The sequence below is a fragment of the Photobacterium sanctipauli genome (assembly GCF_003026495.1).
Lineage (GTDB): Bacteria > Pseudomonadota > Gammaproteobacteria > Enterobacterales > Vibrionaceae > Photobacterium > Photobacterium sanctipauli.
In genome coordinates this window covers 461,371-576,713 of the sequence record NZ_PYMA01000001.1, presented here as the reverse complement: position 1 = coordinate 576,713, position 115,343 = coordinate 461,371, and the positions used below count along the sequence as shown (strand labels likewise).

98 protein-coding genes (2 of these 98 only partly in view) are annotated in these 115,343 nt (G+C 46.7%); 59 read left to right on the top strand and 39 right to left on the bottom strand.

The features are described 5' to 3' along the window. Window positions 1-15: the 5' portion of a glycoside hydrolase family 36 protein gene (locus tag C9I98_RS02490; RefSeq protein WP_036818157.1), read on the bottom strand. It extends 1,794 nt beyond the left edge of the window; the window shows 15 of its 1,809 coding nt (coding positions 1-15); the start codon lies at window positions 13-15; the stop codon falls past the left edge of the window. Between the two features lie 199 nt (window positions 16-214). On the opposite strand from C9I98_RS02490, the gene C9I98_RS02485 reads away from it, so the two are divergent. Beyond that, entirely contained in the window at window positions 215-1,246 is a 1,032-nt protein-coding gene (locus tag C9I98_RS02485) for a LacI family DNA-binding transcriptional regulator (RefSeq protein ID WP_036818155.1), read from the top strand. A 65-nt stretch (window positions 1,247-1,311) separates the two neighbouring features. Here C9I98_RS02485 and C9I98_RS02480 read toward each other — a convergent pair whose 3' ends face one another. From C9I98_RS02480 to C9I98_RS26770, 3 genes are all read right to left on the bottom strand, one after another. Then, window positions 1,312-1,947, bottom strand: a complete 636-nt coding sequence (locus C9I98_RS02480) for an alternative oxidase (protein WP_107271530.1) — start codon at window positions 1,945-1,947, stop codon at window positions 1,312-1,314. A gap of 203 nt (window positions 1,948-2,150) precedes the next feature. Further along, window positions 2,151-4,679: a chondroitinase family polysaccharide lyase gene (locus C9I98_RS02475; protein ID WP_245907070.1), complete on the bottom strand. Its 2,529-nt coding sequence runs from the start codon at window positions 4,677-4,679 to the stop codon at window positions 2,151-2,153. Between the two features lie 8 nt (window positions 4,680-4,687). After that, window positions 4,688-5,194, bottom strand: coding sequence for a chondroitinase family protein (locus C9I98_RS26770; protein ID WP_245907069.1), 507 nt, complete (start codon window positions 5,192-5,194; stop codon window positions 4,688-4,690). A gap of 343 nt (window positions 5,195-5,537) precedes the next feature. On the opposite strand from C9I98_RS26770, the gene C9I98_RS02470 reads away from it, so the two are divergent. The 4 genes from C9I98_RS02470 (at window position 5,538) to C9I98_RS02455 (ending at window position 10,924) form a co-directional block, all read left to right on the top strand. Continuing rightward, window positions 5,538-6,773, top strand: coding sequence for an anaerobic sulfatase maturase (locus tag C9I98_RS02470; protein ID WP_036826519.1), 1,236 nt, complete (start codon window positions 5,538-5,540; stop codon window positions 6,771-6,773). 26 nt (window positions 6,774-6,799) lie between these two features. Beyond that, the gene (locus C9I98_RS02465) at window positions 6,800-8,404 is read left to right on the top strand and encodes a sulfatase family protein (protein ID WP_036826516.1); all 1,605 of its coding nucleotides are present in this window, start codon (window positions 6,800-6,802) and stop codon (window positions 8,402-8,404) included. A gap of 150 nt (window positions 8,405-8,554) precedes the next feature. Beyond that, window positions 8,555-9,961: a DUF2264 domain-containing protein gene (locus C9I98_RS02460; protein WP_420848113.1), complete on the top strand. Its 1,407-nt coding sequence runs from the start codon at window positions 8,555-8,557 to the stop codon at window positions 9,959-9,961. A 108-nt stretch (window positions 9,962-10,069) separates the two neighbouring features. Beyond that, window positions 10,070-10,924, top strand: coding sequence for a tagatose bisphosphate family class II aldolase (locus C9I98_RS02455; protein WP_107271529.1), 855 nt, complete (start codon window positions 10,070-10,072; stop codon window positions 10,922-10,924). Between the two features lie 176 nt (window positions 10,925-11,100). Here the strand turns inward: C9I98_RS02455 and C9I98_RS02450 are convergent, their stop codons facing one another. Continuing rightward, window positions 11,101-11,955 carry a hypothetical protein gene (locus tag C9I98_RS02450; RefSeq protein ID WP_036821381.1) on the bottom strand — a complete coding sequence of 285 codons (855 nt, stop codon included), beginning with the start codon at window positions 11,953-11,955 and terminating at the stop codon, window positions 11,101-11,103. A gap of 166 nt (window positions 11,956-12,121) precedes the next feature. Next, the gene (locus C9I98_RS02445) at window positions 12,122-14,341 is read right to left on the bottom strand and encodes a glucosidase family protein (RefSeq protein WP_036821378.1); all 2,220 of its coding nucleotides are present in this window, start codon (window positions 14,339-14,341) and stop codon (window positions 12,122-12,124) included. Between the two features lie 395 nt (window positions 14,342-14,736). On the opposite strand from C9I98_RS02445, the gene C9I98_RS02440 reads away from it, so the two are divergent. After that, window positions 14,737-15,066 (top strand): hypothetical protein, encoded by a 330-nt coding sequence (locus tag C9I98_RS02440; protein WP_107271528.1) that lies wholly within the window; start codon window positions 14,737-14,739, stop codon window positions 15,064-15,066. 728 nt (window positions 15,067-15,794) lie between these two features. On the opposite strand, the gene C9I98_RS02435 is transcribed toward C9I98_RS02440, so the two are convergent. The 3 genes from C9I98_RS02435 to C9I98_RS02425 form a co-directional block, all read right to left on the bottom strand. Then, on the bottom strand, window positions 15,795-17,108 hold the full coding sequence (locus C9I98_RS02435) for a DASH family cryptochrome (protein WP_107271527.1): 1,314 nt from the start codon (window positions 17,106-17,108) through the stop codon (window positions 15,795-15,797). 153 nt (window positions 17,109-17,261) lie between these two features. After that, on the bottom strand, window positions 17,262-17,819 hold the full coding sequence (locus C9I98_RS02430) for a sugar O-acetyltransferase (protein WP_036826497.1): 558 nt from the start codon (window positions 17,817-17,819) through the stop codon (window positions 17,262-17,264). Window positions 17,820-17,938: 119 nt separating this feature from the next. Beyond that, window positions 17,939-18,661 (bottom strand): GntR family transcriptional regulator, encoded by a 723-nt coding sequence (locus C9I98_RS02425; protein ID WP_173424696.1) that lies wholly within the window; start codon window positions 18,659-18,661, stop codon window positions 17,939-17,941. Between the two features lie 277 nt (window positions 18,662-18,938). Between C9I98_RS02425 and mngA the strand changes: the two genes are divergently transcribed. From mngA to manA (C9I98_RS02410), 3 genes are all read left to right on the top strand, one after another. Beyond that, window positions 18,939-20,879 (top strand): PTS 2-O-a-mannosyl-D-glycerate transporter subunit IIABC, encoded by a 1,941-nt coding sequence (mngA, locus tag C9I98_RS02420; protein WP_107271526.1) that lies wholly within the window; start codon window positions 18,939-18,941, stop codon window positions 20,877-20,879. Window positions 20,880-20,988: 109 nt separating this feature from the next. Next, window positions 20,989-23,631, top strand: coding sequence for a mannosylglycerate hydrolase (mngB, locus tag C9I98_RS02415; protein ID WP_107271525.1), 2,643 nt, complete (start codon window positions 20,989-20,991; stop codon window positions 23,629-23,631). Window positions 23,632-24,028: 397 nt separating this feature from the next. Next, entirely contained in the window at window positions 24,029-25,216 is a 1,188-nt protein-coding gene (gene manA, locus C9I98_RS02410) for a mannose-6-phosphate isomerase, class I (RefSeq protein ID WP_036818955.1), read from the top strand. Between the two features lie 113 nt (window positions 25,217-25,329). Here manA (C9I98_RS02410) and C9I98_RS02405 read toward each other — a convergent pair whose 3' ends face one another. Beyond that, window positions 25,330-25,977, bottom strand: a complete 648-nt coding sequence (locus C9I98_RS02405; protein WP_036818953.1) for a MurR/RpiR family transcriptional regulator — start codon at window positions 25,975-25,977, stop codon at window positions 25,330-25,332. Between the two features lie 174 nt (window positions 25,978-26,151). On the opposite strand from C9I98_RS02405, the gene C9I98_RS02400 reads away from it, so the two are divergent. The 10 genes from C9I98_RS02400 to C9I98_RS02355 all read left to right on the top strand — a co-directional run bounded on the left by C9I98_RS02400 (window position 26,152) and on the right by C9I98_RS02355 (window position 40,163). After that, window positions 26,152-27,558 (top strand): PTS fructose transporter subunit IIC, encoded by a 1,407-nt coding sequence (locus tag C9I98_RS02400; protein ID WP_036818951.1) that lies wholly within the window; start codon window positions 26,152-26,154, stop codon window positions 27,556-27,558. A gap of 60 nt (window positions 27,559-27,618) precedes the next feature. Then, window positions 27,619-30,279, top strand: coding sequence for a glycoside hydrolase family 38 N-terminal domain-containing protein (locus tag C9I98_RS02395; protein ID WP_036818949.1), 2,661 nt, complete (start codon window positions 27,619-27,621; stop codon window positions 30,277-30,279). A gap of 19 nt (window positions 30,280-30,298) precedes the next feature. Next, entirely contained in the window at window positions 30,299-31,990 is a 1,692-nt protein-coding gene (locus C9I98_RS02390; protein WP_107271524.1) for a sugar phosphorylase, read from the top strand. 9 nt (window positions 31,991-31,999) lie between these two features. After that, window positions 32,000-32,602: a fructose PTS transporter subunit IIA gene (locus C9I98_RS02385; RefSeq protein WP_107271523.1), complete on the top strand. Its 603-nt coding sequence runs from the start codon at window positions 32,000-32,002 to the stop codon at window positions 32,600-32,602. A 583-nt stretch (window positions 32,603-33,185) separates the two neighbouring features. Continuing rightward, window positions 33,186-36,077, top strand: coding sequence for a hypothetical protein (locus tag C9I98_RS02380; protein WP_107271522.1), 2,892 nt, complete (start codon window positions 33,186-33,188; stop codon window positions 36,075-36,077). 273 nt (window positions 36,078-36,350) lie between these two features. Beyond that, the gene (locus tag C9I98_RS02375) at window positions 36,351-37,094 is read left to right on the top strand and encodes an oligogalacturonate-specific porin KdgM family protein (protein WP_036829805.1); all 744 of its coding nucleotides are present in this window, start codon (window positions 36,351-36,353) and stop codon (window positions 37,092-37,094) included. A 213-nt stretch (window positions 37,095-37,307) separates the two neighbouring features. Continuing rightward, window positions 37,308-38,495: a mannose-6-phosphate isomerase, class I gene (manA, locus tag C9I98_RS02370; RefSeq protein ID WP_036819141.1), complete on the top strand. Its 1,188-nt coding sequence runs from the start codon at window positions 37,308-37,310 to the stop codon at window positions 38,493-38,495. 219 nt (window positions 38,496-38,714) lie between these two features. Continuing rightward, entirely contained in the window at window positions 38,715-38,909 is a 195-nt protein-coding gene (locus C9I98_RS02365; RefSeq protein WP_036819144.1) for an MbcA/ParS/Xre antitoxin family protein, read from the top strand. 24 nt (window positions 38,910-38,933) lie between these two features. Then, on the top strand, window positions 38,934-39,320 hold the full coding sequence (locus C9I98_RS02360) for a hypothetical protein (RefSeq protein ID WP_036819147.1): 387 nt from the start codon (window positions 38,934-38,936) through the stop codon (window positions 39,318-39,320). 84 nt (window positions 39,321-39,404) lie between these two features. Next, window positions 39,405-40,163, top strand: coding sequence for a dienelactone hydrolase family protein (locus C9I98_RS02355; protein WP_036819150.1), 759 nt, complete (start codon window positions 39,405-39,407; stop codon window positions 40,161-40,163). Window positions 40,164-40,224: 61 nt separating this feature from the next. On the opposite strand, the gene C9I98_RS02350 is transcribed toward C9I98_RS02355, so the two are convergent. Then, window positions 40,225-41,262 carry a LacI family DNA-binding transcriptional regulator gene (locus C9I98_RS02350; protein ID WP_036819152.1) on the bottom strand — a complete coding sequence of 346 codons (1,038 nt, stop codon included), beginning with the start codon at window positions 41,260-41,262 and terminating at the stop codon, window positions 40,225-40,227. Window positions 41,263-41,560: 298 nt separating this feature from the next. Here C9I98_RS02350 and C9I98_RS02345 point away from each other — a divergent pair, with 298 nt between their 5' ends. The 5 genes from C9I98_RS02345 to C9I98_RS02325 all read left to right on the top strand — a co-directional run bounded on the left by C9I98_RS02345 (window position 41,561) and on the right by C9I98_RS02325 (window position 48,913). Beyond that, on the top strand, window positions 41,561-44,020 hold the full coding sequence (locus C9I98_RS02345) for a PA14 domain-containing protein (RefSeq protein ID WP_036819154.1): 2,460 nt from the start codon (window positions 41,561-41,563) through the stop codon (window positions 44,018-44,020). Between the two features lie 14 nt (window positions 44,021-44,034). After that, window positions 44,035-45,123, top strand: coding sequence for a beta-galactosidase BglB (bglB, locus tag C9I98_RS02340; RefSeq protein WP_036819156.1), 1,089 nt, complete (start codon window positions 44,035-44,037; stop codon window positions 45,121-45,123). A gap of 53 nt (window positions 45,124-45,176) precedes the next feature. Continuing rightward, window positions 45,177-46,685: an MFS transporter gene (locus tag C9I98_RS02335; protein WP_107271521.1), complete on the top strand. Its 1,509-nt coding sequence runs from the start codon at window positions 45,177-45,179 to the stop codon at window positions 46,683-46,685. A gap of 92 nt (window positions 46,686-46,777) precedes the next feature. Next, window positions 46,778-47,677, top strand: coding sequence for an ROK family protein (locus C9I98_RS02330; protein WP_170111206.1), 900 nt, complete (start codon window positions 46,778-46,780; stop codon window positions 47,675-47,677). 18 nt (window positions 47,678-47,695) lie between these two features. Beyond that, window positions 47,696-48,913 (top strand): sugar MFS transporter, encoded by a 1,218-nt coding sequence (locus C9I98_RS02325; protein ID WP_081878951.1) that lies wholly within the window; start codon window positions 47,696-47,698, stop codon window positions 48,911-48,913. Between the two features lie 2 nt (window positions 48,914-48,915). On the opposite strand, the gene manA (C9I98_RS02320) is transcribed toward C9I98_RS02325, so the two are convergent. Next, window positions 48,916-50,118, bottom strand: coding sequence for a mannose-6-phosphate isomerase, class I (gene manA, locus C9I98_RS02320; RefSeq protein WP_107271520.1), 1,203 nt, complete (start codon window positions 50,116-50,118; stop codon window positions 48,916-48,918). A 236-nt stretch (window positions 50,119-50,354) separates the two neighbouring features. Here manA (C9I98_RS02320) and C9I98_RS02315 point away from each other — a divergent pair, with 236 nt between their 5' ends. The 8 genes from C9I98_RS02315 to C9I98_RS02280 all read left to right on the top strand — a co-directional run bounded on the left by C9I98_RS02315 (window position 50,355) and on the right by C9I98_RS02280 (window position 57,619). Next, the gene (locus C9I98_RS02315; RefSeq protein ID WP_036828257.1) at window positions 50,355-51,080 is read left to right on the top strand and encodes an IclR family transcriptional regulator; all 726 of its coding nucleotides are present in this window, start codon (window positions 50,355-50,357) and stop codon (window positions 51,078-51,080) included. A 53-nt stretch (window positions 51,081-51,133) separates the two neighbouring features. Beyond that, window positions 51,134-52,189 carry a TRAP transporter substrate-binding protein gene (locus C9I98_RS02310; RefSeq protein ID WP_107271519.1) on the top strand — a complete coding sequence of 352 codons (1,056 nt, stop codon included), beginning with the start codon at window positions 51,134-51,136 and terminating at the stop codon, window positions 52,187-52,189. Window positions 52,190-52,260: 71 nt separating this feature from the next. Then, a complete protein-coding gene (locus C9I98_RS02305) occupies window positions 52,261-52,758 on the top strand; it encodes a TRAP transporter small permease (RefSeq protein ID WP_051902320.1) in 498 nt (165 codons plus the stop codon). 11 nt (window positions 52,759-52,769) lie between these two features. Then, a complete protein-coding gene (locus C9I98_RS02300; RefSeq protein ID WP_107271518.1) occupies window positions 52,770-54,038 on the top strand; it encodes a TRAP transporter large permease in 1,269 nt (422 codons plus the stop codon). A gap of 16 nt (window positions 54,039-54,054) precedes the next feature. Next, entirely contained in the window at window positions 54,055-55,200 is a 1,146-nt protein-coding gene (locus tag C9I98_RS02295; RefSeq protein WP_036828053.1) for a mandelate racemase/muconate lactonizing enzyme family protein, read from the top strand. 61 nt (window positions 55,201-55,261) lie between these two features. Then, complete coding sequence (locus C9I98_RS02290) at window positions 55,262-56,179, top strand: 2-dehydro-3-deoxygalactonokinase (protein WP_107271517.1); 918 nt, start codon at window positions 55,262-55,264, stop codon at window positions 56,177-56,179. Then, window positions 56,169-56,801, top strand: a complete 633-nt coding sequence (locus tag C9I98_RS02285) for a 2-dehydro-3-deoxy-6-phosphogalactonate aldolase (RefSeq protein ID WP_036820422.1) — start codon at window positions 56,169-56,171, stop codon at window positions 56,799-56,801. The genes C9I98_RS02290 and C9I98_RS02285 overlap by 11 nt, the downstream gene beginning before the upstream one ends. 302 nt (window positions 56,802-57,103) lie before the next feature. After that, window positions 57,104-57,619 carry a PEP-CTERM sorting domain-containing protein gene (locus C9I98_RS02280; RefSeq protein WP_146153850.1) on the top strand — a complete coding sequence of 172 codons (516 nt, stop codon included), beginning with the start codon at window positions 57,104-57,106 and terminating at the stop codon, window positions 57,617-57,619. A gap of 77 nt (window positions 57,620-57,696) precedes the next feature. Here C9I98_RS02280 and C9I98_RS02275 read toward each other — a convergent pair whose 3' ends face one another. Beyond that, on the bottom strand, window positions 57,697-58,572 hold the full coding sequence (locus C9I98_RS02275) for a 5'-methylthioadenosine/S-adenosylhomocysteine nucleosidase (RefSeq protein WP_036820427.1): 876 nt from the start codon (window positions 58,570-58,572) through the stop codon (window positions 57,697-57,699). Between the two features lie 551 nt (window positions 58,573-59,123). Here C9I98_RS02275 and C9I98_RS02270 point away from each other — a divergent pair. The 4 genes from C9I98_RS02270 (at window position 59,124) to C9I98_RS02255 (ending at window position 66,208) form a co-directional block, all read left to right on the top strand. Beyond that, on the top strand, window positions 59,124-62,180 hold the full coding sequence (locus C9I98_RS02270) for a beta-galactosidase (RefSeq protein WP_036823811.1): 3,057 nt from the start codon (window positions 59,124-59,126) through the stop codon (window positions 62,178-62,180). Between the two features lie 68 nt (window positions 62,181-62,248). Further along, window positions 62,249-63,601 carry a melibiose:sodium transporter MelB gene (melB, locus tag C9I98_RS02265; protein WP_107271516.1) on the top strand — a complete coding sequence of 451 codons (1,353 nt, stop codon included), beginning with the start codon at window positions 62,249-62,251 and terminating at the stop codon, window positions 63,599-63,601. Window positions 63,602-63,623: 22 nt separating this feature from the next. Further along, window positions 63,624-64,586 (top strand): hypothetical protein, encoded by a 963-nt coding sequence (locus tag C9I98_RS02260; RefSeq protein ID WP_107271515.1) that lies wholly within the window; start codon window positions 63,624-63,626, stop codon window positions 64,584-64,586. Between the two features lie 44 nt (window positions 64,587-64,630). After that, window positions 64,631-66,208 (top strand): glycoside hydrolase, encoded by a 1,578-nt coding sequence (locus C9I98_RS02255; RefSeq protein WP_036826066.1) that lies wholly within the window; start codon window positions 64,631-64,633, stop codon window positions 66,206-66,208. Between the two features lie 60 nt (window positions 66,209-66,268). Here the strand turns inward: C9I98_RS02255 and C9I98_RS02250 are convergent, their stop codons facing one another. Both C9I98_RS02250 and C9I98_RS02245 read right to left on the bottom strand, forming a co-directional pair. Beyond that, window positions 66,269-67,270 carry a substrate-binding domain-containing protein gene (locus tag C9I98_RS02250; RefSeq protein WP_107271514.1) on the bottom strand — a complete coding sequence of 334 codons (1,002 nt, stop codon included), beginning with the start codon at window positions 67,268-67,270 and terminating at the stop codon, window positions 66,269-66,271. A 117-nt stretch (window positions 67,271-67,387) separates the two neighbouring features. Beyond that, on the bottom strand, window positions 67,388-67,792 hold the full coding sequence (locus C9I98_RS02245; protein ID WP_107271513.1) for a hypothetical protein: 405 nt from the start codon (window positions 67,790-67,792) through the stop codon (window positions 67,388-67,390). Between the two features lie 454 nt (window positions 67,793-68,246). Here C9I98_RS02245 and C9I98_RS02240 point away from each other — a divergent pair, with 454 nt between their 5' ends. From C9I98_RS02240 to C9I98_RS02215, 6 genes are all read left to right on the top strand, one after another. Continuing rightward, a complete protein-coding gene (locus C9I98_RS02240) occupies window positions 68,247-68,816 on the top strand; it encodes a sigma-70 family RNA polymerase sigma factor (RefSeq protein WP_051902120.1) in 570 nt (189 codons plus the stop codon). Continuing rightward, window positions 68,806-69,450: a DUF3379 family protein gene (locus C9I98_RS02235; RefSeq protein ID WP_036820734.1), complete on the top strand. Its 645-nt coding sequence runs from the start codon at window positions 68,806-68,808 to the stop codon at window positions 69,448-69,450. Before C9I98_RS02240 ends, C9I98_RS02235 begins: the two co-directional genes overlap by 11 nt. Window positions 69,451-69,575: 125 nt before the next feature. Next, window positions 69,576-70,433: a glutathione-dependent disulfide-bond oxidoreductase gene (yghU, locus tag C9I98_RS02230; RefSeq protein ID WP_036820731.1), complete on the top strand. Its 858-nt coding sequence runs from the start codon at window positions 69,576-69,578 to the stop codon at window positions 70,431-70,433. 163 nt (window positions 70,434-70,596) lie between these two features. Further along, a complete protein-coding gene (locus tag C9I98_RS02225) occupies window positions 70,597-71,397 on the top strand; it encodes a Cof-type HAD-IIB family hydrolase (protein ID WP_036820728.1) in 801 nt (266 codons plus the stop codon). Between the two features lie 179 nt (window positions 71,398-71,576). After that, window positions 71,577-71,882 (top strand): DUF1330 domain-containing protein, encoded by a 306-nt coding sequence (locus C9I98_RS02220; protein WP_107271512.1) that lies wholly within the window; start codon window positions 71,577-71,579, stop codon window positions 71,880-71,882. 95 nt (window positions 71,883-71,977) lie between these two features. After that, on the top strand, window positions 71,978-74,248 hold the full coding sequence (locus tag C9I98_RS02215) for a glycoside hydrolase (protein ID WP_051901809.1): 2,271 nt from the start codon (window positions 71,978-71,980) through the stop codon (window positions 74,246-74,248). A gap of 103 nt (window positions 74,249-74,351) precedes the next feature. On the opposite strand, the gene C9I98_RS02210 is transcribed toward C9I98_RS02215, so the two are convergent. Beyond that, window positions 74,352-75,518, bottom strand: coding sequence for a multidrug effflux MFS transporter (locus tag C9I98_RS02210; protein WP_036816480.1), 1,167 nt, complete (start codon window positions 75,516-75,518; stop codon window positions 74,352-74,354). 78 nt (window positions 75,519-75,596) lie between these two features. Next, window positions 75,597-76,154, bottom strand: coding sequence for a sugar O-acetyltransferase (locus C9I98_RS02205; protein ID WP_036816482.1), 558 nt, complete (start codon window positions 76,152-76,154; stop codon window positions 75,597-75,599). Window positions 76,155-76,297: 143 nt separating this feature from the next. Between C9I98_RS02205 and C9I98_RS02200 the strand changes: the two genes are divergently transcribed. After that, entirely contained in the window at window positions 76,298-77,236 is a 939-nt protein-coding gene (locus C9I98_RS02200) for a LysR substrate-binding domain-containing protein (protein ID WP_036816485.1), read from the top strand. A 58-nt stretch (window positions 77,237-77,294) separates the two neighbouring features. Here the strand turns inward: C9I98_RS02200 and C9I98_RS02195 are convergent, their stop codons facing one another. The 6 genes from C9I98_RS02195 to C9I98_RS02170 all read right to left on the bottom strand — a co-directional run bounded on the left by C9I98_RS02195 (window position 77,295) and on the right by C9I98_RS02170 (window position 80,834). Then, the gene (locus C9I98_RS02195) at window positions 77,295-77,609 is read right to left on the bottom strand and encodes a DnaJ family domain-containing protein (protein WP_036816488.1); all 315 of its coding nucleotides are present in this window, start codon (window positions 77,607-77,609) and stop codon (window positions 77,295-77,297) included. 33 nt (window positions 77,610-77,642) lie between these two features. Continuing rightward, a complete protein-coding gene (locus C9I98_RS02190) occupies window positions 77,643-78,269 on the bottom strand; it encodes a TetR/AcrR family transcriptional regulator (RefSeq protein WP_036816489.1) in 627 nt (208 codons plus the stop codon). A gap of 156 nt (window positions 78,270-78,425) precedes the next feature. Next, window positions 78,426-78,692 (bottom strand): hypothetical protein, encoded by a 267-nt coding sequence (locus tag C9I98_RS02185; protein ID WP_036816490.1) that lies wholly within the window; start codon window positions 78,690-78,692, stop codon window positions 78,426-78,428. A gap of 144 nt (window positions 78,693-78,836) precedes the next feature. Further along, entirely contained in the window at window positions 78,837-79,451 is a 615-nt protein-coding gene (locus tag C9I98_RS02180) for a hypothetical protein (RefSeq protein WP_036816492.1), read from the bottom strand. A gap of 66 nt (window positions 79,452-79,517) precedes the next feature. Further along, complete coding sequence (locus C9I98_RS02175; protein WP_107271511.1) at window positions 79,518-80,123, bottom strand: hypothetical protein; 606 nt, start codon at window positions 80,121-80,123, stop codon at window positions 79,518-79,520. Between the two features lie 228 nt (window positions 80,124-80,351). Next, on the bottom strand, window positions 80,352-80,834 hold the full coding sequence (locus C9I98_RS02170) for an Lrp/AsnC family transcriptional regulator (RefSeq protein ID WP_036819654.1): 483 nt from the start codon (window positions 80,832-80,834) through the stop codon (window positions 80,352-80,354). Between the two features lie 117 nt (window positions 80,835-80,951). On the opposite strand from C9I98_RS02170, the gene C9I98_RS02165 reads away from it, so the two are divergent. Further along, entirely contained in the window at window positions 80,952-81,551 is a 600-nt protein-coding gene (locus C9I98_RS02165; protein ID WP_036819657.1) for a LysE family translocator, read from the top strand. Window positions 81,552-81,597: 46 nt separating this feature from the next. Here C9I98_RS02165 and C9I98_RS02160 read toward each other — a convergent pair whose 3' ends face one another. The 4 genes from C9I98_RS02160 to C9I98_RS02145 all read right to left on the bottom strand — a co-directional run bounded on the left by C9I98_RS02160 (window position 81,598) and on the right by C9I98_RS02145 (window position 84,847). Further along, window positions 81,598-82,185 (bottom strand): TetR/AcrR family transcriptional regulator, encoded by a 588-nt coding sequence (locus tag C9I98_RS02160; RefSeq protein ID WP_036819659.1) that lies wholly within the window; start codon window positions 82,183-82,185, stop codon window positions 81,598-81,600. Window positions 82,186-82,262: 77 nt separating this feature from the next. Continuing rightward, a complete protein-coding gene (locus C9I98_RS02155; RefSeq protein WP_036819662.1) occupies window positions 82,263-82,910 on the bottom strand; it encodes a DsbA family oxidoreductase in 648 nt (215 codons plus the stop codon). A 156-nt stretch (window positions 82,911-83,066) separates the two neighbouring features. After that, window positions 83,067-83,786, bottom strand: a complete 720-nt coding sequence (locus C9I98_RS02150) for an AraC family transcriptional regulator (RefSeq protein ID WP_158262652.1) — start codon at window positions 83,784-83,786, stop codon at window positions 83,067-83,069. Window positions 83,787-83,947: 161 nt separating this feature from the next. Further along, window positions 83,948-84,847, bottom strand: coding sequence for a LysR family transcriptional regulator (locus C9I98_RS02145; RefSeq protein WP_051902059.1), 900 nt, complete (start codon window positions 84,845-84,847; stop codon window positions 83,948-83,950). Window positions 84,848-84,953: 106 nt separating this feature from the next. On the opposite strand from C9I98_RS02145, the gene C9I98_RS02140 reads away from it, so the two are divergent. From C9I98_RS02140 to C9I98_RS02125, 4 genes are all read left to right on the top strand, one after another. Then, window positions 84,954-86,384 carry a YfcC family protein gene (locus C9I98_RS02140; RefSeq protein ID WP_245907068.1) on the top strand — a complete coding sequence of 477 codons (1,431 nt, stop codon included), beginning with the start codon at window positions 84,954-84,956 and terminating at the stop codon, window positions 86,382-86,384. 10 nt (window positions 86,385-86,394) lie between these two features. Then, complete coding sequence (locus C9I98_RS02135; RefSeq protein WP_107271510.1) at window positions 86,395-88,230, top strand: CocE/NonD family hydrolase; 1,836 nt, start codon at window positions 86,395-86,397, stop codon at window positions 88,228-88,230. Between the two features lie 196 nt (window positions 88,231-88,426). After that, complete coding sequence (locus tag C9I98_RS02130) at window positions 88,427-89,413, top strand: bile acid:sodium symporter family protein (protein ID WP_036825092.1); 987 nt, start codon at window positions 88,427-88,429, stop codon at window positions 89,411-89,413. 164 nt (window positions 89,414-89,577) lie between these two features. Then, the gene (locus C9I98_RS02125; RefSeq protein WP_036825094.1) at window positions 89,578-90,750 is read left to right on the top strand and encodes a MalY/PatB family protein; all 1,173 of its coding nucleotides are present in this window, start codon (window positions 89,578-89,580) and stop codon (window positions 90,748-90,750) included. Window positions 90,751-90,890: 140 nt separating this feature from the next. On the opposite strand, the gene C9I98_RS02120 is transcribed toward C9I98_RS02125, so the two are convergent. From C9I98_RS02120 to C9I98_RS02110, 3 genes are all read right to left on the bottom strand, one after another. Beyond that, window positions 90,891-92,513, bottom strand: a complete 1,623-nt coding sequence (locus C9I98_RS02120; protein WP_107271509.1) for a methyl-accepting chemotaxis protein — start codon at window positions 92,511-92,513, stop codon at window positions 90,891-90,893. A gap of 310 nt (window positions 92,514-92,823) precedes the next feature. Further along, complete coding sequence (locus C9I98_RS02115; RefSeq protein WP_036817561.1) at window positions 92,824-93,486, bottom strand: hypothetical protein; 663 nt, start codon at window positions 93,484-93,486, stop codon at window positions 92,824-92,826. Between the two features lie 90 nt (window positions 93,487-93,576). Beyond that, the gene (locus tag C9I98_RS02110) at window positions 93,577-94,521 is read right to left on the bottom strand and encodes a DMT family transporter (RefSeq protein WP_036817559.1); all 945 of its coding nucleotides are present in this window, start codon (window positions 94,519-94,521) and stop codon (window positions 93,577-93,579) included. A gap of 133 nt (window positions 94,522-94,654) precedes the next feature. On the opposite strand from C9I98_RS02110, the gene C9I98_RS02105 reads away from it, so the two are divergent. The 3 genes from C9I98_RS02105 (at window position 94,655) to C9I98_RS02095 (ending at window position 96,735) form a co-directional block, all read left to right on the top strand. After that, window positions 94,655-95,557 carry a LysR substrate-binding domain-containing protein gene (locus C9I98_RS02105; protein WP_036817557.1) on the top strand — a complete coding sequence of 301 codons (903 nt, stop codon included), beginning with the start codon at window positions 94,655-94,657 and terminating at the stop codon, window positions 95,555-95,557. 110 nt (window positions 95,558-95,667) lie between these two features. Beyond that, entirely contained in the window at window positions 95,668-96,210 is a 543-nt protein-coding gene (locus C9I98_RS02100; RefSeq protein ID WP_036817555.1) for a GNAT family N-acetyltransferase, read from the top strand. Window positions 96,211-96,228: 18 nt separating this feature from the next. Next, entirely contained in the window at window positions 96,229-96,735 is a 507-nt protein-coding gene (locus tag C9I98_RS02095) for a GNAT family N-acetyltransferase (protein ID WP_036817553.1), read from the top strand. On the opposite strand, the gene C9I98_RS02090 is transcribed toward C9I98_RS02095, so the two are convergent. Beyond that, on the bottom strand, window positions 96,732-97,277 hold the full coding sequence (locus tag C9I98_RS02090) for a TetR/AcrR family transcriptional regulator (RefSeq protein ID WP_036817563.1): 546 nt from the start codon (window positions 97,275-97,277) through the stop codon (window positions 96,732-96,734). The two genes, C9I98_RS02095 and C9I98_RS02090, sit on opposite strands and share 4 nt — an antisense overlap. 148 nt (window positions 97,278-97,425) lie before the next feature. Here C9I98_RS02090 and C9I98_RS02085 point away from each other — a divergent pair, with 148 nt between their 5' ends. From C9I98_RS02085 to C9I98_RS02070, 4 genes are all read left to right on the top strand, one after another. After that, window positions 97,426-97,872: an HPP family protein gene (locus C9I98_RS02085; RefSeq protein ID WP_107271508.1), complete on the top strand. Its 447-nt coding sequence runs from the start codon at window positions 97,426-97,428 to the stop codon at window positions 97,870-97,872. Window positions 97,873-97,988: 116 nt separating this feature from the next. Further along, a complete protein-coding gene (locus C9I98_RS02080) occupies window positions 97,989-98,720 on the top strand; it encodes a glucose 1-dehydrogenase (protein WP_036823726.1) in 732 nt (243 codons plus the stop codon). Continuing rightward, window positions 98,720-99,328 carry a class I SAM-dependent methyltransferase gene (locus C9I98_RS02075; RefSeq protein WP_036823723.1) on the top strand — a complete coding sequence of 203 codons (609 nt, stop codon included), beginning with the start codon at window positions 98,720-98,722 and terminating at the stop codon, window positions 99,326-99,328. The genes C9I98_RS02080 and C9I98_RS02075 overlap by 1 nt, the downstream gene beginning before the upstream one ends. Window positions 99,329-99,377: 49 nt before the next feature. After that, complete coding sequence (locus C9I98_RS02070) at window positions 99,378-100,031, top strand: LysE family translocator (protein ID WP_036823720.1); 654 nt, start codon at window positions 99,378-99,380, stop codon at window positions 100,029-100,031. A 2-nt stretch (window positions 100,032-100,033) separates the two neighbouring features. Here C9I98_RS02070 and C9I98_RS02065 read toward each other — a convergent pair whose 3' ends face one another. The 5 genes from C9I98_RS02065 to C9I98_RS02045 all read right to left on the bottom strand — a co-directional run bounded on the left by C9I98_RS02065 (window position 100,034) and on the right by C9I98_RS02045 (window position 108,850). Further along, complete coding sequence (locus tag C9I98_RS02065; RefSeq protein ID WP_036823717.1) at window positions 100,034-101,821, bottom strand: EAL domain-containing protein; 1,788 nt, start codon at window positions 101,819-101,821, stop codon at window positions 100,034-100,036. Between the two features lies 1 nt (window position 101,822). Then, entirely contained in the window at window positions 101,823-104,630 is a 2,808-nt protein-coding gene (locus tag C9I98_RS02060; RefSeq protein WP_107271507.1) for an ATP-binding protein, read from the bottom strand. Window positions 104,631-104,774: 144 nt separating this feature from the next. Beyond that, on the bottom strand, window positions 104,775-106,286 hold the full coding sequence (locus C9I98_RS02055; protein ID WP_211318295.1) for an AbgT family transporter: 1,512 nt from the start codon (window positions 106,284-106,286) through the stop codon (window positions 104,775-104,777). Next, a complete protein-coding gene (locus C9I98_RS02050; RefSeq protein ID WP_036819542.1) occupies window positions 106,276-108,159 on the bottom strand; it encodes a TonB-dependent receptor plug domain-containing protein in 1,884 nt (627 codons plus the stop codon). Before C9I98_RS02050 ends, C9I98_RS02055 begins: the two co-directional genes overlap by 11 nt. Window positions 108,160-108,301: 142 nt before the next feature. Continuing rightward, on the bottom strand, window positions 108,302-108,850 hold the full coding sequence (locus C9I98_RS02045; RefSeq protein ID WP_036819544.1) for a hypothetical protein: 549 nt from the start codon (window positions 108,848-108,850) through the stop codon (window positions 108,302-108,304). 482 nt (window positions 108,851-109,332) lie between these two features. Here C9I98_RS02045 and C9I98_RS02040 point away from each other — a divergent pair, with 482 nt between their 5' ends. Both C9I98_RS02040 and C9I98_RS02035 read left to right on the top strand, forming a co-directional pair. Further along, complete coding sequence (locus C9I98_RS02040; RefSeq protein ID WP_036819547.1) at window positions 109,333-109,920, top strand: sugar O-acetyltransferase; 588 nt, start codon at window positions 109,333-109,335, stop codon at window positions 109,918-109,920. Window positions 109,921-110,370: 450 nt separating this feature from the next. Further along, window positions 110,371-110,745: a RidA family protein gene (locus tag C9I98_RS02035; RefSeq protein ID WP_036824589.1), complete on the top strand. Its 375-nt coding sequence runs from the start codon at window positions 110,371-110,373 to the stop codon at window positions 110,743-110,745. 113 nt (window positions 110,746-110,858) lie between these two features. Here the strand turns inward: C9I98_RS02035 and C9I98_RS02030 are convergent, their stop codons facing one another. From C9I98_RS02030 to C9I98_RS02020, 3 genes are all read right to left on the bottom strand, one after another. Next, the gene (locus C9I98_RS02030) at window positions 110,859-111,812 is read right to left on the bottom strand and encodes a DUF3179 domain-containing protein (protein ID WP_051902304.1); all 954 of its coding nucleotides are present in this window, start codon (window positions 111,810-111,812) and stop codon (window positions 110,859-110,861) included. A gap of 59 nt (window positions 111,813-111,871) precedes the next feature. Continuing rightward, window positions 111,872-112,666 carry an AraC family transcriptional regulator gene (locus C9I98_RS02025; protein WP_107271506.1) on the bottom strand — a complete coding sequence of 265 codons (795 nt, stop codon included), beginning with the start codon at window positions 112,664-112,666 and terminating at the stop codon, window positions 111,872-111,874. Window positions 112,667-112,822: 156 nt separating this feature from the next. After that, window positions 112,823-113,308: a GlcG/HbpS family heme-binding protein gene (locus C9I98_RS02020; protein ID WP_036816774.1), complete on the bottom strand. Its 486-nt coding sequence runs from the start codon at window positions 113,306-113,308 to the stop codon at window positions 112,823-112,825. A 216-nt stretch (window positions 113,309-113,524) separates the two neighbouring features. Here C9I98_RS02020 and C9I98_RS02015 point away from each other — a divergent pair, with 216 nt between their 5' ends. Further along, window positions 113,525-114,202 (top strand): response regulator, encoded by a 678-nt coding sequence (locus C9I98_RS02015; RefSeq protein WP_036816777.1) that lies wholly within the window; start codon window positions 113,525-113,527, stop codon window positions 114,200-114,202. Then, window positions 114,180-115,343: the 5' portion of a sensor histidine kinase gene (locus tag C9I98_RS02010; protein ID WP_081878821.1), read on the top strand. The gene runs 273 nt beyond the window's last position; the window shows 1,164 of its 1,437 coding nt (coding positions 1-1,164); the start codon lies at window positions 114,180-114,182; the stop codon falls past the right edge of the window. The genes C9I98_RS02015 and C9I98_RS02010 overlap by 23 nt, the downstream gene beginning before the upstream one ends.

The following is a 115,343-nucleotide window of genomic DNA, read 5'->3' as shown; positions in this document are numbered from 1 at the left end:
AAATTGCTTGCTCATTGAGAACCTTCGTTATTGGATTTAAATATTCTTCTTAGAACAGCTGTTCGTAACATCTCAAAAATATACGAACAGCTGTTCGTTGGGCTTGAGGTTATCACTAACAGCTGTTCGTGTTTTGTGATCAATCCGATAATTTGAATTTTAAATAGGGGGTAAATTCGGTATTCTACTGGCACACTTCACAAAAAGATCGACCATGAGCAGTAATAGAAACATCAATAGTAGTGAGATTGCGAAAATTGCTGGGGTTTCAAGAAGCACCGTCTCTAAAGTCATCAATAATTACCCTGATATTCCGGAAAAGACCCGAAAAAAGGTTCTCGATGCGATATCTGACCATAATTACAAGCCAAACCGTTTTGCGTCGGTTCTAAAGGGGATTCCGCAAAAAGTCATCGCGTTATATATACATACCACGTCGAATGATACCGCTGATGGTCATATGAATAATCTTGATTCTGCTTATATGATGGGGGTTGTCTCTAATTTCATCATGGCTACAAAGCAGCATGACCATTCGCTGTTGGTGGAAATGATCCATGAAGATGAAGATGCTGCTGAAGTCGAATCTAGGATCAGGGACAACTTCAATTCAAAGTCCATATGCGCAGCCGTTTTTGTTGGACTCACTGATAATTCATTGTTTATCGATAACTTGGTTGAGTCAGGCTACAACATTGCTTCGATAGACAGGAATGTGTCGCAAGAGCATGCCGCAATCAATGTCACGACTGATGATGAAGGTGGTGCTTATCGCGCAGCTAAGCATTTGGCAGAGAATGGGTTTTCCCATATCGCGTTTATCGGCGGCGACGAAACTAAGCTATCGGCAAGGAGCCGAGAAGACGGTTATAAACGAGCAGCGACAGAGTACGGAATGACCCCTGTTGTGATCGGTTGTGGCTATTCTGAAAAACTTGGCTCGCTGGCAGTCAATCGATTTGTTGAATTATCGGAAATTGATGCCTTGGTTTGCGCATCAGACGCTATTGCTCATGGCTTTATTGGCAAGATGAGGGAGATTGATAGCAATCGACTAGATGGTATTGGGCTGATCGGCTTTGAAAATATCGCATTCAACGATTACCAGAACCCAAGCCTTTCCTCGGTGGCAATTGATTATCAGCAGATGGCAAATGACACGGTTGAGTCTTTGCTTAAACCAGAAAAGGCCGTGAAGGTTTGCGTGAATACAGAACTTATTGTTCGTGATTCTAGTATGCAATAGTCGTTGGTTGTGAAAGCCCCCAATATTTCTCTCTCACATTGGGGGCATTGAGGCTCGCTTAAGTCTTAGTTTTGATGAGCGGGTAAGGTTTTGCTTTCGTAAGCGTCAGCAAAGCCGTGGTTTCTATCCCGGTGGCCTGCTTCATCTTCGCGGATACGTAAAATTACGTCCCTTAGCTTCGCATTGGCTGGCAGCTTATAGTAACTAATGGCGATGTCTGGCGCGGGTGTGTTTTCTACTTCGCCGGCATCGATTTTATCGAGGTATTCAGAGTAGCTTTTACAGGCTTCTTCCTCAAAATAGCCCACAACGCGATGCGCAATTCTAGAAGACAGCAAATAGATAACGCTATAAACAAGGATGAATACTCCTTGCCCCAGTAACACCAGCAGTCTTTCTACCCAGCTTGGCTTGGCGATATCTAAAAAGATCATCAAATGCATACGCTCGTTTTCAGCCTCGTCGAGCAGCTGCCTTATCCAGCCTTCGTCATCTTTCATTCTGCGTAGCGATTTTAGATGGTTGAACATGCCTGCCACCATGCCCGGCACTGCCGCGATGGTTTCAAGAATGACGGCTCTTTTGGCGTATTTTTTACCATAGAACACGTTCAGGGCCAGCTTAAGTAGTTGGGTGATACGATAGGCAATGCGTTCGGATATCGATGTTGCAGTCCTGTGTGTGAGCTTAAAGTTAGACATGACTATTCTCCTTAGAGTTTATATGTGTTTTAATAATTGAAACTCAAATATTTCTACAACATATAAAAAAATCTTGTAACTGACTGTGTTTATCAGTGAGTTTCTGGAGAAGTCGGTAACCGGCTATGTCAGTTGTAAAGCTATCCTTTTTTGTTGAGTGCTGTCGGGCAAAGCTAACCTAGCTTTGCCCTTTGAGTATTAATTTATGTAGATGGGGTCAGGCTTAACCTTTCAGGTGTTGCATGGGTAGTTTTTACCGTGACCTCTGTATTTTCTCCTGTATGTCTGATTGTTGCTTGGCTACCTGGTTGATTAAGCTGCCAATGACCTTTCACCGTGATAGTGGTTTGGACGGGTTGAGATAAGCTATAGCGCCATGGTCTGCTATAGATACTTACTTCAACTTGCTCCCCGTTTTCATCAACCTGATCCGGATCTGTTCCTGTATATATCGCTAAATCTGGGTTCACGATACTCAGTGATAAGTTTCGGCCATTTGTGATTTGAGTCATCACCTGGGAGGGGGTATCGGCTGCTAAAACGTGAGTCCCTGTCGTAGTTGCGGCTTCAAAAAATGCAAAACTCTCGACGCCTGAGCCCCCCCTTACGGCATGCACTTTATTGTCATGCTGAATGACGGTGTAGTTAGGTTCAATCTCATCTGCCGGTTCTACACGAACGGCATATTCATATTGGCTATCCTCAGGGGCGATGCCATGGTTAATCAGGGCTGTTGCGAATTGCCCCTGTGTTGGACTGCCATCATTTTGTGCATTTGAATGTTGGTCTTGGTATAGGAAACGGATGGTTTCATCCCCTTTAACTTGAACAAAATACAAGTTGCCAGCGGGATCTTTGAACTTGGTGTCGCTAGAGAAAGTCGTATCTGTGCCTAGTTGGTTTTCTGGTGAGTTATTGATTTCAATAGGCTCAAGGTTAGGCACACTATGCTGAAACAAGGTGGTTTCTGTTGGGTAGCGACTTTCGTTATTTACAACGCCAGAACCAAGCGCGACGATGGTATCGTCAAAGAAAAAATAAGACTTTCTGGCTCTTAGGCTTTGTTGCTCATATTTCTTATGTCCATGTAACTTCATCGCGAACATAGCATTATCGTCTCCCAATGCATTGGCACCCGAATAGCTTTCTGTCGATAGCAGCATTTCTTCGATACCAGCGGCTGGTAACTGAGACAGTGTTGCCTTTAGCTCGTCATTGGGCAAATGAATGGTGGTGGTACCAGGGAAGCGGTTCCAATCCCACCCATCATGGCTAAAGGGTCGCTTGCTTAGATCCGATGGTGTCAATTCAAGTTGGCCGTATTGCAAGTAGCGACCATATAGGTTGTTCGCTTCATAAGTTTCATTGCCAACCAGGTATCGGCTGAAGCCCCTGGCCATCGCTAACCATGAAAGTGAAGGATCCTGGAAGCTGGTTCCCCTTGATATAGCCGTTGACGAGTAATTCATAGCCCAAACACCAACTGGCTCATCTTCTGCTGGAATCTCTTCAAATTCTGGCATCTTTGCCAAATTTGCATACGCGGCAGCTAACTCTTGGTCTATTGAGTCGCCTGATGGTGATCCTGCAAGTGCCATCCATTTGTAAGGTGTTGCGGATATTTTTTGTTCACCTGTAGGATGGCGTCCACTGAGCACTATCGGCGTTACCATTTCTTTGGTGTAAATACGCATTTTCAGCAATGCATCTTTAGTGTATTCATGTGCCGGTTGCGTAATTTGATAAGGGCTTCCACCAAGACCAAATATTGTTGCGGATAAGCCATTAAATGCATCTTTGCCATAGGCTGGATAATGCTGAGAGTGATGGAAAGTGGAACCATCAGGTTTGAAGCCGCCGCCTAGTCCATCTGATGTAAGAAGGGTTTGGCTTAACCACTGTTGTAGCTGGTTTAACATGGCCACACGTTCATTATGATCGGGTAGCAGCAGGAAGCTTTTTACCATCCATTGTAATTGGGTATTTAAGATATCGACATTTGAATCGATGATGTCTTCATCTTTCTCATAAATACGGCCTGATGCGTTAAACCACATCATTAATTGCTGGGATTCTTTTAGTAAACCGTGCTCACTGATCAGCTGTCTCATGATGAAAAGCGAATCAAATAGCTCACGAGTTTGGTAGCCAAGGTGGGAGACAATTTGGTAGCCAGAGCCGTTAGTAAAACCTTGAGAAATCGCGTATTGAGTGGCGTCTATAAACGCACTTTCCAATGCATGCCTGTTTTCAGACGAGAGTGAGTTGGTACGAAGAAACTTCGCCGTCTCTAGCATGGCCTTGCCGAGATCCCTTACTTGTTGGGTATCCAGAAGCATTTCTTCAGTATGCTCGTTGAGAATGCCTGTTTTTAAAAATTTCTGTCTATTGGGGTGGTCTAGTGGCTCTCCCGAAATACTGCCATCGGCGAGAGTTTGGATTTTAAATGGTTGGTATTTAGCAAGGTTTTGGTCAATTTTTTCTTGGCTTATAACGCTATTGGGCTTCACTCCCAGATGCTGGTCGAAATTTGAATACAATGTGGCTGTCTCACCACTTGTATCATCAAATTCTACTTCGAAATTAAAATTCGGGTTTTCTTCTCGAAGCATTTGGTCATACATCAGCACAGCACTCCAATGCTTATTTGCCGATGTTGGAATATCCGGGTTTACAAACGGTTGCTGGTAGTCTGGGGTCGGCCAACGATTATCGACGGGCACAGCCATCATTACTTGGTCTAATAAAATGGTACCGGCAGTGCTAGGAGAAGTAATTTGAGCTGGTTCATGCTTTCCGCCGGTGCACCGTTCATATCCCTAAATGGAACCGCGATACCTCGCCAGCCGGTAAAGTTAAGGGAATATTGGAAAAATACATTTTCTTGCTCGTTGGTTTTGAAAGAAAAACGCAGTGAGTCATTGATTGGGGTCGAGTTATATACCCAAGCCATGAAGGTTAAGGGAGTTGCTGGGTCTTCATCAGCGCTGTAACCAATGTCATTACTAAATTTCAGTGTGTTTGTTGATTCAAACTGCCATTGTAATGAGTGGTCGCCATCTTTGGATTGTTGGTTAGATATAGCTAAAGCATGCGGACTGTTAGTGGATATTGTTTGTGGAATACCATCTTCAAAGAAGTACATATATCCACCAGGCTCATTCGCTTTTCCTTCCTCATTATTTTGATTGGAATTACAGCCCGTTAAGGCCAGCATGATGCTTAAAGTTAGAATACCATATTTCATTTATTTACCTTTTGGTTGTGTTTGTTTTTTCAGTGAAGGCTATCGAAAATGAAATAAAGGGTTGTTGACCATGTTCACACTGTTTTATATCGAAGGCTGCTGACAATTATTATCTTATTGTTTGTGGGCTTAAACTCACTAGTGAAAGTGTGTTTGAGTGTTTTTTCTTTCGAATTTTCATTTGTTGCGTATTAATTGTTTCGAGTTGGTTCTTTATCAAAGTTTTTAACTTAAACACTTTCTAGCTGTATATCTTCTTCATGGCTTGTGATGCCTGTCACTATTATTTTTCGTTTGCTTTCATATCATCTTTCGTAGTTCTTCGTAAACGTAAAGGTAAGCAATGAGCCCTGCACACAAAGCCCGTTTTCATATGATGGCGAAGCCAACCAGTTTTCACTGTAATTTGAAGTGCGACTATTGTTTCTACCTTGAAAAAGAAGACACCTTCTCGCCTGCAACAGACCCACGAACGAACTATATGGGCGATGGTACGCTTAAACGCTACGTGCGTGATTATATTCGCTCGCAAGACAGTGATGAGATCGACTTTGCATGGCAGGGGGGAGAGCCAACCCTTGCTGGGCTGGACTTTTATAAGCAAGTTGTTAAATACCAGCAGCAATATGCCGAAGGGAAGCGCATCACCAACAGTTTTCAAACCAATGCGATTGCAATCAATAAGCAGTGGGCCGAGTTCTTTGCCGAACACCAATTTTTAATTGGAGTATCGATTGACGGTATTGCCGAAGTGCATGACAAGTACCGTATTTCGGTCAATGGCCGCCCTACCTTTGAGCGGGTAAAGCACGCCATAGAGTTGTTAAAAAGTCATGGGGTTGAGTTCAACACCCTTACGGTTATCAACGATCAGAACTGGCACCAAGGCCGGGAAACCTACCGGGCGCTCAAGGCGCTGGGCTCGCAGCACTTGCAGTTTATTCCAATTGTCGAGCTACAGCCCCAATGCCAGAGTATCCAAAAGGGACACTATGTTCCCGCTGGCGCCAGCGAAGAGTTGGAGTTAGCGCCATTCTCGGTGCCCGCTCATGGCTATGGGCGCTTCATGGCGGATGTTTTTGATGAGTGGATCAAAGAAGATGTTGGCCAGGTTTTCGTACGCATGTTCGACAGCATCTTGGCCACTTGGCTTGGGTATCCAGCGTCGGTATGCGTTCAATCTCGCGAGTGTGGCCAGGCTATGGTGATTGAAGCCAACGGTGATGTCTATTCGTGCGACCATTATGTTTACCCCGCCAATAAGCTCGGTAATATCAGCCAAACCAACATTGCCACCTTGGCGACCAGCAAGCAGCAGCGTCGGTTTGGCAGTGCGAAATCAGCCAAGCTCACCCAGCGCTGCCAGCAGTGCGACTTCCATGCTTTGTGTTTTGGCGGTTGCCCAAAACACCGAATCGAGACCGTGGCTGATGAGCGCCATAAGCACAATTACCTTTGTGCATCCTACCAACAGATTTTCCGCCATACCGCACCTGCGATGCATTTAATGGCGCAAGAAATACAACGTGGCGGCCATGCTGCGAATGTAATGCCTCTATTGGCCGGTATGCCGGCCTAATATCCCTACATAACAAGGAGTGAATAATGAAACTGTCCTCAGCCAAGAAGACGATATTGGCCGGCTTTGTCGCCGCTGCCTGCGCTGCCCCAACGGTATCTGTCGCCGCCGAGAAAGTAGAACAGCCAAATGTGCTATTGATTGTGATGGATGATTTAGGTACCGCCCAACTTGACTTTGCAATGGACGATATCAACAAGGCTGAGCTAGTTAAACGCCCTGTGCCGGCTCGTTACGATGGTGACTTTGATAAATTGTACGATGCGGCGAAACGTTCAATGCCGACCATTACCAAGTTGGCAAATGAAGGCATACGCATGACCAATGCCTATGTGGCAACACCGGTATGTGGCCCTTCACGGGCGGGAATGATGACAGGTCGAAATCCGCATAGCTTTGGTACCTACAGTAACGATGATGCGAAGCTAGGTATCCCGTTAGATATCAAACTGTTGCCTGAGTTGTTTACCGAAAATGGCTATGCGACGGCAAATATTGGTAAGTGGCACAATGCTCGCGTGACCAAGCAGCTGGTGCCGGAAGAAAATCGCACCCGTGATTATCATGAAAATGAAATTCCGTTTGCCGGCGAAGGTTTTGGTGCTGAAGAGCGTGGTTTTGACTACTCCTACAGCTATTACGCATCAGGGGTTGCCTTGTACAACTCACCGGCCATTTTCCGCAATGGCGAAAATGTCCCAGCACCGGGTTACATCACCCATAACCTGACGGATGAAACCGTTAAGTTCATTGAACAAGCCAATGAGGAAGATAAGCCATTTTTCGTGAATTTGGCTTACAGCGTGCCGCATATTCCGCTTGAGCAACCAGCGCCTGCGAAATACATGGATAAGTTCAACACCGGGAATGTTGAAGTCGATAAATACTATGCCCACGTGAATGCATCGGATGAAGGCATTGGCCAAATCATCGATAAGCTAAAAGAAATGGGGGAATATGAAAACACCCTGATTTTCTTCCTATCGGATAACGGTGCGGTATTTGAGTCGCCGATGCCAATGAACGGCATGGATCGTGCGTTCAAGGGAACACGCTACCGCGGCGGTGTGCATGTGCCGTTTGTTGTTCACTGGAAGGGGCAACTACCTGAAGGCCAAGTGAATAACACCATGATCTCGGCGATGGATATCTTACCGACGGCGTTGAATGCGGCGGGTATTGATATTCCTGAAGAAATGAAAGTGAATGGCCAAAACATCATGCCGTTGTTCATGGGTGAACAACAAGAACCGCATAAGTACCTGTACTGGGCAGGCCCGCGTGCATTGCACTACTCACCAGAGAGTGCCGACTTCTGGAACCATTACTGGAAGTGGATCACCTACGAGGAAGGCGAGTTCATTCCAAGCCCATACATTGAGCGCCACTCGAAAGGTGAGTGGGCGATCAAGGATCAGAGCTGGTCGCTGCACTACTACGATGACGGCAACGCAGAGTATGAGCTATACCACTATGCAGAAGATCCCGCCGAGTCTATCAACCTAGCAGATAAGCACCCAGAAAAAGTGAAAGAGCTAAAAGCAGCATTTTACAACTGGGTTAAAGACAAGCCTGCGCCTTTGGCATGGGGACAGGACCGCTACGAGATCATCACTGACTCTGCTAAATAACTTTCCATCTTATTAGGCCTCTTCGGAGGCCTTTCGTTTTCTTTTGAGCCGAATCTTATGCAAAAAACAATCACATCCAAGCCGCGCCCGACGATACCTTACGAGCATCCAGACCTTTCGATGTATATGAAATTATGCAAAGAAAACCTCGTGCGACAGCGTTATAAGAAGGCGGCATACAATCAGCATGACGAGCTTATTCGCCAGCAATTTAGCGATAGTGAGCAGTCGCTATCCCAGCTCTGCGAAACCTTAGTCCAGTACGTCGCAGAGGCATTTGAACATTATGCTGTTTGGGATTACACCCACGCTTATTATCCGGGACGGCCAAGCCAGCAAAACGCCAGAACCGATGCGATGGAGGGGTGTAGCCGAGTACTGCCGACCTTGGCGGCTTGGTTGAATCAACGAAACGGACAGTCGTCTATCGCTGGCCTTAATGGTAAGCCGATTGATGTCACTGCCATTTTATCGAAGGCATTTCTTGCAGGGACCGATCCTAACCATAAAGGGTACTGGGGGACCCTTCATGATTATGATCAGCGTATATGTGAAAGTGCTGACTTGGCACTGGCACTTTGGCTAAGCCGTGATTGGGTATGGCGGCAATTTTCCCCGTCAGAGCAACAACAGGTTGTTGGCTGGTTCAAGCAGGTAAATCATTGTCAAACCGTCGATAATAACTGGCACTTGTTTCCGCTGACGGTGCAGTTAGTTATCAAGGCGCTAACTGGTGAGGACTGTGTTGAGCAGCAACGTTATGAAAGGGTCAAGGAGTTTTACGTTGGTGACGGCTGGTTCCGTGATGGCGCGAAAGGGAATTATGATTATTACAACGCGTGGGGTTTTTATTACTCCCTTTATTGGCTTGATCGTATTGATCCTGAGTTTGATTCGGCATTTATTCGTGAGTCGTTAGCCGAGTTTATCCATGGCTACCGCTACTTTTTCACTCCCGAAGGCCTGCCATTTTTCGGTCGCAGCGCCTGTTATCGCTTGGCAGCCTCAGTCCCGCAGTTGGCTGCACTTGACTTGGGGATCGGACGAGACCAAACAATCCCATCCTTATTGTCGGTCGGCGAAGCAAAATATGCTTTGGAAAGTAGCCTCAGATACTTTATTGCCAACGGGGCATTAAAAAACGGGGCTCCGACTCAAGGCTTGTTCGAAGAAGATCCTCGTCTTATCGATAATTACAGTGGCCCTGCGAGCAGCTTTTGGTCATTGAGGGCGCTGAATATTGCGCTCTTTAGCGGTGATAAAAACGGATTATGGCAAGCAGAACAACAACCTTTCGAAGTGGAAAAGGATGACTTTTCTTTCAAGATCCCGGCAATTGATGCCACAGTGATGGGTACTTTCAAAACGAAAGAGGTCGTGGTTGTGTTTCATTCGGATTATATTCAACAGCAAACACCTGCTTCCCGTTGTTTGGAAAAGCAAAAAGTACAGAATAAAGTCCTGGAGTTGCTGACATCAAGGGCTGAAAGGCCGAAGAATAACCTGTTGCGAAAAGGGATCACCTGTTACACATCGAAAATGTCTCATTTCTTTTGATTTCGCATGTTTTCGATTTGAAGGTATTTATGTGATCTAGATCTTTTCTTTTGTTTTTGTTTTCGAATATGATCAAACCGAAAGCTAACGAAGGTTTTGAGGTTTTATATGTTTCTGGTTTCTTCTCGTGAAATGCTCCATAAGGCGCAGTTAGGTGGTTATGCTGTGCCTGCGTTTAATATTCATAACTTGGAAACAGTCCAAGTCGTACTTGAAACAGCAACAGAAATGGCCTCGCCGGTCATCCTTGCTGGTACGCCTGGCACCTATTCCTATGCGGGTACAGACTATTTGGTTGGTATTTGCCAAGAAGCTGCCAAGCGTTACAAAACGCCGATTGCACTTCACTTGGATCACCATGAATCTTTTTCTGATATCCAGAAGAAAGTGGAAACGGGCATCAAGTCGGCAATGATTGATGGCTCCCATTTCAACTTTGAAGAAAACATCGACTTGGTGAAAAAAGTGGTGTCTTTCTGTCATGGTTGGGATTGCTCGGTAGAAGCAGAGCTTGGCCGCTTAGGTGGTCAGGAAGATGATCTGATTGTTGACGAAAAAGACGCAATGTATACCGATCCTGATGCGGCTGTTGAATTCGTTAACCGTACCGGTATCGATTCATTGGCCATCGCGATTGGTACTGCCCACGGCATGTACAAAGAAGAGCCACGCCTAGACTTTGATCGCCTAGGTATGATCCGCAGTAAAGTGGAAGTGCCATTGGTACTCCACGGTGCTTCTGGTGTGCCTGATGCTGATGTGCGCCGCTGTATCGAATTAGGTATTACTAAGGTAAATGTCGCAACCGAGTTGAAGATTGCGTTCTCTGATGCGGTTAAGCAGTACTTTATCGAAAATCCAAAAGCGAATGACCCTCGTCACTATATCGTACCTGGTAAAGAAGCGATGAAAAAAGTGGTGATGGAAAAAATCAACGTGTGTGGCAGCGCAGGTAAACTGTAAGCGCATACGCGAATAGATAAGGTATGCCCTCTGTACCTTATCTTGGCTAGTTTGGCGTAAATTCCCCCATCTTTTACGTCAATCTAGCCAATTAATAAATGATTGAATGAATGTTGCTGAGTGTTTTATTCGGACCTTTGCCCCAACTTTTCCAGAGTTGGGGCTTTTTTATTTTATTAAGAGCACACAAACCAAGAGCTAGCCGACGCGGTGATATAAGCTTCACGGTGCCATTCAAGCCGCTTAAATGCCGGTGCTGTACGAATGTCGCCCTGAAGCTTTTCTGTTGCAAGTACCTTTACCATGCCACTGTTGACGCTGTGAACTTGTCCCCGGTAGGTATAGCCGCTTGGCGCGCCTTGGGGGTGATCATAAATACACACCGTGGCACCGACGTTGGAATAGATGAACTGGCTTTCATCGCTCCAAGTATTGCTGCTACCAGACGTTGTCGGTGCCTGGTAGAGGGTGGAGCTGACCACGGCTGGCGAAACCAATTGCCGCTGCGGGTGGTAAGGCTGGTAGCCAAGAATTTGCGCTGATTGATACCACTCGTCTTGTGGCGCGGTGGTATTTTCAGTGACTTTCAAGGTAACGAAAGGCCCGTCAAGGCAGAGATCGGCCCACAAGGCAGTGCTGCTGATCCGCGCCGAGAAAATAGGGCGCTCATCAAACGTATTGGCATTACTCACGCACCAAGTCCCACTTGGCTGGTGGATCAGCTGTCCTGCATTGGCATCGCATACGCGCTTGGCAAGATCTTGGTACTCAGCAATATCATTTTGGGCGTTTTGTTCGCTAGTAGAGCAATAGCGGTAGGTAAAAGAATAAGCGCTTTTCGGATAGAAAACGCCTTTGTCGACCACGGCACCGTTGCTGCGGGTATCGTTAAGAGAAATAAAGCTGAGGGTTGAGTCATAAAAACTGTATTCGCCGGTTTTTCGTATCGTTTCAGGTGTAGAACTACAACCTGAAATGATGAACGTAAGGCTAGATGCTAACAGGAGTGCTTTTTTTGACTGAATCCGCATAAATCACTTCACCTCTCGACCATAGCAAAACGCACCAAAATAGCGCCAAACAGTGTTAAGTATATAGCGAGATACTGCCTGCAGGGGTTATTGGTTTGAGAATGAAATAAGAAAGCACAGCCTTAACTGTGCTTTCTTGTCTTATGCAGCCTAATTGGACGACTTATTATTGCAGAAGCAGTTGAGCGATTGCGACGCCATTCGGGGCGATATCATGGGTAACGTAGCTGACTACAACACCATTCACTTCTTTTTGCTGTGCCTGTTTAGCGACACCATCAATTAAAATTTGTGAATGATCACCGTAGAAACGCGCCTCCCAAGTCAAAGCATGCTCAGAAGTGTTGGTTACTGTTGAATAACTTAAGCCTTCATGACGTATTTTGAGCTCATGCTCTCCCATAGGTAGATACTCGACCTCTAGCCATTCGACATCATGTGGCAAGTGTGAGGCGGTGGTGACTTGATGTCCTGCTGCATTAGGCTCAACGCCCATCAGGCCCTCAATGGTATTTGAAATAAAGGTGAAGGATATTTCCGGGTAGTCACCATTGGTGCCTTGTGTTGGGCGTTCATGAGGCAGATCTTTTTGGTTGATGATGTAGTTCATCCATTTCCAAGCCTCCTCATTTTGGTTGTATGGGAAATAGGTTTCCGGAATATAGGTGTAGGCTTCTATATTGTTAGGTGCCTCAGGGGTTGAACCAATTCCCTCGCCCAAGTTAGCGGAAATGAAGTCAAGGTAACGGTTGTTGCGAACGCCAGGCTCAGTGATGAGCTTCATCGGCATGAACCAACTGTTTTCCTTGCCGAAATCATTGAGGCGTAAGCCATCTTTCTGAACGATATTGACGTAGTTATCAAGTGGTTTGTTCGGATCTTTGATACTCCAATCTTCATTGAAGAAGGTTTTTAGATCGTCTGCCTTTTGTTGCCACTCCTGTGCATTGGCATGCTCTCCTCGAGCTTGGAGCATTTTTGCGTAGGATAGAGTTGCTTGGTATTGCGAACCGATGCCATCACCCGCCTCAATGGGGAACTCGCCGCGTTCGTTATAGGTCGCTGATCCTTCAAAGATACCGCCATACCCTTCCGCTATGCCATTGGGATCTTGATCATCATGCAGTGCGATGTAATCGGTGAGCACCTTGGTGTAAAAGTGCCAAAGCTCCTCGTCTTCGATATAGCGACGGTCGCCAGTCCATAAGAACTGCTCGTAAGCTTTTTCAATAAATTCAAATTGTGCAGGCACTTCACGGACAAAGTACTCATCATGGTGGTAATCGATAACATGCGGCGTGCCATCGAAGTTAATGGCCCACAAGGTGTACCATTTCCGTGGCTCGGTTGAGTGGCGGGCAAATGTTTTGAACATTGAGTAGTTTTCTGGCGCGAGCCCGGCTAGCCAGGCTCCTGCTGACTGGTGCAGGAAATCGCGGGAATAAAAGGCTGTTCGGTCAAAATAGCCTGCCCAGTATGAGGGGATATAGTCAGCCCGGCCAGTTCCGTCATTATTATTTTCATCTCGGTTTACCAAGCCATTCTTGCCTGTCATGACAAATTGCTTGGTTTTATCAATCGCCCAGATAAAAGACTGCTCTAAGGCTTGGTTTGAAGATGTAATGGTGACTTCTTTATTTTCCACTATCGCAGTGAGTTTCCAGCGTTCTGTATTTCCCCTGTGGTCAGTGACAAAGGCTGTGACAGGCTCACTAAAATCGATAATGTCACCCGCTCTGATTGAGGCGTAGCTGTCTGGTGAAATTCGCATCTCACTGACGGCAAGTTTGCTTGTCTCACTGCCAAAAGGTACTGAGAACTCGATAGTGCGCTTGTCACGGTGAACGCCGGATACACCTGATTGCCCTTCAACACCAAAGCTGACTATTTGATTAAATTTAGGCTCTTTGTTTTTCTTTGATTTAACGAGTTCGACGTTATCAATACTAACGGCACTCTTTTTGGCGCCAGAGAAGAAAACCTGCAAGGATTCACCTTGTTCAAGGGCAATATTTTTTAGTTTTACTTGTTTGTATTTCTTGTTGCTTGGGATTTTTTTCTGAATCAGTACATCATCATGTAAGTTCTTGAGGCCAAATTTCGCGCCTGATTTTTCGCTTTTAACGTACGCTGTTAAATCATAGTAAGCGGTTTCTGGGATGATGACGTCTTGGCTAATGTGGTGGTCTGTACCCACTGCAATGCGTCCACGGTAAGTGCCATCATAGGCGCCGTCGCTGCGGATATTGGCAAAGTGGTAGTTCCATCCTAAGCCTTTATCTTCAAAGCCTGGGTTATTGATAATGTTGTGTTGCGTAGGGTTTGCGTATCCGGTTCCTGAGATCAACAGACTAGTGACTACCGCCGCCAAAAGGTGCTTTTTCATTATTAGCCTCGTGTATTGGATGTGAAATAGGGTGTAGGAAATGAGGGCATTCTTATTTTCATGGTTCCCTTCATTCGTTGGAGCAGGTCATATCTTTACATGCTGAGATCGGCTATTTCTTCACGATAAATGAAAAGAGTGTCCTATTTTGTAAGATTTTTGATGCTTGTTATGAGATAAGAAAAAAATTGGAAGCAATGTCGGCAGCCATAAGCGGCTGACACAAAGTTATTTTTAAGGGCAATCGAATACTCGTCGTACGTTAAATGTATTGGTTGGCATAAAATGGTAAGTCAAAGGGAATTGAGAGAAGCATAATAGCGCTGCACCCAAAGGGAAGCTTGATTGCAAATAACGGCAGTACGCCATTAACTTTATCCAATCGAGAGAGTCTTATGAAAAAGTATCTAGCTTTAGCTCTATTCGCTGCTTCTATGTCTTTTAATGCAACTGCAGCATCAGAGGATGAAATTCGAGAAGGTCGCTATGCTCAATTTTCAGAACAAGCCTGTTCGGACGTATTGACCGGTAACGGCATGGCAACAGTCGGTTTTACAGCGGCTTTCGCTGCAGTACACCCGGTGGCAGCCATTGTTCCTTTGGTGACGGGAACGGTAAGTAGCCATGACTTCAAGCAAGACTGTGAGTCAGCCCAGCATATGCGCCTTCAAGATCAGAAGGAAGTCGATCAGTATTGGCAACAAACAAACGATAATATTTCATAGTTATCTATGTAATTAAGAATAGTAGTGTGCAGTAACGGCTAGCACACTACTATTTAGTGGTTAGCTAATGCGGTAATTCTACTTTTTTGTGGTTAAACTCTGCGTTTAGCTTACCTGCCATTCGCTTTAATCGAGTTGAAAGATACAGATCTGAAGTATCTTTAAAGTTTGATTGGGCAAATTTAGTTATATTACTTGCTAGCGGTCCGTCGTGTGATTTTGGCATTGTTATTTAGTCTTGGTTAGATAGAATAGATTAAATAGAAATTAATTTCTATGAGCGTATTTTTACTTTAGCTCTACAACTACTACAACGATATACCGAAGAGTAAAATAGCTTATCTATTCCTCGGCGTTTAATTCGTTGGTAGTTATTTCCTTGGCATTTACAATGCATGTTTCACTTCCATATAAGTATTTAATCGGCAAATATTATGCGGGTTTACAGGGTGTGAAAATGTGATCTCTGTTCAGGTTTTGTCTGTATGTTCAAGTGATAGCATTAATCAAACGTGACAGTAATATTAGATGTATGTAATTTTAGCCAGTGTTTTTGTTTTAGCTCATTCATTGTATGTTTTTCTATGCGCCTTCGGGTTGAGGATACATTTTTTGTTACAGATGCAAACTATATTGAAATATAATTTACACCTAAACTCACTGATAAATGAATGATTATTTGCTGTTAATGGCAGTATTTTGTATATATAAGCATTAATGTATAACTATTAATATATAGGCCAGTCGGCGGCATCAACAGAATCTAATCCGCCATCAAATTTATCCCCGCCCCATTTATTAATAAACGTTCGGTCTGGATCATAATCATCGGTTTGTTTTTCGATATTGAAATGTCGATGGCCTTGGGGGTCAGCACCTACACCCGCAAGGTATTGCCAATTACCCCAGTTGGATGCGATATCGTAGTCAATTAAATGTTCTTCAAAGTAACTGGCGCCGTAGCGCCAATCCAAACTCAGTTCATTGGTTAAACAACTGGCTGCGATCTGTCGTCCGCGGTTCGACATGTACCCAGTTTGCCGTAGTTGGTTCATTAATGCATTGACCAAGGGGTACGGGGTGTTTCCTTCACACCAGCGGCGAAAGCGTTCAGGATAAAATGCGGTGTTTGGTGAGCTATCTTTAATACCTCTAAACTGGAATAAACGATGACCGTATTTGTGGCCGTACCATTGGAAATACTCTCGCCACATTAATTCGTATTTTATCCAGTCGGATGAACCGCTTTGCTCACACTGAGCTTGTTGATATTGCGCCAAAGCCGCCAGAACTGACTTGGCAGACAAGCAACCCAAGGCTAGCCAGGGGGAAAACTTGGTAGAATAATCCCAACCATCAAGCCCATTACGGGTTTCCTTATAATTACTCGGTGCTGAACTGGCAAAGTAATTCGCCATTTGTTCTAAACCCGCTGTTTCTCCGCCATTAAACTCTGAGGTGAATTTCTTACTAAGCAAAGGGGATAACACATCAAATATCGCAACATCTTTTGGCCGCGGTGGCATCTTTGTAATATCACCAATCGGTTTTTCAATTGGGGTATCTTTTACCAATTTATGAAACTTAGAAAAGGTCGATGGCAGTTCGTTTAATTCAAATGGGAGTTCAGCACGGTCAAACAAGGTATGGGTCGTGATTGCCCTAAATTGAATATACGGATAGCGGCCCATTAAGGTCTGCCAGTTTCTTTGTTCGTAAGTGCCGACATGTTCACTGGAGTAGATAGCCGACACATTATGCCGTGTGATGAGCTCTGGCAATATGTTCAAAGGATGCTCTAGGGCGATGAGTAACTGTTGGTTTCGCAGCAGCAGCTGGTCCGATAGTGCTTTCAGTGAGTGTAGTAAAAACTGCCAACGAGCCTTGGCTGGGATACTGATTGTATAGGGGTAACGGTTGGCTCGGGCACTGGGTATACAGTAAACACAGATAAGTTTGTCGACTTCTTCAACAGCAAGTCGAAGGGCAGGATTATCATGAAGCCTCAAGTCATTTTGAAATAGAAACAATCCTGTCGCCATTGCGAATCCTTTCCTATGGGATGTGTAATAACTATAGAAGCTCTATCTACAAGCGTTGGTTTTTTGATGATTTAAAGCGGTTAACCTAAGGTGACCTCTTATAACAAAGGCGCGGTTTCGCGCCTTTGCTGTATCTAGTCGTAACGGCGTGTTTTATTCCGATTCATTCGGAATTTGCTTGACCACCTTGGCTGGCGATCCGGCAACCAAACAATCGGGCGGGACGTCTTTCGTCACGGTTGAGTTGGCGGCAACTACAGAGCGGGCACCAATTGTCACCCCTTGGCAGATCACCACTTGACCGCCCACCCAAACATCATCTTCGATAACGATAGGTTTGCTGTAGGTTTCCCAGCGGCGGCGGCTGCGGTGATCGAGGGAGTGGGATGCGGTGTAAAATTGGGTATTTGGGCCAATCAGCACGTTATCACCGATATGGATTTCGGCATTGTCGAGCATAGTGACGCCCATGTTCAGGAAAGTCTTGCTACCAATATGGATAGTTTTACCGAACTCGCACAAGAAAGGTGGGGTAACCCAGCTTTCTTCGCCAAATGAACCAAACAACTCGCGGCAGTAGCCATCTACGGGCTCACCCATACTGTTATTGATCTTGTGCTTCAATATGTCGGCTTGCTTGCGAACGGCGCTAATACTTGGGTCGATACCGTCAAACGGTTCACCACTGACCATTTTTTCGAATTCAGTCATATTTTGCTCATGGTAGTAGGTTGAAAGCGTATTTTATTGCGTGGTTGCTGAATCATACTTGATTGGGCGCAATTAAAGACGGCAGCCATTGGGCTGCCGTCAATAAGATTTATGCTTCACTAGAAGTGCTGCGAGCGCTTCGCAACGAGGGTGAATTTGTAGTCCGATGACTTAAAGTAGTTTCGGCTGAACTCGAAGACGGTACCATCGTTAAGGTAGCCTCGGGTGATCTTCTTGATGATCGGTTGATCCGCGGCGATCCCCAGTTGTTCAACGACTTCTTCCGGTGGCAAGACTGGGATGATTTCCTGCTCGCTACGGTCGATAACCATTTTTTTCTGCCCCTCGACGTATTCGTATTTCGAACCACGCATCACCTCATAGGTAAGATCGGGGAACAAGGATAGCGGCATCCAAGTTTCTTCTAGTGTCGCTGGGTTGTCGTCGATGTAGCGGACACGCTTAACGTAGAAGACACGCTCATCGTCGGCAATTTGCAGTGCCTCGGCAATGGTTAGGGAAGGTGACTTGATTTCAAAGGCCAAAATCTCACTGTGGGTTTCGACATTCAGGTGGCTCAGCTTTTCATAAAAGCTGGTGTACTGGTACATGTCGTAGTTGACCTTGTTTTCTTTAACGTACGTCCCACTGCCTTGAACACTGTTGAGTACATCTTGCTCGATCAGCAGCTTGAGTGCTTGGCGCACGGTCACTCGACTTACCGAGAACTCTTCCCTTAGTTGCGCTTCGGTCGGCAAGGCTTCACCCGGCTTGTATTCACCAGATTTTATTTTTTCCCTTATTGCATCAGCAATCTGACGGTACATAGGAAGGCGTGCCACGTAAATCTCCTCCGGCAAGGCAAAAAGCCTCACCCTTAATTATATTTAGTACCAATGAGTTGAAGAACGGTACAAGTATGTCTGCATTTTACCTGTAATAGATCAATCTGAAAAGTTGTCATATACAAGGCAAAAAACAAGCAATGAAAGTAATGATACATATTTTAGTGTTTGTGTGAGAACGATTACGGATGTCCTGAGTGAAATACGTATTATATTTGTATTAATACAACTAAGGGCGATACACGCCGGTGAGACGACGGTACAGAGGATTACAATGAAACTGACCACCCTTACCCATAAGTCGCTGATTTCGCTCCAGACTTCGTTTGAGAGCAGGGAGGCGGCAATTTATGCATTGGCAGACAAGCTCGATCAACAAGGCAAACTTCACGATAAACAAGCTTACCTCGAGGCTGTTTTTGCTCGAGAAGAGCAAGGGCCGACGGCGCTTGGCGAGGGCCTAGCAGTCCCGCACGGCAAGACAGATGCGGTTAAAGAAGCCGGTTTTGCTGTGGCAACGCTTAAGCAAGACCTGAAATGGAAGGGGATCGATGAAGACGAAGATGAAGATGTTAATTTGGTCTTCCTGATTGCCATTCCTAATGCGGAAGCAGGCTCAACACATATGCACCTGCTAACCGAGTTGACCACCACCTTGGTGGATGATGATGTCCGTGAAGCGGTATTGAATGCTTCAACCGCTGAAGAAGTCATGGCTTTGCTTGATGGTTCTGATGAACAAGAAGATGTATTGGAGTCTGATGATACAAATCAAGCACGCCCAACCATCGTTTGTGTTACCGCATGCCCTGCAGGTATCGCTCATACCTACATGGCGGCAGAATATTTAGAGAAAGCGGGCAAGAAATTAGGCATTAATGTTCATGTTGAAAAGCAGGGGGCGAACGGCATCGAAGGCCGCCTGACAGCTGAGCAACTGAATAAAGCCGATGCCTGCGTATTTGCTGCGGAAGTGGCAATCAAAGAAATCGAGCGTTTCAATGGCATTCCTCGCGTCGAAACCCCTGTGGCAGAGCCTATCCGCCATGCCGAACGCATTCTTAATGACGCAATGGAAGCAGCCAAGAAAGGAACAACGGAAGCACGTGTTGCCGCAACTGATGACAAACCTAAGAAACTGCCGTTCAAAACCGAACTTAAGCAGGCTTTGCTCAGCGGTATTTCTTTTGCGGTACCTTTGATTGTTGCGGGTGGTACGGTATTGGCTGTCGCCGTACTGATTGCCCAAATCTTTGATCTTCAAGAGCTGTATGCAACAGAAAACTCCTGGCTATACATGTACCGCAAGCTGGGCGGTGGCCTGCTTGGCACGCTGATGGTACCGGTACTGGCGGCTTACACGGCGTATTCCTTGGCAGATAAACCGGCATTGGGCCCAGGTTTTGCGGCGGGTCTTGCGGCAAACATGATTGGTTCGGGTTTCCTCGGTGGTGTCGTCGGTGGTTTGATTGCCGGCTACGTTATGCGTTGGGTGAAGGAAAACATTCGCCTAAGCCCTGCCTTCAATGGCTTCCTGACTTTCTACCTCTACCCGGTTATCGGTACTTTGGTAGCCGGTAGCTTGATGCTGTTCGTTATTGGTAAGCCGGTTGCATTCCTAAACCAAGGTTTGACCGATTGGCTAAACGGCCTGTCTGGCTCTAACGCCCTACTGTTGGGTGCCATCATCGGTATTTTTGTCTCGTTCGACTTAGGTGGTCCGGTCAACAAAGCGGCTTATGCTTTCTGTCTGGGTGCGATGGCAAACGGTGTGTATGGTCCATATGCCATCTTTGGCTCGGTGAAAATGGTATCCGCATTCACGGTAACCGCTTCAACCATGATGGCACCACGCCTATTTAAAGACTTTGAAATCGAAACGGGTAAATCGACTTGGCTGCTAGGCCTGGCGGGCATTACCGAAGGTGCGATTCCAATGGCTATCGAAGACCCAATTCGTGTGATTGGCTCATTCTTGGCAGGCTCAATGGTCACAGGCGCAATCGTGGGCGCGGCAGGCATTGGCCTATCAACGCCGGGGGCGGGTATCTTCTCAATGTTCCTACTTCACGATGCCGGTATCGGTAGCTTCATGGCCGCTGCTATCTGGTTGGGCGCTGCACTGCTTGGTGCTGCTATCTCTACACTGATGCTAATCAGCTGGCGAGCGCATTCAGCAAAAAAGGGCACATTTAAAGTGACCGCTGAAGCGTAATTTAAACCACAAATTCAATTTATGTCACTTCATTGCTGACACCCATGAAATATGTCGGGTGCGGGCTTCTGCACCCGACAGAGCTAGAAAATATATCAGGTACACAATTATGACTACATCTCGCGTTCATATTACTCCGCACATGCACTGGGATCGTGAATGGTATTTCACAACAGAAGAATCGCGAATTCTGTTAGTTAACAACATGGAAGAAATCATGGCTCGCCTAGAGTCGGATCCAAACTACAAATACTATGTACTTGATGGCCAAACCGCTGTGCTTGAAGACTATTTTGCAATCAAGCCTGAAAACGAGCAGCGCGTACGTGAGCTGGTACAGGCGGGCAAGCTGATCATCGGCCCGTGGTATTCACAAACCGATACCATGCAAGTTGCCGGCGAGTCTATTGCCCGTAACATGATGTATGGTATTCGCGACTGCTTGAAGTTTGGCGAGCCGATGAAAATTGGCTACCTGCCAGACTCATTTTCGATGAGCTCGCAGTTGCCGATGATTTACAACGGCTTTGGCATTAATCGAGCGATGTTCTGGCGTGGTTGTTCAGAACGTCACGGCACCAGCAAAACCGAATTTTTGTGGCAGAGCAACGACGGCAGCGAAGTCACGGCTCAAGTGCTGCCGCTTGGCTACGCGATAGGCAAATACCTACCACAAGACGAAGCCGGCTTGCGTGCTCGTCTCGATAAATACTTCCCTGTGCTTGAAAAGCCATCGGTCACCAAAGATATCTTGCTGCCAAACGGCCACGATCAGATGCCTATTCAAAAAGACATCTTTGAGGTCATGGACAAGCTGCGCGAGATCTACCCTGATCGCGAATTTATGATGAGCCGTTATGAAGACGTCTTCGAGCGAATTGAAGCGCTGCGCGACCAGCTCGATACCGTGAAGGGTGAATTTAACGACGGTAAATACATGCGTGTTCACCGTACCATTTCTTCAACCCGTATGGACATCAAGCTGATCCATGCTGAAGTTGAGAACAAAATAGTGAACATCCTAGAGCCACTGGCGGCAATCGCTTGGTCTCTGGGCTTTGAGTACCACCACGGCCTGATTGAGAAAATGTGGAAAGAAAGCATGAAGAACCATGCCCACGACTCAATTGGTTGCTGCTGTTCTGATAAGGTTCATGCGGAGATCCTTAACCGCTATATCCTGGCCGATGATATGGCGACCAACCTTATTAATTTCTACAAGCGTAAAATTGTTGACCATATGCCGACTCGCGAAGGCTGCGACAAGTTGGCGTTCTTTAACCTATCGCCATACGCTCGCGAGGAAGTGGTCAATACCACCATTACTATCCGTGCGAAAGCATTCAAAATCTTCGATGAAAACGGCAACGATGTTGAGTACTTCATCCAAGATCAGCGCGAAATCGACCCAGGTAAGATTGACCGCCAGATCGTGCACTACGGTAACTACGACCCATTTGTTGAATACGATATCCAACTGAAGACCACTGTGCCGGCAATGGGCTTTACCACTTTGCACATTGAAGGCAACTGCAAAGGCAAGGTGAAGGTTGCCGAGCAGAAAGACTACGTGATGGAGAACGAGTTCTACCGGATCAATGTGAATGACAACGGTACCTTGACTATCTTTGACAAGGAAACCGAGCAAACCTTTGACCAAGTCCTGCGCTTGGAAGACGGCTCCGACGACGGTGATGAGTACGACTACTCGCCATCGCGTAAAGAGTGGTTGTTTTACTCGGATGAGTTTAAGGCGGAAACGAGCATCAAACACGAGGGCTTCCAATCGGTGGCGAACATCAAGCTATGTATGGACGTACCGGCTAACCTTCAGGCCCGTGAATCACGCTCGAACCAGTACGGCTATGTCGATGTCGATTGCCAAGTGGTATTGAAAGCGGGATCTCGCCGTATCGAGGTACGTATGGAGTTGGACAACCAAGCTGACGACCACCGTGTTCGTGTGCTGTTGCCAACGCCATTTGTATCGGAAACCGTTGTCGCGGACAACCAATTTGGTGTGATCACCCGCCCGGTTAACGATCCTGAAATGGAAAACTGGGAACAAGACGGCTGGAAAGAGGCGCCTGTACCGGTTTACCAGTTGATGAACTTTGCGGCCTTGGAGAACGGCAAGGCTGGCATGGCGGTAATGAGTAATGGCTTGCGCGAGTTTGAGGTGATTTCATCCCAAGGCAACGAAGAAAAAGATACCCTTGCCCTGACGCTACTGCGCGGTGTGGGTGTGCTTGGTAAGGAAGAGTTGCTGCTTCGTCCTGGCCGACCTTCTGGCATCAAGATCCCAACCCCTGATTCGCAAGTACGCGGTAAGTTGGTTTGTGACTTTACCTTGTATGGTTTCGCTGGTAACCACATTGAAGCCAATGTTATGGCGGCGGCACGTGATAACGTCACGCCAATCCAGTGTTACAACAAGATCCCTTACAACGCGATGAAACTGAATGTGGGTGAGCAAGACTTGCCAATGACTTTCTCATTGCTTGAAAAAGACATGGCTGGTGCGGTGATCAGCGTGCTGAAAAAAGCCGAGGATGCCGATGCGCTTATCTTGCGTGTTTACAACCCGTCTGAAGCCGAGACGATCACTGATGGAGTCCAGTTTAGCCGTCCGGTCACTGAGTGGGTAGAAACGCGAATGGATGAAGTTGTGCTAAAGCAGCAATCAGCGCAGGACAATCAGTTTGGTGAGTTGCGACCTTGTCAGGCAAAAACATTCCGTGTGCGTTTTTAATACCAAACCTCAAAAGAACTTAATCAGTTAATTTTGTTGCTATAGCGAGAAATGCCGAGCAGATGCTCGGCATTTTTGAACTTATTGGTCATTTTATGTGCTCTTCACCCCTCGCTCCCCATTTATTTGGCCTCTGCTACTCGTTTCTCGCCAAAAATTTTTGCTTCCTTCTAATAGACCGGATCTAAGGTTTTTTTCTCTTTAAATCATATTGTTGTGCATTTGTCTTTTGGTTTTTCATTTATTTGTTAATACAAAAGCAATACATATGTTTTTGTTTGTGTGATGGCTGTCACGGTTGGGTTTGGTTTGATACGTATCATCCTTGTATTAATACAACTATGAGCTGCATTTGCAGCGCTTTTGAATTTAATCGTTAATTACAGGTGAGATAGCGATGTACAAATTAGGTAATGTCATTCAGAACTATGCTTGGGGCAGTAAAACAGCAATGAATGCACTGTTCGGTATCAACAACTCGGACGGTTTACCGCAGGCTGAATTGTGGATGGGGGCACACCCAAATGGGTGTTCTCGTATTATCAATGATGGCGAAAGCCAGTTACTTTCAGCCTATATCGAACAAGCGCCAGAGCAGGTGTTAGGCCGCTATACTCAAGACCGATTTGGCGAGCTGCCTTTCTTGATGAAAATCTTGTCGGCGGATAAGCCTCTGTCTATTCAGGTTCACCCTGAAAAATCAAAGGCAATACAAGGATTTATTCGTGAGAATGAGGCAGGTATTCCGCTAGATTCACCTGAGCGTAATTATAAAGATCCAAACCATAAGCCAGAGATGGTGTACGCCCTCACTAACTACAAGGCAATGAACGGTTTTCGCGTGATTTCTGAGATGGTCGAGCTGTTCGAGCAGTCTGGCTGCAGAGTGCTAAAGCAAGATGTGGAAGAACTTAAGGCGTATCCAACCCCAATCCAGCTAGGCATGTTTTTCCGCCGTGTTATTTCGCTGACTGGTGAAGAGAAAACCTTGGCCATTTCCCAACTAATGTCGGGTATCGATAACAAAGGGACCAGTGGTAAGGCGCGTGAAGCGTTTGAACTGATTGCCGAGTGTGCCAAAGACTACCCTGATGATGTCGGTTTGTTTGCCCCCTTGATGCTGAATGTGATTGAACTGGCAGCGGGCGAGGCCATGTACTTGGATGCGGAAACACCGCATGCCTATGTGAAAGGGACTGGCGTTGAAATCATGGCGAGCTCAGACAACGTGCTCCGTGCTGGCCTTACTCCGAAGTACATGGATGTGGAAGAGCTGCTGAAAAATACCCGCTTCGAACCTATTCCTTATGATTTCTTACGGCTAAAGCCTCAGGTACAAGGCCATAAAGAGCGTTACTTGGTACCAGTTGACGATTTCCGCTTTGAGGTATTAACCCTGTCGGCAACCAAGCATACCGAGTATGTGCGCAGCGCTGAAATTGTCATGTGTTTGCAAGGCGAAATTACGATTGAAACGGCTGACTCAACCTTGGTGCTAAAAACGGGTGAATCAGCCCTGATCCCTGAAAGCAGTGCGACCTATAGCTATTCAGGTATTGGTAAAGCCGTGCGTGCTTTTAACTAGTACTCGAGTATTCGCGGCTCGTTAAACAAAGGCGGTTACCCGATTCCCCCTAGGGTAGCGGGCAGATCAAAAAGAGCCTCATTTGAGGCTCTTTTTCTACCTAGAACGAGAAGCTAGAAATCGAGCAGCTCCTTACCAATGCCGTCGACAATTTCCAGGATACTCAGCTGTGATTCCCGGCGGTAGGGTGAGATGCCGTCCACTTGCTCTTCAAGCTCGATATTCAGGTGGGATATTTGATCCAGTGTCGACCCCTTATGGCTAATAGCCAGTACTTTCAGCCCTTTGCGCTTGGCATTGTGCGCCATATCGATCACCGCTTGGGTTTCCCCCGATTTGCTGACCAGCAAGACCGTGCCTTGCTCCGCGCGGGTCAGCTGGTGGACGTCGGTGATCACCAAGTGGGGGATATTGGCTAACGACAAAAAACGCGACAGGTAGGTAACACTGACAATCGACGCGCCTCGCGAGTAGAGGTATACCACCGGTGAGCTGTTCAATGTTTTGGCTATCCCACTGATTTGTTGGGTTTGATCATCGTTAGTGACCAAACTGGTGGTTTGTTTTTGCAGGTCATCGAACAAGCGGTACCTAAGTTCGGTATAGCTGGCATAGCCCATTTTCTTGCAAACGCGGTTTACTGACGTCGTTGTAGTTAACGCCTTGTTTGCTATGGTTTTTGCTGAAATGGTGCCGAGATCACGAGCATGGCTGATCAGGTACTCGTAGATGACACGTTCGATGCCTTTAAAGGTGTTCATCGCATACACTTAAATAGGTAATGAATGTGTCATATTAGGCGCGAAATTAGCGATTTTTTCCTTGATAACTATCACAAAAGTACCGTCATACGTGGGTTGTACTACGAAACAGTATAGAGATACTTGGCTGCTCAATATACTGACTGCAGTTTATAAAGATAACGGTGAACAACCATGAGTAAGAAAAAGCTTGTTGCAGTGACCGCTTGCCCTACCGGCATTGCACATACTTTTATGGCGGCGAAGAAGATTCAGAGCTGGGCCGAAAAGCAGGGGTATGAAGTTAAGGTTGAAACCCAAGGCAGCGACGGCGTGAAGAATAAGCTGACTGCCCATGACATCGCGACGGCTGACGGCGTGGTGCTGGCAGTGGATGTGCCAATCATGGACATGGAGCGCTTCGATAATGCCAACCCGCTGAAAGTTCGCACGCAAGAGTTGATCAAGCGTGTTGATGAGCTGCTGCCGACTGTTTTCTCTCGTGGTAAAGAAAAAACGGACACCGTAGACGTGGTTGAAGAAAAACGTTCAGCTTATCAAGTGGCGATTGGCCATATCATGACGGGTATCAGCTACATGCTGCCGGTTGTGGTACTGGGCGGCTTGTTGATGGCCGTTGCCAAGATCACCGGTGAGTTCATTGATATCTCCGGCACGCCAATTGAAACCCTAGACAAGCTCGGTTTCATGACAATCAAGTTCATGTACCCGATTTTTGCCGCTTACTTGGCGTATTCCATTGCCGGTAAACCCGCGCTGATCCCTGCCTTTATCGGCGGCATCATGAGTGATGAAGTCTACAAGCGCTTCTTCGGGCTCGAAGAATGGGCGCCATCAGGCTTCTTCGGTGCCATTGCCATCGGTTTCTTGGTGGGTTACTTGGTACGTTACCTCAATAATACTATCAAGGTGAAATCGGAGCTGACCACGTTAAAAACCATGTTGCTGGTACCGGCTGTCACCGGTGTTGTCATGGTCCTGACCATGGAATATGCCATCAACCCGTTCTTTGGTGCGCTTAACCTAGCGATGATTGACCTGTTTACCCAGGCCGGTGATGCAGGACGTGGTATTTACTCCATGGTGATTGCCGCGGGTACTGCGTTTGACCTTGGTGGCCCAATCAACAAAGCCGCTGGCTCGGTTGCCCTTGGCCTTAACGGTATGGGCGAAGGCTTCGATTTGGTTGCACGTGAGCTGGGTATTGTTATCCCGCCTATCGGCGTGGGCTTGGCCGCAATGCTCGACGGTAAGTTCCGCAAACCGGTGTTCTCAAGCGAAGAGCGCACCGTGGGTAAAACCTCGCTGATGCTTGGCTTGATCGGTATTTCCGAAGGTGCAATCCCATTCATCCTTAAGAACCCTAAGATGATCCCTATCATGATTCTTGGCTCCATCATCGGTACCCAGCTGGCTGTGGTATTGGATGTATGGCAGAGCCTGCCGCTTCCTGCGGTATGGGGTTGGTTCCTATCATCAGATCCAGTGAGCTACACCATCTCGGTGATTGCTGGTTCGGCGTTCATCGCAGTGGCATTGCTGCTATGTACTAAGCCAGTTGGCCAAAAGGCCAGTGCTTAATTCCACCACTCGGGCGGCGATGGCCGCCCTCCCAATGAAATAAAGATTGAGAGTTTCCACATGGCTAAAGTGCATGTCATTCCCCACACCCACTGGGATCGCGAGTGGTATTTCACTCAGCAAGACAGCGATGTCTTGGCTACTTATAACTTCACTAAAGTAATCGAAACGTTAGAAAACCAGCAGGATTACAGCTGTTACCACCTAGATGGTCAGTCAGCCATCGTTGAAGATTACCTGAAGGTGCTACCGCATATGCGTGAGCGCATGGCTAAACTGGTTGCCGATAAAAAGCTGTTTATTGGTCCTTGGTACACCCAAACAGATACCTACAATGTTGCGGGTGAGTCGATTATCCGTAACTTGAAATACGGAATGCACATTGCCGAGGAGCTAGGCCACAGCATGAAGGTGGGCTACCTGCCGGATACTTTCGGTCATAATGCTCAAATGCCAACCTTGTTTAAGGGCATGGGAATCGACAATATCGTGTTCTGGCGCGGTATTGACTACGACGATCAAGTCGAGAAATCCCACTTCTTCTGGCAGTCTGCGGGCGGCGATCAGATCTACGCTTACAACCTGGTCCACGGCTATGGTGCGGCGAAGAATATCGTGCCGGATGCCGATCATCTGGATAAGAAAATCTTCCCGATGATCGAGAAAATCAAATCCCTTTCTGGTCTGGATGAAGTGCTTATTCCGTCGGGTGGCGATCAGGTCAACATCGACCCTAATTTGCCAGCCACCTTGGCTGCTGCGAGCGAGCGTTCGCCGCAGGGTGATGTGTATGCGATTTCGTCGATGGAGAGCTTTGTTGATTTTCTACGAGGTAACAGCGAAGGCTTCGAGACCTACCTAGGCGAATTCAAAGCCCCTCGTTACACCCGTATCCATAAGACCATCGGCTCGGTGCGTTACGACATCAAGAAACTGAACTTCGAGATTGAGCAGTTCTTGCTGAAGAAGCTTGAAGTGGTGATTGCCATCGCTAAGGCGCAAGGTATTACCGTACATACCGAGCTGGTTGACATTGCTTGGAAGAAGATCTTGGAATGTCATGCCCACGATAGCATGGGTGGCTGTAACAGTGATGCGACCAATGCCGATATCATGCACCGCCTTAAGCAGGCAGAGGAAATCTGCCATGGCTTGTACAACTTGGTAGTGAAAGAAATTGCGACCAATGCTTGTGATGATAACGAGGTGATGATCTTCAATGGTCAGATCCAGCCATACAGTGGTTTGGTCAAGGTTGTGGCGTTCTCAAAAAGTGCGAACGTGGCACTGACGGACGGTGAGACGGTGCTTAAGTCTGAGGTGATCAAGCGTGAAACCTTGGATGGTGGCAAGGTGATTGAAGTCACCAAAGATGGCGAGAAGGAAGTGGCTGTACCGCCGTACTACCGCTTTGAACTTAATGTTGAAGTCGATGCACTTCCAGCCATGGGCTACCAGGTATTCCAGTTGGTAGGTGCTGAAACCGATTCTCAAGCCTCGAGCGAGCAAATCAGTAGCCATATGTCGGCGACGGCGCAAACGACCATCGAAAACTCAGCGTTGAAATTGAGCTTGGTCGATGGCCAGCTGCTGCTCGAAGACAAGCAATCTGGACGTGTGATTTCTCAGTTGCTGTCGTTTGAAGAGCAGGCCGATGATGGCGACTCATATGACTTCTCGCCACTGGAGGGCGATAGCCCAATCTTGAGTGGTGACCTCAGCTGGCAAGCGACAAGTGTGGGTGAACTGCAACAGTCGATGACAGTGCGCGCCGCCGTGGCCGTACCGGGCGACTTGCAAGCCCGTGTTGAGGGTGAGCAAAATGCACAGGCAAGCTTTGATGTGACCCTGACGCTACTAGCCGGCAATGCGGCGCTTCAGGTTGATATCGAAACCGTTAACCAGGTTGATGATCACCGTGTACGCGTGCTGATCAACTCCGATCTACAAACTGGTGAATCTATCAGTACCCAGCCGTTTGCACTCATGACACGTCCGGTGGCGCCAAGTATTGAAGGCTGGCGAGAGAAATACCGCGAATGCCCAATCGATATCGAGACCACCGATGGTGCCGTTGCGATTGCCGAGCAAGGCAATGGTGAGTCCAAGGCATTGGTGATTAATGGCCGCGGCCTTAAAGAGTTCCAAATCCTAAAGGGTGAGCACAACGATAAGATTGCCCTTACCCTGTTTAAAGCCACTGGACGCTTGGGTAAGGATGATCTGCTATGGCGCCCGGGCCGTGCATCAGGCATTAACAATACCGTGGTATATACCCCAGATGCCCAGCTGCAGAAGTCCATGGTGTTCAGTTTCTCATTGGCACTGACGGCGAATGCCGACCATGCAACAGTCCGTCAGCTTGAGCGTGAATATCTTGATATGCCGTTTAGCTACCAGAAGCAGAACTTGAACAGCTTCGAAAACCGTTTGGAGCGTTTCCAAGTGCGTTTTGATAAGCGTGACAGTAAGAAGTGCTACAGCTTGTTTGACATTGACCAAGCATTGGAGCTATCGAGTATCGGCCATGCCTTCTACAAAGAAAACTCAGTGATTGTGCGCTTGTTTAACGCCACCGAGCACGAGCAGCTGCTCGACATGACTTCGTTTGCGCATTTTGCCGATGTGGAGCGAGTGAACTACCGCGAGCAACCGCAGGCAGGTGACTGGGTGGTGCAGCCGAATAACAGCATCGATCTTCGTTTGACGTTCAAAATTTAAGTTGGTCTGGGAAATAATCATGATGAACGAAAAAATCTACCGCAAAGTGGCGCACCTTTACGGTGAAGAGCAAGCACAAGCGATTACCACGGACATTCTGGCGTTGGTTGAAAAGTGGCGTGGCAAAGCGCCGCAATACCCACAATGGGTTGATGAAACCACCTCTTACTTAATTACGTATGGCGACAGCTTCCAGCGCGAAGGCGAAGTAACGCTGCAAACCATGAAGCACTTTGCCGATAAGTACCTGAAAGGTGCCATCAGCAATATTCATATTTTGCCGATGTTCCCTTACACTTCGGATGATGGTTTCAGCGTGGTGGACTACCGCCAAGTTGACCCTAACCTGGGTGACTGGAAAGAGCTGAATGCGCTGGCAGATAACTTCGACTTGATGTACGACTGCGTGATTAACCACATCTCGCAAAGCAGCGACTGGTTCCAGCGTTTCCTTGCTGGTGATGAAGCCTACCAGGATTACTTTGTCGTATCAGATCCGGCGCTGGATTACTCAAGTGTGACACGCCCGCGAGCGTTGCCGTTGCTGACGCCATTTACCAAGGCATCGGGCGACGTGGCCCATGTATGGACGACCTTCTCGGATGACCAGATTGATATCAACTTCAAGAGCCCGAAAGTGCTGCTGGAAAGTATCGATATTTTGCTGATGTATGCTGCCAACGGTGGCCGCTCAATCCGCTTGGATGCGATTGGCTTTATTTGGAAGGTATTGAATACCACTTGTATCCACCTGCCGGAAGCCCACGAAATTATTAAGCTGTGGCGCATTGTCATGGATGAGGTGATGCCGGGCTCGCTACTGATCACCGAAACCAACGTACCGCACAAAGAGAATATCTCTTACTTCGGTAATGGCGACGAAGCACACATGGTGTATCAGTTCCCGCTACCACCGCTAACCTTGCATGCTTTCATGAGCGAAAACAGCAGCGTGCTAACCCAGTGGGCGAAAGGGTTAACCGAAGAAGCCATGGCATCGCTGGCTGAAGGGCGCAAGACAACCTACTTTAACTTCCTGGCAAGCCATGATGGTATCGGTGTTCGTCCGACAGAAGGCATCCTGAGCGATGAAGATCGCATGATGATGTGCGAACAGGTTCAGCGTAAGGGCGGACGCGTTAACTTCAAGAACAACAGTGATGGTACCCAGTCGCCTTATGAACTGAACATCAACTACCTGAGCGCGATCACCGAGCCAGAAGATGATGCTGACACCAAGGCGAAGAAGTTCTTGGCGGCGCAATCTATCTTACTGTCGTTTATCGGCGTGCCGGCAATTTACTACCATAGCTTCTTGGGTAGTGAGAATGATATTGCGGGGATGGAGTCATCGGGTATCAATCGCCGCATCAACCGCGAGAAGTTTGATATCGATAGCCTTGAAACCGAGCTTGCGCTACCAGGCAGCTTGCGCCAACAAGTTTACGGGGAAATGATCCGCTTGCTTGAACTGCGCCAGCAGCACAAAGCCTTCTCTCCGGCGTCGGCTCAGAAAGTGCTCGAGCTTGGCAATGGCCTGTTTGGCCTTGTGCGTGGTGAAGGTGAAGCGGCGGTGACCTTGGTTGTTAACTTGTCATCACAACCACAGGCGACGGCATCGCTAGCGGGCTTTGATTTGGTCTCGCAGCAATCGCTTGAGGCAGGTTTTGCCCTGCAACCTTATCAGTTTGTTTGGTTGACACAGCAATAGGAAATCACAATGAAACTTGCACAACTTACTTCAGAAAACCTTATTTTACTTGATGCTGTGTTTGATGATCGTCTTGCGGCGATCAATGCCCTGACTGACAAGCTGGAGCTCACCGGCAAGCTGACCGATAAGCAACGATTCCTTGATGCGGTATTGAAGCGCGAGGAAGAGGGGCCTACGGCATTGGGTGAATACCTGGCTGTTCCTCATGGTAAATCTGACGCGGTGACCGAGCCGGTGTTTGCTTGCGCTTTCGTTAAAGACGAACTGATGTGGCAAGGCCTGGACGGTGACGAGCCAGTCAACATGATCTTCCTGCTGGCTATTCCGCCTGCACAAGCAGGCTCTACCCACATGGAAGTGCTAACGACGCTAACCTCGTCGTTGGTGGATGATGACTTCCGTGATGAGCTGCTTAAAGCTAAAACGGCGAAAGAAGTCATGAAGATGTTTGGTGCCGAGGAAGAAGAGCTTGAGCAAGCCTCTTCAGTGGCTGCATCTGAGCAAGAACAACTGGAAGATGAAGCCGGTAAGGACATCAGCAAAATGGCCTACCCATTGGTGCTTGGCGCCGGGGTATTGATTTCAGCGTTTTTGTTCTTGTTGCTTTAGATTAAACAATCAAAACCAGCTGAACTACCGCTAAGGTAGATGATCAGATAAAAGGGTGTGGACTTCAGTCCACACCCTTTTTTTGGTTTTACACTTAGCGATTGCGAGCCAAGCTGACTACCTTATTGTGTATTGTTTTAACCGTCATCGTTGAACTAGTTCTTCCCCTTGTTCGCCATTGGTTATGAGAGCGGGGTTGTTAAAACAAGGGGAAGTTAGATGGGGTTGGTTTGTTGAAAATTGAAGGTAGGTGTCAGGTAGTTGGGGTTGGTGGTGAGATGTGGTGGATTTAACCCCTCCCGGCCTTGAAAAGGGGAGGAGCAAGAGCTAGTACAAAGCGCGCACTTAACGTGAGCAGCTTTTTTGTTTATCGAATCTTGTTATGTGTTCGTTTAACCCGGAGCCCAGAACTTAGGCAGTATTTAGCTAATAAAATAGCCTAAATATATATTTTATATTTTATGTTTTACCCGCTACCGCTGGTGGCGGCTGTTTATATAAAGTCTTTGAAAAACAAGCATATTGCCTAACTAAATAGCAAAAGATTTAATGGCGGATTATTCCTTTTAATCTTGGGCCATTCATGGGTACTTTCCGTCACTTAGCATCATACGCTTTGCTAATACTCACGCCTTTTATCTCCGGTTACGCCGTGGCGAAAGTTGCTAGTTTTGCCGATAAACCCGCTAGCCATTTTAATGAAACGTTACCGGCCCAAGGTGCTTTCGTGCAGGGGGTGGATAGCAGCTATATTGCTTTTGAAGCCGAAAAATATCATCGCATTATCCGCCACCATGGCGATAACGATGGCTTTAATGTTGTTGGCATCAATGAATTTACTTCGGATTTTGATTCGGATGTGCTGCCGGAGATCAGCGAGTTTCCGGCATCCGGTGATAGCGCTTTGTTGGCCGATATACGCTACAACACCAATGAGAAGCGCTCAACGGTTGAGTACGACCTTGTGTTCAATACGCCGGGGACTTATCGATTCTATTTCCGCAGCTCAATGTTCGAAAGAGGAGGCACAGACTCCTACGGTGGCGAAGACTCCTTCTATATCTCGGCAGAATTTGGAGGCGAGCCCACCAAACAGTTGGGTTCGCGCTTTCCCCAAGATAGCGATATCGAGTCGAGCCCGCTGAGTAACCCACAGGAAGGAAAGTTCTTTTGGTACGGTATTAATAACCACTTTGTCGTGACCGAAGAAGATGTGGGTGAGACGCTCACTTTCAAAGTTCAAGATCGGGAGAAGGGGATGACGCTCGACCGATTTGTATTTAGCTTAAACCATGGTCTTGATGTTGAAGAAGAGGGCAAGGACGGAGACGGGAATGAGCTTGACCAACTTGAGAACTCAGTGGGCAATGTGGCGCCAGAAGGCAGTTATGTTTATCCGATGAATTATGCTCCCCATAACGAGAGCGAGAATGAAATCATACTTCGTGAGCGGGAATTGCAGGCCGTGTACGATGATTACTTTGCCTATCTAGCCCAGCAAAATGCTGCCGGTAATGCGTCACAACTGATTGATGAGTTTATTGATAAAATTAATAAGCAAAGTGATGCCAAGAGCGCTTTGCGCACTTTGGTGATGCTAACCACAGAAAGTGCTTATTACCCAGAGTGGAAGACGGAAGTCATCACTCGCTTTCGCCAAGAAGGGGAAAAAGCAAGGCTGTATGCTCAGCAGATCATTGAACAAAGCGATGGTAGCATCAACGATTTAAAGCAAGTTACACCTATCCGCTTCTATACGGATTATGCTTGGGGGCTATACATGCTTGATGCCTTCGATAACGGCACCCCAGAAGCTGAGGCGTTCAAACAAAACTTGGAAACCTTCATCTCGACGTACATTGAAGGAACCGAGCCCTATTATGACAATGCTTATTACACCACGGGGTACAATAAAGAAGTCTTTGCCATGGATGTGGCCTCAACCATTAGTCTTCTATACCAAGACAGTCCACGCTTTCCAAAAGTCAAAGAGGCCTTTGAAGCCTTCTGGGAAAATGTCACCCAGATGTCTTATGACGGCGATAACTCTCCCCATTATGACGCGAATACCGGCTTTCATATTATTTTGAACATTGCCCTTCGCCACGGCTTTGAAGCTGATGTCGCCGATTCAGACCACTTGCTGCGCATGATGGATCGTATGGCGCGAACCGTGATGAGTAGCGGGCAGTCGGCCAAGTGGGGCAAGTCGATGGAGACGATTTCCGAGGGCCAGATAAGGATATCGGCTGGTGGCAGTTTGCCGTGGGATTTGAAAATGGGGTATCGCTTGTGGCAGAACCCATTCTACCTATATGTGGCAAGAAAGTATGAGGCATTTTATCGCCAGCAGCACGGCAAGATAGCAGCGAACGCGTATGAGGCTGACTTATGGCCGCTGGGCATTGATGCGACGGATGTGGTGCTGGCCGAGCCTGCGCCGGTTGATGTTCCATCTAGGGCGACACAGAGAATCACTTCTTGCTGTGCATACGATGGTTTGTTGCTGAACAGGGGAGATACTGAATATGTCGATGTCCAAGATAAGCTGGTGCTCTCGACGGGGCATCATCCCCGCGCCCCTTATTTGCTGATGGACTTAAGCTATACCCAGCATAAGGCAGCGTCGGATCATCGTACCGGCCTTGATGCTTATAACTTCAATGGGGCACATACTGTCACGAGGATGAAGCGCTGGGCGGAAGCCAACAAAAATAACGGTATATACATCAATCCGACTGCCTATCGTTACCCAAGTGCGCCCTACACGTCTAAAGAGGTGTCAGCCCCGGGGGATAAAGAGCAGTTTTACCAAGTAATGGGCTATAAACCCTCGCACGGTTATGTGGTCGAGAGTTACGGCGCGATGGCGATGGGTAAAAACGCGGCTTACGGTTATGTCGATTATCGTCGCCACCAATACAGCGGCGTAGAAGCAAAGCGCCAAGTCGTGTTGTTGCACAATGGTATTGCGGTGGTATCCGATACGATTTCGGCGACAACCACTTATTGGGGGAGCCATAATGGTGGGGCTATCTACCAGGTATTGCCACAGTTTAAAGCGGCGAAGGGTGACAATTGGGTGTTATTACGGGGGCAGCAGCGAATGTTGCCGCACCCACTGCCTCTTGAGGAGAAGCTAGGCAGCGATACCTTAATTGTATTTGCTTCAACCCCAGAAGATAGCGATATCACGTTAACCAATAACCATTTTGATCCTGAAAAAAGGGAGTGGTTTAGTGCTTATAAGCCCTTACAGCCTGGACAAAAGTTCACCCTGATCTCGTTGGTGATCCCTTTGCTAAACGCAAATGATGTTGAATCCTTCGCTGACGGGATTGATGTTGAACAGATAAATGAAACCGACTCGATTATCCGCATCCCTTATAGCAAGCAGAAGGTGATTCAGGTTACGTTTGATGAACAGCAAGGGGCAAGCTACGAGTTGGTTAATATCGAAACTAATGCAATTTGAATGGGTTTGAATGGCAATAAAAATCCGGACGTATTTTGGGGAACTAATAATTAATATACCAATCAGAATATACGGATAAATAATGGCGATGCTATTATGAAACTGCTTGAGGTTAAAGTTCATAATAGCATGTCATTATGGTTATTTATTCTGTGACCAAACTTCCACATGAACCTTCATACATCAAATGTATGACCATACCTTTTACCTCCCTTTCATCGCCTTTTATAGTGACCTCGAAACAAAATACCACTATTTAAAATAGGCTTAATAATGAAAAAACACGCCCTGATCTGTGCTGCTTTATTAGCAAGTACGGCTTATCCTACATTTGCCGGCGAGACAAAGTTAGACGTTCGTTTGGGTTACAACACCACTTCTGAAAATAAAGATAGCCGCGTAAAGTTTATGCACACCTTTGATAATGGCTTTTATTTCAGTGCGGAAGCAGCCCAGATCCACAACGACAGTTACTTTGGCGGTAATGATTCAAACGATGAAGATAAAAACGGCCTAAAAGCGGCTGCGCAAGAGTTTGAAGCAACCTATAAGTTCCAGATTAACGACAGCACTTACTGGTCACCGGGTTTGGTATTGGTGACTGCGCCAAACTGGACGGAATACCGTCCATATTTGAAACTGGGTACGAGCTTTGACAATGGCTTGTCTGTAACGGGTCGTTACCGCTACAACTGGTCGAACGATGCCAATGGCAAAACCTACCTAGACGGCAGTGGTAACACTCGCGGCTCTTCAAACCAGTTCGACATTTGGTTCTCCAAATCAGTGGGTGATGTTGGCCTGATGTATAACCCGCGCTACCGTTTCCAAGACGGAGTTGATCAGGGTACTGGCCGTGACGATTACTGGGAGCACACTGTCATGGTGAACTACAAGTTGAACGACACTTGGACGCCATACATGGAATTGGTATCGCTGGATGAAACCTATGTTAATTCAAATGGTGAGCGTGAGAATGACTACGCTATCCGTTTCGGTTTTGTCATGAACCTTTAATTTCCGCTGCCGTACAGTAAACACTGGTAACTTCATTATTTATCCATCAATTTTATTTAAGTGAAAATTGATAATAAATAAGCACCGAACTTAATTTAAGCATCACCTCTTTTACATGAGGTATTTCCAACTGTACGTGGAATTCATTCATATTCTGCCGGGTGAAAGCTCGGCAGTTATTTCTCATACCTGAAATAAAAGAGCAAATTAAATATGTTTAAATTGTCGAATGTTATCCAGAATTATGCTTGGGGCAGTAAAACAGCAATGAATGCGTTGTTTGGTATTAATAACCCAGGCAATTTACCACAGGCCGAATTATGGATGGGAGCACATCCCAATGGTTGCTCTCAGATCAGTAACCAAGGCGAAAGCCAATTGCTTTCAACCTACATAGACCAGTCACCAGAGCATATCCTGGGACGCTATACCCAAGCGCGATATGGCGAATTACCTTTCTTAATGAAAGTGCTGTCGGCGGATAAGCCATTGTCTATTCAGGTTCACCCTGAAAAATCAAAGGCGATGCAGGGCTTTGCGCGTGAAAACGAGGCGGGTATTCCGTTAGATGCGCCAGAGCGCAATTACAAAGATCCAAACCACAAGCCGGAGATGGTTTACGCCCTAACCAATTACAAGGCGATGAACGGCTTTCGCGTTATTTCTGAAATGGTCGAGCTGTTCGAACAATCTGGCTGTATCGCTCTCAAGCAAGATGTCGAAGAGCTGAAGGCATACCCAACACCCATCCAACTCGGGATGTTTTTCCGCCGGTTTATCTCTTTGTCGGGTGATGAGAAAACATTGGCGATTTCACAATTGATGACGGGTATCGACAACAAGGGCGCGAGCGGTAAGGCGCGCGAAGCTTTTGGATTGATAGCTGAATTTGCGCAGGAGTACCCTGATGATGTGGGCTTGTTCGCGCCGCTGATGCTGAATGTGATTGAGCTGACCGCCGGCGAGGCGATGTTTCTCGATGCAGAAACCCCCCATGCCTACATTAAGGGAACAGGCATTGAAATCATGGCGAGTTCAGACAACGTGTTGCGTGCTGGCTTAACGCCAAAACATATGGATGTCGAAGAGTTATTGAAGAATACCCGTTTTGAGCCAATTCCATACGAATTCTTGAAGCTGAAACCTCAGGTACAAGGGCATAAGGAACGCTACTTGGTGCCTGTCGATGACTTTGGCTTTGAAGTATTGACCCTCACCGAAGACACGCACACTGAATATGTGCGAAGTGCTGAAATTTTGCTGTGCCTGCAAGGCGAACTAACACTAAAGACGGCTGACTCAACACTGACATTGAGAACCGGTGAATCTGCCATGATCCCCGAGTGGTGTGCGACATACCAGTATTCCGGGATAGGTAAAGCTGTCCGGGCATTTAACTAAATGGTTTATCGCGCCCCCCAGCGAAGCCATTGCCCTGAGTAGGGTGCATTAATCGCGAATGACCCGATTAAGCGGCGCCAAAGTACGTTAAATAGGCACTTTGGCGTTTTTGTTTTTTAGCTCACACAATCAGCACAGCAAATGTGAGCTTGGTAGTGGCTAAGTGTGTGGTTTATCGGTAGCTTAATGAGAGTGAGGAAGTGAATAAGGAGAACGCTTATGGAAAAGCCAGCCATTCCCCAAACATTGTTGGATCTTGCCAACGATTACTTTGATGATCAGCAACAAACTGAATCATGGTTTAATACTGAAAACATTGAGCTAGGGCTAGTCACCCCCATCAGTTTATGCGACTCTGCCAAAGGTGTGGAGCAGGTCAGCACATTGCTTGAAAAGCTCAATGCCGATAAGTAGTTAACCCAGTTGGAGCCACATCCGTTGTTAGAGACCAGCAAAGAAGTGATGGGGAATGGGGAAATCCGTTACCGCATGAAAGCCAATGATGGCTCCGGCTATATCCGTACTGTCTATCAGGGAGCGGGCTGTGGCGATAGAGGGGCGTGGCAAAATAGCCATTATCACCTCAGTACACTCGAGACCTATATCGTGCAGTCGGGTTCGATCTTGTTTGCCGAGTTGCACGATGGCGTTCCTGTCGTGAAGCAATATACCTCCGGTGAGATCGTGACAGCCAAAGTTGGCGTACCCCACAATGTATTTGTTCGTCCGGGTACTGACTTGCATACCGTTAAACACGGTGATGTCGTCGCTGATGATTGGCATCCAAGCCCTGAGTTGGATCTTGCCTTGGCGGATCTCGACTAAAAAATTTCGTACTGTCACAAACTCTTGCTGAGTTTGCCTACACTTACCTATGCAGTTATGTCGCAATATACATGGGAGAGTGTAATGAAAAGCAGACTGGCAGCAGGTGCAGTGATCGCGTTGGCTTCTATCTCAACGACCCTATCTACCGCAGCGTGGGCAGAACAAGGCCGAGACGTTGAGTACAAGGTGAATGGCGAAAATTATGAAGGGTACTATATTACCCCTGCCGAGAAAGATGCCCCGCTGATCTTATTGATCCATGATTGGGATGGACTCACCGATTATGAAGTTAAGCGGGCCCAAATGCTGGCTGAGGAAGGTTATGCCGTTTTTGCCGCTGACCTATTCGGAGCTGGGGTTCGCCCAACCGAAATGAAAGACAAGCGCCAGCATACCGGTGAGCTGTATAAAGACCGCCAGAAAATGCGTGATTTAATGGAAGGTGCCATAACGATGGCTGATTCGCTTGGGGCTAATACCGATAATACCGTTGCGATGGGTTACTGTTTCGGCGGGGCTGCGGTACTGGAGCTGGCTCGCTCGGGGGCGGATATGAAGGGTTTTGTTACCTTCCACGGCGGCCTAAAGACCCCTGATGGGCAGGATTACACCAAGTCGAAAGGCAATATCTTGGTCCTTCATGGTGCCGCTGACGCAGCCATTCCGATGGCTGATTTTGCCGGATTATCACAAGAGCTTGAGCAAGCTGGGGTAAGTAACGAGATGATTGTCTACAGTGGTGCCCCCCATGCATTCACTGTGTATGGCTCTAATAATTACCGCCAAGATGCTGACTATAAATCGTGGCAGCGATTCTTAACCTATTTAGATGAAATTTAGTAAAAAGAAAGAGCCCTTTGGCTCTTTCTTTGTATTGGAGTATGGCATAGCTAATTAATACTTAGCCATCAATTGCCCTAACGCTATCTCGCTCTATCAACTCACAACTCAGCTCTAGGTGAATATGGTATTCACGCTTTTCACCAAAGCAGATTTGCCTTTCCAGTATGCGTAGGGCTTCAGCGGGTAGGGGTTCAAAAGGTAGCTTGACTGTAGTCAACTGCGGCTCGATCAAATCAAGCGGCAGAATGCCATCCATGCCAACGATGGAGATGTCTTCAGGGATACGATAACCGTGTTTTTGTAATGCTGACATGGCACCGAGCGCAAGGCCGTCTGTAACGCAAAATAGCGCGCTCACCGGCAGGGTGTCGTGATTAGCCAACCATGCTTCGACAGCGGCTTCAGCGGCATCATCGCTAAAGTTTTCGGCGGTAATATGGTGATTGGGGTTAATCGGCTGCTTGGCATTATACAAGCTATCACGGTAACCGTTTTCACGAAGGTAAATGGTTTGGCGGCCAGAATAGCTAAGCAAGCCAATATTGTGGTGGCCTTTATCCAGTAAGTGATTCACCGCCGCCATCGCACCGTAGCGGTTGCTGACCCCAACCGAGTCAACATTCATGGCCCTGTCCTCACCATTGATCAAGACAGTAGGGATGTGATGATCACTAATGACCGCAAGCAGTTCAGACTGATCTGCCCATACCACTACGATGCCATCGTACTGTTGCTTGTTGAGAAGCTGATGCAACTTTTGCACTGACAGGCGGTTAGCTTCGGTCAAGAATGAGGTTAGCGCGATATTCTGCTCATTGCATGCTTTTTTGATCGACTCTACCAAGGCGTAGGAAATCATATTACCGCTGCGATTCAATATTGCATCGCGGGGAGTAACCAGTAGCAGCTTTTTGCCTGCCAGGGAGGGGGCTTCAACAGCTTTGTTTTTTCTTACTTTATCTAGATACCCCGTTGCCTGCGCGATATCCATAATCTGAGTTTTGACCGGTTGGCTAATGGTTGCCGTCCCGTTTAGCACCCGCGAAACCGTACTGACAGAAACACCTGCCTGCTGTGCAATATCTTTTAAAGTCACGCTGAATCTATTCTCATTATTTGACGTTATTGTCGGCAGTTTACCATGAAAATTAGACTTTTTGCATTGATTGCTCACTTAGTGCAAATTTTGCATTGGCGGGGATGGTTTTATGATGTATCTCCGCCTTTTTGCACTAAAACTAGTCCTTTTATGTGATCGGTCTCACTGGTTTTGGCTGGTTTAATACGGTGTGTGAGACAGTAATCTCGAAATTAAATTGTGCAACAAATGCAAATATTGCACTCAGGCTCTGCGGTTGTAAAATGAAACAACATTTTGATATTGAGTAGTAACGATGCAGAACGCTAGCTGGAAGATAAATCAAGGCGATACCTTGACTCGATTTTTGGTTTCTCAGCCAATACAACGCCGCTTCGGTCAGTTTGAAGATCATGAAACCATGGTTGACCGTGTGCAATATAAGTTCAAGAACGGCTTTGTTGATGTTGGTGATTTACCTTGCCGCAAAGTGTTCTGGCAGTCGATGGCGAACCGGACCGTGAATTTGGCTGATAAGGCCCCGACTGAGCTGGTTTATTTTGCCAATGGTAGCCACAAAGTTGATTTCTCTGGCTTTATTCATATTCCAACCCATGAGCAACGCTGGGCCGAAACCTTGCTGACTGTTGCTGAAGCAGGTGAGTATCGCTTTAGGCTATCTACCTGTGGTGGGGTGCGAATTTGGGTAAATGGCAAGTTGGCTAGCACGTTTACGCCTTTTCAAAGAAATACTGAGCAACAAACGGAAGTGGCTTTGCCTCTGAATGCGGGGACAAACGAAATTGTTGTTCATGCCGAAGAGCTCTATGAGCGCGATACCCAATTCTTATTTGAGCTGACTTCTTTAGATCCGCGTACCATCGATGCGAGCCTAGCCAAGCTTGATAGTGAAAACGTTGCAACGCTTGAGTCCTTTGTCTCGCAGTTGGCATTTGAGATGAATGTTGCCGACCATAAGCTGTACTTTGATTGCGCGAGCCAGCTGCAAGGGCAACTGGATATATCGGGGGTGGTAACCGGGATGTCTAACGAGGAAGAAACCCATGAGCGAGTTTCACCTCAAGTCATTGAGGAAGGTGAAGCACATTTCAGTGTCAACTTACCGACGTCATTGAAACCGGCGCATTATTCTGTGGCATTGACCTTCCTTTGGCAGGGGGTTGAAATCACACGCCACTTTGGCATCAACATCATGCCAGGCGAGAAGGCCCCTTCTAGCATCTCGCTATCTAAGCGAAAAATGGATGCGCTTTACTATACCGCTAATGACGGTATGGATATTACTGGCAAGTTATTGGCATTGTTGGAGCTGGACCAGCACCCCGATAAAGCCGCTTCGATATTGAACCGCACGCTGCAAAAGATCAGTGTGCGCGAAGACTGCTCCGATTTTTGGATGGTCTCTGTGCTTTGGGCTTGGCATAAGCATCGCTATACCCAGCTGCCGGAGAAACTGTGGGATCGGACCCGTTCGTCCATTTTGGGTTATCGCTATTGGCTAGACGAGCCGGGCAACGATTCAATGTGGTTTTGGAGTGAGAACCATGTGCTTTGCTTCCATGTGTCTCAGCTATTAGCAGGACAGTTTTTCCCTCGCGAACAGTTCCTGTGTTCAGGCCGTACTGGTCAGCAGCAACAGAAAATAGCCACCGAGCGCCTGCATTGTTGGTTCGACCATATTCTTGAGCACGGTTTAACTGAGTGGAATTCATCTTGTTACTACCCGATTGACTACATCGGACTATTCGCGCTTTACGAGCTGGCCGAGTGCGCGTCTATTCGTGAGAAGGCGAAAGTCGTGATCGATCGGCTGATGCTAATGGGGGCGCTTCATTATCAGGATGGTGTAGCGGGTGGCACCATGGGCCGGGTATACGAAAAAGAGCTCATGGCGAATGAGATGACAGAACTGGCCGGGTTTGGTCATGTTGCATGGGGTCAGGGTTGGCATACCCGCATGTGTGCATCATTGCCGATGTTTTGCCTCAGCCAGTACCAACCATCGGCATTGACCCATGAAGTGGCAACCTTGACGGGGCGTGAGACGGTGGAAGCTTATTACACTCAGGGGATGGATCGCTGTGCCAAAGTCACGGCATGGAAACAGCAGGGCGTAACGCTGTCATGTGTGGTAGACCACCATACAGGGCAACCGGGGCACCAACAACATGTACTGGATGTTCAATTTGCCCATAACCCGAAAGCGCGCCTTTGGATTAACCACCCGGGCGAGGACGTACCCGGTGGCGATGGCCGACCATCCTACTGGGCGGGTAATGGTATTTTGCCAAGGGTGATGCAGCACCAGCATAGTGCCATGATGGTGTATGACTTGGGCGATGCCCCGCGTTTAGCGTATACCCACCTGTACTTACCTGCGGAAAGTCTTGATGAGATCGTGGTGGATTCACATTGGTGCTTTGTGCGGTCAGGGCAAGCCTATGCGGTCATTGGGGCTTCAAGCCCAATAGAACTGGTGGAAAGCGGCATTACCCGCGGAAGGGAAGTGCGTTGCTATGGGGCTAAGACGGCCTGGCATGTATCGGTTGGTACCTTGAATGGCGACTTCGAGTCAATTATCGAGAAGTGGAAGCAGCAAACGATTGTGCTCAGTGACGAAGGTACAGACTTAACCGCCACTGTGGCCTCTCCACAAGAGCAAACATTCACCCTGTCTTGGTCTGGTGAATGCTATATCAATGATAAGCCATGGTTATTTCCTGAAAATGCCGATGTTAATCCGATTGTAAAATAATGGTAAGCAGTAAAATGAATAACAACCATGTTGAACTTCTTAAGCAGTTGAGTTCTGGTCTGTGTGGATTAAAAGGCATTGGTGACTTTAATCCATGTTCTGAAAATGAGATTAAAATTGAATTCGAAGAGTGGGAGTGGGAAATTGGTGTTGGTATATATGGCTTATACCAATATGCAGACTATACCAACAATAAAAACTTATTTAGCGCACTAGAAAAATGGTTTGAGTACCAAATTAATAAAGGTCTGCCTGAAGCGCAAATAAATACAACCGCACCAATGATCACCTTGGCTTTATTAGCGGAAAAGAGCGATAGACAAGATTGGTATCAATTAATCAGTGATTGGGCAGATTATCTCATTCACTCTTTGCCTCGGGTTTATGACGGTGGATTTCAGCATGTGGTAAAGGAAAGGCTGAATGAAGGGCAGTTGTGGGATGATACGCTCTTTATGACAGGTTTATTTCTTGCCCAAGCCGGGCGGTTGTTAAACCGAAAAGAGCTGATTCATGAAGCCGAGCTGCAGTTTTTAACCCACAGCCAATACCTGGCCGATAAGCAATCGGGCTTATGGTTCCACGGTTGGACCTCAGAGGGGAATCATAATTTTGCCGAGGTATTTTGGGCTCGCGGCAATGCGTGGATAACAGTGGCGATCCCTGAGCTTTTCGCCTTGGTGGGTGAACAAATCAACCCGGCAGTGAAACAGCACCTAACGTCGCTGTTCAGAAGGCAAGTAGATGCCTTGGTGGGTTACCAAAGTGACAACGGCATGTGGCATACGGTACTTGATGATGACAGCTCCCCCCAAGAGTCCTCAGCTGTTGCAGGGTTTGCTTACGGCATGCTGCGAGGCTGCCGGGCAGGGTTGATTGAAGAACCAGAGATGCCGCGGGTAACCCAATCAGGGTTAGCGGCATTAGATGCCGTAATCTCAAGAATTGATAGTAAAGGTATTTTGTTAGAAGCATCAGATGGCACGGCGATGGGCCATGATATTCAATATTATTTTGATATTCCCAATACCCCGGTTCCCTATGGGCAAGCTTTGGCCATGATGTGTATTACTGAGCTAATTCAAGGAGAATGGATTAAATAATAACAGCTCACCCTACAACAACTTATTAAATAATAATTTAAAAAGGCAACGTGATGACAACAACCACACAGAAACGACAAGTAGGATGGAAAAATATAATAGCATGGGGCTCCGGAGATATATTCGGTAGCGGCGCTGGTACTATTATCGGCTTGTGGATGCTTTATTTCTATACTCAAGTCGCTGGTCTTTCACCGATAGAAGCAGGTTTGATTTTTGCAATCGCCAAAGTATGGGATGGTTTTACCGATCCGATTGTGGCTTATATTACGGATAATATAAGAACCCGATTTGGTCGCCGCCGTGTATTTATCCTGTTTGGCGCGCCATTCTTGCTTGTATTCGGGTTAATGTTTATTTCAGGCTTTGGCTTTGGTTATTATCTAGCAACGTATTTATTGTTCAATACAATGAATACGATCGTGATGACACCATACAGCACGCTGCCAAATGAAATGACGGACGATTATCAGACCCGTACCAAAATGAGCAGCTGCCGAATGACATTTGGCCAAATTACGGCTTTTGTTGTTACCTTCATTCCTGGGCTAATCATGGCGCGGGTTACCGATCAGGCTGAAGCCTTCATGTATATCGGTGCGCTATTTGCGGTGCTGTTTACCCTTCCTTGGGTGTTCATCTATCGCTATACGTGGGAGTGCGATCCGGCATCGTTGCCACCTAAAGAAGAGGTTGGCGGCTTCAAAGATACGCTAATTCATCTTTACAAAGAGATGGCAACGACATTCCAACTCAAGGCGTTCCGCTTCCACCTGATGATGTACATCGGCGGTTCAGTAGCACTTGATATTTTCGGCTCGCTATTCATGCACTACATGACCATGGTGATTGGCCTTACCCCAACCCAGGGCGGTACTGCACTGAGTGTGATGACAGCCATGCAGTTTGTCGGTGTAACCTTGTTTACTTGGGTTGCGTTGAAATCGGGCAACTCTAACGCGTTCAAAATCGCCATTGTGTTTATGTTAACTAGCCTTGCGTTCTTTGGCTTGCTCCCAGGACTAGATGGTGAGATGGCGGTATTGGTGCTGGTGGGTGCGGTCATTATGGGCCTGGCTCGCGGTGGTATTTATCTTATTCCTTGGGTGGTGTTCAACTCTATCCCAGATGTGGACGAAGCCCTATCTGGTAAGCGCCGTGCGGGTATCTTCTCTGGTGTGATGACGCTGGGACGCAAGATCTGTCAAGCCACTGCCATGTTGATTGCAAGTATCGGCCTGCAATACCTTGGCTTCGAATCTGGCGCAGAAGTACAAACACTCGACACCATTAATGGTATCTACTGGCTGTTCCTACTGGCACCAACGGTACTGGCATTGCTAGCACTGTACGGGGCAATTCGATTCAAGCTGAACAAGGAAAACCACGAGGTACTAGTTACTGAGGTAAATCGTTTGAAAGCGGGTGGCTCGAAGGAAGATGCACCAGCAGAAGCGAAGCAAGTGGTGGAAATGCTGACTGGCTGGGAATACGAATACATTTGGGGTAATAAGGCCGCAAAAAAGAAGGCTAAAAAAGGCATGTTGGAACCTGCTAATTAAATAGCTTTAACTTTCCAAAAACAGAAAAGGTATAGGGCAGGGTTTCCTGCCCTTTTTTAATCGCATGATGATAATAGTGGGTGTTAATCATGATTAGGTTTGGCTTGGATATTGGTGGAACCAAAATAGAAATTGTTGCCTTCAACGCTGAAGGCGAAAGTATTTATAACCAGAGAATAAAGACACCGGATAATTACCAAAATTTTGTCGCTGCTGTTTACCACTTAGTGTGTGATGCCGAAAAGTATTTAAGCTGCACGGGCAGCGTCGGAATTGGTATTCCTGGCACGATTTGCACCCATACCGGGCTGGTAAAAAATGCCAACTGCACCTTCATTAATGGCCATGATCTAAAAAGTGACTTACAGCAGAAGTTAGATCGTGATGTTTTTATTGCCAACGATGCCAACTGCTTCGCACTTTCTGAAGCGGTTGACGGTGCGGGCAGTGACGGGCAGGTCGTGTTTGGGGTCATCTTGGGGACGGGGTGTGGCGGCGGCTTAGTCGTCAATCAGCAGGTGTTAACTGGCCCCAACGGTATTAGCGGTGAATGGGGGCATAACCCTTTACCTGGTTATAGTGAATCGAGCGACGGGCAAGAGCAGCAGTGTTATTGCGGTAAGCGTAATTGTATCGAACGCTACATTTCAGGTACTGGGCTAGAAATGCAGTACCTGCAACGCTTTGGTCAGGCTTTGCCCGCGGCAGAAATTATTTCGGGTATGCAATCTGGTGAGATGAGCTGCCGGTTGGCCTACTATCAGTTGGTGGATCAAATTGCCCGCAGCTTCGCGACGATCGTCAATATGATTGACCCTGATGTTATTGTCATTGGTGGCGGCTTATCCAATGTTGCTTCGCTGTTTGATGATATTCCCAAACAACTGACGCGCTATGTCATGGATCATGAGTGCCGTACTAAGATTCTACCGGCACAGTATGGTGACAGCAGCGGGGTACGTGGTGCCGCATGGTTACCGGTTTCTAGATAAAGTAATGAAAACGAAGATATGGAATTAACCTCTAAATTACCTCGGCAAAGTATTATGCCGATTACTTTGCTGAGCTTGGTGTTTTTTATTTGGGGGCTGTTAACCTCATTAAATAGTATGCTGGTGCCTTTTTTAAGAGAAGCTTTCTTATTAAATCATGTTGAGTCAATGTACATACAGTTGGCATTTTATATTGCGCCATTTTTAGTGTGTTTGCCAACGGCATACATAATGGGGAAAAAGGGATATGTCAGCGTAATTCAATTGAGCCTAGGGCTATTAACCCTGGGGTGTTTTCTTTTTGTGCCCGCGGCTTCGCTGTTCTCATATCCGCTATTTTTGCTGGCTATTTTTGTATTGGCTTCGGGGATAGCCGCACTGCAAGTTGCAGCAAACCCTTTTGCTGTTTCGCTTGGCTCGGCTGATACGGCTGCATCGAGGTTAACCTTTTGCTCATCGGTGAACTCTGTTGGGACGACATTGGCATCTGCCCTTGGCATGGGGGTATTCATGGCAGCTTTGGTGAGAGGGGCTGAAGAGGCGGTGGGAGCGGTTCAGTTGCCCTATATGGTGATGGGCGGTGGGGCACTGCTATTGGCTGTGTTATTTCGGCTGTTGCCTAAGCAAGCCGATGATAAGAGCACCTTGGCCGATAGCCATTGGCAAGATTTGCTTTCCCACCGTACGTTTGTTTTCGGGGCGTTGGCGATATTTTGCTATGTTGGGGTCGAAGTGGCGTTAGGGACTTTCCTGATCAGTTACCTCACTAGTGGCGAAGTGTTATCGCTAGCTTCATCAAATGCCGGGGTGTTTGTTTCCCTGTATTGGGGCGGCGCATTGATTGGCCGTTTATTTGGCAGCGTTGTTTTGAAGAAGGTCAATGCGACGAAGATCCTCATGCTCAATGCTGTGGTCGCGATCGGGTTGGTGATATCGGCGATTGTGTTTCCCGGCGTCCTTGGCGCTTGGTGCCTGACGTTGGTAGGGTTGTGTAACTCGGTGATGTATCCGGTTATCTTTTCAATGGCGGTAAAAGGGCTAGGCGCATTGGCTGGAAAGGCATCGGCCGTATTGATCATGTGCGGTGTAGGGGGGGGCGCTGTCCCGCTTATCCAAGCATTGTTAGCCGACAGCAGGGGGTTGGTATTGTCCTTTGCTGTGCCAATGATCGGTTATGCCGTGATCCTGTCATTTGCCTTATGCAGCAATAAGCTTGCGATAGCGAAGCGACGTTAAGTTTAGTTATAGGCCCGGGCGAAGGTGCCTGCTGATTCGGCAAGATAATGCTTGCTGCTGGCGGCAATGAAAATCGACTGCCCTTTCTCTACCGTCATGGTTTCACCGTCGGGGTGGGTCAATGTCAGTGGCGCATCGACAGCCAGTAATATCTCGGCACTGTTTACGTTGAGCAGCCTGCTGGGTGGGTTGTGGTAAACGGTGAACTTGAAATCTGGTACAGGGATAGGGTAGTTGTCGACCCCTTCGAAATGCTTTGGTGTTAGTTTTAGATCGTCTGCTTTCGTAGGCCGGAAGCAGGTGCAGGCGACTAACTCTTTGATGTCCATGTGCTTTGGCGTGAGCCCTGCGCGAAGGACGTTATCTGAATTGGCCATGATCTCCAATCCCGTGCCTTTGATGTAGGCATGGGGCGTGCAGGCATGAAGGTACATCGCCTCGCCCTGCTCCAGGGTCAGGGTGTTGAGCATCAATGGTGAAAAGAGCCCGATATCACCGGGGTACTGCTCGGCCAGTTCATGGATCAATGAAAATAGGGGATCATGCTGGTGGGCGTCCGCATGCTGGAGCAGCTGGCTGACCACTGCCTGTTTAACTTCGCCATCAAGTGACAGCATGGTCTCAAAAAAACGCTGCAAGCCGGTAGGGTTTTGGTTGGCGGCCAGTAAATCGACCAATCCCGAAATCTCGTCTATACCGATTGCATTAAACAGGCGAACGATTTCGTCGTAGTCGCGAAACCCGTTCATTGCTTGGTAGCGGGTCAGCGCGTAGATAAGCTCGGGTTTGTGGTTGGGATCTTTGTAGTTGCGGTGGCTATCAGATTGCGGGATCCCCATGGCCTCCTCGAAGGCATACCCGACTTGGGCTTGTTCTTTGCTGGGGTGCACTTGTATTGAGAGCGCTTTATCGGCAGCTAATACTTTGAACAAATAGGGCAGGCCATCAAACTGGCTTCCCTCTTTCTCACCAAGCAAGGCGGCTTTGTTACTTTCAATGAATGCCGATAGCGGCATGGGCCGATCATCAACAATTACCTGCGAGCAACCATTTTGGTGTGCCCCCATCCAGATCTCTGCTTGCGGCTTTCCTTCCGGGTTTTTGAGTCCGAACAAGGAACCCATGGCCGTTTTACTGCCCCAAGCATAATCCTGAATAACATTTTTCATTTTATAGAAACGAGGGAATAGATTGGTTGTTGTCATGATAGTCCCTTATCTCAATCACTTATCTTATGGAATTAATCTTAGTTGCTTGCTTGTGAAAGGGGTAATTGTTAACTGGTGTCGATAAAAGTAGGCAGGCTGTTATTGGCTATAATGAATTGAGACAAAATTCCACTATGTGGGAATCACTTTCCACAAAATGGAACATTGAGCGCCGTCACATTTTCACATATCGCAGGCAGGTATATTTAGCATCAACAGAGAGGAGAGTGATCATGAGCTCCAAGCAAGGCAACCAAGCACTGAATAAAGCAATCGATGTGATTGATGCAATTGCAGATGGTCACCGCCAACTGAAAGACATTTGCGATACATTGGATTTACCTAAGTCAACCGTGCACCGTATTTTGCAGGGATTGATTGAAGCGAGGTACATCCGCGAGGTGAAAGGCATTGGCTTGGTGCTAGGAACCAAGATGATCCAGCTTGGGATCCGGGCACAAAAAGACATGCCACTCAAAGAGATTGCCCAACCTTATTTACGAGAGTTGGCCGATAAAACCAAAGACACGGTGCACTTGGGGATCAAAGATGAAGATGAAATCTTCTATCTGGATAAGATTCCCGGCGAGCGAGCCATCCAGTTGCGCTCACAAGTGGGTGATAGGCTGCCACTGGCAGCAACCGGTGTCGGCAAGGCATTGATGATAGATATGCCGAAAATGGAGTGGCAACGCTTAATCACCAAGCAGACAAACCATAACCTTGAAGCCATGTTGGCCCGAATGGAAGAGTATTCCCAACACGACTATAGTTTTGATCTAGAAGATAACGAAGATCTGGTTCGTTGTGTAGCTGTGCCAATTAGAAACAAACATAACAACATTATTGCTGCAATTTCAGTGACAAGCATAAAAGAATATATGCCTGACACACGAATGCAGGAATTAATTTCATTAATGAAAGTTTATAGCCAGAAAATTTCAGAACAACTTAATTAATCCCTACTCATAACGAAATATCGTTATATAAAATTAAACTCATAGGAAATACTATGTCTAGAGCCGGAAAAATTCTAGCCATTGGTGGGCTTTTTATCGCCTCAATAATTGGTACCGCAATTGTTACAAATGGCAGTAAATCAACCACTAACTCTACTATCGCAGGTGAATCGCAGGTGCAAACATTGCGATTTAGTATGAGCTCTAATACTCAACACCCAATATATGATGGTGCAAGTAAGTTTAAAGAGTTGGTAGAAAAAAATACTAACTTAACAGTAGATATTTATCCTTCAGCACAATTGGGTGATGACCGCGCGGCCATTGAAATGTTGCAGTTGGGTACCCTCGATGTTTCTATTCCATCGACGGCACCGCTGGCAAACTTCTACCCAGAATATAACGTGTTTGACTTGCCGTTTATGATCCCGAACGAAGCCGTTGCCGATAAGGTACTTCGCAGCCCGTTCGCATCTGACATGCTGGAAATGCTGCAGTCTCGTCGTTTGATCGGGTTGGACTTCTGGGAAAATGGTTTCCGTCACCTAACCAACTCCAAGCGTACCGTGACCAATGTCGAAGACGTGAAAGGCTTGAAAGTACGTACCATGGAAAGCCCGCTTCACCTGGATGCGTGGAAGGCGCTGGGCGCAACACCTACGCCGATGGCATTCAATGAGCTGTTTACTGCACTGCAGCAAGGCACGGTAGATGGCCAGGAAAACCCGTACCCGAACATCGCGCTAAACAACCTGTATGAAGTACAGAAGCAAATGACAGATACAGGCCACGTATACACCCCGCTGGTACTGATCTTCAGTGAAGCAACATGGAATAAGCTAAGTGCAAGCGATCAGGCGGCTATCCGTAAAGCAGCAACCGAAGCAGGTGATTACCAGCGTGAAGTTAACCGCCGAGTGAATAACGACAGTCTCGATACCATCAAAGCCAATATGCAGGTGACCGAGCTTACGCCGGAAGCACGCAATGAATTCCGTCAGGCAACAGAGTCGGTTGTTGATAAATACCGTGACGTGATTGGCTCTGACATTATTGATTCTTTCACCAATGAAATCGCGAAAGCTGAAAAAGAAACTGCCACTCAATAAATCGACACTGTAGTAATTACCGAATCCTCCGCTTGGCAAGGAAATAAGCCAAGCGGAGTAAGGAAACCTTTATGATTAAATGGTTAGATAAATATTTAGAAAATACGATTGCCTGTATTTTGCTAGCTGTAATGGTAACTGCAATATTTCTTCAAGTGGTTACTCGTACTTTAGATATTTCATTGTCTTGGACTGAAGAATTAGCGCGCTACTGCTTTATTTGGTTGGTTTATATTGGTGTCAGTTTCGCGGCATCACGTAAGAGCCATATTAAAATCGACGCGGTAGCGATGTTGCTTGACCCGAAAGAAAAAAAATACCTGTCACTACTGTCTGACTTAGTATTTTTTGCTTTCTCTTGCTTCATTCTATTCCACTCAACGCAAATGGTAATGAACCTACTTTACCTAGGTCAAACATCGCCAGCATTGGGGTTACCTATGTGGATTGTGTATCTGGCAGGCCCGGTTGGTTTTGCGCTTACTGCATTCCGTTTACTGCAACAGATGATTATCACCTTTGATGAGCTTGAAGCCATCAAGTTCGATGAACTGAAAGCTAGCAAATAAGGTAGGGAAACATGTCTGTATTTATTCTATTTTCAACCTTTGCGTTCTTAGTCGTTTATACCGTGCCGATTGCCATTGCACTGGGCATCGCAACATTGGTGACTATCCTGTCGACGGGTAACTTGAGTGTCGATTTCTTGGTAAGCACCTTGATCACCTCGGTAGATTCGTTCCCTATCATGGCGGTGCCGTTTTTCATCCTGGCGGGTGACATCATGGCAAGCGGCGGTATCTCTCAGCGCTTGGTGAATTTTGCTAACTCGCTAGTGAAGAACATCACCGGCGGCTTTGCTATCGCTTCTATCATCACGTGTATGTTCTTTGCGGCGATTTCGGGTTCGGGCCCAGCAACGGTTGCGGCAGTGGGCGGCATCATGATCCCGGCGATGATCAAGTACGGCTACGATAAAGGCTTTGCTACCGCGGTCGTCACAGCGGCGGGTGCGATTGGTGTGATGATCCCGCCTAGTATCCCAATGGTGATGTACGGCGTATCGGCGAGCACCTCGATTGGTGATCTGTTTATCGCGGGTGTGATCCCTGGCCTGTTAGTGACCTTCTGCTTGATTGTTTGGGCGTACATCTACTCGAAGAAGAAAGGCTACAAAGGCTCTGACGAACCATTCTCGCTAAAAGAGGTGTTGACTCAGCTGAACCATGCACAGCTAGCCCTGCTCATTCCGGTCATTATTCTGGGTGGTATTTACGGCGGCTTCTTTACTCCAACCGAGGCAAGTGTGGTTGCAGTGGTATACAGCTTGGTGGTGAGCCTGTTTGTTTATAAAGAAATTAGCTTTAAGCAGCTACCGCAAATCATGACCAAGTCGGTACTGACTTCTGTGATTGTTCTGTTGATTGTTGGTACTGCGACAGCGTTCGGTAAGTACTTGGCACTAGAGCAAATTCCAACACAAATTGCGAATGCGATGCTGGCATTCTCTGATAGCAAAGCGGTGTTCATCCTACTGATGGTAGCCTTGCTATTGGTGGTGGGTTGTTTCATGGAAACCGTTGCCGCCATCATCATCTTGACGCCGATTCTGGTTCCGGTTGCTGTGCTGTTCGGCTTCAACCCAGTCCATGTAGGTATCATCATGGTTGTGACACTGGCGATTGGCTTCATTACGCCACCACTTGGCCTGAACCTGTTCGTGGGCTCGAGTGTGTCGGGTATCTCGGTAGAGAAGCTCTCTAAGGCAATTATCCCATTCTTCGTGGCAATGCTGATTGCACTGATGTTTGTCATCTTCATTCCACAACTGTCTCTGGCACTGATTTAATAAGGTAGTCCTGATTATGAAAATTATTGACGTCATTCCTCACGCGATATCTGTTCCGCTAGAGCAGCCGTTTTATTTCTCGCAGGGCTGGGTACATAACCGCAGCTCGCTGATTGTCGAGATTGTGACCGACGAAGGCATTACCGGTTTTGGTGAGGCGCTATGTCATGGTTTGCAACCGCCTCATATTGCGGCTGCCTTCATCGAGCATGCGTTCAAGCCATTGCTGCTAAACCGCGACCCGTTTGATGTAGAAGTGCTTTGGGAAGAAATGTACAACCTGACCCGCCCTTATGGTCAGGGTGGCTCGGCGGTTAACGCCATCAGCGGTGTTGATATTGCCCTATGGGACATCATGGGCAAAGCGCTGAACCAGCCAATCCACAAGCTGATTGGTGGTGCGTTCCGCAAGGAAGTGACCCCTTATGCGACGGGATTCTACCGTGTTGCTGGGGCGAAATACCCTGAAGATTCTATCGAAGAAGCCCATCGCCACGTTGAGTCGGGCTTTGGCGCATTCAAGCTGAAAATTGGCTTCGGCATTGAAGAAGACGTTGCGCTGATCCGCGCTATCCGCGAAGCAGTCGGTGATGATGTGAAGATCATGGCGGATGCCAATGGGGCTTACAGCGTGGGTGCTGCCCGTCGCATCATCAAGGAAACTGAGGAATACAGCCCGTACTTCTTGGAAGAGCTATTGGCGCCGGAAGATCTTGACGGTTATCAGCAGATTAAGAACCTGTCGAAAACCTATATTGCAGCTGGCGAGCAGGTGTTTGGCAAGACGGGCTACCGCCCTTGGTTAGAAGGCAATGCACTCGACATTATCCAACCAGACTTATGTTCGTCGGGCGGGATCACCGAGTGTAAGAAAATCGCGGCCATGGCACAGGCCAACAATACCCGCATGATCCCGCACGTATGGGGATCGGGAATTGGTATCGCGGCTTCGTTGCAGTTTATCGCGTCATTGCCAGCGGCGCCGCTATCGCTCAGCCCAATCGAGCCGATGCTGGAATATGACCAGTCGTCACACCCGTTCCGCAAAGACTTGATTTGCGACGGCATCAAGATGGTGGATGGCAAGGTGCAGATCTCGACCAAGCCAGGCATCGGCGTTGACGTGAATCGCGAAATTATCGACCGCTATAAGATCAACTAATTCAGTGACTCTTATCTTTTCCAGCCCTGCATTAGCGGGGCTTTAGGACGGATCTTATCGAATGAATAAAAAACAATTGAATGCACATTGGCTAGTGATTGATTGGGGTACCACCAACTTCCGTGCATTTGCGATGAGCCAACAAGGGGAGGTGTTAGACAACATCGAACTGTCGCTGGGGCTATTGCAAGTTAAAGAAGGTGAGTTTGCCCAAGAGCTGGAAAATGTACTGTCAGGTTGGCTAACCGAGTATCAACACTTGCCTATCTATATGGCGGGCATGGTGGGCTCTCAGCAAGGTTGGGCCAATGTCGAGTACGTCACGACAGCGGTTGGTGTTGAGCAGCTGGCTCATCAAGCCTATCGCTTTGAGCTGCCATGGGGCGCCTCGGCAACGATCATTCCGGGTGTCAGCCATCAAACCGATGCCGGTTGTTTTGATGTGATGCGCGGTGAGGAAGTTCAGCTATTTGGTTTGGCTAAGCTTACCGGTGATAGCGACATGGTCGCCGTTATGCCGGGCACCCACAGCAAACACGCGGAGTTCGCCAATGGCGAGCTGACGGCGTTCGCCTCTTATATGACCGGCGAGCTGTTCTCTGTGGTATCGAACCACACCATTTTGGGACGCGGGCTTCCCGAGCCAAGCGCTAGCGGCGATGACCGTGCCTTCCTAAAAGGGGTCCAAGAAGGTCAAACCGACCAGCTTACCAATACCCTATTTATGGCGAGAACCCACCGCCTGTTTAACCATATTTCAGAAAGCGATGTGCTGGATTACTTGTCAGGCGTGCTGATTGGTAATGAGCTAAAAGCCTTGCAAGCCAAGCAAGTTTACTTGGTTGGTGGACAAAAACTCTGTGCCCGTTACCAAGTGGCGTGTCAGGCATTGGGTATTGAATCAACTTACATCAACGGCGATGACTGTTTTCTTGCTGGCATGGCTGCAATCCAAGAGGTAATGAACAATGACAACTAAACCATTTAATCTAGCTGACAACCTGCCTCTTGTGGCAATCATCCGCGGTGTGACCCCTGATGAGGTTATCGACATTACTCAAGTATTGATCGATGAAGGCTTTACGATGATTGAAGTCCCGCTTAACAGCCCTGATGCACTGGTGAGCATTAAAAAGCTGGTGGACCATTTTGGTAGTGGCTACTACATTGGTGCAGGCACCGTCACAACACCAGAACTTGCCAAGCAAGTGATCGAAACGGGTGCTAACTTGGTGGTAACGCCGAACTTCAACGAGGAAGTTGTGAAGTTATCAGCAGCAGCTGGCTGCATCACCTTCCCGGGTGTTGTGACGCCAACTGAAGCTTTTGCGGCCCTTGCCGCCGGTGCGACAGGCATTAAGTTGTTCCCAGTTACTATGCTGGGTACGTCGGGCTTTAAAGCATTGAAATCAGTATTGCCACCAGAGGCTATCTGCCTACCTGTTGGTGGTATTAGCCCTTCGGTTGAAAGCATGAAGCCCTATACCGATATCGGTGCTCAAGGCTTCGGCCTGGGCGCGGCATTGTACAAGCCGGGCATGACTTGCGATGAAGTTCGCGCTAACGCAAAAGCCTACGTCGATGCGTTTAATGCGCTGTGATAATCATACCTAGCTAGGCATATTGTCGTCGACAGCTGTCAGCAAATTTAACAGCATAAAAAGTAGTGCCATGTAAGCGCCTGAAAATAAAGGGCAGCGAGCATGGCATTTTTATTGCTACTAAAGTGGTATCTGATGTAGTCATAGAGGTTCTGAAGATGCCCATCTCGATAAAGTGTTTAGCTATGCTGTTGCTACTTTTGCCTGTAAAGATATTTGCAGTTCCGATGCCTGCGTCATATTCGTGAGGCGCTGATGCTGAATTTTCAATATTTATATCCGATGAAAGTGGTTCGATTTCAGTGGTTGAAACTCCAGGCGCGACATTAGAAGGCACAGCAATGGGCGATAGCCGTTTTAGATCCGAGTATGAGTGGGAAGCAGTTGGTGGCGGCTCTAACAGTGTTGATATTACTGCGTCAGCCAGTACTGAGGGTGAAGTGACCAATGGCCAAGTGGAGTCAAGTGTGAGCTTTGGTCTAACCATTACTATCATTTTGGATGAAATTAGCTCAATTATTTTCGGTGATTCAATGTTTAATGCGGTTGCGAGTGCTGCCGCTGGTGATGAGCCGTCAGGTTCTGCATTTGGGATGGGCGGAGCATTTAATAGCGTCTTCGGTGACTTGGGTGAATTTATGATTGATCGAACATTTAATGATGTTGCGGCTGGCACTTATATTTTAGAGTGGGAAGGGTTGGAAGTAGCTGGTGGTGCTGAACGCCGGATACCAGAACCTGCCTCAATGGCACTATTCTTGGTAGGCGTATTAGGGCTTGGTCTGAGAAGAAAGCTTCACATCAAAGGCCTCAGTTAAGTTATATGACGAATAAAAACAAACCCGCTATAACACATGTTATAGCGGGTTTTTTAATGCGTTTTATCTACTAGCGATTACAGCGTAGAGATGTAGTGCAACACAACGTTCTTAACAAACTTTTGGTTGTCTTCGGCGGTCGATGGGTCGTATTTGCCACCGTTGGTTAGGTTGTTCGATAGGATGCGAATACCTAGGAAAGGTACCTTGTACGCTTCAGCCATCATTGCTGCAGAAGCGGTTTCCATTTCTTCAACGCTTGTGCCGTAGTTCTCGTGTAGCCAGTTCATACGGTCGATTTCGTTGTTCCAGAAATTCGCTGAAGCGATGGTGCCTTCTACAACTTTGCCGCGCTTGTGGGTCTCTTTTACTGCGTGTGCAGAAGCAAGAAGATCTTTGTTACCTGCGTAGTAGCGAACTTTTTCTGCATCAGCGGCCGCATCACCTTCACCGGCACTGCCTTCAGATGCCATTACATCCATTGGAATCCAGTTCATTGGGTGCGAGCCTTCACCTTCTGCTAGTTTTGGTGTCTTGAAGTTACCTGCGTTGAAAGAGCGCTTTCCAAGAACAATATCACCAACATTCAGATCTTTGTCGTGACCGCCAGATGTGCCTTGGTTGATGATGGCGCGTGGGTTGTAGCGCTCGATAGCAATGGCTGTTGCTGCAGCTGTGTTCTCAACACCCTTACTGGTTTTTGCAACAACGATTGGGTAATCGTTCAATGTACCGATGTAAAAATCAAAGTTGCCCGTGTGTTCTACTCGTACATCCTTAAGCAGGCCTGCGAAGTACTCTGCTTCGATTGGCATTGGGCCTTGGATCAAGATTGGTTGCTTAGGCGCATCGTGCGATGGCACGGTGACGCTTTTGACCGTAGTTGCAGAAGCGAATGAAGCAAAGAAGATTGCACCAGCAGCAATCAACGCTTTTTTAGACAGAGTAAACATACGAACACATATTCCTAGATTGGTGTCAGAACAGATTGTGTTATTGAGTGGCCAGTCAGTAACTGGGCGGGAATATACATGGCGCAAACGTTTGCGTCACTATGCGCAAATGTAAATAAATATTTCATTTCTAGCTAAGTTATTGCTTTGATTAAGGAGATTTGACCGTTGCATTTAATCTAAAAAGTCCCCGGTTGGCATGAACGCCTTGGATAAGGGTATACGAGGTTTTTGTATTAGCCTCTGTCATGGCTTCTGTAATACTTTGTTGTAACAAAGCCTGTAACAGCTGGTCTGTTTCTGTGTTACGACAATTATCATCAATATTGTGAATAAGAGTAGTTTGAAGTTGATCAATATTTTGTATGTTTAAAAAGTCAGTAAAAACAATGATTTTGTTGTAAGTTATTGGTTCTTAAATACTCTTTTTACCTCAGATTGCTAATTACATTGTTTTTGTAACTGTTACAGTATTGTGCGTTGGATCACTTCATTTGTTTCTGTAACTGTTTAGTATTCATGCAAGTTCCATACGGCAGAAATTAGGCAGCATGATGTTAAACACGACAGGACATAAAATTTGGCAATCGCCCCAAGTGACGGGAGTTAACCGCCTGAAAGCGCATACACCGCTATCTAGCTGGCGAACTGAACAGGCAGCACTAGAAGAACAGGCTAGCTCGTCAGTATTACTTCTTGATGGTGAGTGGGACTTTACTCTGTTTGATTCTCCAGAGGTTGTTCCGGAACACTGGTACAAGCAGGGGCTAGAGGATAACAACAAGATCACTGTGCCTGGTAATTGGCAAATGCAGGGCTATGACCGCCCAATTTATACCAATGTGAAATACCCATTTCCATGTAATCCACCGTTTGTGCCGGAAGATAACCCGACAGGTTGTTACTTTCGCCATTTTGAGTTGAGCCCTGCTTGGGATAAAGAATCACAAACTCGCATCATCTTCGATGGGGTGAACAGTGCATTTTCACTTTGGTGTAATGGTCAGTGGGTGGGTTATTCTCAAGATAGCCGATTACCGGCTGAATTTGATTTATCTCCTTTCCTTGTTGAAGGTAAAAATACCCTTGCGGTAATGGTATTGCGTTGGTGTGACGGCAGTTACATGGAAGGGCAAGATATGTGGTGGTTGAGCGGTATCTTCCGTTCCGTCAGACTACTGAACAAACCTTCAGCACACATCTCTGATGTCAACCTTACCCCCGATTTAGATGCAAATTACCAAGATGGCAACCTGAAGGTTGAGGTATTCGCTCACCAAGCCGATGACCACGCAGTGCGTGCGACGCTTTACGACAGCAGCGATAGTGTTGTCGTCAGTATTAACCAGCCGATGGGGACTCAGCCAATCGATGAAAGAGGGGCTTACCATGACCGCTGTATTATCGATTTACCTGTGAGCTCGCCACTTAAGTGGAGCGCAGAACAACCTAACTTGTATCGCTTGGTTGTAACATTGGTAGACCCCGACCATGGTGATGTTGAAAGTGAAGCATACGACGTGGGTTTCCGTAAGGTTGAAGTGCTTAATGGGCAGCTATGCCTGAACGGCAAGCCACTGGTGATCCGTGGGGTTAATAAACATGAGCACCACCCAGCCTTGGGCCATGCAGAGCCACTTGCCATGGTGGAACATGATCTTAAGCTGATGAAGCAGCACAACTTTAATGCCGTTCGCTGTTCGCATTACCCTAATCAGCCTGGTTTTTATACCCTGTGTGACCGCCTTGGCCTATATGTGGTTGATGAAGCCAATATTGAAACCCACGGCGTTACTCCAATGAGGCGATTAGCGGATGATCCGCTTTGGACTAACGCTTTTCTAGAGCGTATGACACGCATGGTACAGCGTGATTATAACCACCCGAGTATCATCATCTGGTCGCTTGGTAATGAGTCTGGCTATGGCGCTGCCCATGATGCCATGTACCAATGGACCAAGCGTCGCGATCCCTCTCGTCCGATCCAATACGAAGGTGGCGGTTCTGACACTGCCGCAACAGATATTATCTGTCCGATGTACGCGAGAACCGACCGTGATCAGGAGCAGGGACATAGTGACGATCCTAAGTGGTCGCTAGAGAAATGGGTCGGCCTGCCGAACGAGAATCGCCCAATTATTTTGTGTGAGTACTCCCATGCCATGGGCAATAGCCTTGGTGGTTATAGAGAGTACTGGGACTGCTTCAGAAAGCATAAGCGTTTACAGGGTGGGTTTATCTGGGACTGGGTCGATCAGGGCTTGGATAAATATGATGCCGATGGTACGCATTTTTGGGCCTACGGGGGGGATTTCGGCGATGAGATTAATGACCGTCAGTTCTGCATTAATGGCCTGGTATTCCCAGACCGTACGCCACACCCAGCATTGCTAGAAGCCAAGCGCGTTCATCAACCTTTCCAGTTCGAGGTGGTTAGTTATAAGCCGCTGACACTTAAGGTGAGCAGCGAGCACCTGTTTATGGCATCGGATGAACACTACCTATCATGGAAAATCCATTGTGAAGGCGAGTTGGTAGAAGCTGGTGAGCAGGCGTTGCTGCTTGCACCAAATAGCCAGGGTGAATACGTATTGCTTGAGCGGCTGGGTGACTTCGCCGAACAAGCGTATCTGGATGTGTCAGTGATTCAGCGCTGCGAAACGAGCTGGTCGCCTGCAAACCACACGGTTGGTCAGCAGCAATTTGCACTTCCGAAGCAGTTGGTGAGTGAAACTGTGACCACACAGCCGTCTGAGAGTGCTGTTTTTGCTGAATCCAACACCAGTTGGCGAGTGATGGCGGCGGGGCAAAGCTGGGACATTTGTAAATCGACGGGTCTGTTAATCCAGTGGGAAAAAGATCAAGAGCAGCAGCTGACTTCACCGCTGGCTGACAATTTCTTCCGCGCACCGCTAGATAATGATATCGGTGTGAGTGAGGTGGATTACCAAGATCCAAATGCATGGGCGGTGCGATGGCAGCAAGCTGGGCTGTTTGACCTAACCCACCGTTGTTTGTCGTTGGATGTATTGCCAGAACGTGGTGAGGTAATTGCACTTCACGGCTATTCCAATGATGGCAAGGTACTGATAACAACGTGTTGGAAATGGCATTTCTCAGGAGATGGTGAAGTGACTGTCGCTATTGATGTGAAGTTGGATCCTGCATTGCCTCCAATGCCACGTATTGGCGCAGCCATGCGTTTGCAGTCAGCCCCTGAACAAGTGATGTGGCAAGGCCGTGGCCCTCATGAAAACTATCCCGACCGTAAGGCAAGTGCTGATATTGGCCGGTGGTTACAGCCACTACCGCAGATGCATACCCCATATATTTTCCCTACAGATAACGGGTTGCGCTGTGACTGTTCAAGCCTGCAGGTTGGTGCAATTGAAATTGGTGGTCAGTTCCATTTCAGTGTGTCGCAGTATGGGCAACAGCAACTGGCGGCAGCCAAGCATACCAATGATTTGGTGCCTCATGATGGCTTGTATGTCTATATCGATGGTTACCACATGGGTCTGGGCGGGGATGACTCGTGGACGCCAAGTGTACTGCCTAAATACCGTCTTGAGCAGTCAGAGTACCAGTGGGCAATAAGCCTTAAATAATAAATATATCACTTGCCTGCCTTTAATTAGGCAGGCGAATTTAAAATCCAATCAACAAGGATCATGTTATGTCTGAAGGCGTAATATCTTTAAAAACTAAAGTGTCTTATGGTTTAGGTGCTTTAGGTAAAGACTTTGCTTGTTCAATTATTTATATCTTCTTGATGTTCTATTACACCGATGTTGCTGGCATTTCGGCAGCATTTGTGGGTACGTTGTTTTTGGTGGCCAGGTTTGTTGATGCGGTGACAGATCCCATTATGGGGATGATCGTGGATAATACCCGCTCTCGCTTCGGTAAGTTTCGCCCTTGGATCGTAATCGGTACCTTAATTAACTCGGTGTTCTTGGTATTGGTATTTAATACCCATTACTTCGAAGGGGTGGCGTTGTATGTCTATGCCACTGTGACTTATATCCTTTGGGGTATTACCTACACCATCATGGACATCCCTTACTGGTCGATGATCCCGTCAATGTCGCAAGACCGTGTACAACGGGAGCGATTGGTCGTATGGCCACGTTTGTTTGCCAGCTTCGCGTGGACACTCATGGGAACTTACGGCTTGTACATGGTCGGCTTCTTCGGTGGTGAAGATAAGGGAAGCGGCTTTTTCTACTTCAGCCTCGCCATTGTGGTTTCCTTTATTGCCAGTGCCTTGATCACCTTCTTCAACGTCAAGGAAGTCATTAAGGATAAAAAAGTCACCACTGAAAAGTTCAGTCTGCAGGACGTGAAGAAAATTATCAGTGAAAACGACCAGCTGAAATCGCTGATTGGTGTGGTGTTAAGTTTTAATATTGCTATTCAGTTAGTTGGCGGCTTCGCCATTTATTACTTCACTTATGCGATTGGCCGTGAAGACTTATTCCCGATGTTCGCTTTGCTATCTGGTATCGCTGAGATTGCCGGTGTCTTCTTGTTCCCTCGGTTGTGTAACCTCATTAATCGCAAATATATGTGGCTGGTGGCATGTGGCTTCCCGATGCTATGTAGTGTGGTGCTGATCTTTACCGGTGTTTTTGCGCCAGAAAACGGCATCTTGGTTGGTGTTGCCGGGGCTGCATTGAAATTTGGTGGTGGCCTGTCCAATGGTCTTTCTACCGTTATGCTAGCGGACGTGGTGGATTACGGTGAGTACAAAACGGGCCATCGCAGTGAAAGCATTATCTTCTCGGTTCAAACAATGTTGGTGAAGTTTGCCGGTGCATTATCAGGCTTCTTCGTTGGTATCGGCCTGACCCTGATTGGCTATGTGCCGAATGTTGAACAATCGCCAGAAACCATTCTTGGTTTGCGCATATTAATGATTGGTATTCCGACATTGTTGGTCGCCATGAGCGCTTATATCTACGTCAAAACATATAAATTAAACGGCGAATACCAGCGCATGGTAATGGAAAAAATTGCAGCAGTATAAATAACAAAATATAAGGATAATCATGAAACACCTCTCTAGCCCTAAATTAATAGCGTGTGCTTCTTTGCTCGCTTCGTCATCGGCAATGGCGGCTTATGTAGAAATTGGTAATGAATATGAAGATTGGGGGGACCAACCTCAGCGCACCAATACAATGCCGTATGTTGCTTTTGAATTTAACCCTTTGGATGACTCTTCTTTGTTTTTATATGCCAACTTTAGTTATAGGCATATGGATTTAAGCGACGAGCGTACTTGGAATAACCGTGCACGTCAGGATCTCGCACTCGGATTTTCTGAGTGGTATGAAGATATCGGTTTATGGTGGGGACCGAAACTTCAAATTCGAAATGAAATGTATGCCAACGATACCCGACGAACAGAATACCGTTTTTATAACAATTTAGCCTATCGCCTTGCTGAAGATTATGAACTGATTTTAGATGGCTTTATTGCGCCAGTTGGGACTAAGAATCGTCCTCGAGGCGAAGACTGTGTTGGTGAAAATGGTTGCCAGGACTCGGCGAATAACGACCGCCGCGAGAACTACTGGGATTACTACCATGAGTTAGATTTTGGCCTCCGTACCCAACTGGCATGGGATAAGACACTACAAACCACCCTATACAGTGAGGTAAGTAAACAAAACGGCTTTGGTGGCGATAACCGAGATTGGGAAGAGAACAAACGGGTAGAGTGGCAGTTGCGTATTAACTACACCCAGCGATTCAATGATTTAACGCTTACTCCATTTGTTCGCTATACCTTCCACCGTGAGGCAGAGAGTGTGGGTTATGGCAATAAGGATGAGTTGCGGATACGTGCGGGCTTATGGGGTGACTACAAGCTAGATGATAAGTCAAAAATCGTGTTTGAAACCTATTACCAGACCGAAGACAAAGAGAACTTCGAAGATGATTGGAATCAGCAGCAGTGGACTGATGATTACTTCTTCTGGAAGTTAGCTTACCGTCGCGACTTTTAATTACCGTACTGCGCATATTTAAAATATATTCATCGAGAAAAACAATGAAAAAACTACTCTTGTCTTTGGCAGTATCATCGATACTGTCTAGCCCGGCTATTGCCGTCACTATTGATGTTGATATAAATGAAACTAAACAAACTATTCATAGTTTTGGTGCTTCGGATGCTTGGTCAATTAACCCAACCATTAATAAATGGCAGGCCGAGGGAAATGAAGAAGCCATTGCTAACTTAGCCGATTTATTATTTTCCACAGATAATGGTATTGGCCTTTCTGCTTGGCGTTTTAATATTGGTGCGGGCAGTGCAGAGCAGGGTGCTGATAGTTTTATTCGTGATCCACTACGTCGTGCTGAATTGTTAGTGCCTGAAATGGGCGGCGAGATTGATACCACCAAGCAGCGTGGGCAAATCCGCTTTATGCAAGAAGCCCATAAGCGTGGGGTGAATAACTTCGTGGCCTTTTCAAATAGCCCACCGCACTATTTAACGAAAAATGGTTTGGCTCATCCAACTGCGGCGGATGGTGTGGGCTCGTCCAACCTGAAGGCAGCCAGTGTTGATCAGTTCTCAGACTTTCTTGTTTCTGTTTTAAGCTATCTTCGCAGTGAAGAGGTTGGGGTACCGGTTAATTACATTAGCCCGATCAATGAGCCAACTTGGGAATGGGAAGGACAAACCCAAGAGGGTAACCGCTATAACATGGAAGAAGTGAAGGCCGTGTATCGTAGTTTGGATAAGAAGCTTGTCGATGCTGGCCTGAGGTATGATATTCATATCGATGGCGGCGAGGTGGTTGAGTACACCGCAGCGCTACGTGATTCGTACAAGCGTAACTTTGATGGTGCTTCGCAAACCAATGGCATGAACTCTCGTGGCGTGGGCCTATACCGTAATTACATCGATGAATTGCTGGGTGACGAGGAAATCCGGGACATCATTGGTAACCAGATCTCACTACATGGCTACTTCTCTGATGGTTGGTCAGACCGTCTCGGTAAGTTACGCGATATGACATACGATAATGTCAAAACGGTATCGCCGGATGCGCAAATCTGGATGAGCGAGATGAGTATTCTGGGTGGCGCGGGTGGTGTTCGTCAGTTTGACGGCCATGGCTTTGATGTTAATGACATGGAGTATGCCCTACATATTGGTCGTATTATCCATCGTGATCTTACTCGATTAAACGCTTCTGCATGGCACTGGTGGCTGGGCTTAACGCCGTATGATTACAAAGATGGTATGGTGAAAATCGCCCCATCGCTAGAGGCTGATACTGTTCAGGACTCGAAAATGATGTGGACAGTAGGCAACTATAGCCGCTTTATCCGACCAGGGTATCAGCGTGTAGAGCTCAATGGCCATGATGATCTGAAGGGACTGATGGCATCGGCATACATTGCGCCTGAAGGAAAGGAATTGGTTGTTGTGATGGTGAATGCGGGTGATTCATCAGAAAGTGTCAATTTGGATGTGGGTGATGCAGCCAAGATCAGCCAATTGGCCACTTATGTCACTAACAAAGATCATGATCTCGAGAGCGTGCCATTAGAGCAGCAAGGCGATAAATACATTGTTCCACCGCAATCAACGGTGACTTTCGTCGCTACACTCTAGGATTATAAATAGGTGATTAGAAAGTCCGCCCAATGGCGGACTTTTTTATGGCTTGTGGGCTTATCGCTTGATAACGGAGTCGCGAGGCACCAAGGTCGGGACATAGATATTGCTCGCACTTTCATCCGGTGTCTGTATCGAGCCTAACTCGATCGCTAACATTGCAGCTTGCTCTGCCATGATTTGAATGGGATAACGCACAGTAGTCAGTTGCGGCTGGAGGTAAGTCGCGATACCTGCATCATCGTAGCCGATGACGGAAACATCCTCCGGTACCCGGATATTATTTGCTCGAAGTACTGAAATGGCACCCGCGGCCATAAAGTCGTTGTAGGTTGCTACGGCGGTAATAGGCAAGTTTTTGGCAAGCAAATTACTCATTGCTTCTGCACCACCGGCTTCGTCGGGCTCTGCGGATACAACTAACGAATCTGAGTAGTTAAGGCCATTTTCAGTGAGTGCCTGCTTAAATCCGGCTTTTCTATCCACGGAGTCATCAATGTTATGGCTAGAGGCAAGGTAACCTATGTTTTCATGGCCTTGCTGGATCAGGTGGCTGACAGCCTGATAACTGCCCTTGATGTTATCAAGGGAGATGCAGCGATCGGCAATGGCTGGAATATGGCGGTTGATTAACACCAAGCCTGGGATTTGCTCTGCAAATTTTATGAGCTCTTCGTCGCTTAAGCCCTTTGCATGCACCACTAGCGACTCGCAACGGTTCTTGACCAGCAAATCGATGGCTTCACGCTCGTATTCTGCATTATGGTAGCCATGGCTTATCAGTATTTGACGCTTTTGCTCTCTTGCCACTTTATCAACGGCCTTCACCATCAAATCATAAAATGAGTTCGATACATCAGCGACGAGAACACCAATGGAGTGCGCAGAGTGGGCATTGGAAGATTTACTTTTCTCTGTCGGGTTATAACCCAGCTTCTTCATTGCCTCGTTGACCGCTTTGATTGCGGTTTTGCTCGTATGCGGCAGCCGATTGATTACCCTAGAAACAGTAGCGACGGAAACATTGGCTTCTTTTGCGACATCTCTAATATTTGCCATGGTGCAACTTGCTTATTCGGTTTGCTAAAGGACTGAAAGTATATCATAAAAGGGCCTCAACCATACTTAACTTCAATAATAAGCCTCAGCCAATTAAGTCTTGGCTGAGGCTGGTGGTTACTTTTTAATCTTCACGGTATAGGTATCAAAATCACGGAGTAGATACAGTGCCAAACAAGCGGCAAGCATTGGCCATGCGGCGAAGAAAAGTAGGTTATTGAACGGGTCTAAGTACTTGCCAAACGATGACAGGGTTGAGAAAAGGTGCAACACAAAAATGGCAAGGTAGGTAACGTTACGCCACATACCCAGTACGAAAGCAACAAGGAACAGCAACTGACCAATCCCCAATGAAATCATAATAGTTGGCGAAACATTTAAACCATAAAAGCCGGAAAAGACTTTTATAGCATGTTCGGTCAGTACAATTTTATCTAACCCCCATACAAGGAAAACGAGAAAGATACCAATACGTAGTGATAATAAACTAATTGATAGTTTAGATTGAAATTTTGCGTCCATTGTAAATGCTCAATTATTTAGGTTAATAGTGTGGGGTTTATATGTTTTTATTCATAGAATAGCGGCTGGCTTAAATATAAAGTTAAAGGCACGATAAACTTAACCACCTAGAATAAAGGTGATTTAGCGTTATCTTTTGTTTTCCTACTTTAATCAATCAGACGTTAAGGTGTTTATTTATCATAAAGATTCATCTTTTCCTGTTGTGAAGAATGCTCTCTTGTGACTAGACCACATCGCAATAAAAATTATTTCAAAAATATTGGATTTTTTGATGTTTTTCTTTGTTGTGTTGTTACTCTGATTTCTTTTTTGAGTGATTTTTCTGTTTATTTTGTTGATTATTATGGAAATTAATCATTTGAAACAAGTATCACTGTGGTAAATGTGAATTAGTTTTTGTTATGTTGTCTTAACAGGTAACTCGACAAAACTATCTGATAAGCCCACTTATATGATCACTGAATTTATTAAAACTACACTGATACGATCAAGCAAATTAACGCGAAAACAGCGTTATGAGTCATTGGTCAGCCTATATAGCGATGATTTATATCGTTATGCATTTTGGTTATGCAAAGACCAGCATGATGCAGAAGATTTAGTACAAGAGACTTATTTACGGGCATGGCGATTCATTGATGACCTTGCCGATGATAAGGTGGCAAAATCGTGGTTAATTACGATTTTACGCCGAGAAAATGCCCGACGGTTTAGAAACAAGCCAATTGAATATGTTGATATTGATGACTGCCATCTTTTTGCCGAAGAGCAATATGTTGATAATAAACAATTACTGCAAGAGAAAATTGCCAACCTCAGTTCAACTTATCGCGAACCCCTATTGCTGCAAGTGCTAATGGGCTTTACAGCCGAGGAAGTTGCCCAAATATTAAACTTGAATGTCAACACAGTGCTTACTCGGTTGGCACGGGCTAAAAAACAGTTAAAGGAAAAACAGGCTGATTTGGATTTAAGCGCTAGTGCGGCCAGGTGTGTAACAGGAGTCAGCCGTGAAGCATAAAGTGACTTCGTTTCGACAGTATCGAGCCGAGCAAGATGCCCATGACACAGCAATACAGTCGGCGGCCAAGGTGGATGTACCCAAGGGGCTGTCAAAAAGATTGCTGGACATCCCTCATGAAGCGTCAAAAGTCAGGCCAAGGCATAATTTATCTTGGGCTGCCGGTGTCGTGCTTATGGTGTTTGGATTTGTGGCTTACCAAAGTGATTTGGGACGCGAAACAGAGTTTGAACCGGATAATTTCATTCCGCTGGCGATGGATCATATCGCGAACCAGAACGGTTTTCTCGATGGTATTGATGAGCAAGTTAGCCTAGCGCAAGTGAACATGAAGCTCGCGCCATTTGGTTCCCGTTTTGAGCAGCTTCCTGGCCGTGTTTATTACGTTAACCACTGTAATTTTGGCCCTGAAACAGTTTTTCAGATGATTGTAGGAACCGAGCAGGGAAAGCGGGTTAATGTGTATCTTGTACCAAAGCAGAGTGAAGGGAAAAAGATTTATGATCAAGGTTTTGTAGGAGGGGTACAAACACCCTATCAGAGCCAAAGTCTCGTGGTGATCAGTGACGATACCTCGGTGTCGAAAAATATCTCTGAGCAAGTAACAAAAGCGATGCGGTGGGAAGTGATCTAGGGCCTTGCATCTTGAATAGTCGTTCAAATTAAGTGGTGGTCAGCCCTTGTGTATTGCTGAGGTTGGTATTAATATCTGAGTTATTGAGCGACCGTTCAAAAATCCGGCGTGACTAGGAGAGAGCAATGGGAACTGAGTATACACCACCAAAAGTTTGGACTTACGACAGCGAAAATGGCGGCGAATGGGCGAGCATTAACCGTCCAGATTCTGGTGCAAGACACGAACAGGCGCTGCCAGTCGGTTCGCACCCGATCCAGTTGTATTCATTGGGTACGCCCAATGGGCAGAAAGTGACTATCCTGCTTGAGGAGCTTCTGGCGGCAGGAGTGAAAGAAGCTGAGTATGACGCCCATATCATTAAAATTGGCGACGGTGATCAGTTCTCAACGGGGTTTGTTGCGGTCAATCCGAACTCAAAAATTCCGGCACTTGTTGATAACTCGGCAAATTCAGTGACCAATGTATTCGAATCTGGTGCGATCTTGCTCTACCTTGCCGAGAAGTTTGGCCATTTCCTACCGCAAGACGTAGCGGCGAAAACCCAAGTGATGAACTGGTTGTTCTGGCTACAGGGGGCTGCACCCTACTTGGGTGGTGGCTTTGGCCATTTCTATGCCTACGCGCCAGAGAAGTTCGAATACCCGATTGATCGTTTTTCGATGGAAGCCAAGCGCCAGCTGGATGTGCTAGACAAGCAATTGGCCTCGAATACCTTTATCGCAGGCGAAGAATACAGTATTGCTGATATGGCAATTTGGCCTTGGTACGGCAACCTTGTACTCGGCAATCTTTATGATGCGGCTGAATTCCTTCAAGTTGAAGAGTACACCCATTTACAGCGTTGGGCGAAAGCCATAGCTAAACGACCAGCCGTACAGCGCGGCCGTATTGTAAACCGTAGCTGGGGCGAAGAGTGGGAAATGGTGCCGGAGCGCCACAGCGCGGAAGATATCGACAAGGTGCTGGCACTAAAGCCTTAGTCACTGGCAGGCGATGAGGCTAAGTGATCAGCTGGCGGCAATCGCTGGCTGGTCATTAGCTGATGTTTTTCCCCTTAACTTGATTGAAATCACTTGCAGCAAAAAGTGACTCATGTAAGTTCTTTCGTGTGATTCATTACTATTGTCAATAACACGGTCAACTATGCCAAATAAAGACATCAAATTCATTGCCGTCGATATGGACGGGACCCTGCTTGATCAACATAGCCTGTTACCAGAAGACTTTTACTCGGTATACCAGCAGCTAGAGCAGCGTGACATCATTTTCGCCGCCGCATCGGGTCGCCAGTACTACAGCTTAATGGAAACGTTCGCTCCAATTCGAGAGCGTATGATGTTCATTGCCGAAAATGGCACCATGGTGATGCACCAAGGCAAAGAGTTGTACCGTTGTGAAATCGACAAACCTTCTATTGAAGCGATCATTAAGCAGGCTCGTGCAATCAATGGTACACATATTGTTTTGTGTGGTACTAAGTCGGCCTACATTGAAACTCAGGATCCGAAGGCGCTAGAAGAGTTTGCTAAGTACTACCACCGCTGTGAGTATGTTGATGATCTTCTCGCGGTTGACGATGACTTTATTAAAGTTGCCATTTGTCACTTCGATGGCACTGAGGAGTTAGTGTTCCCAAGTTTTGACCGCGAGTTTGGCCAAAGCCACCAAGTGGTGGTAAGTGCCAAAATCTGGCTTGATGTCATGAATGCCGAAGCCTCCAAAGGGGCGGCGATTGAACACTTGCAAAACACACTTGGCTTTAGCCATGAGCAGACGATGAGTTTTGGGGATTACCTTAATGATTTGGAAATGCTGAAGGCGAGTTATCACTCGTATGCTATGGAGAATGCCCACCCAACAGTGAAGCAAACAGCTCGCTTTTCAGCGCCTAGCCATAGAGAGGCGGGGGTAATGACAGTGATTAAACGTGAGCTACTTGATTAACTCAACGCTGCTATCGGGATCCGTGTGTGGCTCTCGATAGCTAGCTGAATTTTTGCCATTCATTATCAAAATAATCTATAAACTGATTAGCTTTCTCTGAGTATTATCATTTTATTCTGTGGTGATAACCTTGATCCAGCAAGTAAGCGACGGATTAAAGTGATACTGGAGAAAGCACTATGTCTACCTACTACTCAGTTCTTGAAGTGACACCGACGACAGATGCATGGGTGGCCGATTACATTGGTCCCGCCAACAAATTGGTTGCACAATACGGCGGCAAATACCTAGCCCGCACCGACAGCCATGAAAGGTTGGAGGGCGAGGGTGAAAACCCAGCGCTTCGCATTATTATCGAATGGCCCTCAAGGGAAGCGGCAGTCAATTTCATGAATGACCCTGAATATGTGCCGCACTTGAAAGCCCGTACAGCGGGTTCAGTTAGCCACCATGCTCTGGTCGAAGCAAAAGACGATTTGGCGTAAAAAAACGCTTCTACGATCAAAATAAAGACATTGCTGTGACATTCAGCGCTCGACAACGTGATGAAATATCGATTGAAGTTGATTTGGAGCAAGTGATGTCTTTATACAATAAATCGGTACCATGGCTGGTTGCCGCTGCAAGTATCTTCAGCCTATCAGCCAATGCCGACGAGCAAGTTAACCTAGCCAAGCACAATGAGGCGGTATCAATTAGCGCCGAAACGCTAGCCATTACATGGAACGAGTTGGAAGTTAACCAAGCCAACCTGTTAGTCAATGGTGAGAAGCAGCAAGTCACCAATCTCACTCGTGTTTCTTCTACTGAGTCGACATGGACTTTACAGCCCGCTGATATTGATGTCACTGCGCAGTTAACAGATGTGCTCACGCTCACTTTCACCGCCAATTCATCGCGAACTATAAAGCGGGGCGAGCCGTGGTCACTTGCTTGGTTTGACTTGCCAGAGCAAACAACCGATACGCTCTATCTGCCTTTCAGCGAAGGGATGAAGGTGCCAACCGATCATCCGGTTTGGGCACAATACCTGACTCGTTCGTATTCGGGCGCAAATACCACCCAAGAGCTTAAGATGCCATTTTGGAGTACCCGGCAGAATGGCACTTACATTACCTATCATTTGGTGACTCCCACTAATAATCAATTGGACTTCGAATCAAGCCAGTATGAGAACAACAAGTTAAATATGCTGGCATCCCATGACTTTACCAAGCTCAACAAGGCGCAGCCATTTGTCGTGCGTATCAGCTTGGGTGAAGACAACCTAGCGGGAGCGAGAACGTACCGGCAGTGGCGATTGGATAACGGTTTGGCAACGCCATTGGTTGAAAAGATGCAAGCAACCCCGAGGCTGGAAAAGTTGGTGGGTGCCAGCCATGTCTACTTATTTGGCCGCGGGCTGATTGATGTTGCGGATGTTCAAGACTGGTGGGGGCTGAAAGACTGGTACCTTAACGATTCAGGCTTGCATGTACCGGAACAAGATAAAAAGCAATTAGCCGCCCTGAAAAAAGGCGCGGGCTGGTTCAGCAAATATGAAAAACAGCTATTAGTCGATAGTATCAATAGTGCGTTGGTCAGCGAATCTCCGACACCGCGGCCGCAGATGAAAAACAATGGTATCGAGGCTCAATTCATGGCAGCCCAAGAAAGAAAGGCATGGCTTGCGCAGCATGCTGGTCGCTTCTTGATAAATGAGCAACGTTGGGGGCAGGCACTGACCCAAGATATGGTAGATACACTGCAAGATGCCGGGTTGAGTAAAATGTGGCTTGGGTTTGATAATTGGATGCCGGCATTTTATCAGCCGGATGCGGTCGAGCAGGCAAAATCGGCGGGCTACTTAGTTGGTACCTATGATTCATACAATACTGCCATTGCCCAAGGCGTTAATGATAACTGGATGACAGCGCAACTGCCTGACGAGATTCGCATGGGCTGCGCAATTGAACTAGCCGATGGCAGCCTGCAATCGGGTTTTCGCGGCAATGGTTACTACCTAAACCCGAACTGCCAGCGAGATTATGTTGAGCAACGAATCAAAGATATTGTGAAGTTTGGCCGCTTCGACAGCTTATTTCTCGATGTCGATGCCGTTGCTATGGCACGTGAAGATTACCGCGACGGCACCAGTGAGCAAGCGCTGCTTGATGCTTACAATTCAAGGTTGCAATGGATCCCGGACAATCTTCCGGTTGTGCTTGGCTCGGAGGATGGCAATAGCCTTACCACTGCTGGTATCGCGTTTGCCCATGGGATGGAGACCGTTGGCTTTGGCTGGCTCGACAAGGACATGAAAGAGAATAAGGACTCCCCGTATTATTTAGGTCGCTGGTATCCGGATCATAAGCCAGATTTCTTTTTCAAAAGTGCCGAGGTTAAAGAGCCTTATAAGACACTGTTCTTCGACCCGCAGTATCGTATACCTTTGTATCAAGCAGTGTTTCATGATGAGGTGATCAATAGCCACCACTGGCACAGTGATAGCTTGAAGTTCAGTGACGTAAAAGCAGATCGGGATTTGGTCGGGATGCTGTATAACACCCCAGCCATGGTCCACCTTGCACGTAGTGAGGTGACGTCGAAAGACAGTCCACGAATTAAAGCCCTCCAGCATTACCAGCAAGGCTTCCAGCCTATCCATAACCAGCTCTGGAATAAGGCGTTGGTGAAGTTTGAATGGTTGAGCGACGATGGTTTATTGCAACAAACAACCTATAGTGACGGCTCGACTATCATTGCCAACTTCAAAAACGACTCAGTGACACTTGATGAAGTGACAATCCCTGCCAAGTCAATTAAAGCCGCATTGGCGAACGGCGAAGAGGTGAATTGGCAGGCAGAGTAGCAAGGTTCGGGCTTTTAGATTAGAGCTCGAATTACCCCACTGGCTGGCTTTTAGTAAGCAGTTGGTGGGGGAATTCGCTCGCCTTCAAATTAAAATACAAAGACTAAGATAGAGATTGTTGAGCAACGCTGCGCTTGATAACTGTGAGCATCAACAAAGCAGGTATCAGCATGAACATATGAGCAGATAGCTGGGTAGGGATTTCCAGAGCCAAATTTTGAATCAGTGATACCAGCAAGCCTGCGCCTGCCATCTGGATAAAGCCTAATAAGGCTGATGCTGCTCCCGTATTATGACTGATTCGACTGAGAGCTTTACTTGAAGATGTCCCTAGCACTAACGATGAGCCAGCCGCGTTAATAAAAATAGGCAACATAAAATCGAAGGCAGTCTCTTGTGCATTAAGCATTACGATCCCACTGGCGGCAATTAGGCACAATCCGACCACCAGAGTACGTTCCGTACCCAGTTTGCCAATGAGATATGTGGCAATAAACAAGCCACCAGTGATACTCACAACGGCATTAACACTAAACCAAAAGCTGAACTCACGCATTGATAGTGACAAGGTGTCGAGTAGCCATATTGGAGAGCTAGAAACATAGCTTATGATGACCGCCATTGAGCACATTGTGATCGATGCATAAAATAGAAAATGCCGATCAGATAGAATGGCGATGTATGAGCTAACATTCGCCGCCTGCTTTTGTTGTCGACCCGTTTCTGGTAACCCGAATAAGAGAAGGAAAAAGCCGAGCAAGGCGTAGCCAGCCATGAAAGCAAACGTTGCTTTATAGCCCAGTAGTTCGGTTAGAAGTGCGCCTAATACTGGGGCTAATGCAGGTACACAACAGACAACGCCATTCAAAATACTCAGCATTTTAGGCATAGCCTTATCATCATAGACGTCTTTAGCAATGGCTATCACTGTGGTAGCCGTTGCTGCTGCGGCAACGCCTTGAAAGACTCTAAGCAATGTTAACGCTTCAATTGTCGAGATAAACATCTGTGCTAAAGAGCAAAGTAAATAGAATGCAACGCCAATTAAAGCGATGGGTCTTCTGCCATACCTATCGATAAGGTTACCTAGTAGTAATTGTCCTACCCCAAAACCAACAGCAAAAAATGTCACAGTATCTTTTAGTTGTTTTGCGGATGCAGACAGCGCAATTCCGATATCGGGAAAAGCGGGTAGGTAGATATCTACAGCTAACGGCCAAAAAACCACTAGCAAAATTAAATATCCTATATATTTATCTTTTTTAGGCACAGTCGTCTCCCACAGGAAGTTGCTTTAAACACAACTTCCTGAGCTTCAATATTGCTTTCTTGCTTTCTTGCTTTCGCTTTATTTATTCTCGTCGATGCGACGAATTAATTTTGCTGGCGTGCCCCCGAATAGGCTGTCTGGTGGGACGTCTGAATTAACAACTGAGTTGGCTGCAATCACTGAACGAGCGCCGATAGTAACACCTTGGTTGATAACAACATTACCACCAATCCAAACATCATCTTCAACGGTGATCGGCTTGCAATAAGTTTCCCAATTGCGACGTTCTAGGTAGTTTAGTGAATGACTGGCCGTATAGAATTGAGTGTTAGGACCAATTAAAACATTGTTTCCTATGCTAATTTTTGCCCCATCTAACATAGTAACGTTCATATTGATGAATGTACCCTCACCAATAAAGATCGTTTTACCAAACTCGCAGTAAAACGGCGATCGGATGATACTGGAAGCGGGAATCTCACCCATCAATTGAGGGAGTAACTCGTTACGCTGGGCTCCATCAATCGTTTGGTTTAGGGTTTGCAACAAGCTAGAAGCGTTATCGCGGATGCTATTAATGCTTTGATCGCCTCCATTAAAGTCTTTGCCTGCCATCATCTTTTCAAATTCGGTCATTGTCATTCCAAGCCATGCGTAATAAGGGGCCAGTAAGAGTCTGTTAGCTTGCCCCAAGTTAATCTGCTGTAAGAAATTTAATCCAATAGTGATATGATAAGAAGTGACTTCTTTTCACCAATGTATTGAGCACTAGGAATATCATGATAGAGCTTTCGCGATTACTGAAATATGATTTGAATTTGCTGATTTGCCTGTATGTCCTTTTGCAAGAACGCAACGTCAAGCGAGCGGCAAGCAAGCTCTATCTATCCCAATCTGCAGTGAGTAAGCAGTTATCTAAATTGCGCCAAGTGTTTGATGATCCATTGTTTGAAAGACAGTCAAAAGGCTTACTTCCGACCCCCAAAGCCTTGTCTCTTGAAACTAAACTAGAGGCAATTTTGCTTCGAGTTGACCAGTTAAGTGATCCCGAACAATTTGAGCCCGAAAACAGTCACCGCACATTCAAGTTTGATTTGGTCGAAACGGCTTATTCCATGGTTTTCGAAAACTTCTTTCCTGATATGTTGGAGAAAGCACCCAATATCACAATTGAAAACCTTGATTGGAGTGAAGACAGTATTGATCGATTGCAGAGAAGAGAAGTCGACTTTGGTATTGGTATTTTTGAATGGGACGAACGAGCAAGAGCTCATATCAAGACTATCCCTGACTCACTGAGTTACGCTGAGCTATTACAAGATACGACAACTTGTGTAGTAAGAAAAGGTCACCCAGCTTTGCAAGAAGAGTGGAACCTTGAGACCTTTTTGAAGTATCGCCATATTCAAGTGATGACAGGGGGAATATCTCGTTGGCTACTGCATGAGATATTGGAACAAAAAAGACTCAAGCTTGATTATGCGGTAAATATGTCAAATATCGCCAGTGCTGTAAGGTTGTGTGAGAGCAGCGATCTGATTTTGAGCTATCCGAATCGATGCTTGCGCGAATTCGAATCTAACCCTGGCATCGAGTTAAAGCATTTACCCTTAGCGCTGTCCCCCGGTGGGCTGTTCTTGCTATGGAACAAACAGCTAGATTGTGATCCTAGCCATAAATGGCTTAGGGAATTAATTGTTAATCAGTCGTATACATGATTCCCGTGAGCCATTTATGAGTCTTTATAAGAATGCAGGCAAAGCCAACCAAAAGTGATTACATGCTTTCTATTAGCAGTTCTTTTTTAAGCTCAAGTGCCATAATTTCTTTTTTCAGCTCTTCCCTTTGTTGCGGATCTTCAATTGTTTCGAGCACTTGTTTTTTCTCTTCTATATCCTTCATCATTTGCACTGCTGGAGGAAGGCAGTTCGCGTCTTTGAGTATTTTCATCCCAAGTCGGTGTTCCGCTGGCGTTCTGAAATACTCCTCTAAATCTAACTGTTTTCCCCGGTATGGGTTGTCTTTCAACTCGCCTGTTTTTTCAGCTTTACGAATCCAACCTGCGATAGCATTGTCGATAAATAATGACATAGTTGCCTCTTAAATTTTCTGTCTTGTTAAGATCTAGCGGTATACCGCTTTGAGACCTTCAATGGTTATCTTGATCCCGTCTTCAAAGTACCTGTCGTAATCCACTGGCTTTGTTTGGCTTAGTAGCCATGCCAAATTAGGCAGTTTTTCGGCATCCACCGAGGGGAGCATCTGCTGTTCAGAATCCGTGTGGCGCTGTTGTGCTTGTTCTTGGTGCTGCACAATGTCAGTGACTTTGGTGAAGACACTCGCGAAGGCCATAAAGCCGACTTCAGCGTCAAACTGCGCTTGGCGAAATACGCCGAGTGCATCATTCGCCAAAATGCTGGTCTTCGGGGTGAACTGCTGGTTATAGCGAATAAACTCTACAGAGCCTGGTAGGGATAGCAGCGCCATTCTAAAGTTTCTGGCAAACGTATAGAGGTATTGATCCCATTCCGTCTCTTTGGGAAGCGCGACCTTTTCCATCACGTAATCACAGCAAAGTATGATGAGCTCATCTTTTGAGCTGACATGGCGATAGAGCGCTGTCGCACTGACCCCCAGTTGCTTGCCAAGAGAATGCATGCTGACTGTTTGAAGCCCTATCTTTAAAGCGCATTCAATGATCTCTTCTTTTGAAATCTGTGCGGGACGGCCTTTATTGGCTTTAGCTTTCATACCTAACCCTTATCGAACTTTAATAAGTTAACGTCATTAAGTTAATAGTGTTAACTTAATGGTTGTGAGTAGATGTGTCAAGGGATATGCTGCCAAAAAGAGTAGGGTGATGAATACTACAACTGCGCTATTTGTTGGGACTCGGTGATACTCAGGCTATGTGGTTAGCAAACTGAGTAAAAAGAGCAGGAAGGGCAGTAAAGCTATTAGGGTGGCGGTTCTTTTGGCTTTTTGTGCCAGTTGGCTTGATTGAAAATCAATGGTAGCCATCATTTGGTTCAATGACTTTGATGGCTTAACCGCAGGGAGAGGCTCATCTTCAAAAGTTGCATTTCGACGTATTTTTTCAATCGCCGCCTTTGCCTTTATATCCCCTTCCATGATTGCTTTATCGACCAGTGCGTTGATTTTGTTACTCAGCATGACAAAATCCCATAAATCACAATTAGACCGCTAGTGTTAAAGCTATATCAAAAAACAAGACCTTGATAGTTAAGGGCTGAATTTAGTTAGGAAAAGTATCTGATGGCGCTAATGACAAATTTGCTAATGTAGAGGACTGCGATTTTAACCTCGCTTAGGCAAGAGCTTGACCCTTGGCTTAGCTTTCGGCCTGGTACTAAAGCTTGGGCGTTGTATCTGGGGCCTGGTCACTTGAGGCTTAGTACTCGGCGGCTTAGCTTGTTTTACAGGCTGCTTCTTCTCTTGTGGTTTGGTCTCTGCAGCTTGTATTTGTTCTTGCTGTAGGGTTTCTGCTTGGGAGGTCGATAGTGCCTTCGGCTCATTAGCCTGTTGTTGATGTTGTTGTTGCCAATTATCCTTGATCGCTTGTTGCTGATCTTGTGGCAATGCCTGCCAGCGTTCATCAAGTTGCTTTTTTAAGTTATCGAGGTTGAGTGACATCTCGCCATCTTTCCAGTCATCGACCTTGTCTTTGATGGCTTGCTGCTGATCTTCGTCGAGTTGGTTCCACCATTCTTCCAGTTTTTCCCTGTGCTCGTCATCGTCATCACAGCATCCTGGATAATAGTAATACCAGTAATCATCATGATCGTACCAAAAAGGATCGTAATAGCCTGCTACTGGTGAGTAGCCGGCGGAGGATGAATCATCTGACAGCGAGGAGCAGCCGACCAGCAAAGTGGCACCCATTAACAGCGATATGATTTTTAACTTCGGCATAGACCACTTTCCTTCAAGATTACTGGTATTAGATATCTGCTTGAGGATGTGTTGTCATCCGCAATATTACTGCTCTGGCAGGAAGATAACATTTCCCTGTGGATCACGAACGACATAGCCGTTACTGTCGTACTCGACGTTGCCAAGAGCTTGAGCGAATTCAGGATATACCTTCCAATCACTCAGCTTTACAGGTTCATTTACCGCTTCTCGCCACTTCATGCCATAGTCTAGAGCATCAAAGATCATAAGGTCTGCAGTTCGCTTTACTTCAGTACATATACTTGCTGGAAGCGGTGCGTAATATTCATTGAGCAGATCATTAGGCAGTTGATTCAAATGGGACATCATCTGGCTAGATTGGTCACGGATGGCAAACATAACTTGATTGTACTTATCCTTGCCCAATACCATCGAAGACAGTTTGATGCGCTCCATGAATTTACCAGTTAATACATTGGAGTTCGCGCAGCGAGATAACTGTGAATGCATTCTGGCGTACTCTCTTCCCCAGTCAGAAAAATTGGCGTATTTACCATCAGGGAGAGGGTTATAAATGCTGATAATTTGTCGATCAATTATGTAGCTTGTTGGCTCTGTAGGTTCAACCTGGGTTGATGAACATGCGCTTAAAGTAATTGAAATGGTTAGGGCGGTCAGTGATTTTTTCATTTTGATATTGCGGTGTCTACACTCGGAGTCTAGCTGCCATTCTATCCAAAATTCTATTGATGCCTACTGAGAACAAGATGCTTCATATATATTTTATTTGCTTGAGGAGGGCTAAGCTTAATTTGTTGTATATAAAGAACTTTATTTATATAAAAACTATAAAAAAGTTCTTTAGTCTCGTGCTTAGAAGTTAGTATGCAAGTTTAACGGGCTATCTTGTACCTGCTTCTATTTCAACGGAAGCTGAAAGCTGTTCTTTATCTGCTTGACCGAGATGTTTGACTGTATTGCACTTACCCCTTTGACACGTCGAATTGCGCTTATGTGTTCGAAGTACTCTTCCAAGTCTTTTGCAACCACTTGTACGAGGTAATCAGCGCTACCCGCGATGCAATGGCACATTAAAATCCAGTCCGTAGCAGCGGCATACTCTTCAAAAGGCTCGGTATTTTCAACCTCGTGGTTGCCTAAAGTGACGAAGGTAAAACCTGATACCTGAAAGCCGAGTTTTTTACGATTGAGTACAGCGTTATAGCCATCGATATACCCTGCTTCTTCCATTCGTTTCCAGCGTCGCCAGCAAGGTGTTTCACTGAGGTGCACTTTCTCAGCTAACTTACTGTTGCTGATCCGGCCTTCATTTTGAATGTGCCTAAGGATAGAGAGATCAGTGTCATCCAACACCTCTTGAGGGGATTCTTTCTTAATCATATTGCTCTTGGAAATATTCTGCTCAAATTGCCTTTTATCCTAACGTATATAGCAATCCTATTCCTACTCGGTTCTATAGACTATTTCGCTATCAGATCTTTTTTTGTGGAGTAAGTCATGAGTGCCGAACTAATGGTGGCGTTTATATTGTTTTCGATATCCATTTCAATTACCCCCGGGGCAGGGAATATTGCATTGCTAGGTATTTCAAGCCGATACGGTTTTTCAGCAACAGTCCCCTTTGTTTTTGGCAATGCATTTGGGGTGATCGTTGTGCTTGCGGGTTCTAGTGTGGGCTTGGTCACGTTGTTGACGGTTTACCCTGATCTATATTTTGCCATGAAACTGGTGGGCGCAGCCTATTTGCTGTATCTGGCGTGGAGCATCGCAACGCTAGAAGTAGGCAGTGATGTCTCTGTTAGCCGTTCAGGGTTTAGCGCGGGGGTATTGATTCAAATCTTGAATCCCAAAAGTTGGGTCGCGTCGTTAACGGTGTTTTCCCAGTTTGTCTCTACATCGGGTAATTACCTTGTTCAAGTCATGACGATTATCACGATTATGATAGTCACCGGTGTGATGAGTATGTTCGTGTGGGCATACTTTGGCACGATGCTAAAGCGTTTGCTTCAGTCTCCCAGACAAATGGTGTTGGTCAACCGTTGTTTAGGCGGAAGTCTAGCTTTGGTTGCGCTATTTATGCTGAATCAAACAGCATAAATAGCCGTATTCGATTGGTGGGGCTGGTGGGGCCGAGCAGTGAGACTTAGCTTTTGAGCTCACAGCTAAACATGCTTTCGATTTGTTGCTCGACGTAGGTGATGTTGCCCGTTGTGCGTGCGTAGGTGCGAAGCCCCATGATTTGGATTTGGACGTATTTTGCGAGCTGGGCTGGGTCTTTTGAGCTATCAAGTTCACCTTTATCGATGGCAGCTTGCAGCGTGATAGCAAATTCGCTTTCCATTTTGGCAAGCAAGTGCTTGGCTTCAATCAGAAGCTCTTCTTGCTCCTCGGTTAGCTCTGCAATGGCTTTTACCAGCATGCACATGCCGCTTGGTGCGGTTTGCTGACTGTCGAGGACGGCGCGCTTGATAAATGCCTTGAGCGCCTCTAGCGGTGAGTCAGCATGTGCTCTGCATTGGATAAGGTAATTGCGGCCGTTATTGGCGTAGTGCTGAATGGATTCCTTGAACAAGTTCTCTTTGCTGCCAAAGGCGGCATAGATGCTCCCTGGGCGCATGTCGATCACATCCTGCAGGTTTCTCATTGAAGTGCCGTGAAAGCCTTTCTCCCAATACAAGTTGGTGGCTTTCTGAATGACTTCATCGCGGTCGAATTTTGCAGTTTTTGCCATGACGCAGGTTTCCTTTAGAGCAACTATGAACAGCCGTTCAAGTATATCCCGGGCGGCTGTTCCGATCTAGCTGAATGTCATTGCTGAGAAGCCAGCTCAGTAAGCACTTGCTTATAGGTATCGACCGCTTGTGCACCGGTTAGGGCGCTGGTGCGATTAAACACCACAGTCGGTACCGCGCTGACACCGAGCTGGTGCCAGTAGGCTTCTTGGCTTCGTATTTCTTCGCCAAATACCTTATCGTTCAGCCTTGCCAAAGCCTCTTGGCGATCAAGGCCAGTATCTTCAACCACTTGTAGCAATACTTCATGGTTGGAGACATCTTGCTGATTGCTAAAATAGGCAGCGAAAAGCCTTAGTTTTAGTTCGGTTTGTTTACCAGCTTGCTTGGCATAATCCAGTAATACGTGGGCATCCAATGTGTTCACCATTTTCATTTCATCAAAGAAGTTGAACGCGAAGCCATGTTCTGCGCCGATCTGGGTGAGCCTTTGGCGTGCTTGCACACTTTCATCCGAGGTAGAGCCATACTTTTTCATAATATGCTCGCGAAGGTTTTCGCCTTCTAACGGCATATCTGGGTTGAGTTCGAATGGCTGCCATTCAATTTCGACTTTGTCTTGCAGGCCCAGTTCGTTTATCGCCGCCTCTAGGTGTTTATAGCCAACCGCGCACCATGGGCAAACGACGTCGGAGATGATGTCCAGTTTAATCTTATCAGTCATTGATTAGGTCTCTTGTTCTGTGGTGCTCGCTATGATGAAGTAACTATAGAGTGACTTGAACACTTGCTCAAGCTGTTTTTGAGTGAACGTTCAAAGAAGCTCTGGCAGGAATTAGGAAACAAAACTACCAAACTGAAATTTAAGAAGATTTAGATGCTAAGAGAGTTGGAAATATTTGCCTGGTGTCGCGCCGAACTGTTTCTTGAAGACGGCGACAAAGGCTGAAACCGACTCATAGCCACAGTCTAACGATACTTTGGTGACAGGGTCACCCTTCTCGAGCTGGCTTAGTGCTTCAAGAAGTCTTAGCCTCTGGCGCCATTGCTGAAAGCTCAACCCGGTTTGTTGCTTGAATAGGCGGCTGATACTGCGACCTGAAAGGCCAACTTGTTCGCCAAATTGTTCGATATCGGTTGGCTGGGCGAGGTTTTGTTGTAATTTTTTAACAATGGTAAGCAGGCGTTTGTCACTGGGCATGACAAGTTGGGTGGTAGCTGCAGGTAATTGTGAGATCTGATCGACCAGTACCTGAACCAGCCGGCTTTCTGGGCTATTGAGTGGATATTCGATATCGAATTGGCAGAACTGCAATACGAGTTCTTTTACCAGTGGGGCAATGCTGCAAACCCTCGGCTGGAGCCAGTCAATACCGGGAAGTAATTGGGAGGAGATATATAAACTGCGCATTTGGGCCGCGCCATTGGAAATCACTTTGTGATTTACCCCTTCTGGAATCCAAATCGCGTATTGCGGTGGGGCAACATAATGCCCGTCTTCGGTGTGCACAATCAAAATCCCTTCCACCGCATAGGACCACTGCCCCCAGTCGTGGGTATGCCATCGAGTTTGGCTACCCGATGCATCCCAATTTTCCACCCTGGCATAAACCGGCCGAGGCAGCTCGGAGAGGGCGGGGATTGGTCTGTTTTGTCTGGTATGCGACATAGTGAGATGTGTTTGTGCTAGCCGGAGGTATTGTCAGCGTAACTGATTGTTTAGTGAATGCCAATCTAACGTAAAGTTAGGGCGCCATCCTATTAGCCTTTAGTGAGGTGTTCACGCATTAATTCTCCAATTTGGGAATATATCGCTTGATTGAAAGCATCAAAAGTATGGGTGACTGATGTGATCAACCCATATTGGTAGCGAGGCAAGTCAATAATAGGACGAGCGACAATATTGGTGTACTGACCGCCTTGCAGTAACACGCTGTTGACGATTGAAATGCCAACTTCGGCCGAAACCAACTCGCAGGCAACATCAACGGAATGGGCTTCGACAATAATGTTGGGGGTGATTTTATGGCGTTGGAAGAAACTGTCGATATCTTTTCGGGAGCCACTTTTCTTGCCCAGTAAAATTAACGGTTCGTTATTGAGGTGGTTAGCATTAATTGTGTGCTGTTCGGCCAAAGGGTGCGATTTGGGGAGCACGCAAATGGAAGCGCCAGAGGCGACTGGGGAGTAGCTAAATCGGGGATTGTTGTAAATACGGGTGAAGCCGATATCAGCCCGGCCTGATTCAACACATTCTTCAATGAATGAATAGCTGCCTGTAATGAGCTCGACAAGCAAATACGGGTAGTCTTCCCGTAGCCTGAGAATGAGTTGCGGAATCAACGATGAAGAAAACGTATAGGGGACAGCGATTTTTATGGTTTCTTTGCTCAGATAACCGTTTTTGATCTCTTCAGCTTCTTCATATAGGTGCTCCAGTTGCTCGAGCGTTTTTAACGCGTGTGTTAACAAATTTTTATTTTCAGGCTTAATCACCAAGCGTCCTTTTTCTCGCTCAAACAACGCGAGATCAAGTTCTTGTTCCAACTGGGCGAGCAATCGGCTAACGCCAGATTGGGAGATACCGAGCTGTAATGCCGCTGCACTGGCTGAGCCTGTCGCGATGATTGCTCGTAAAGTGGTTAGCTGTTTTGTGTTCATAATGCCTTGTCTGCATAGGGGTATGATGATACGTCATACCCTTGTTGGGAATTTCTGTTGATTGTTATGTTGAGAATCTGTAAATGTGTTGATAAGGAATTTGAACATGACAATAAAAGAATCGACGATGCCAAGTCAATTGTCGCCTGGGGCCGAGAGTGCCCCGAGAAAAAAGAAATCAATGAACCCGGTGATCATCCTGCTTTTTGTTGTACTTGCAGCGATGCTAATGACTTACTTTTTAGATTCTGGTTCGTTTGAGCGTGACGGTAAGTTGATTGTTCCCGGCACATACCAGGTTTTGGAAAAAGAAGTGTCGGTAACCAATCTGTTTGGCTTCTATTCTGTCGATACCGAAGCGAAAGCCGTGAGTTTATTGGATGCGCTGGTAAGTATTCCTCAAGCCATTAATAAACAATCAGGCATGATTTTTATGGTTCTGTTTATCGGCGGTATGTTTGGGGTGCTCAACAAGGTTGGGGCTATCGAAACGGGCCTTGAGCGTATGCTGTCGGTCACCAAGGGGAATGTTTACCTGCTGGTGCCTGCGATGATGATTGTCTTCTCTATGGGAAGCACGTTCATGGGGATGGCAAAAGAATACTTGCTGGTGATCCCTATGGTTGTGGCGATGGCACACCGGATGGGGCTGTCTAACCTGATTGGCCTCGCCATTGTGGCAATCCCGGTTAAAGTGGGTTACTTAGCCTCTATTACCAACCCTTACGCATTATCAATTGCCCAACCGCTCGTTGATGTGCCCGTTTTCAGCGGAATGGGTATGCGGGTGATGGTATACGTCGTACTCATGATTGTGGGTATTTTGTATGTCCTGCACAGTATTCGCAAAGAAGTAAAAAATGTGATGATGGAAGCGAGCTGGGATGCATCGCCACTACCGAAACGTCATGCTTTGGTGTTGTTGATCCTTGGTTTGGGCATCGGCTTCCTGGTTTATGCCTCGCAAACATGGCATTGGAAATATAACGAGCTTTCTGCCTACTACCTTGCTCTAGGTGTGATTTTTGCTGTTGTAGGCGGCCTCAACACCAATGAGACCGTGGATGCCTTTGTTTCTGGAATGAAGAAGGTACTGATAGCAGGTGTACTGATTGGTCTTGCTACATCGGTTTCGCTACTACTGGCTCAGGGCCAAGTGCTTGATAGTATTATTTTCGCGCTATCCTCTGTGGTGGGTGAAAATAACTCGACCATTGCGGCTTACGGTATGTTCTTCGCTCAGTTGGTGATTGATGTCGCCATCCCGTCAACGTCTGGCCAAGCCGCTGTGACGATGCCAATTTTAGGTCCGCTGGGGCAGCTGGCTGGCGTCGATCCTCATACAACGGTATTGGCATTCTTGATGGGTAACGGGGCAACGAACATTATAACCCCAACCTCAAGTGGCTTATTGATTTTCCTCGCAACGGCACAAGTTGGCTGGGGGCAGTGGGCTCGCTATATCTTCCCGTTCTTTTTAATTACAGTGTTGTTTGCATTGCTTTTCTTATCAATCAGTTTGTCTGTTTACGGATAAGGAAAAAGTGATGAAAATCTTAAAAGACATTATGGTGAAAAGCCGTGATGGGATACTTCTCGCGACTGATGTTTACCTACCCGATAGCTGGCAGGAAGCATCAACCGTAGAGAGTACAGTACACGCTTTTCCGGTCATTATAGAAAGAACCCCGTATAACAAATCGGCGCCATCACGGTCGGAGCTCGATTTATCCGGGCACTTACTCACCCGTGAAGAAATGGCGAAAGCATTTACCGACGCTGGGTTTGCATGCGTGTTCCAAGATTGTCGAGGGCGTTATAACTCCACGGGTACGTTCACTAAGTATGTTAATGAAGCCGAAGATGGGTTTGATACGTGTGAATGGATCCATCAGCGACCTTGGTGCAATGGTTCAATCGGCAGTATGGGGCTCTCTTATGCCGCGCATACTCAGATGGCGATGGCTTGCTTGAACCCGCCGGGTTTGGCATGTATGGCATTGGACTCCGGTGGTTTTTCCAGTGCCTACGAATGTGGGATTCGCCAAGGCGGCGCTTTTGAGCTGAAGCAAGCAACATGGGCTTACCGCCAAGCTTTGGTAAGCCCGGAAGCGAAAGCTGATCCTATCTTGAAAAAAGCGCTGGAAAACGAGGATATCATTGAGTGGTTCAAGGAAATGCCGTGGAAGCGAGGCCATTCTCCACTAAGGCATATTCCTGATTACGAGTCGTATTTGCTGGAACAATGGGAAGCTGGCACTTTCAATGAGTTTTGGAAGAAGTCAGGGATTTACTCCCTTGATAGTTATCAAAATATTCCGGATATCCCTATTTTGTTGATGTCCAGTTGGTACGATGTTTATGTAAAAAGCACATTAGATAACTATCGTGTTTTGAGTGAGCAGAATACCGCCCCTGTTTCTCTCATCATGGGCCCTTGGCTTCATGGTGATCGCAATATTACACACAGTGGCGATGTGGAGTTTGGTGAAGCGGCATCATTTGATAACAATGTTGCCGAGAACTGGTTGCAGCAGCGTATTGATTGGTTCCGGCTTTGGTTGTTGGATGCGCAAGTGCAGGATCAGCCGACGGTTCGGGTGTTTCAAATGGGTGGCGGCGATGGGCAAAAGAATGCCCAGGGCAGGCTAAATCATGGCGGGCACTGGATTCACGGTACTGAATGGCCCTTACCGCAAACCAGAGTGCAGCAATGGTTTTTGAGGGCTGGTGGTCAATTGGACGATCAACCGGAGCCTGAACCTCGGGCATTAAGCTATTTGTTTGATCCAACGTCGCCAATGCCGACAGTCGGGGGAGCGTTAACATCAGGCAAGCCCGTTTTTGTGGGGGGGGCTTTTGACCAAAAAGAAGACCCGCGTTTCTTTGGCACTAAAGGCAATGGCCTTCCGCTGTCTGCTCGAAAAGATGTGTTGGTGTTTGAAACGTCTAAATTGGCTCAGGACTTAGTCGCCGCGGGTAAAGTCACCATTAAACTATTTATCGAAAGTGATGCGCTCGATACGGACTTTACCGCCAAGCTTATTGATGTCTATCCGCCATCAGAAGACTACCCGCAAGGGTTTGCCATGAATATTTCAGACGGCATTTTTCGCTGCCGCTACCATAAATCATTCGAGCAACCAGAATTGTTGTCGCGTGGGCAGGTTTATGAAATTAGCATCGAAGCATTTGCTACCTGCAATATGTTCAAAAAAGGGCATCGTATCCGCCTGGATATTTCTAGCAGCAACTTCCCTAAGTTTGATGTAAACCCAAATAGCGGTGAACCAGAAGGCTCGGCACAGTTAATGACTGTTGCAAAAAATACCATTCACCTTTCTTCAGCACACCCATCATCACTGACGCTTGAAGTTCTGTAATTCGTTGACCTACTAATGGCGATAGCGTGTTGCTGTCGCCATCTTTTCTTTTGTCTGGTATGCGACATAGTGTGGCCTACTTGCGATAGCCGGAAGCAATGATTCGCGTAATCTATTGGTAGATAAATGCCTTGGTATGGTGATGCCTACCTAGGACATAAACGGATCGCCAACAAAAAGTAGAAGTGGGTAGCAAGTGATAACAAAGGTAATTAACTATTTTAAGAAAGAATGGTTTTTAACAGGGATGTTAGGGGCCGTGGTATTGGCAGCGATTATGCCGACCGTCGGTCAGACCGAAGGTTTATTGCACTTAGATAAAGTGACCGCATTGGGCATCGCATTGGTGTTCTTCTTACATGGGGTAGGGCTATCGCCAGAGGCCATCAAGCAGGGGCTGAAAAATTGGAAACTGCACTTGTTTGTCCAAAGCGCTACTTTTGTTGCCTACCCGCTGTTGTGGTTGATTTTCGGTTCGGCTTTCCATGCCATGATGCCAGCTGCATTGGCGTTTGGCTTCTGCTATTTGTTTGTCCTGCCCAGCACGATTTCATCGTCGGTGGCGATGACAAGTGTGGCCAAAGGCAATATACCCGGTGCCATTTTCAATGCCTCGCTGTCTAGTTTGCTGGGTGTGGTGATCACCCCGATGCTAATCCAGCTGTTTATGGGGATGGATGGGGTGAAGATGGACGTAATGGATACCGTTCAGTCTATTGCGACCATGTTGTTATTACCTATGGTGTTGGGCCAGCTGGCTCGACCGATGCTGCTAGGCGTACTGAATAAGCATAAAGCCATCATCAATAAAATCGACAAGTGGGTGATCTTGATGATTGTATTCAATGCCTTCAGCGACTCCGTGGTTGATGGCATTTGGCAAGACTTTGCTTTGTCGACATTGCTACTGACGTTAGCACTCACTACGGTAATCTTGCTTGTTGTGGTCCATAGTATGCAGTGGTTTGCCCGCCGTGCAGGCTTTAGTCGTGAAGATGAAATTGCAGCTGTATTTTGCGGCACCAAGAAAACCCTAGCGGCTGGCGTACCAATGGCGAAGGTGATTTTCGGTGCCAACCCAATGATAGGCATGATGCTGCTGCCAATCATGTTTTATCACCAAATCCAGATTTTTTACTGTGCCATTTTGGCCAACCGTTATGCAAAAGAGCATGGTGAATAAGCAATAAAAAACAAGTAATTGGCCGTACTATTAAGTGCGGCTAATGATTTCTTTCGATGCATCTTTCTCTTAATTTCCCATAAAAACAACAAATCTTTTCGTCTATCCTTTCATTCCTTCGTCTTAAACAGTATTAGTCATTCAATAACGTTGGATTAAACCGTATGTTTAAGGTATCACCGCAAGTCGAAGGTATTAGCAATAAGTTTATTAAGCATGACAGCAATATGTTGAATCAGATCTATGGGACAGATGATCTGGTACCTTATTGGGTTGCCGATATGGATTTTCCGATTGCAAACCCTATCACTAACGAGTTGGCGCGACTCGTCGAGCGCGAGGTGTATTCTTACGAATTTAATTCATCGAATATTTTCCAAGCTATTTCAAACTGGAACCGTGACCGTCATGGTTTGCAACTTAATCCGGAAAACTTTGCCCAAGTGCCAGGCGTTCTTAGTGCTATCGCTTTGCTTATTCGCGAGTTCTCTAATGAAGGGGAAGGGGTGTTAATACAAACGCCGGTATATCACCAATTCCGCCGTTTAATTGAATCCGCAGGCAGAAAAGCGGTGAACAATACCCTTAAGCTGGCGGGAGAGCGTTATGAAATGGATTTTGCCGATTTTGAACAAAAGCTGAAAAACGACAGTGTGAAGATTGTTCTGCTGTGTAACCCCCATAATCCAGTTGGGCGAGTGTGGACGGCAGATGAGCTGCGCCAAATGGCGGAAATTGCAGCCAAGTATGATGTTGTGGTGATCAGTGATGAGGTGCATGCTGACATCGTGTTTGATGACCATCAATTCAATAGCATTCTTGCTACTGGCTATGAGAGTGCCATTTCGATTATTGGCTCTCCGGCGAAGAACTTTGGCTTAAATAGTATCTCCAATGGCTATATCTATAGTGATAACGAAGCTTACATAGCCAAAATTAAAGCGGCATCTAGCTCGATGGCATTGGATCACGGCAATGCATTTACCACTTTCGCAACTATAGCCGCCTACGAGAAGGGGCAGGAATGGTTTGAGGGCTTTCTTACCTACACCCAAAACAATGTTGACTGGGTTGTTGGCTATGTAGCTGAACACATGCCGCAAATCAAAGTCTTTAAGCCGGAAGGGACCAACCAAATTTGGTTCGATTTTTCGGGGCTTGGCTTGGCGCCAGAGCCGCTCAAGTCATTATTAGCAAAAGAGGCCAAGATTGGTCTGACACCAGGAACTTGGTTTGGTGAGCCCAATGAGAATTACTACCGGATTAATGTTGCATCGCCTCTTGAGCAGCTTCAAGCTTCTTTCGAGCGCCTAAAAGCGGCCGTCGATCAGATCTAAACGAGTACAGATAGATTAAGGTGATGTTATATAAGGTAAGGGTTAAATAAAGTCCCCCCTGCTATCCGTCAAGCCCAGAGGCTCAGGTGGTAGCTGGGGGGGAACGTATTTTATGCCAGTTGTGTTTGCTCTAGGCTGGGTCAAACACGAAACTGTTGAAGCCTCTGCTGCTGCTCTGCGGCAAGCCGGGCAAGTTCTTCGGTTGCCATTGAGCTTTGACCGATACCCGCCACATTCTGCCCGACGACATCCGAAACCGTCTCGACGTTATTTGATATATCGTTGCTTACCGCCGACTGCTCTTCAGAAGCCGTTGCCATCATGGTGTTGACTTCGGTTATCGAGTTAACGGCGTCGTTGATTGACGAGAACACGCTACTGACTGCCACCACGCTGCTCCGTGACTGTTCGACCAAGGCAAGATTATTGGTCATCTCATTATTGGTTTGCTCAACCTTGTCTTGCAAGCGTTCGATCAGCTCTTTGATACTCTCTGTCGACTGTTGGGTCTTGGCAGCAAGGTTGCGAACCTCATCGGCGACCACGGCAAAACCACGGCCTTGTTCGCCAGCTCGCGCAGCTTCAATCGCCGCATTGAGGGCGAGCAGGTTGGTCTGCTCTGATACATTGCCAATGACTTCAATCACCGAGTTGATATCAAGCGAGTAAGATTTGAGTTCTTCCAGAACTGCGGCCGTGGTTTGAACCGAGTCTGAAATCTGGTTCGAGGCATTTTCCAGCTCGTTTACCGCAGTATGGCCGCTCGAAACCGATGCCATTGCCGTGCCAGCACATTGTTCAGCCTGTACGGCATTATTGCTGACTTCTTTGGCTGTTGCCGACATCTGGCTAATAGCGGTTGCGATTTGGGTGATTTGATTGCTTTCTTCTTTGGCGTTGGCTTCCGACTGGGTCATTACCGCGCTGAGCTCAGTGGCTGCCGAGGCGACATTGGTCGCAATGGCCGAAAGATCGCCCACTGTTTTACGCAGGTTGGCCGAGGACTGGTTGAAATAGTTGGATAGCTCAACCATTTCATTATTGCCTTTTTCTACCGGAAGGGTAGCGGTGAGGTCGCCATGGGATAGCTTCTCAAGGGCATTGCAGACTTTACGGGTTTGCGATGAAATGTTCTTGGCCAACCAGTAGCTTATCGCAAGCCCTATCACTGTCGTGATGCCAAAAAGCTGGATGACAAACCATAGGGATTGGTTGGTTTGTTGGGCGCTATTTTGGGCGGCGGCGTTAGTTTCATTGGCAAGCACACCAAGGTAGCTCATTACTGAACTGTTGTAAGCCGTGGCGAGCTGGACACCTTGCGTCATAAAGCGATCACGCTCGGCAACGCTCACTTCACCGTTATCGAAGGCGTTGAACAGTGCGGCAGCTTTGGCATGGTGGTCGTAATAGTCATTGACTAGCTGCTGGGCCTTGCGGGATGACTCCGAGTCGCCCGAGGCTTGGATGTGCGAAATGGTTTCGTCACGCCACTTTAGGAGCGCGGCATTAAGCTCGTTTCTTGCCGGTGTTGAATAAACCGCTTGGTTAAATAGCATTCGGATGTCCGAAAATGCGGCAAGCTGGACATGGGTAACACCTTCACTGCGTTGCACCAGATTTTCTACGGCTATGTTGGCTTGAGTATTGGTATTACCAACCTGGATGAGGGTGAAACTTAACACTGCTAATAGTGAAATAAGCAAGGCTGAGATCATCCCAAGCATTTGCTGCCGGATGGTCAAGCCATGAATAATAAAGCGCATACTTTCTTTTCCTTAAGCTAATGAGATGGAGCGCCAGATATATTTTTTATGCCAGATATATTGTCAGAGTTGATAGTAAGTTAAAAGAAGTAAGCTTGAATAGAATGCCGGATTGTGAAGTGATGCTTTATTGAAATAATAAATCGGCGGGAGTGTAATTTATGGTTGTTTATTTTGGCCAGATTGGGTGGTACGAAATTATAAAATATTAAGCCGACGCTAGTACGTAAATAACACGCTTTATTTTTTGTATCACAAAGTACAATTGGCACATTATTTTCGTACTAGGTCGGTATTCGAATGGTACAATTTATTCCTGAATCTTTGATTTTAGCCCCGTTCCCGCATCTCGTATTAGGTTGACTGGCGAGAGGATAACGCCTTTCACCGCACCTTGCGTGGCCTGCTGGGTGATTTGCTCACTCTTATCGACAATCTCATCGGTTTTAGCCAACATGATAGGCACATCACGGCGAAGGTGCTCTGACTCAGTTATAACGGCAGGTATGGTAGCCTCCCTATAGCCGGTGCTCTCGACAATGACGGCGGGAAGAATATCTGTCCGGTAATGCTTCAGCTCGGTTAAGGCATCAGGCAGGGTGGTGCTGTTTACTGTCTCCACCGTTTGAATAACGGCTGGGACAGTTTCCCCGCGAATGACTTTGATTTCGTCTAATATCAGTGGAATTTTTTGATCAACGGAAGCAACAGTTTGGTTGACGTCATTAATGGTCGCTTTTATATCGTCAGCCAAAAGCAGGGCTTGTGGTGTTAATTCTTCAATGGTTTTTGCGACGAGTAGCCATTGTTCAATTTCAAGCTTGTCGGCCGTGGCATTAATATCTGCCATCATTTGCGGGTAGGTATCGACTACTTTGTTGATGGTGTTGGTAAAAGTGTAAATCGTATAGCCCAAATAAAAGATAGCAATGGCTAGTATGAGTTGAACAGCGGTAGTTAATTGATTTTTCATCGCTACATCCTTGTCGTTGCTGATATTGCTAATGTAGCGTAATGAGAATAAAGAGGCTAATGGGAATATAGCCTCTTTATGCATTAAATATTACGACTGGGTAATTGGACCTTGCTTGGCAGCGTGCTGGCGTTGCACCCATCTTGGATAGAAGGTGTTAATTAAGGTGGCGAGAATGATCAGGCTGATCCCCAGTACATTGTTCCATGCCATCTCTTCGTTGAAAAACATGACTTGCCAAATAATTGCAAACAGGAAGTTGGTGAATATTAAAGGCGCCAACTCAGAACTGGACGTGGCTAGCTTATAGGCCTTGGCACGAAACATTTGGGTGCCAGCAGTACAGGTTGCAAGTAATAGAAGCAAAGCGGCAATAAGCAATGCGGAGGCATCGGGTAGCAGCAGGTTGTGATGCAAGACTTGCCCGCCTGATTGTACAACATTAAGGGTAGCGACAGGGGCCAAGATCAATGCTGCCAGCAAGAAGCACCAACCGTTCACTGCTGCAGCAGGCAAGGTGGATTTCGCGCCCTTGAATAAGCTCACCTGGGACATGGCATTGAACCCGCCAGCTGCCAGACCAATCAATAACTCAGGGCGCAGGTTAACTCCTTCAGTGCTGCCAGCTTGTAGCAATACACCTGTAAAAGTGAGCCCGAGATTAAAAATCGTCATTGCCTGAATGGGTGTTTTATAAAACAGTTTTTCTAACAACGGGATGAACAGTGGCCCGGTACTGAACAGCACCACACTTTCTACTAGGGTGAGGGAGTTTAAGGCTGTGATAAAGGAAAGTTGGCTGCCGACAACGCACAAGGAGCGGATAATGATTGGACGACGATTGGTTTTATCTGGCACCACCCAACCTGAAAACTTCAAAATTGTTAGCATGATCAACGCCGGAAAGATAAAACGCAATGCACCAAGCACTTCAGTGCTGAAGCTGCCGCTCAAAAACTTCATGATAAGTCCGTTGAAAGACAGCGTGAAGGTTGAGATCAGCATAAAGGCGACAGGGCGAAAATCAGTGGACATTGAGGTTCCTTAGCGGGTTGTAATGGTGATTGAAACCGGATGAAGATCGGGTTTTTGATGATAAAAGTGTAAGTGCCTTGCGACAGTATAAAAAGCGAATAATACTAACCAAAACTGTTAGAAAAACTTAACAATGAGAAAGCTAGTCCCATTAAAGTCAATTTATGCTTTTGTTGCGGTGGCCGAGAGCGGCAGCATGACTGATGCCGCAGAGCATTTGAATGTCAGCCACTCTGCGGTGAGCCAGGCCATTAAGTCGCTAGAAAGCCAGCTTAATGTGCGGCTGTTCCGCCGGGTGGGTCGACGAGTCGAGCTAAATCAAGACGGAAGGCGTTATTACAGCAAGGTTGCCCCTGCCCTTACCCAAATCGTTGAGGCCAGTGAGTCACTCTCTAACCAAGGCGGGGGAAACCGCCTCACCTTGAATATGGTGAACTCGCTGGCACTTCATTGGTGGATCCCGCGGGTGACGGACTTTCAACATCATGCCCCGCATATTGATGTGCGAATTTCTAACATTATTCATGTGTTCGACTTAGAGCGTGAAGGTGTCGATGTGGCATTGATTCACGGTCATGCCGATGATTGGCAGGATTACCATTGTGAAATGTTGGGCGATGATGAGTTAATTATGGTGTGTAGCCCGCATTTGCTTGAAGGGCCAGAAGGGGGCTCGCCAGCTGAGCTGTTGGCTCAATTCCCTGCTATTTTTGCAACGAACCCGAGGCGAAAATATGACTGGCAAGTATGGTGTGATGCAAACCAACTCGCTGTGCCCAGTCAGCAACGTAATTTAACGTTCACGGCATCGGTACAAGCCGTGCAGGCGACCATTCGTCGCTTGGGAGTACTTATCACCCATAAGCAATTTGTTCGGGATGATATAAAGCACGGGATGCTGGTACAAATTGGTGAGCCAGTGCTCAATCCCAATCAAAGCTTCTATTTTGTTTGCCAACCGGAAAAGTTGAAGATGGAGCCAATACTTACTTTGCGCAGCTGGCTCAAGGCGCAATTCAATGAACAACTCGATTAATCGTTTGAAATCGTATTAGGTGGAAGCGAAAAAGTGATTTCTGTTCGCGTAACACCCGTTTGTTCATGCTATCAATATTGCCATTAGTAAATGTGCTTAGTTGGTGAACGATGTTGAGTGATAAAGAAATTATTCTGCGCAAAGCCCGTAATACAGAGCTGGAGTCATTGTATGCGCTTGTCACTGACGATGAGGCTTGGACGGCTTTTAACGGTCCTTATTTTCCCTATCAAACCCCAACACTTGATGAGTTTGCAGCAGGCCAGTTCAAGCGACTGTGCGAGGGTGACACTGCGTTATTGATTGAGTATGAAAATCGCCCGGTTGGTATGGTGAGCTATTACTGGGAGTGTGAGTCGACACGGTGGTTGGAAGTCGGGATCGTGATTTATGACTCGACTTGCTGGGGGCAGAGTATTGGTCGAAAAGCACTGGCGCCTTGGGTTTCCCACCTATTCAAATCGCTGGAAATTGAACGTGTGGGTCTAACCACATGGTCTGGTAACCCACGAATGATGGCTTGCGCCGAAAGGTTAGGAATGATACAGGAAGCCCGACTTCGAAAAGTGCGTTATTATCAAGGGGAGTATTATGATTCGGTAAGATACGGTGTACTTAGAAGTGAGTGGTTTGCTATGTTGGAGGATAATTAAAACGTAGTGGAACTGAATATGGAATTTGAAAGCGACAACTTAAAATATTGCCCATTATCCCAATCTGATTGGCCTTTCTTCCTATCTCTCTTTCGTGACCCTGCCGTGATAGCCTTGTGCTTTGATCCGCTACCGGATGACGTTGTACTAGAGCGCTTCCAGTCCCGCCTTTTGCCTTGGGATTTGAACTCTGATGAGTGGCTATGCTTGTTGATCAAAGAAAAATCCAGTGAACAATGTGTCGGCGTCACCGGCTTTAAGTTCGATGGTAAGGTGGCTGAATTAGGCTATTTGTTGCATTCAAACTTCCACGGACAAGGGTATGGGACTGAGCAATTAGCCTCTTTGCTTCATTGGTCTAAAGAGCAACTAGGGATCACCCAGTACCAAGCCGCCGTTACTGAAGGTAATATTGCCTGCGAAAAAATACTCGCGAAGGCAAACTTTAAGTTAGCCGAGCGCATACCCGATGCCTATGAGATTGGTGGCAAGCGATATGCCGATTTGATCTACCAAAATTACTAAGATAGCTTCAATAACAGAGGTATACACTTGTTCGCCGCGTCAAGATCGTGGCTGGTGTATGCCGACACGATCGCGCCCTCTTTTAGCATGCAAATCATGGTCAGCAACGCCTCATTCTTAACGGGCATGTGCTGTTCAATCAGTGCCCTGACACTGTCTTTGTGCTGTCGGCAGTAATGTGAGACTGGCGATGCTTTATCTCGGTACTCTGCCGAAGTATTGATGAAATAGCAGCCTCTAAACGGGCTGAGCTCAGCGACCTCATCATTGAACCAAGCCGTAAGCGAGTTAAACAGGGCTTCGATGAGCTCACGGTTTGTTTTTGCCCCTGAAAGCTCCCTGTCTAGCCAGTTTAGAAATACGGCATCCCTAACTTCAAGCGTTGCAATCACCAGTGCTTCTTTGCTGGCAAAGTGGTTATACAGGGTTTTCTTTGCCACGCCAGAGACTTTCAGCACCTCATTTATGCCAACTGAATTAACACCTTGCTCGTAGAACAGCGTCAGTGCGGTATCGGTCAGTAACTGTTTTTTGTCTTTCATTGCTTTCCCCATGGCTTAGACCTTCATCTTGACATTAAGAGACAGACTTGTCTACCATGTTAGGTAGACAGAGTGGTCTACTTACAGCAAGCGCTAGTGAGCTAGGCGGTAATTAAAGACAAATATGCAGATTACGTTGAGGTGATGGATGAATAAGTTTGTGTTTCCCATGGTGTCAGGTCTAGGGGCGGCAATTGCTATTGGTATTCTAGCTGGTGCGCAGAGTTTTCAACCGGAATGGTTGTTCCTGATGGCGCCCTTTGGTGCAACGACTGTACTGGTATTTGGTGTACCGGATAGCCCGTTAGCGCAACCGAAGAATGTGATTGCAGGCCATGTTTTAACAGCATTTATCGGTGTGTGCTTTGTTGAGTTCATTGGTGTAACACAGTTGAGTTTGGCTGCGGCGACGGGGTTGGGAGTCACGGCAATGCTAATGACGAAAACGACGCACCCGCCAGCTGGCGCCAACCCTATTTTGATTATGCTGGCAGGCCAAAGCTGGGGCTTCTTGTTTACTCCTGTATTGCTAGGTGCTGTTATCATCGTGCTGGTGGGAAAAGCCATGCAAAAAGTGCGTATTCGTTATATTTAATAATAATTTAGTGATATTGCTGGAATTAATAATCCGGGGGTGATCTTCTTCGCTAACAGTGCTTAAATGCATAGCATAGCGTGCTAAATCGAAACATCTGAAAAGGAAATAATCGTATGGGCAAGGTAGTCATTGTTACTGGCGGCGGTCGAGGGATCGGGGCGGCGACGGCAAAATCTTTAGCGTCAAAAGGCTATGCTGTTTGTGTTAATTACCGGGCTCGTGAGGCTGAAGCACAGGCGGTGGTTGCCGCTATCATCGCGGCTGGTGGCCGTGCTATTGCTTGTGCTGCTGATGTGGCGAATGAAGAGGATGTAATTCGCCTTTTCGATCAAACCGAACAGCAATTGGGCAGGGTTACGCATTTGGTGAATAACGCCGGTATTGTGCGTACGCAGTCACCGTTAGTTGATATTAGCCTTGAGCGCTTCACCGAGATACTCACGACCAATGTGACCAGTTGTTTTCTATGTTGCCGTGAGGCCATTAGGCGTATGCCGGACGGCGGGGCGATTGTGAATGTATCGTCGGCTGCATCCAGAACTGGCGCCCCCAATGAATACGTGGATTACGCTGCTTCAAAAGGAGCAATGGACAGCCTGACTAAAGGGTTATCTCTCGAATTGGCGCCAAGGAACATTCGGGTCAACGGTGTTCGTCCTGGCTTTATTCATACTGAAATGCATGCCGATGGCGGCGAACCTAATAGGGTCGAACGCCTTAGTGCCCAAATTCCGTTGCGCAGAGGCGGCACGTCTGAAGAAGTCGCCAACGCAATTGATTGGTTATTGTCCGATGAGGCCAGCTATGCCACTGGTACTTTTATTGATTTAGCCGGGGGACGTTAATGTTCTTGAAAGCAAACTATGATGCTATTGCCACCCAGTGGCAGCAAGCCCGGCACACATTACCCGAAAAAGATGCCGCGCTCTTCGAGCTTTTTGCCTCGCGGCTACCCAATAAGGCTTCCATTCTTGATCTAGGCTGTGGGCATGGCAGCCCGATTGCGACTTGGCTTTCTGAGCTTGGACACCAGATTGTGGGCGTTGACCGTTCACAGCAACTATTAGCCCAGGCAAAGCAGAAACTACCGGATCAGCAGTGGATCCATTGTGAGCTGGAAGAGTATTCAATTACCGAACAATATCACGGCGTTGTGATTTGGGACTCGTTATTCCATTTACCTAGAGATTACCATCGCCCGATACTGGAGCAGGTCTTTAAGGCGTTGCCAGAGCAAGGTGTCGTGATCTTGTCGAGCGGTGGAAGCGATGAGGATATTCCGGCTTTCACCGATTACATGTTCGACATTGAGTTTTATTACGATGCCTTACCGATGGCGCAATTGGTGAAGACTTGCGAGGAAATGGGTTTTACTCTCGTTAAAAGGGTAATGGTGAACGAGCCCGATGGTAAGCGTGATAAAGGACGTTTAGGGCTAGTATTGACCCGTTAGGCTAATCAAAAAAGTGATAGCAACATACAAGAATAGGGTGTGGTAGGAAATGGATTACTGGGTAGTTATCGCGCACGTGGTGGTTATTTGGGTTTTGGCTGTCATGACGCCGGGGGCCAATGTCTTGTTAACGATCAATACTGCGCTGAACCATGATAGAAGTTTGGCGCGGTATTCGGCACTGGGCGTAAGCCTGGCTATTTTGCTTTGGGCGTTCTTTGGTGCCTCGGGCTTAATGGTGTTGCTGACTTTATACCCGCAATTATTTACCGTGATGAAAGTGGTTGGTGGTTGCTATCTGGTTTACCTTGGGCTTGGTCAGCTGTACCGTACCCGAAAACAACGTACTCTAACCCAGAAACAACGTAATCTGCTTGAGGCAGGGGAGCAGTTTGATTACCAGTCGTCCCCAACTAAGTTAAAGCTTACTTGCACTGCCTTTCTCACCAGTATCCTCAACCCGAAGACGGGCTTTTTCATTGTGAGCTTATTCAGTGTGTCGGTCCCCAAAGACATTAGCGTGGCGATGATGCTCAATATTATGGTGATCATGGCGACCATCACCCTCATCTGGCACCTGTTCTTGGCTTACTCCTTTTCCCATCCGCTGGCAAAACAGGCCTACCAAAAAGTCTCCGCTTTTATTGATTATTTGACTGGTGGCTTGTTTACCATTCTCGGTGTGAAGATCATGGTGTCATGAATTTATCGTAGACTGTATTTTTTGCTGAGCTCAATGACGGAAGAGGCATTGAGCTTTTGCAGAATGCGCGTTTTATAAGTGCTTACTGTTTTCTCGTTTATCGATAGTAAAGCCGCAATACTTTTGTTGTTTTGTCCGTTGATAAGGTGATCCAATACTTCTAGCTCGCGTTGAGACAACGCTTTAAATGGATCATCGTTGCAATGGGACCCTGCCGATTTGGTATTAGACTGCTCCCCGGTTTGTTTAGATAAGTTGATGGCTGTTTGGACTATTTGATCAACTTCTAAGGTTTTGTTAATAAAACCATCGGCTCCTTTGTGGTCGGACAGCATGGGGTAACTTGGGTTTTCACTGGACGACATGGCAATGATTTTGCCTTGAAAGCCTTGTTCCTTTGCTCGCTCTATGAGGCTAAACCCACTCTCTGACTTCAAGTTAATATCCACGATGAGCAAGCTAAAGTGCTCCGCACGTATTGCAGACATTGCCTCGTTGGCCGTCTCTACGCTTATTGCCCTGATAACATCGGGATGTTGGTTAAATGCCTGCTTAAGTGCAATGCATACGATAGGGTGGTCGTCGACGATAAGGCATGAATGCACAGGCTGATTAACCGGTTTTATTGGTGTATTGAGATAGGCCGCCAGTTCATCGGTTGGCATGGGTTTACCTGTTAGGTAGCCCTGAAATAGGTTGGCACCTTGATGTTGCAGGTATTGTAAGTCGTCTTCATCTTCTACACCTTCAACTACGCATTTTAGGTTGAGTTGCTGAGACAAATTGATCAGTAATTGGGTGATCGCTTGCTGATGGGAGTGTTTGCTGACCCCTTGCACTAAACTTTTATCGATTTTGACTTCATCAAACGGGATTTGGGTTAAGCGGGATAGCGACGAGTAGCCGCAGCCTATATCATCAATGGCTAATTTGACGCCAATTAACTTGAATCGGGCAAGGCACACTAGCGCGCTGCTTTCTGAAAGGTAAAGCTGTTTCTCATTCAATTCGAGAGTAAGGCGCTGGTAGTTGAATCCGTATTTATCGCATATCAAGACAATATCGTCATAAAACGAGGGGTAAGCTAGATCTTGACTGGTGAGGTTAACAGAAAGCTGTAGGTTATTGGGGAGTTGCTGCATCGCGCGTAGTGCAGACTTCAGTACCGCTTTAAATAATGACACAGAGGTATGTTGATCCGATGCAAACTCTAAAAACTGGTTGGGTAAAAGAAGCCCCGCGTCAGGATGTATCCATCTAACTAGCGCCTCGATCCCCAGAGTTTCCCCGGTGCGTGTGTTCACTTGTGGTTGATAGAAGTTAACCAGCTGCTGTTGTTCAATAGCCGTTATAAAGTCGGAGTGGGTGATACTTGGCTGCGGCCATTTCTTATTATTGTCGGCTTTTGTCATCAGTTTAGCTTGGTTTAGGCTAGATAAAAGGGATGACAATTGTGCGTTATCATATGGCTTGTCAATTCGGTGTACTGATTTGAACCCTAATACTTGCGCCACTTTCTCGGTAAGGGATAAAACAGCATTGTCGCAGCCACTAAGAATAACAATATGTGCTTGACCGCAGAGTGGCGATAGTTGAGCGAGAAGGTGAATACCATCTGAATCAGGCAGGTTAATATCGCAGAAAATGATATCGAACCGACTTTGTTGGCTAAGCTCTAATGCTCCCGCATAGGTTGAGGCAATCGCTATTTGGCTTACTCCAAGCTCTCTTAGGTCGATTTTTAGCTTTGATGCTTGAATCAGGTCATCTTCTACAATCAAGGTTTTCATATTATTTTCGCTTTTCTTTATCTAAAAATGCTTGCCCTTGCTCGATAATCAGCGCTAATTGCTTAATCACTTTATCGAGTTCCTTCTGGGGGACGGCATCCATTTTTTCTAATTGGCAAATTGCTGATGCGAGCGTATCTAGCTTGAGAATGTTGGCTGAACCTTTTATTCGATGTAACTGCTGCTTTAGCCTCTTGTCTGGCGCTTGAAGGTAACTGATGTCTTTGAGGTAGGATTCAACAACAACAGGTAGCAACTCATTTTTTTCTGCCGCGCTTATTTTATCCAACCATGCCACCGGGCTTTCGGTATGATTCGATTGCGGGAGGTATTTTGATAACGTTTGGTAAAGCTGCGTTAGGCTATATGGCTTTATAAGTAGCTCATTCATCCCTGCCACTTTGGCCTTGGTATGTGATGCTTCCGTTGCATAGGCGGTGTAGCCAATGATCGGGAGCTCTGGGGCGCGATGGCGTACTTGACTGCAGAGCTCATAGCCTGACAGTCGAGGCATGTGGCAGTCGGTTAATATGAGCTGAAAATCATCGGGTTGGCTTTCAAATTGTTCATAGGCATCGGACCCGTTGGGTAAAATGACAAAGCTCAATCCTAAAGCCTCTAGCTGCCGCTTGATCACTGTGCGTATTATGTCATTGTCTTCTGCCACGAGAATATGGCCCTGGAGCGGGGGAAAGAAGTCATGCTTATCAAGAACTAGGCTGTTCTGGCCGAGCCGCTCCAATATCAAACTGGGGTAACATTCTTCATCGCTATCGAGCTGTGCGGTGGGCAGGGGAATATTATCAGTGGTTTTCACCTTCCAGCATACTAACCATTGCTGCGCAATTAACGATGTAAAGTGAATACCGACGGGCTCGTTAATGCTGAATGGTGAGGTGGCTATAGGGAGTCGGACCGTTATCTCGGTGCCGATACCTGACTCCGACTGAATCGCTATCTCTCCGTTAAACAATTCGACGATACTTTTAACGATCGACATGCCTAACCCGGTGCCACCAAATTGACGGGATATTGAACTATCTGCCTGCATATATGGGGTATAGATTTGTACCAGTTGTTCTGGTGTCATGCCGATACCACTGTCTTTTACCTTTAGCTGGAACACGTCTTTCGTCAGCGATATAGCGACTGAGATCCTCTCACAGTGGGTAAATTTGATGGCATTTGACAGCAAATTAGCCAGTACTTGCTTAATTTTATCAATATCAGTGTTAGCTAAAATGTATTCAGTTGGCTGCCAATCTAACTGGAATTGCAAGCCTTTTTCGGCACACGCCGAGTGGTAGAGCCTCAATGTCTGATCGAGCTCGAGCACTAAGTTGCATGGGGCGTTATCTAGCGTCATCGTGCCTGAATCAGCTTTAGAGAAGTCCAAAATCTCGCTTAGTTGGCGCTCTAGTTGTTCAGCCGATTGGATGACACTCTCAATTAAAACTTGATTTTCCGGCTCCAGATGAATTTTTCTATGCAGTAGTTCCAGCGATCCTTGCATGCCAGAAATTGGCGTTTTTAGCTCGTGAGAAATCATTGCAGTAAATCGCGCACGGGCTGCTAGTGCATCAGTTGCCACACGGTGGGCAGAGGCGAGTTCAGATTTTTGCTTTTCGAGCTGAGGCACATCATCCCATAAAATCAGGTGGCAAAGTTCCTTTGATTCCGGGTGGAGAATATCCGTTTTGTAAAAATTGAAGTGCACCGATTGATCTTCAGGTGACCAAACCCCTTTGCTAGCCAAGTTGTCTAAGTTAGGAAGCGGATATTGGTTGTATTTGTTGCGAAATAGCTTATTGCTAATGAGCTCATTACCGTTTTTATCTGTAAGCAGCATGCCTACAGGGAGCCCTTCTAGTAAAGATGAGAACCAATCAACCGCCAGATCAGCCTTGCGCTTTCTTGCTCGCTCGTTTGACAGTGCGCCTTCGAGAGAACGATGTTTTTTCTGGTATATCAACCATACAGCCAGTGAAATGAGTAGGCTGATAAATAAAATGATTGCCATTGTTTTCGGTTGGTAGCCAATGTTTATTTCAGAACGGCTGTATTTTTTCGCTAGGTTTGTCACCGTGTTGCTATCTAGCTGGGTTAAGAAGTGGTTAACTTTCAGGTATTGAGCAATATGCTCTTCTTGAAACAGCATTGCTGATGTTAGCGTTGTGATGCTTCGGGCGTTGCTGAGGGTAATATTTTGGTGGTTGGCGATTAGAAATTCTGGGGTAATAAGTTCTTCTGATAAAAAGATACCGTCAAGTTTATTGGCTTTTAAATCAGCTTCAAGGGATTCGATTGAATTGTAGAAAACAGGTTGTTGGTATGGCGCAATGAAATCGCCTAGGTATGTTTTGGCCCTTTGAGTTCGGGCAACGATACCAATTTTCATTGCTACATTATTCAGCTCAATTAATAAAAAACGCTGTGAATTGTAGGGAATGGTTGAAAGCCCTGAACCAAAGTTCTGGCGGGCTTTTCTTGGGTTCTCAAAAGGTATGATATCAATTTCTTTATTAGCAAACATACTTGCTTCTGAGCCCCCATCAGCCAGCGGGATGTACTCAAACCTTAAGCCCGTTTGCGACTCGATCAACTTAAATAGATCAACAACATACCCTGATGGTGCTAGCGTGGCTTTATCGAGAAAAATGGCCGGGTAGAGGTGATTGCCAACCGTGTACCTCAGTGTATTTTCGTCGGTATTCGTCGATTGGTTAATCGCTGAGTTTTCAGCGCTCGCGGGCAGAGTAAAAAGCGATGGGCCACATAGCGTGAGCACAAGCAAGATAAGTCGAATCATGAATGGAATATCGCCTGTGTATTGTGCCAATGAGCTTAGGGTTGATTGATATCAAGGGGTGTTTGGGTGGCAACTATAATACAGTCTAGTGCAATAAATCACCTTGTAGGATTTTTCCTACAAGGTGATTTTATTCATTGATGGCTACTGAATTCCCAAAGGAAGCTCGAAGTAAAATACCCATAGCAATAGGAAGCTACTCCACATGACTAGGAAGGAGAGGCTGAAAGGTAACATCATCGATACTAGGGTACCGATTTTAGCCTTTGAACTATATTGCTGCGCTGTGGCTAATATGATGCCTAAATAGCCAAACAGCGGGCTGATAATATTGGTAACCGAATCACCAATACGAAAAGCAACCTGAGTGAGCTCAATAGGGATCCCGGCCATTAACATGGTAGGAATAAATACTGGGGCCATCATGCTCCATTGTACAACGGGTGATCCCATGAATATGTTTAAAATGGCGCTAATGGTAATCACCGCAATGACCAGTAGTATGGGGCTGACGGCAAAGCTTGATACCAAATTTCCAAAATTGACGGCGAGATAGCCAGATATTTGGCTTAGCTTAAACATATAAATGAGCTGGGATGCGAAAAAGATCAGTAGTAGGAATAGGCCTAGTTGACTTAGGCTTTTCTGACAGGCCTCAATAATGTCCTTCTCACTGCTAAATGCTCCCGATAGCCAACCAAAAGTCAGGCCGCTTAACCCGAAGGTGATGGAAACGAGAATGGGCAACCCCTTTACAATTTCACTATGGGCAAACAGGGTGCCTTCTTCCGGTCTCAGCCAACCGTCAGGGTGGATGGCTGCGATAAGAATTGCTGCTAGTGTCCCCAAGAAAACGAAAGTCGACCAGAAAAGGGCGCGATCGTTTTTTCTGTTGGGTGACACCTCATCGCTTTTTTGTTGGACGTAATGCTTGCTAAGCCTTGGCTCTACAAACTTTATCGAGACCACAGAGCCGACAGCAATTAACAAAAAGACGCTGGAAGCGAGGAAGTAATAGTTAGCAAGGGGGCTGACCACAATGTCGGGCGAAATTAAGCTTGCAGCCGAAGTGCTGATACCCGCAATAACAACATCATAGGTTGTCATGAATACGGTTGCGTGAGTACCGCCCGCCACACCCGCGAATGCCGTAGCCAGGCCTGCTAATGGTGGCCTGCCGGCAGCTTGGTATGTACGGCAGGCTAACGGGATGAGAACAATATAGCCAACCGAACCTATTACATTCGATAGCACACCGAGCAGTAAAATAGTGGCGGTGAGCTGCCACGTACCAGCCTGCTTTACCGCGCGTTGGACGCTATAGCTAATGAGCCCTGAGGAGTCGGCAAGGCCGATACCAACCATGGCAACAACAATGATCCCGAGCGGTGGGAAGCGAATGAATTCATAAACTGCGCCTCCTAGCCATTGGCGAATCGCGCTAGGAGAGAGGAGGTTTTGAACAAATTGAAGCTCTTGGCCGGGGAGTTGGTAGCTCCACCCTGCATAGTGGCCTATGCAGGAGAGGAACATGACAAAAAAGGTGAGCAAAACGAACAATGAAACTGGGTGGGGCAACTTGTTGCCCCAACGTTCAATCTTGTCAAAGCACGATTGCCCACACTTGTTTGGCATGGTGTGTGCCTTAGAAGTCATACACTAAGCCAGCGTAGTAGGTTGTACCTCTGATAACCTCTGAATAGGCCGGGGTATTTGGATCCGAAATATCTTCGTTGGTAATGTTGTTCACCCCAAACTTGATATAGGTTGCAGGGTTTACGCTGTAGCGTAGGCCTGCGTCGATAGTCGTGTAAGCATCGTTAGGCGTTAGGTCTCGGCCAAGCTCACCCACGTGTTCACCTCGGTAGTGGGCGCGGGCGAAGATATCGAGTTCGCTGGTTGCAAACCATGTTACATCTGCCGTTGCTTGATGCTTCGACGTTCCTCGGAGTACTTCGTCAGTATCGTTATCAATGGCATCCAAGTAGGTGTAAGACAAGTTAAGCAAAGCTTGCTCGAAGTTTTGAGATAGAACAAACTCGGCGCCTTTGATGGTGGCGCTGCCAATATTGCCATAGCGGAAGTCGTTGCCGCCTATAGACTCATTTTGGATCAGGTTGTCGATTTCATTGTAAAATACAGTGAGGTTTGCTGAAGTATCGCCATGATTGAAATAAGCACCTAACTCGGTAAAGTCTCCGGTTTCGGCCTTGAGGTCGGAATTACCGTAGATGGTTCCTCCGCCTGCAACAGGCGCTGAATAATCATCGAAGGTCTGTACCATTTGCGGTGCCTTGAATGCTGTGCTGTGGCCGCCTTTTAATGTCCATTGATCATTCACTTCACTGGCAACATAGGCGCGGTAGGTGAACTCGCTGCCGTAGATTTCATCGTCGTCATAACGTCCACTCAGTGTCAGCACCGTTGCATCGGTTAAGCTAAGGTTCGCCTCTGTAAATGCGCCCCATTGAGTACGGTCCAGATTTTGGTTCTCAAAGAAACGGGCAGCCCCCGTTAGCTCAGTATTTCTTGCATCAAACCCAAACGATACCGTGTGCTCGCCGACATCAAGTGATGCTTGTGAATCAATACCGTATGTCTTTTCGGCTATATCGGAGTTCGGGTTGTCTATGTATTGAATATCGTAGTCATCGTAAAAGACATTCGTTTTAACAAAGCCGTTATCTAAATCGAGTTGATGCCTTGCGCTGAGTTTTTGTGTCTCTCGTTGCTGTTCGAATTCTCGGCTGTTGAATACTCGGTCACCTTTTTGATCTTCGCGGGACACTTGAAGCTCTAAACCAAGCGTGTTTCGATCATTAACTTGATAATCCAGCTGGTTGAAAATATTGTAATTATCACGTTCACGGAGCTTGGTAAACTCAGGGGCTTGGTCATAGAAGGTTTGGTCAACATGCAAGTAGTTGCCAAAAACGGTCCAGCTTAGCTGATCGGTAAATGGGGTAGAGAAATATACGCCGATCTGCTGGCCATTTCCGCCTTCATCTTCGGCGTTATATTGGCCTTCGACACTGATGGCACCTTCTGTAACACCGCTGTTTTTTCTGGTGGTAACGCTGACTACGCCGCCCATTGCATCGGCACCGTATAGCGATGACATTGGGCCGCGTATAACCTCAACACTCTCCATGGCGATGGTTGGAATAAAGCTTAACCCGCTATCATTACCACGGAACATCGCTTCACTGCTGTAGTTGCGGTAACCATTCATTAGTACCTGCGTGTAGCCACTATTAAGGCCGCGTATGGCGACACCACGTGTACCATTGGCGTTCGATGTGACGGTTACCCCTGGGGTGCCAACCAATACATCACCTAAATCTTGTGAGAGTTGAAGTTGGTCGGCTTGCTCAGGGTCGATCACGCTAACTGTTGCGGGTGCCATTGCAACCGTGGCGCTTTGGCTAGCGGTTGCCGTAGTGACGATAACATCGTCTACTTCAATAGGTTGTTGCGCATTGGCTAAAGGGATCAAGAAGATACTTGAAAGAGGAATTATTTTTTTCATTTGAGGACCACTGCAATGAATGTAAATGATAACGATTGTTATTAGCTCGGTGTATGTTATTCATTGCGAGTGATGCCCATCAATTCAGAATTTTCTTACAAGAAGCGAAGAAGTATGATGCTGTTATTAGGGGGCTGATTCATTAATATTTTCTTTTAGGTAAGCGGAAGCGAAGCAGCAATAGTCCAAAGCCAATCAGTGCCAGTATCGAAGGCTCGTGAACAGATGATGCAGTGATGATCCTTATGTTATCGAGGTTATGGGCGACAACCATTTTAAATGAAAAGGTCTTCTGATCTTGCGAGATGGTAAAGTGGTTGTTTGGACCGTCTAGTTCAAATATTGCATTGGGGCCTGTGGCGTAAGTCGTACCAATTGCGCCAAACTTATCTTCAGTTAGGTTTAAATTAGGTTGTTTGTAGGCAATGCCGACAATGATTTCATTATCAAAGGTTACGCTGCCTTCAAACGTTTGATTTGGCCCGTTCTTATCACCATGGATGAAAAAGCTGCTGTAAATACCCGGTTGTAGTTGCCCGTTCCATGTTGCTTCAACACTTGCTACGCCACTGTCATAGAACCCTGACGGGTTATTAATGAAAGGGGCAACATCAACGGTAAGTGGCATGGTGAGTTGAACGTTTTGTTGTTCTTGCCAGAAAAATGCATGGTCATTAGATTCCAATTGCATGTGATCGGCTGATGTTGGTGGAGCAATTTCAGATAAGTCCCCAGACAGTATGTAAGCATGTACTGTGGAGGTAGTGAGAAGTAGCCATAAACAGCCAAAGAGATAAACAATTGACCTTAGGGTTAAATGAAAATGCCTGCCTTGATTCATATGCTTGCTCTGTTTTTTTCTGTGATTTACCAAGGCAAGCAAATGTTACGCCTAAATTTATTAATCTTATTTATCAAATAAATAAACAGAGCTGTTTGCGTTAATGTCCTTGAGTTGTAAAAAAAGCTGACATTCTATTTACTGATGTTACGTATCGTTTTATTTTTCTTTTTGGCACGGCCTTGCAACGCTTGTACCGACTGTGATCTGTATAACCGTTTTGTAAATTCGAAGCAGATAAAGAGAGATTTTTGCAGGGCAAAATTCATAATACTTGCTGTATTTTTTAGGTGCCCATTGGGTACTGGTTTTAAGGTGTATAGGAAAGAAAAATGGCATTAACTGAAAAAGAAAAGATGATTTCTGGCCAGGTTTATCAGGCTTGGGATGAAGAGCTGGTTAATGAGCGTCAGAAAGCGAAGAAACTGTGCTTTGCACTTAATCAAACTTGCCCAACAGAGCAAGAAGCGCGTCAGGCGATCATCAATGATTTGCTAGAGCGTGAAAGTGATGCTTGGATTGAGTCGCCATTCAACTGCGACTACGGTTACAACATTAAAGCAGGTAAGGGTTTTTATGCTAACCACGGTTGTACCATTCTAGACTGTGCACCAATTACCATTGGTGATAACTGCTTGCTGGCACCGGGTGTGGTTATTGCTACTGCGGGTCACCCGCTTGATCCTGTCGAGCGAGCATCGGGCGATGAGTTTGCTTACGCGATTACTATTGGTAACGATGTATGGCTGGGTGCAAACGTGACAGTTTGCCCAGGTGTGACAATTGGCGATAACGTGGTTATTGGTGCTGGTAGTGTTGTGACTAAAGACTTGCCAGCGAACACGGTTTGTGTGGGCTCTCCGGCCAAGCCTATCCGTACTTTGGATATCAGCGAAAACAAAGCAGAACTTGCCAAGTAAAAAACATAACCGCCAGAGTGCTTACCTTGTTATTGGTATGGCTCTGGCGTTGTTGGTTTATGGGCGAATTGGCGCTTAAATACCGTTAACATCGGTAAGGTGGCAGGCGATAAAGCCAACCCCGACAGCAATCGTTGGTGTGCAAATGATAAAACATGCCACTCGCCAAACCAGTTCTTGCGTCTTCATTATTGCTTTTCCTTATGCAGAAAATGACCTCATGCTCATTGTAACGAATGAAACAAATTAGTCGCCTGTTTTGACACTATTTTACATTCGTGGCGATTTACTCTGCTGTGCGTAATCCTTCTTTAACTTAATGTTTAAAACTTGAATTTAAGTGGAAAAATATTCCAATTAAGTGGGTTTTTATAGGGGGGTAAGTAAGGTTTTTCTCTGAATATTGCGTTATATTGCTGCCACTAAAAGACGAGTAATATAGGTAATAAAATGACTCAAACTATCAATACTGTGAATGCCCCTGCTGCTGTTGGTCCTTACGTTCAAGCTAAGCTTTTTGGCAACATGCTAATCACTTCTGGTCAGCTACCTCTAAACCCTGAAACAGGTAAAATGCCAGAAGACGTTGCAGAGCAGGCTAAGCAGTCTCTAGCTAACGTTGAAGCTATCGTTAACGAAGCGGGTATGACTAAAGCTGATATCGTTAAAGCGACAGTATTCGTTAAAGATCTGAACGACTTCGCAACAGTAAACGCTGTTTATGCTGAGTTCTTCGGTGACAACTGCCCAGCACGTAGCTGTGTTGAAGTTGCTCGTCTACCGCTAGACGCAAAAGTTGAAATCGAAGTAATCGCGACTAAGTAATCTAGTCCAAATTTCGATATTCTAAGGAGGCGTCATCGCCTCCTTTTTTCTTGCCGTAAATATTAAAAGCTATCTAGCCAGAGCACTTTTAACGTGATGACTTTTTGCCTTTGTCACTTTTCATATTGAATACGGTTTGCCTTGAAAATATGGGTGTCAGGGTAAAACGCGTACCATGCAAACCAATAAAGCAAAGTGGAAGATAATTGGTTTCCTTGGTTGTCTGTTATCCATGCCGATTGGTTATCTTGGTCATAATGAACCACCAAAGCTAGTCCCTCAAAATCAAAGTTAAATTGTGATTTTCCTTGTTTCCGTAATTCTGTGAACGGGAAGGCGATGACACTTTGCTTGCCCTTGAACCCCATAACGGTTTCTTTGCTTGAGTAAATACTTGGTGCCTTGTTGGCAACAGGAAAGAACAAGCGAGGAGAGCGCTGGTACCCTGCATAAGGGTCTTGTTGGTAGTTGCGGCTAAACCCGGTATCGGTTGAAAGTACCTTGGTTGATGGGTATTGGGCTTGCCATTGTTGCCAGCGGGTTAGGGTAAGTGGGTATTGAGTGAGAGATTGCCCTGCAGCAACACCAGTCACTGCCTTGCCTTTGATTTGTGACCACAGTGATTCGGTTTGGTGATCGTACAGCAAAACATCTGAGTTATAGAGCAGGCCCGACACACCAAACGTTAATGTTCGGCCATTCAAGGTAGCAGAAAACGCCATGCCCGAACCGCAGAGCGGGCAATAGGTAATGACAACCTTCTTGCCTTGGATTGTATCGTTAACAACTTCGTGCCAGTTGAGGATCTTGATGGGGTAGGCGCGGTGCTCGCCATTTACCGAAATCCCCAGAACCGGATCCCGTGCATTGAGAAAGTTAGCATTTTTAGCTGTTACAAATTTGGGCTTAAGCAGGGCTGGGATGCCATCTTTACCGGGACCACCGGATAGGATTTCGTGTGCGGGAATGGTGCTTCTCTCTAAGGAAAAGCCGTTAAGCGATGCTGCCTGCATGCCTAACGGCAGAGTGAAGATAAGTCCATATAAAATGATTATGAGTAGCTTCATTTACCCCTCCATCGCGCTTCATACATACAGACCGCGCTCGGGCAGGGATCTTTCATGTTTTATTCTATAGCTGATGAAAACTTCTGTCGGTATTGCTCTGGTGTGCAGTGAGCATGTTTCTTGAACAAGGTAATGAACGGCGATGCCTGATGGTAGCCCAGCGTTAATGCAATCTCTTTTACCGACATACCTTTACGCAATAAATGCAGTGAATAAACGAACTTGCGTCGTTGCCGCCATTCAGTGAAGCTCATGCCGAGCTTGTCTTGGCAATGGCGAGCCAATGTGCGTTCCGTCGTGTGGAGTTCTTGTGCCCAGTCTTTTAGGCTTTTCTCCGTAGTCGGATTAAGCTCAAGATCCTTGAGAATAGGCTTGAGCATCTTGTCGGTGGTATTCGGAAGAAATTGTTCGTGCTCTTGGGCTTTATAGACTTGATCGAGTAGCACTTTCACCAGCCTGTGATCTTCTTCGGTTTCAGGCACCGAAATGCGACGTTGCTTAAGATCATTGATGATCGCTTCCATGATCGGGGTGACTTCCAGCAGGCAAGGGTAGTCGGGAAGCGGCTCGGCAAGCGGTTGGACAATGTTCATCGAGCAGTAATTCAAGCTGCGGCGAATAAAACTCTCATGCTCGATGCCTGCAGGTACCCATACCGCGTACTGCGATGGTGACAGAAAACGCTTCTTCTCTGCCCGCAGCTCCAAAATACCGCCAGTAATCAATTGCAACTGCCCCCAAGGATGGCTGTGGCTAGGCGTGGTGGTATTGGGAAGGAACACTTCATGGCCGAAGAAAATCTCACTGGGTGGATTATCGTTATCGAAAAGGGGCTGGTAGATTTTCTTTGTCATGATGGCTACTTGTTGCTGCTTGGGCTTTCAGGTTACGTGAAATAATGTGTGATAGAAAGTGGTCGGGTGGGGAATAGAAACAGCAGTAGAACAAAGCCCAGCAAGTGCTGGGCTTAGTTGTATGACGGGTATGATTTCGTTCGATGTCCAGAAAACTTATTTCATCACGGTTTTAATCGCGGCTTCGGCACAGATGACGTCAAGGTGGCCGCCTGGCGCGCCGCCAACACCGATGGCACCAACAATCTGGCCTTTGTACTCAATTGGTAGGCCACCTGCCAGGAAGAGAAGGTTGTCGTCCATATCACGCAGCGGATCCATCAACGGCTTCTCTGCGACCAACTTCATCAAGTTTGCGGTTGGCTGCTTCATGCTAACAGCGGTGAAGGCCTTTTGGCGCGAGCTATCCAATGTGTGCGGGCTGGCGTTGTCGTAACGCAGTTGCGCTTGTACTCGGCCGGAAATATCGACAACCGTAGCAGACACGTTGTAGCCGTCTTTGGCGCATTGGCCTACTGCTGCATTTGCTAGCTCGAAAGCGGCTGCTGATGATAGTTGGGTAACCGTCGATACTTTATCATCAGCTAAAACAGAGCTTGAAGCGGCGAGTAATGTGGCGGCAAGTACAATATTCAATTTCATGATCTTTCCTTAATCGGTTCAGTAATTCAGTGATGTATTTGGGCGATGTATCACGAGATAGTTGTTTCGCTCTCGGTGCCCGTGTTGTTGCGATGGGATAACAATATCCAGCCAGAATTGCTGCAACCTTGTCGGAACATTACATGTTTGTAATGAAGTGAAATGTTGTCATCATGTAATATCGACATCAGGGAATGATGGTAAGCAGGATGCAAGATGAATATTTTAGTGATTGAGGATGACAGCCATATAAGTAATTTCCTTCAACAAGGTTTTGAGGAAATGGGGTTCAATGTCAGCTGCATTGCCGATGGCAAACAGGGTTATCAGTTGGCAACGCAAGATGAGTTTGATTTGGTTATTTTGGATCTTATGTTGCCAACCTGGGACGGCATGGATGTGCTGCGTCGGTTAAGGGGCGAAGGTTATCAAGTGCCCATTATTATCCTGAGCGCCCGCCACTTGGTTGAAGAGAAGGTGCAAGGGCTGCAATCTGGGGCTGATGATTATTTGGTGAAGCCGTTTGCTTTTGCTGAATTGGCTGCCCGTTGCCAGACCTTGTTGCGGCGGCAGATGCCCACCAATAGCCAGAGCCAGTTGGTGTATAGCGATCTTAAGCTCGACCTATTGAGCCGTAAGCTTTTTCGCCGGGAGAAGGAGATATCACTCAAGCAGCGTGAGTTCGACTTATTACAATTATTGATGCAGCAGCCGGAACGGGTATTTTCCAAAACCATTATTCTAGAAAAAATTTGGGGCTATCAGTTTAATCCGCAAACCAATGTGGTTGATGTGCTGGTGTGCCGTTTAAGGGCGCAGGTCGATAAAGGCTTTGAACAACCCTTGATCCATACCATTCGTGGGGTGGGGTATGTCCTTAAATATGAGAGCTGAGCAATCAACCCGCCTGGCACAAAAATGGTTGTTTAGACGATTTGTCGCCACCGTGACCCTGTGCTTTGTGGTCATCTTGCTGGGTATTGGCCTGATGCAGGTGTACTCCCTTGATGGGGTCGACAAAAAATTGCTTAAGTCGATGGGGGCGGAGTATCAGCGGATCTTAAAGTACGAATCGGATGAAAAATTGATCCACGTGCTTGAAGGCAACCCTGAGCGTTTGATCGAAAATGCAATTACAGCCGTCTCCGTCAGCCCAAACGTTGAGGGCAAACCGCAATATATTGCCGGCACCAAGCATGGCAATGCCGATATCGCCCTAGAATATTATCAAGCTGATAATCGTGGTTGGTATCAATTGTTGCTCGAACCGCATTACTTGACGCTAAAACTCAACGGCCAGCATCAGGACTTCTGGTTGGTGTTAAATGTTCACCCACGCTTGCACCTACTGTTTATGCAGTGGCTCATTATGGTGGGGGCGTTAGCGCTACTGTGTGCAGTGATTTCCTTAATTGTTTGGCGGCTACTGGCAACAACACTTTCTCCGGTCCACCGCTTGGCGAGAACCTTGGATCAGGCGAGCGAATGGTCGGTGAGCTTGCCACAAGACGATGATAGCAATATAGCCCATGGTAAAGGTGGGAAAGGAGAAAATCGCTTAGCGGTACTGAACCAAAGCTTGGAATTGGTTCACGGGCGACTGGAAGCAACCATTAATAGTATGGACAACACCCTGGATGCCATTGCCCACGATCTGCGAACACCACTGTCTCGCATTGCACTGACGACGGAAAAAACATTGGCGTCAAGCCACCCTCCTTCCAATGAACAGCTAACTAGCGCCTTATCTGATTGTGCCGAGTCGGCTCAGCAGGTGAGCGGAATGCTCAACACATTAATGAAAATTAATGATGAAGCAGCCAGCAAGTCATCGGTGGCATTCGAAGCGGTGGATTTACAACAATTGATGCTGGATGTTGCCTCCTGGTATGAAGAGCTCGCTGAGGATAGAGCGATGCAGATAGATGTGTCAGGACTTAAACCATGCAAGGTACTCACTGAGCCGAGTCGACTAATGCAGGTGGTTGTGAACCTCATTGATAATAGCTTCAAATATACCTCGTCAGGCGGCACG

Coding starts and splice junctions, on each gene's coding strand:
- C9I98_RS02485 (WP_036818155.1), top strand. CDS start 215: ATGAGCAGTAATAGAAACATCAATAGTAGTGAGATTGCGAAAATTGCT.
- C9I98_RS02480 (WP_107271530.1), bottom strand. CDS start 1,947: ATGTCTAACTTTAAGCTCACACACAGGACTGCAACATCGATATCCGAA.
- C9I98_RS02475 (WP_245907070.1), bottom strand. CDS start 4,679: ATGATGGCTGTGCCCGTCGATAATCGTTGGCCGACCCCAGACTACCAG.
- C9I98_RS26770 (WP_245907069.1), bottom strand. CDS start 5,194: ATGAAATATGGTATTCTAACTTTAAGCATCATGCTGGCCTTAACGGGC.
- C9I98_RS02470 (WP_036826519.1), top strand. CDS start 5,538: ATGAGCCCTGCACACAAAGCCCGTTTTCATATGATGGCGAAGCCAACC.
- C9I98_RS02465 (WP_036826516.1), top strand. CDS start 6,800: ATGAAACTGTCCTCAGCCAAGAAGACGATATTGGCCGGCTTTGTCGCC.
- C9I98_RS02455 (WP_107271529.1), top strand. CDS start 10,070: ATGTTTCTGGTTTCTTCTCGTGAAATGCTCCATAAGGCGCAGTTAGGT.
- C9I98_RS02450 (WP_036821381.1), bottom strand. CDS start 11,955: ATGCGGATTCAGTCAAAAAAAGCACTCCTGTTAGCATCTAGCCTTACG.
- C9I98_RS02445 (WP_036821378.1), bottom strand. CDS start 14,341: ATGAAAAAGCACCTTTTGGCGGCGGTAGTCACTAGTCTGTTGATCTCA.
- C9I98_RS02440 (WP_107271528.1), top strand. CDS start 14,737: ATGAAAAAGTATCTAGCTTTAGCTCTATTCGCTGCTTCTATGTCTTTT.
- C9I98_RS02435 (WP_107271527.1), bottom strand. CDS start 17,108: ATGGCGACAGGATTGTTTCTATTTCAAAATGACTTGAGGCTTCATGAT.
- C9I98_RS02430 (WP_036826497.1), bottom strand. CDS start 17,819: ATGACTGAATTCGAAAAAATGGTCAGTGGTGAACCGTTTGACGGTATC.
- mngA (WP_107271526.1), top strand. CDS start 18,939: ATGAAACTGACCACCCTTACCCATAAGTCGCTGATTTCGCTCCAGACT.
- mngB (WP_107271525.1), top strand. CDS start 20,989: ATGACTACATCTCGCGTTCATATTACTCCGCACATGCACTGGGATCGT.
- manA (WP_036818955.1), top strand. CDS start 24,029: ATGTACAAATTAGGTAATGTCATTCAGAACTATGCTTGGGGCAGTAAA.
- C9I98_RS02405 (WP_036818953.1), bottom strand. CDS start 25,977: ATGAACACCTTTAAAGGCATCGAACGTGTCATCTACGAGTACCTGATC.
- C9I98_RS02400 (WP_036818951.1), top strand. CDS start 26,152: ATGAGTAAGAAAAAGCTTGTTGCAGTGACCGCTTGCCCTACCGGCATT.
- C9I98_RS02395 (WP_036818949.1), top strand. CDS start 27,619: ATGGCTAAAGTGCATGTCATTCCCCACACCCACTGGGATCGCGAGTGG.
- C9I98_RS02390 (WP_107271524.1), top strand. CDS start 30,299: ATGATGAACGAAAAAATCTACCGCAAAGTGGCGCACCTTTACGGTGAA.
- C9I98_RS02385 (WP_107271523.1), top strand. CDS start 32,000: ATGAAACTTGCACAACTTACTTCAGAAAACCTTATTTTACTTGATGCT.
- C9I98_RS02380 (WP_107271522.1), top strand. CDS start 33,186: ATGGGTACTTTCCGTCACTTAGCATCATACGCTTTGCTAATACTCACG.
- C9I98_RS02375 (WP_036829805.1), top strand. CDS start 36,351: ATGAAAAAACACGCCCTGATCTGTGCTGCTTTATTAGCAAGTACGGCT.
- manA (WP_036819141.1), top strand. CDS start 37,308: ATGTTTAAATTGTCGAATGTTATCCAGAATTATGCTTGGGGCAGTAAA.
- C9I98_RS02365 (WP_036819144.1), top strand. CDS start 38,715: ATGGAAAAGCCAGCCATTCCCCAAACATTGTTGGATCTTGCCAACGAT.
- C9I98_RS02355 (WP_036819150.1), top strand. CDS start 39,405: ATGAAAAGCAGACTGGCAGCAGGTGCAGTGATCGCGTTGGCTTCTATC.
- C9I98_RS02345 (WP_036819154.1), top strand. CDS start 41,561: ATGCAGAACGCTAGCTGGAAGATAAATCAAGGCGATACCTTGACTCGA.
- bglB (WP_036819156.1), top strand. CDS start 44,035: ATGAATAACAACCATGTTGAACTTCTTAAGCAGTTGAGTTCTGGTCTG.
- C9I98_RS02335 (WP_107271521.1), top strand. CDS start 45,177: ATGACAACAACCACACAGAAACGACAAGTAGGATGGAAAAATATAATA.
- C9I98_RS02325 (WP_081878951.1), top strand. CDS start 47,696: ATGGAATTAACCTCTAAATTACCTCGGCAAAGTATTATGCCGATTACT.
- manA (WP_107271520.1), bottom strand. CDS start 50,118: ATGACAACAACCAATCTATTCCCTCGTTTCTATAAAATGAAAAATGTT.
- C9I98_RS02315 (WP_036828257.1), top strand. CDS start 50,355: ATGAGCTCCAAGCAAGGCAACCAAGCACTGAATAAAGCAATCGATGTG.
- C9I98_RS02310 (WP_107271519.1), top strand. CDS start 51,134: ATGTCTAGAGCCGGAAAAATTCTAGCCATTGGTGGGCTTTTTATCGCC.
- C9I98_RS02305 (WP_051902320.1), top strand. CDS start 52,261: ATGATTAAATGGTTAGATAAATATTTAGAAAATACGATTGCCTGTATT.
- C9I98_RS02300 (WP_107271518.1), top strand. CDS start 52,770: ATGTCTGTATTTATTCTATTTTCAACCTTTGCGTTCTTAGTCGTTTAT.
- C9I98_RS02295 (WP_036828053.1), top strand. CDS start 54,055: ATGAAAATTATTGACGTCATTCCTCACGCGATATCTGTTCCGCTAGAG.
- C9I98_RS02290 (WP_107271517.1), top strand. CDS start 55,262: ATGAATAAAAAACAATTGAATGCACATTGGCTAGTGATTGATTGGGGT.
- C9I98_RS02285 (WP_036820422.1), top strand. CDS start 56,169: ATGACAACTAAACCATTTAATCTAGCTGACAACCTGCCTCTTGTGGCA.
- C9I98_RS02275 (WP_036820427.1), bottom strand. CDS start 58,572: ATGTTTACTCTGTCTAAAAAAGCGTTGATTGCTGCTGGTGCAATCTTC.
- C9I98_RS02270 (WP_036823811.1), top strand. CDS start 59,124: ATGATGTTAAACACGACAGGACATAAAATTTGGCAATCGCCCCAAGTG.
- melB (WP_107271516.1), top strand. CDS start 62,249: ATGTCTGAAGGCGTAATATCTTTAAAAACTAAAGTGTCTTATGGTTTA.
- C9I98_RS02260 (WP_107271515.1), top strand. CDS start 63,624: ATGAAACACCTCTCTAGCCCTAAATTAATAGCGTGTGCTTCTTTGCTC.
- C9I98_RS02255 (WP_036826066.1), top strand. CDS start 64,631: ATGAAAAAACTACTCTTGTCTTTGGCAGTATCATCGATACTGTCTAGC.
- C9I98_RS02250 (WP_107271514.1), bottom strand. CDS start 67,270: ATGGCAAATATTAGAGATGTCGCAAAAGAAGCCAATGTTTCCGTCGCT.
- C9I98_RS02245 (WP_107271513.1), bottom strand. CDS start 67,792: ATGGACGCAAAATTTCAATCTAAACTATCAATTAGTTTATTATCACTA.
- C9I98_RS02240 (WP_051902120.1), top strand. CDS start 68,247: ATGATCACTGAATTTATTAAAACTACACTGATACGATCAAGCAAATTA.
- yghU (WP_036820731.1), top strand. CDS start 69,576: ATGGGAACTGAGTATACACCACCAAAAGTTTGGACTTACGACAGCGAA.
- C9I98_RS02225 (WP_036820728.1), top strand. CDS start 70,597: ATGCCAAATAAAGACATCAAATTCATTGCCGTCGATATGGACGGGACC.
- C9I98_RS02220 (WP_107271512.1), top strand. CDS start 71,577: ATGTCTACCTACTACTCAGTTCTTGAAGTGACACCGACGACAGATGCA.
- C9I98_RS02215 (WP_051901809.1), top strand. CDS start 71,978: ATGTCTTTATACAATAAATCGGTACCATGGCTGGTTGCCGCTGCAAGT.
- C9I98_RS02205 (WP_036816482.1), bottom strand. CDS start 76,154: ATGACCGAATTTGAAAAGATGATGGCAGGCAAAGACTTTAATGGAGGC.
- C9I98_RS02200 (WP_036816485.1), top strand. CDS start 76,298: ATGATAGAGCTTTCGCGATTACTGAAATATGATTTGAATTTGCTGATT.
- C9I98_RS02195 (WP_036816488.1), bottom strand. CDS start 77,609: ATGTCATTATTTATCGACAATGCTATCGCAGGTTGGATTCGTAAAGCT.
- C9I98_RS02190 (WP_036816489.1), bottom strand. CDS start 78,269: ATGAAAGCTAAAGCCAATAAAGGCCGTCCCGCACAGATTTCAAAAGAA.
- C9I98_RS02185 (WP_036816490.1), bottom strand. CDS start 78,692: ATGCTGAGTAACAAAATCAACGCACTGGTCGATAAAGCAATCATGGAA.
- C9I98_RS02180 (WP_036816492.1), bottom strand. CDS start 79,451: ATGCCGAAGTTAAAAATCATATCGCTGTTAATGGGTGCCACTTTGCTG.
- C9I98_RS02175 (WP_107271511.1), bottom strand. CDS start 80,123: ATGAAAAAATCACTGACCGCCCTAACCATTTCAATTACTTTAAGCGCA.
- C9I98_RS02170 (WP_036819654.1), bottom strand. CDS start 80,834: ATGATTAAGAAAGAATCCCCTCAAGAGGTGTTGGATGACACTGATCTC.
- C9I98_RS02165 (WP_036819657.1), top strand. CDS start 80,952: ATGAGTGCCGAACTAATGGTGGCGTTTATATTGTTTTCGATATCCATT.
- C9I98_RS02160 (WP_036819659.1), bottom strand. CDS start 82,185: ATGGCAAAAACTGCAAAATTCGACCGCGATGAAGTCATTCAGAAAGCC.
- C9I98_RS02155 (WP_036819662.1), bottom strand. CDS start 82,910: ATGACTGATAAGATTAAACTGGACATCATCTCCGACGTCGTTTGCCCA.
- C9I98_RS02145 (WP_051902059.1), bottom strand. CDS start 84,847: ATGAACACAAAACAGCTAACCACTTTACGAGCAATCATCGCGACAGGC.
- C9I98_RS02140 (WP_245907068.1), top strand. CDS start 84,954: ATGACAATAAAAGAATCGACGATGCCAAGTCAATTGTCGCCTGGGGCC.
- C9I98_RS02135 (WP_107271510.1), top strand. CDS start 86,395: ATGAAAATCTTAAAAGACATTATGGTGAAAAGCCGTGATGGGATACTT.
- C9I98_RS02125 (WP_036825094.1), top strand. CDS start 89,578: ATGTTTAAGGTATCACCGCAAGTCGAAGGTATTAGCAATAAGTTTATT.
- C9I98_RS02120 (WP_107271509.1), bottom strand. CDS start 92,513: ATGCGCTTTATTATTCATGGCTTGACCATCCGGCAGCAAATGCTTGGG.
- C9I98_RS02115 (WP_036817561.1), bottom strand. CDS start 93,486: ATGAAAAATCAATTAACTACCGCTGTTCAACTCATACTAGCCATTGCT.
- C9I98_RS02110 (WP_036817559.1), bottom strand. CDS start 94,521: ATGTCCACTGATTTTCGCCCTGTCGCCTTTATGCTGATCTCAACCTTC.
- C9I98_RS02105 (WP_036817557.1), top strand. CDS start 94,655: ATGAGAAAGCTAGTCCCATTAAAGTCAATTTATGCTTTTGTTGCGGTG.
- C9I98_RS02100 (WP_036817555.1), top strand. CDS start 95,668: ATGTTGAGTGATAAAGAAATTATTCTGCGCAAAGCCCGTAATACAGAG.
- C9I98_RS02095 (WP_036817553.1), top strand. CDS start 96,229: ATGGAATTTGAAAGCGACAACTTAAAATATTGCCCATTATCCCAATCT.
- C9I98_RS02090 (WP_036817563.1), bottom strand. CDS start 97,277: ATGAAAGACAAAAAACAGTTACTGACCGATACCGCACTGACGCTGTTC.
- C9I98_RS02085 (WP_107271508.1), top strand. CDS start 97,426: ATGAATAAGTTTGTGTTTCCCATGGTGTCAGGTCTAGGGGCGGCAATT.
- C9I98_RS02080 (WP_036823726.1), top strand. CDS start 97,989: ATGGGCAAGGTAGTCATTGTTACTGGCGGCGGTCGAGGGATCGGGGCG.
- C9I98_RS02075 (WP_036823723.1), top strand. CDS start 98,720: ATGTTCTTGAAAGCAAACTATGATGCTATTGCCACCCAGTGGCAGCAA.
- C9I98_RS02070 (WP_036823720.1), top strand. CDS start 99,378: ATGGATTACTGGGTAGTTATCGCGCACGTGGTGGTTATTTGGGTTTTG.
- C9I98_RS02065 (WP_036823717.1), bottom strand. CDS start 101,821: ATGAAAACCTTGATTGTAGAAGATGACCTGATTCAAGCATCAAAGCTA.
- C9I98_RS02060 (WP_107271507.1), bottom strand. CDS start 104,630: ATGATTCGACTTATCTTGCTTGTGCTCACGCTATGTGGCCCATCGCTT.
- C9I98_RS02055 (WP_211318295.1), bottom strand. CDS start 106,286: ATGACTTCTAAGGCACACACCATGCCAAACAAGTGTGGGCAATCGTGC.
- C9I98_RS02050 (WP_036819542.1), bottom strand. CDS start 108,159: ATGAAAAAAATAATTCCTCTTTCAAGTATCTTCTTGATCCCTTTAGCC.
- C9I98_RS02045 (WP_036819544.1), bottom strand. CDS start 108,850: ATGCAATTGGAATCTAATGACCATGCATTTTTCTGGCAAGAACAACAA.
- C9I98_RS02040 (WP_036819547.1), top strand. CDS start 109,333: ATGGCATTAACTGAAAAAGAAAAGATGATTTCTGGCCAGGTTTATCAG.
- C9I98_RS02035 (WP_036824589.1), top strand. CDS start 110,371: ATGACTCAAACTATCAATACTGTGAATGCCCCTGCTGCTGTTGGTCCT.
- C9I98_RS02030 (WP_051902304.1), bottom strand. CDS start 111,812: ATGAAGCTACTCATAATCATTTTATATGGACTTATCTTCACTCTGCCG.
- C9I98_RS02025 (WP_107271506.1), bottom strand. CDS start 112,666: ATGACAAAGAAAATCTACCAGCCCCTTTTCGATAACGATAATCCACCC.
- C9I98_RS02020 (WP_036816774.1), bottom strand. CDS start 113,308: ATGAAATTGAATATTGTACTTGCCGCCACATTACTCGCCGCTTCAAGC.
- C9I98_RS02015 (WP_036816777.1), top strand. CDS start 113,525: ATGAATATTTTAGTGATTGAGGATGACAGCCATATAAGTAATTTCCTT.